We start from the raw sequence: 107,761 nt of genomic DNA, 5'->3' as shown, positions 1-107,761 counted from the left end.
CGACGCAGGAAGGCCTCTACCGCCACTTCAAGTCGATTGCCGAAGCCGTCGACCTGCCGGTCCTGCTCTACAACGTGCCCGGTCGCACCGTCGCCGACATGAGCAACGACACCATCCTGCGCCTCGCCGAGGTGCCCGGCATCGTCGGCGTCAAGGATGCGACCGGCAATCTGGATCGTGCCTGTGACCTGATCCAGCGTGCGCCGAAGGACTTCGCCCTGTACAGCGGCGACGACCTGAGCTGCGTGCTGTCGATCATGCTCGGCTTCCACGGCAACATCTCGGTCACCGCCAACGTCGCCCCGCGCCTGATGCATGAGATGTGCGTCGCCGCTGCCGCCGGCGATGTCGCGCGTGCCAAGGACATCCATTTCCGCCTGCTCGGCCTGCATCGCGACCTGTTCTGCGAAGCCAACCCGATTCCCATCAAGTGGGCGGTCAGCCGCATGGGCCTGATGCCCGAAGGCATTCGGCTGCCATTGACGCCGCTGGCGGAAGCCGGTCAGGCACGCGTCCTGGCGGCCATGCGCCAGGCCGGTATCGAGGTATGAAAGAAAGCATGAAGACAATGAATCATCGGATTTCCGGCCTCACCCTCTGTCTGGTCGCGGTTGCCGTGGCTGGCTGTAGCGGCAACATCATGCCGGAATCGCGCAAGATCGAATACAAGTCGGCGGCCAAGGTACCCACCCTCGAAGTGCCGCCGGATCTGACCCAGTTGAGTCGTGACGACCGCTACCTGGTGCCGGACGATGCCGGCAAGGGCTCGGCCACGTTCTCGGCCTACGCTGCCGAGCGCACGCCGGAAGCCCAGGCCGGGCAGTCGGTGGTGCTGCCCAAGGTGGATAAGGTGCGCGTCGAGCGTTCCGGCAGCCAGCGCTGGCTGGTCGTCAGCTCGGCACCGGATGCGCTGTGGGACCCGATCAAGGAGTTCTGGCAGGAAACCGGTTTCATCGTCAATATCGAACGTCCGGAAGCCGGCGTGATGGAAACCGACTGGGCGGAAAACCGCGCCAAGATTCCGTCCGACATCATCCGCAACACCCTGGGCCGTATCGTCGATTCCCTCTATTCCAGCGGCGAGCGCGACAAGTTCCGCACCCGCCTGGAACCGGGAGCGCAACCGGGCACGACCGAGATCTACATCAGCCACCGGGCGATGGAAGAGGTCTACACCTCGTCGGCCAAGGAAGACACCCGCTGGCAGCCGCGTGCCGCCGATCCGGAACTGGAAGCGGAAATGCTGCGCCGCCTGATGGTCCGTCTGGGCGCCGAGGAAAAACGTGCCGAAGCTGCGCTGACGACGGCCAAGACCGAGCCGCGGGCGCGTCTGACGCGGGCTGACGACGGCAGCGGCAAGCTTGAAGTCTTCGATCGTTTCGACCGCGCCTGGCGCCGTGTCGGCCTGGCGCTCGACCGTGTCGGGTTCACCGTCGAAGACCGCGATCGTTCGCGTGGCATCTATTTCGTCCGTTACGTCGATCCCGAGCGGGACAATGCCAGCAAGAAGAGCGACGGCCTGCTGTCGCGTCTGGCCTTCTGGAAGAGCGACGACAAGTCGGCGGTTTCGCGCGAACAGTTCCGTATCCATGTCGAGGATGGCGGCGGCAGTTCCACTGTCCAGATCCTGAGCAGCGAAGGCGGTACCGACAAGTCGGAGACGGCGAAGAAGATTCTGGGCTTGCTGCAACAGCAGCTGGAGTAGCCTGTACTTGTTGCGCGGCGGCATCGTCCGCTGCGCGCAGGACAATAAAAAACGGGGCCGAAGCCCCGTTTTTCGTTACCTGATCAGGAAGATTACTTCTTGACTTCTTCGGTAACGGCAGCCTTGGCGGCGTCAACAACGGCAGCAGCGGCCGGAGCGGCAGCAGCGTCAGCCGGGGCAGCGGCGGCCGGAGCGGCAGCAGCGTCAGCCGGGGCAGCAGCCGGAGCGGCAGCAGCCGGGGCAGCAGCTTGTTCTTGAGCCGGGGCCGGAGCGGCGGCAACCGGTTCTTCCTTTTTGCCGCAAGCGGTCAGGGCAAGGGCGAGCAGGGCGGCGGCGAGAATGGACTTATTCATGAGATTTCCTTATCGACAAGAAGCAATTAAATCCGAATAGATTTGTTCGGTCGGTTTACACCGAACCGCCGAAAATTATAGCGCAAAAAAAATGCTGCAGCGCGGCGCAATACGCAAATGTCACAGTCCGAGCGGTGTTTGCAGCAAGTTTTTCCGAGAGGCCTGCCAGATTTCTTCGAAACGTTCCAAATATGGCATTACGCCGAGGGTGTCGTCGATCAGCAGGACGCTGCGTGGCAGGTTTTTCTCCAGGCGGATAAGGGCGTGTCGCGCGTCGATGATGATCATCCCGTCGCGCAAGTGGGCCAGATCCGGTGGTGTCTGTCGCACTTCCACCCGGTGCATCCACGGGCTCAGCAGACGCAGCAGACGCGGGTTCTGGGTCTGGAAGTGCGCTCCTTCACGCAAGGCGATCCGCAGGGGCGGCTCCTTGGCGTTTACCAGGAGTTGGCTCAGGTGTTCCTGGCGGGCGCTGTTCTCCAGGCCCAGCCGCGTCAGGTCGTCGTCGTAGATGCAGAGCTGGCGCGTGACGAGCGGCAGCAGCCGGTCGACGGCGGTCAGGTAGTCGGTCCAGGATTCGATCAGTTCGCGAGCCATGGCGCCAAATATACCCGATTGATAGAATTCGCGCTTTTATGGAGGCGACCGTGCCGATCGGGAAAGTCGAATCGCTGGACCACGAAGCCCGCGGCATCGTTCGCGAGGACGGCAAGGCCATCTTCGTCGACGGGGCGTTGCCCGGGGAGACGGTCGAATACGCCAGTTTCCGGCGCAAGCCGAAGTACGAACTGGCGCACCTGGTGCAAGTGCTGAAACCGTCGGTCGCGCGGGTCGAGCCGGCCTGCCCGCATTTCGGCATCTGTGGTGGTTGCGCGATGCAGCACATGGAGCCGTCGGCGCAGATTGCCGCCAAGCAACGGGTGCTCGAAGACAGCCTGTGGCATATCGGCCGCGTCCGCGCCGAAACCATCCTGCCGCCGATCCACGGCGCCCCCTGGGGCTACCGGCACCGGGCGCGGCTGGGCGTGCGCAAGATCGAATCGCGCGGTGGCATGCTGATCGGCTTTCACGAATGGCGCAGCAGCTACATCGCCGACATCCACAGTTGCCTGGTGCTGCCGCCGCATGTTTCCGACCTGCTCATGCCGCTGCGTGAGCTGATCGGCGGGCTGAGCGTTGCCGACCGTCTGCCGCAGATCGAGGTCGCCGTCGGCGAACACTGCACGACGCTGGTTTTTCGCATTCTGGCGCCGCTGACGGCCGGTGACGAGCAAGCGGTGCGCGCCTTTGCCGACCGTCACGCCGTGGTGATCTACCTGCAGCCGAAGGGGCCGGACAGTGCGCAGCGCTTCCATCCGCTGCCCGGGCCGCGGCTTTCCTACACCTTGCCCGAATTCGGCCTCGAACTCGATTTCCGGCCGACCGACTTCACCCAGGTCAACCACGCGGTGAATCGCGTCATGGTCCGCCGCGCCCTGCGCCTGCTCGATCCGCAGTCGGGCGAGCGGATTGCCGACATGTTCTGCGGGCTGGGCAACTTCACGCTGCCGATCGCCCGCAGCGGCGCCGCGGTGGTCGGCATCGAAGGCAGTCCGGCACTGGTCGCCCGCGGCCGCGAGGCGGCAATCGCCAACGGCCTCGGCAAACAGGTCGAATTCGGCGTTGCCAACCTGTTCGAGTGCACCGAGCAATCGCTCGCCCGGCTCGGCCGTTTCGACAAGATGCTGATCGACCCGCCGCGCGAGGGCGCGCTCGAACTGTGCAAGGCGCTCGCTACCGATGCGCCACGCCGTCTGGTTTACGTCTCCTGCAACCCGGCGACGCTCGCCCGCGACGCCGGCGTGCTGGTCTCGCTCAAGGGCTACCGGCTGGCGGCGGCGGGTATCGTCAACATGTTCCCGCACACCGCCCACGTCGAGTCGATCGCCCTTTTCGAGCGGCCATGAAAAAGGGCGGCCGCAGCCGCCCTCGCCCCGCAGTGGGCCGAATTCAGTCGCGTTCGCCGGTCAGCGCCATGATCAACTGCAGCAGGCCGACGAAGACGTTGTAGACGTCGAGATAGACAGCCAGCGTGGCGGAGACGTAGTTGGTCTCGCCGCCCTGCACGATGCGGCTGATGTCGTACAGGATGTAGGCCGAGAAGATGCCGACGACGGCTGCAGAGATCGCCAGCGACAGCGCCGGAATCTGGAAGAAGATGTTGGCGACGATGGCCAGCAGGACCAGGATGACGCCGGCGAACAGGAACTTGCCCATGCCGGTGAAATCGCGCTTGCTGGTGGCGGCGACGGAGGACAGCACGAAGAAGATGGCGCCGGTACCGCCGGCCGCCAGCGCGATCATCGAACCGCCGTTGGAGAAGCCGAGCGCGAACTGCAGGATGCGCGACAGCATCAGGCCCATGAAGAAGGTGAAACCGAGCAGCAGGGCGACGCCGAGGCCGCGATCCTTGTTCTTCTCGATGCCCCACATGAAGCCGAAGGCGATGCCCATGAACAGCACGAAGGAAATCAGCGGGCTGCCGGCGAAGAACGAGAAGCCCATCTGGATGCCGGCGAGCGCGCCGAGCACGGTCGGCACCATCGATAGACCGAGCAGCATGTAGGTATTGCGCAGCACGCGGTTCTGCTGCGTTGCGTAAGTACCGGCACCCTGGCGGGCGACTTCGAAATTGGTGGTCATGGTCGGAAAAGCTCCGTTTCTGGTTGTGACGAGGGTTAAGACTAGCCGAGAGCGGGAGAAGTTTCAAATGCGATGATCATCGCCGCCCGCCAGCGGAGCGCTGTGCTATCATGCCGGCCGCTAACGGGTCTGTGGCAGAGCGGTTGAATGCACCGGTCTTGAAAACCGGCGTGGGGAAACCCATCGTGAGTTCGAATCTCACCGGACCCGCCACCCACCGACCGGAGCCGCCTTGCGCATCCTGCTCTATCTTCTCCTCGTCGGGGCCAGCGTTGCGCTCGCCTGGCACTATCCCTTCCTCTTCGAAATTCCCCTGCTCGCCGCGCTCGGCGGTGCCTGGCTGATCTTTTCGCCGCCCCGGGATTGATTCCTGCGGCTGGCCGGCGGTTGCCGCCCGGCCTATAATCGAAGCAAATAGTGACCGATTGGTCATTAATTATTCGGGGTGTCTCATGAAACCGAACCGCTTCATCAAGCCTCTGGCTTTTGTCCTCCTGGCAGCCTCCGCCGTTGCCGTCGCCCTTTATTTCACCCTGCAGCGTCCGACCGGCCTGCCCGCCGGCATTGTCGACGGCAACGGCCGGCTGGAGGCGACCGAAGTCGATGTCGCCAGCAAGCTGGCCGGGCGTCTGGGCGAGCTGCTGCCGCGCGAGGGCGATCGCGTCGAGGTTGGCGCGGTGGTCGGTCGGCTCGACGCCGACGAGCTGCAGGCCCAGTTGCGCGCCGCCCAGGCCCAGGTCGAGCAGGCGCGGCAGGCGCTGGCGCAGTCGCAGGCCGGCGTGCGCAAGTCGCGCTCGGACGTCAGTCTGGCCGGCAAGACGCTGCTGCGCTCGGAAGAACTGGTCGGCCGTGGCTTCATCAGCCGCAACAAGCTCGACAGCGACGCCACCGGCATGGAAGGCGCGCGCGCCGGCATGGCGCAGGCGCAGGGCAAGGTCGGCGAGGCCGAAGCGGCGGTGCTGGCGGCGCAGGCGCGGGTCGAGGCATTGCAGGCGACGCTCGCCGACAGCGAGCTGAAGGCGCCGGTCAGCGGCCGCGTCCTCTACCGCCTGGCCGAACCGGGCGAGGTGCTGGCGGCGGGCGGCAAGGCGCTGACCCTGGTCAATCTCGACGACATGTTCATGAGCATCTACCTGGCGACCGGAACCGCCGGCCAGGTGGCTTTGGGCGCCGAGGCGCGGATCGTTCTCGACGCCCTGCCCGGGCAGCCGATCCCGGCCAGCGTCGTGTTCGTCGCGCCGCAGGCGCAATTCACGCCGCGCGAGGTGGAAACGCGCAGCGAGCGGGAAAAGCTGATGTTCCGCGTCAAGCTGCGCGCCGATCCGGCCTGGCTGGCGGCGCACCGCGACCTGGCCAAGGGCGGCATGCCCGGCGTCGGCTACGTCCGGCTCGACCCTGGCGTCGCCTGGCCGGCTGCCCTGCAACCCGCCGCGGAGTAGGGCGCCATGGACGCCGCGCCGGTCGCCCGCCTGCAGGGCGTCAGCCTGCGCTACGCCGCCGTCGCCGCGCTCGACGCCGTCGACGTCAGCCTGCCGGCTGGCTGCATGGTCGGCCTGATCGGCCCCGACGGGGTCGGCAAGTCGTCGCTGCTGGCCCTGCTCGCCGGGGCGCGCAAGATCCAGTCGGGGCAGGTCGAGGTACTCGGCGGCAATATCGGCGACCGCCGCTTCCGTGCCGCCGCCCAGCCGCGCATCGCCTACATGCCGCAAGGCCTGGGCAAGAACCTGTACCCGACGCTGTCGGTGTTCGAGAACATCGATTTCTTCGGTCGCCTGTTCGGGCAGAGCAAAAACGAGCGTCTTCGGCGCATCGCCGAACTGCTTGCCGCCACCGGCCTGACGCCGTTTGCCGAGCGTCCGGCGGCCAAGCTCTCGGGCGGCATGAAGCAGAAGCTCGGCCTCTGTTGCGCGCTGATCCACGATCCCGACCTGCTCATCCTCGACGAACCGACGACCGGCGTCGATCCGCTGTCGCGCCGCCAGTTCTGGGAGCTGATCGACCGCATCCGCGCCCGTCGGCCGGGCATGAGCGTGCTCGTCGCCACCGCCTACATGGAGGAAGCCGAGCGTTTCGACTGGCTGGTGGCGATGGACGCCGGGCGCGTCATCGGCACCGGCGCGCCGGCCGAATTGCGCGCACGCACCGGCCAGGCGACGCTTGACGCCGCCTTCATCGCGCTGCTGCCCGAGGCGCGCCGCCAGGCGCACCGGGAACTGGTCATCCCGCCGCGCGTCGCCGATGGCGACGACTGGGCGATCGAAGCCGACGGCCTGGTCCAGCGTTTTGGCGAGTTCACCGCCGTCGACCGCGTCAGTTTCCGCATCGGCCGGGGCGAGATCTTCGGCTTCCTCGGCTCCAACGGCTGCGGCAAGACGACGACGATGAAGATGCTGACCGGCCTGCTGCCGCCCACGGAAGGGCAGGCCAAGCTGTTCGGCCGGCCGGTCGACGCGCGCGACCTGGAAACGCGCAAGCAGGTCGGCTACATGTCGCAGTCCTTCTCGCTCTACGGCGAGCTGACAGTGGCTGCGAACCTCGACCTGCACGCCCGCCTCTTCCACCTGCCCGACGCCCGCCGCATCGCCCGCATCGCCGAACTGAGCGAACGCTTCGGCCTTGCCGAGTACGCCGACCAGGCCGCCGCCGACCTGCCACTCGGCATCCGGCAGCGGCTGTCGCTGGCGGTGGCCGTGGTCCATGAACCGAAACTGCTGATCCTCGACGAGCCGACGTCCGGCGTCGACCCGGTCGCCCGCGACCAGTTCTGGGCGTTGCTGGTCGAACTGTCGCGCGGGCAGGGCGTCACCATCTTCATTTCGACCCACTTCATGAACGAGGCCGAACGTTGCGACCGCATCTCGCTGATGCACGCCGGCCGCGTCCTGGCCAGCGACACCCCGGCCGGCCTGGTCGCGCAGCGCGGCGCGGCGACACTGGAAGCCGCCTTCATCGACTACCTGGAAGAGGCCACCGGCGCCCGCGCGCCAGCCGCCGAAGAAGCGCCGTCCAAGGGCGACGCGGAAAGCGGGCCAAAAACCGTAGTCGATCGCAAGCCACGCAGTTTCTTCAGCGGGCGCCGGCTGTTCGGCTACGCCTACCGCGAAACCCTGGAACTGCGCCGCGACCCGATCCGCCTTGCCTTCGCCCTGCTCGGTTCGGCGCTGCTCATGCTGGTCCTTGGTTTCGGCATCTCGCTCGATGTCGAAGGCCTGCGCTTTGCCGCGCTCGACCGCGATCAGTCGCCGGAAAGCCGCGCCTACATCGAGAACATCGCCGGCTCGCGCTACTTCATCGAACGCCCGCCGATCCGCGACGACGCCGACCTCGACCGCCGCCTGCGCAACGGCGAACTGGCGCTGGCGGTGGATATCCCGCCCGGCTTCGGGCGCGACCTGCGGCGCGGCCACTGGCCGGAAGTCGGCCTCCAGGTCGACGGCGCCATGCCCTACCGCGGCGAAACCGTGCGCGGCTACGCCGAAGGCATGCACCTCCTCTACGTGCAGCGCCTGATCCTGGAAAACACCGGCGTCGCCAGCGCCTACCCGGTCAACATCGTCTCCCGCTTCCGTTACAACCAGGACGTCAAGAGCATCTACGCCATGGTGCCGGCGGTGATTCCCATCCTCCTCGTCTTCATTCCCGCCATCCTGATGGCACTCGGCGTGGTGCGCGAAAAGGAGCTCGGCTCGATCACCAACCTCTACGTGACGCCGGTAACGCGCCTCGAATTCCTGCTCGGCAAGCAACTGCCCTACATCGCCGTGTCGCTGATCAGCTTCCTGCTGCTCGTCGTCCAGTCGCAAGTCGTTTTCCAGGTGCCGATCAAGGGCAGCTTCGCCGCGCTCGCCGTCGGCGCCACGCTCTACGTCATCGCCACCACCGGCGTCGGCCTGCTCATCTCGACCTTCACCAAGACCCAGATCGCCGCGCTGTTCGGCACCGCGATCCTGACCATCCTGCCCACCGTCAGCTTTTCCGGGCTGACCACCCCGGTCGGCGCGCTCGAAGGCGCCAGTTACTGGATCGGCCAGTGCTTCCCGGCCAGCTACTTCCTGGTCATCAGCCGTGGCGTCTACACCAAGGCGCTCGGCTTCACCGACCTGCTGCCGCAGTTCCTCGCGCTGGCCGCCTTCATCCCGGTGCTCACCGCGCTCTCGGTGGCGCTGCTGAAGAAGCAGGAAAATTGACATGCGCCTGCCTAGCCTCGCCAACATCTACCGCCTCGGCCTCAAGGAACTGAAGAGCCTGTGGGCCGACAAGACCCTGCTCGTGCTCATCTGCTGGGCCTTCTCTGGCGCCATCTACACCGCCGCCACCGGCGTCTCGCAGGAACTGCACAACGCGCCGCTGGCCGTTGTCGACGAAGACCGTTCGCCGCTTTCGCAACGCCTCGTCGATGCCTTCTACCCGCCCTTCTTCCGGCCGCCGGAGCGCATCGAACTGGCCGCCATGGACCCCGGGCTGGACGCCGGTCGCTACAACTTCGCGCTGGTCATCCCCGCCAACTTCCAGCGCGACCTGCGCGCCGGCAAGGTGCCCGACCTGCAACTCAACATCGACGCGACGATCATGAGCCAGGCCTTCATCGGCGCCACCTATATCAAGCGCATCACGCTCGGCGAAATCAACGAATACCTCACCGGCACGCGCGACGAAAGCGCCGGCCCGGTGCGCCTCGTGACCCGCGTCCGCTTCAACCCCAACCTCAAGGGCTTCTGGTTCGGCGGCGTCATGGAGGCGATCAACAACGTCACCATGCTCACCATCATCCTGGTCGGCGCCGCCTTCATCCGCGAACGCGAGCACGGCACCATCGAGCACCTGCTGGTGATGCCGCTCACCCCGTTCGAGATCATGCTCGCCAAGATCTGGGCCAACGGGCTGGCCGTACTGCTCGGCGTCGCCTTCGCGCTAGCGGTGATGGTCGAGCGCGTGCTGCAGGTGCCGATCGCCGGCTCGCTGCCGCTCTTCCTCGCCGCCGCCGCCTGCTACCTGTTCGCCGCCGCGTCGATCGGCATCTTTCTTGGCACGCTCGCCCGTTCGATGCCGCAGTTCGGCCTCCTCGTCATCCTCTGCATCATCCCGCTGCTCATGCTCTCCGGCGGCATCTCGCCGCGTGAAAGCATGCCGCAGGCGGTGCAGGACCTGATGCTGGCTGCCCCAACCACCTACTTCGTCCGCCTCGCCCAGGGCATCCTCTACCGTGGCGCCGGCCTAGAGATCGTCTGGCGCGACCTTGCCGCGATGACCGCCATCGGCGCCGTCTTCTTCGTCATCGCGCTGGTCAGGTTCCGCGATGCGGTGACGCGGAATCAGGGGTGAGGCGCGTTTGCCGCCACGCGGCCGCCGCAGCCCGGAGCAACGGCCCGAGGAGCGCCATGAAAGCGGCATCAAGCTCCTGCTGACTGTTTCTCCAGCGGATGGCCAGGGCATTCTCCGAAGGTTTCGCCTTGCGGCCTGCCGAGTGATCCCCGAGCAGATGCGCAAGCACGCTCGGGTCGGTTTGCTTCTCCCGAACCCTCTCACCGTAATGCCTGGCGCGCATCAATCCACGGCCTTGTTTCATGCCATGCGATTGACTTCGGAAAAGCCCCCCTTACAATCCCCATAAGCATCGCCCGTCCGGCGGTCCACTCCAACGAGGTTTATCCGCCGATATGACTTTATGCCTTCTTCAAACTCGTCCGCGTCGGCGGATAGGCGCTATTCGTTAAGGGTCATGAACCTCTTTGCATCCCGCGCATCGTTCTTCGTGCTTGCCGTTGTTGCTGGCGTCGCGTGGTCGCTTGCTCTTCCTTTGTCTGGCGGCCTGGCTGGCGACGCGATAGCCTTGGTACTTGGCGCCGTATTCTTTGCCGCGTTCCAACTCACACATGGGGCTGTACGGTCGGTGTTCGTTTTGGTCGCCGTTGCCTCGGCCACGGGGGGGCTCGTTACGCTTGCCTGGTCTGCCGCATCTTGGCGCTTGGGATTTTGGTATCCGAGCCTTCCGCCATTCCTGCGCTGGCTGTTCAAGACCGACGGAGAGGCGTCCTACATCGCGGCCGACGGCGAGCTGTTCGTGCTGTTGTTTCTTGTCTTACTCGCGGCATTGCTGGTTTTTCCGACACTACGGTCGTCGTCAAAGGGGCGCGCGGCATGAAATGGCCCCTAATTCTGCGGTCCACGGACGCTGCGGCCTATGAGTGCCTTACCCATGCAGAAGCGGTGTCGGAGGTACGGTTTGTTCATGAGTGCGTTCAGTTCGTCCTTTGGCAGCTCACGCTATCCGTCTATTTACAACTCCGAGTCTCATCCCCAGCGGGCATCCTCTCGCCGTCTGATTCCGGCTTCTAAGACAGCATTTGCCAACTCATCGGACGAAAACTGGTGAAGGTCATTCGAATTGAAGGGGGGCAGTTGGAATTTGCTTTCTCCAATGGAACAACGCTTTTCGTGTCACTTCGACCGGAAGATGCTGTTGGTCCCGAGATTGCAATGCTGTCGAGCGCCAGCGACGCTGGTCTTATGGTGGAGCGCTATGGCGACTAGCCGCCCAAACCTGCAATCCACCGGACCTGCGCAAAAAAACAGCGCAGTCCGGTGATTTCCTGCGTTAGCTTTCATCCTTGGGGGGTCCGTGAGCAAAAACATTAGATGTCCTGTAAAAACCTGTAGCGGTTGGGTATGCGAGGTTGAAGATTCCCCAAATCAAACTTTTTTTGGCTGCGGCGAGTGTGGAACCGTTTGGTGGAAAAAAAGCGAGTTGGATCAAGCCATTTCGCAAGTCATTGAAAAATTCCCGTATAGGGCTCAAAGCTATCTGAATACAGATCAAGGTTGGACGGCACAGCCTTTCGAATTAGAAGACCCAGACTACGACCAAAAAGTAAGAAAGGAATGGGAAGGTGAGTGAGCCATCAGTCGTAATGAAATCTGGCGCTCAACCTCGCTCCTTTCAGTCGCTGGACGCTGCACGACAAAGCCGCGCAGCGCCGGTGACCTCGTTAGGCCAATACATGCACATGCGAAAAGCCACGTGCGCTCTACTGCTGATACTTGCATCCAGCTTCTCCTACGCCCTAAATGGAGAAGAACGAAAAGAGTTTCTTGACTCTATACGCCCTGCCGTAGAGCTGCAGGCAGGTCAATCCATTCGGTTCAAGGTGGACAAATTGAACATAGACTCCGAATGGGCCGTCCTGGTCGGCGGCCTTCTTGGGGAAGAGGGCAAGAGAATGGACTGGAGCAAGGCACAGAATTGCGACGAGAACCTGGACAAAATGCTATGGGTTGTCGCCCAAAAAATGGCCCAGGGCTGGCATGTTAAAGAGGTCTACATCTGCAGCCCTGAGCCTCCGTATTGGAACCTCAATCCAGAAGTGGCTTACAAACGACCATGCGGCATCTATGCAGGCTTGGACATTACCGGCTCCAGAACGGCCGAAGACGAATGCAAGGCATACCAGCGGAAGCACCGCGTTAAAAAGTAGAGCTAAGCTTTACCAAAAGTGATGCACAAGAGCAAATCCAAAAATTCCGCGCCTAACGGGTCGCTCAAGCGGACGCCGACACTGGCCATGGCTTCGCCATTTTCATGGCCGGTGTCGGTACCCTTCGCCCTATCGGGCTCCGGCGCCGCGTACCTTGGGCGCTGGGCGCATCGAATGATGCGTTACTGCGTTCTCTTGTTAATGTGGGCCCAGTGCGCAGGCGCGGTCGAGCCAGTTTTCTGGTCGGAGACGGAAACTGGGCTGGAGCAGACGATTTCGGCGCCACCTGGACTAATTCAGTTCGTCCTTCGCGAAGAGGATTCAAACGACAGACGAATCCTCCATGAGTGCATGCAAGAGGAGCACCTCAAGAAAGGACAAGAAGCGGCGCTATTCTCAGTTTCCCGTGTTTCACTGAATGGCGATAAGTCACCCGCTTACTTCGTTCGGCCTGCACTGAAGCCGTTCTGTATGGCGTTCTATGGAGCCCATCTCTTTCGCTATTGGTTTGTGAGCTCGTCGGTAGAAACGGGACGTCCTGTCTATCGAATGGTGTTCAAGGACGGTAGTGATGGTGTTGGCGTACTACCGACGAGCACCAATGGGTATAGCGACCTCCTCCATTACAGTTATAACGCGGTCTCGCAATATTGGGTCACGCTCGCGTTTAATGGGCATGAATACGAAGAGAAGGACTGCGTGAGAAAGGATTTTCAAGAGGACGGTACTCTCAAGAGCTTGCCTTGCCAGCCGGAATAGCGCGCCCAATCAGGCACTCTAGGCGACGTCCAAAAGGCTTGCGCCTTTTGTCTGCGCCTGAGCTTTGTCTACAAGGGCTTCCCCGTTTTCCGAAAGCGACGTTCTGAAGTTTTATCGTTTCATTCCTGATCCGAGGGACGCACACATGCACTTCGTCCTATTCGCCCGCCTTTTGCAGGGTACCGCTGAAACCCGGGAATTCGCGTCGCGCGTCTTCATGTCTCTTGGGCTTACACAAGTCGAAGAGCGAGAGAGTTCAAACTACCCTCCCGAGGCGTGCTATTTCATTGGCTACGCCGCCAACGCTTCCGTGAAGGTCTGTCGGTCGGATGATGAAGAGTTTCCGCAGTATCCCTTCTGGGTGGAGCTTGGCGACAGCCGCAGTCGAGTGCAGGCGGTGGAAACCCTTCCTCTGGAAGTCGCGCAATTCGTGGAGCCTCTGGTAAATGCCGGAATCCAACTGTTTCAACCGGCGGAAGCTTGGGGGACCGTGGGCTGGAAACCATCGGGAACGGTCTATGGCGGTGCCTAGCCGGCCGGTCGAGACGGACCGTCTGCCAGCGCTGCCGGCAGGTGCCCGCAGCGGCTTTGCCGCTCCGGAAGCCGCAAATCCGGCACCTTAGCCCTCAGGAGATATTCACTGTGTTTGGTCTCTTCAAGCAGAAGCAAGCGCCGCCGGAAGCGTCCGGACAGTTTCCTCCCGTGCCGGATTGGCAGCCGGAGATAGCGCAACCCCTTGAGCGCATCGTTGAACGCTTTCGTTTCTATAGCAACGGCTCGCGCGACTTTGCCGTCTTCGGCCATGGCACTGTGGTCATCCTCCCGGACGGTCTTGGCGATGCCGAGGCAGAGAAACACGCAAGGCAGGCGCTGCACAACGTCTTTCATGCGCACCCGGACATGCACCCGCGGCACATGAAGGACGGAAATATCCTCGTCCAGTACAAGCATGATGTCGCAAGTCTGGTGTTGTCCGACATTGCCGATGAGCACTGGGCCGAGATCAATCAACGGCACCTGGGGGCGCTCGCCACGTCGGAGGTCTTGATCACACCGCTCGGTCACAATAAGTTTGACGACTTTGGAAAGAAGGCACTGTTTGGGCGGTGCTACATGTTCATGGATGCTCAGTCACCCAATGTCGTTCGGGTTGAGCGCCATGCGCGCTGATCTGCCGCATGCTGCTGGCCGGGAGGGCGGCGAGCGCCTGGCGAGGGGCTTCGACGGCCTGCGCTGCGCCGTCAACTGAAGCGGCGTCAGCCGTTTTCCGGGCGCGGCGGTTCGGCCAGGCTGAGGCGGACCAGGTCGGCGACGCTGGCGACGCCCAGCTTGTCCATCATGCGCGCCTTGTGCACTTCGACGGTGCGCGGGCTGATCCCCAGTTCGGCGGCGATTTCCCGGTTGTGGCGGCCGGCGACGGTGTAGTCCATGACCTCGCGCTCGCGCGGGGTCAGCCTGGCCAGCAGCTTCTGCAGTTGCGACTGCCCCGTTTCGGCAATCGCCAGCGCCTGCTGGCGGGCGAATGCTTCGGCGATGCCGTTCAGCAGCTTGCGGTGGTCGAGCGGTTTTTCCAGGAAGTCGAGGGCCAGCGCGCGGAAGGCTTCGCGGGCCGAGGCGACGTCGCCGTGCCCGGTCATCATGATCACCGGCAGGATGCTGCCGATCCCGGCCAGCCGTTTCTGCAGCGCCAGTCCGTCCATGCCCGGCATGCGGATGTCGAGCAGGAGGCAGCCGCGCCAGTCCGGCTTGTAGGCGGCGAGAAAGCTTTCGGCGTCGGCGAAGACCGCGACCCGATAGTCGTTGACCGCCAGCAGCAGGCTCAACGCGTCGCGGACCGAGGCGTCGTCGTCGACGATGAATACGGTGAGGTTGTCGGTCATGGCTGGGTTTCGTGGGTCGGCAGAATGATCTTGAACACGCCGTGATCGGCGACTTCGCCCCAGAGTGTACCGCCGTGGGTTTCGACGATCGATTTGCTGATCACCAGACCGAGTCCGAGGCCGCTCGACTTGGTGGACTGGAAGGGTTCGAAGAGGCGGGCGGCGTCGCTGTCCGACAAACCGTTGCCGCTGTCCTCGACGACGATCTGCACCCGGCCGCCGGGCAGGGCGGTGGCGGCGAGGGTGACCGTCATCGGTCGCCGTTCGCCGGCTTGCGCGGCGTCGAAGGCGTTGGCCAGCAGGTTGCGCAGCACCACTTCGAGTTGCAGGCGGTCGGCCAGTAGATTGGCGGCGGGCAGCCCGGCAATGCGGAATTCGACGCCCAGTTTGCCTGCCTTTTCAAGGTAATAGGGCGTGGCCTGCTCGATCAGTGCCGCCAGCGGGATGTTTTCGAGCGTCGTCGCGCCGGTGCGGAAGAAGTCCCGCAGGCGGCGCACGACATTGCCGGCGCGTTCGGACTCGGTGAGCATGCCGGAGATCGCCAGATCGAGCCGCTCGCCGGTTTCGCCGCGCTCCCTCAGCATCCGGCATGCCGTCGCGTAGGCGTCGAGGGCGGTCAGCGGCTGGTTCAGTTCGTGCGCCAGGGCGCCGGCCATTTCGCCGGCGGCGGCCAGGCGCAGCGTCTGTTTCAGTTCTTCGCTGGTGCGTTTCTGCTCGTCCACCACGGCGCCGATGTAGAAGCCGATCAGCGCCATCGCCAGCGACAGGAGCTGCAGTTCGGCCAGCGGAACCCGGTCGTAGTCGAAGAGCTGGACGACGGCGAGTACCTCGACCTGCAGCAGCGAGGCGGAAATGATGGCGCCGGTCATGCCCTGGCGGGCCGATGCCCAGACGATGGGCAGGAAGAGCAGGTAAAAGAGCTTGAAGCCGCTGTGACCGCCGACGTCGAAGGCCAGCCAGAGCATCACGAAACTGAGCCCGACATAGCCCAGCGTCTCCCATTGGCTGAGCGCCGATTTGAGCAGGGCGACGCCGCGCTCGCTGCTCAGCCACCAGAACAGGGGCATGGCGACGGCGATGCCGACGCCGTCGCCGACCCAGAAACGGATTGCCGCATCCAGCCAGTCGCCCGCCGGCAGCAGGCCGAGCAGGCGCAGGCTGCTCAGATAGACGAGGCTGATCGAAAAGGTGCCGATGGCGATTGGCGCCAGCCAGTTGAGCAGCGAGGCGCGGTCGTCGAGCAGGTCGGACAGCGCCAGCCGGCGGCGCAGGAATTCGCCGAGCAGGACGTAGCCGCAGGCCAGGACCAGGGCGGAAAGGAGGCTCGTCCACCAGCTCAGGGGAACGCCGCGGACGATGAACTCGCTGAACACGACCGTGCCCAGCAGCGTCCACCGGCCCAGCTTGCCGCGTCGCAGCAGGAAAACCAGGCCGAGCGCCGGGGCCGGACTCCAGGGCGTGATGTTCAGTCCGTGCAGCGGGTGGATGAAGCTCGTCGCATCGAGCGCGACATAGGCAAGGACGAAGCCGATGTAGGTCAGGAGCGGGCTGCGGGCGAGCTGGGGCAGGCGGGGCAAGGTCATGCGTCAATTGTGCCGCATGCTTCCGTATACCGGTAATACGTGAAACCCGTAGCGGTTTCGACTAAGCGCCTCCCGAATTATGTCCGCACCGGCAGAGCGCTATAGTGCATGCAACCCGCCAAGTATCGTCACCATGCCAAGCTCAGTCATCTCCTCCACCGAAATCATCGCCGCCGTCATCTTCGCGGTGGCGGTCGTGCATACCTTTTCGACCAAGTTCTTCGCCCACCTGGCGCACATCCAGCCGCGCCATGCCGGGCTCTGGCATCTGCTGGGCGAAGTCGAGGTGGTGTTCGGCTTCTGGGCCTTCATCCTGGTCGCGACGCTGGTTTTCCTGTCCGGCAAGGACGCCGCCGTCGCCTACCTGGAAGGGCGCAACTTCACCGAGCCGATGTTCGTCTTCGTCATCATGGTGATCGCCGCCAGCCGCCCGATCCTGCATACGGTGATGGGCATCGTCCGCCTGCTGGCGGCGATGATTCCGATACCGCGCGCGGTTGCCGTGTTCTTCCTGTGCCTGTCGGCGGTGCCCTTGCTCGGCTCGTTCATCACCGAACCGGCCGCCATGACGCTGGCCGCGCTGATGCTGCGCGACAGCTATTTCAGCCAGGGCCTCAGCAACCGCCTCAAGTACGCGACGATCGGCATGCTCTTCGTCAATATCTCGATCGGCGGCACGCTGACCAATTTCGCCGCGCCGCCCGTCCTCATGGTGGCCGGCAAGTGGGGCTGGGACAGCCTGTTCATGTTCTCCCATTTCGGTTGGAAGGCGGCTTTCGCCGTCGTCTTGAACGCTGCCGCGCTGACCTGGTTCTTCCGCCGGGAACTGGCCGCCAAGGGCAAGCCCGATGGGACTGCCGGCAATGCCCGGATGCCCCGGACGGTGGCCGGCGTGCACCTGCTGTTCCTGGTCGGCGTCGTTCTCTTCGCCCATCATCCGGCGGTGTTCATGGGCATGTTCCTGTTCTTCCTCGGCTACACCGAGGCCTACAAGAGCTACCAGGACCGCCTGATCCTGCGCGAGGGCTTGCTGGTCGCCTTCTTCCTGGCCGGGCTGGTCGTCCTCGGTGGATTGCAGCAGTGGTGGTTGCAGGACACGCTCACCGGCGTCGAGCCGACCCTGCTGTATTTCCTGGCCACCGCGCTGACGGCGATCACCGACAACGCGGCGCTGACTTACCTGGCCTCGCTGGTCGAAGGCGTCTCGGCCGAGTTCAAGTACGCCATCGTTGCCGGCGCGGTGACCGGGGGCGGCCTGACCATCATCGCCAACGCCCCCAATCCGGCCGGCGTCGCCATCCTGAAGTCGAGTTTCGACGAGGAGTCGGTCAGCCCGCTCGGTTTGCTGCTCGCCGCGCTGCCGCCCACCTGCGTGGCGATTATCGCCTTCCAGGCGCTTTGAGCGATGCCTGCCGCCGGCCCGATCCTGCGTTCGCCCCACCTGCAGTGGCTGCTGGTGCAGGTGTTTCCCCGCCTGCGCACCTGGCCGGTACGGGAATGGCCGGCGCTGCTGGCGACGGTCCGGGGGGCGGAGTTCGATCGCATCGAACGCCTCGGCATCGTTGCCGCCGTTGTCCTGGTCAGCTACCTGCTGCGTCCCGCCGACGGCGCCGACGCGCCCCTGCCGGCCTTTCTTTCCCAATGGTTCTTCGCCTTGCCGCTGTTGCTGCTGACGGCGGGGCCGTTTTTCCTGCGTCGCATCCGTCGCGCTCTGGACGAGGCGGCCAGGGCAAGCCGCAGCTCGCCTGCGGTCGATCCGGAAAGGAAATGAGATGGGAAATCTGTCGGTCATGAAAGCACTGTCTCCCGCGCCCGCCAACGCGTTGCGCAAGCTCCTGATCCCGGTCAACGCGACCGCCGAGTGCCGCTGGCCGATCCAATACGCGATTCGCTGCGGCGCGGCGGGAACGACGCTGGAAGTCCATCTCCTGACCGTCATCGAGCTGCCCAGGCAGTGGGAGGTGCTGCGCTTCCATAGCGAGCAGGAAATCCGCCAGCGCTTCGAGGAGCGCGCCGCCATCTTCCTCGCCGAGGCTGCCGCCAGCCTCGCCGCGGCCGGTATTGCCGCTCACCGGCATTGCCGGGAAGATGAAACGGTGCGCGGCATCCTGAACTTCGCCGAAGAGCTGGGTTGCACGGAAATCGTCGTGCCGCGCCTGACCTTCCTCGGCCTGTTTGCCGACGGCCTAGCCCCGAAACTGACGGCCCGGAGGGCCCGCGTGCCGGTGGTACAGGTCACGGCGGACGGCGTGGCGCGGCCCTGAGCCGGCTGATTCCGTCCTTCCGGGCGGCGCGCCTGCCTCTTGGCGCATGATTCCCTCGACATCGTTCTGGCGGCTGATTATGCTTTTGGGCTTTCCGGCCGCGGGCGGAAGCGCCCGCTTGAGAGATCAAGCCTGAACTTCCGTTGCCCGGCCGGTACTGGAAATCAGCGGAGGAATTCGCCCATGCAGGCGAGAAACGAATGGCGGAAGCGACGGGCGGCGTGCGGGCTGCTTCTCGGGATTTTCGGGGCCAGCGCCCAGGCGGCGCCTTATCTGCAGATCGGCGAAGGTCATTTGGCCTATGTCTATCGCTGGCTGCTGCCCGACGGTACGGTCCTGAAGCAGGGGATGACCGACAAACGGGGGCGGGCCAGCCTGGTTGCCCGGCCGGGCGTCACCGACTATGTGCTGGAAACCCTGTGGGGCATCTATCGGGTCAAGGTGCCGGAACAATGCTGGAAGGCGAAAGCGGACCAGTTCGCGGCCTGTATCCAGGTATCCGAACGCGAGGATAGCGAGGCGCAGAAGCGCCAAGCGGCAGCCAGCGCCCGCGCGGCCGAGGCGCAACCGGCGTTGCGGCAGGCGCGTGCCGAATGGGTGGAGAAGGAGATTTCGCCGGCGCAGCAGGAGCAGGTGCTGCAGGAAGCCTTGCGCGAGCAGTATTCCTGGGTGAACACGCCGGCGGCGCGTTTTCCCGAATCGGACTTTGTCTGCCATCCGCTCGATCTGCCGCCGCCGTCGGCGGAAGCGGCGGAATGGTTCGATCTGGCGCTGGGCAAGCCGCGCGGGCAGGGGCAGGAGATGGCCTACGTCGAGGCGGCCACGCGGGGTCACTGGCGGGCCGCGGCGCGCCTGGCGAGTGCGGCGCTGGACGACGAAGACTGGGAGGCGGCGCAGCCGGTCATCGCCTGGTTGCTCAAGCACCAAATTCCCTCCGGCTACGCCAAGCTGGCCGAGCTGCTCGCCGCCACCTCGGCTTACGACGGCGCGCCGGTGGCGGAATCGACGCAGTCCATGGTCACTTCCCTGCGCTGGCGGGCGGCACAACTGGGCGACCCGGTGGCGCTGGCAGAGATGAGCCGCCATTTCGCGCGGCAAGGCAGGACGCAACTGGCGGACGACTTGCTGGCCTGCGCCCAGCGGCAGAATCCCGACATCCGCTGAGACGAACGGGAAGATGAACCCGGCCAAGGTCAACCGCGCCAGCGTGCGCAAATTCACCGACTTGCCCAATGTCGGGCCGGCGCTGGCGGCGGATTTGCGCTTGCTGGGTTACCCGTCGCCCGGCGAACTGGCCGGGCAGTGCCCGTTCGCGATGTACCGGCGCCTGTGCGACATCACCGGCCAGCGCCACGATCCCTGCGTGATCGACGTCTTCATGTCGGTCGTCGCGTTCGTCGATGGCGGGCCGCCGCGCCCCTGGTGGGAATTCACGGCGCGGCGCAAGGCCCGCCTGGCGACCTCGTCCTGAACCGACGCCCCTGTTCGTCCAGCCCAAACACCCGCGGCGCGTCGCATTGCGCATCAAGTCCGGCGGGAAAAGGGTGGGGAAAGGGGAAAAAGGGGCCTGGCTCGCTTTTTCGATTCCGTCCGCCTCGCCCAGGGCATCCTTTACCGTGGCGCCGGCCTCGACATCGTCTGGCAGGACCTTGCAGCGATGACCGCCATCGGTGCAATCTTCTTCGCCATTGCGCTGGCCAGGTTTCGCGATACGGTGACACGGAATCAAGACTGAGAAGGGCACGTCAAGCGGCCGCCGCCAGCCGCCAGCCGCGAGCAAGCACTTGACCAGCCGATGCCACCGATTACGACGAAGCGGCTGGAAGCGTGACAAGCCATGCATTCTCGAACGCTGCCTGAAGCAGTAAACGGGAGCCGTGGCCGGCTTCCAACTTTCCGAAACTCGTCAGCCCCATCCCCCTCGGATGGTGAGGCCCATGAAAGCCACGAATCGTCCCACCCACTCGACATAACGATCCGCCGTCCTTATGCTGTCGTGCATGTTCAAGCGGCCAGGGACAGTAGTGCAAAGAGGCTGCTGCAAGGAAGGTTTCGTGGTGTTTAAGCAACGCCCCCCTAAAAACTGCCAAGTCGTTGAAACAACATGAATCTGGTTTTTTATGCAGCCTATAAGACGGATTGTTTTCCGTTGGTTAGGTTCCACATTTAACGTTGGGCCTCTCAATCATCCCGTTCCGCTCATCTCCCACTATGAAATCAATCAGAGCTTTGCTTCTCGGCCTTGCCGCCGGCGTCTCGCCCTTTCTTCTTGCCGGGGTAGCAGTCCATTTCACGATGGGTATTGACCAAGCCATTGAGGCGATACGAGAGGGAAGGCTAAGCTACATTTCAGCCGCTGCATTTGTTCTCGTTGTCTGCATTCTGAGCGGAACGAAGGTGTATGCCGGCGTCACGGCCATCAAGACCGCTGTGCAATTCGATCAGAAGTAGGCTCCCCAATCTACTGGAGGAAACATGATTCCCAAGTTCGACCAATACCAAGAAGGCAGTGGCGCCGAATTGCTTTGCCCGTCATGCGGTTTCAACTACCTGCACCATGATCGAGTCGAAGTCTTCGAGTGTGGAGAGGACGCAACGCATGGCGTCCATGTGGTCGTCGCAGATGGAAGTGCAACCTTCGACACCTCGCTTGAGGGAAACCCCAGCGCAAGGAGGCACGGCCTCAAGATTCACTTTTGGTGCGAGGGCTGCAAGGCTAAGGCTGTGCTCTCCATTAGCCAGCACAAAGGGAACACCTACGTTGATTTCGAGTAGAGGCCCAACCCATCATTCCACCGGACCTGCGCAAAAAGCCGCGCAGGCCGGTGAATTCAGACGTTAGGTTTCTCAAGAAAGGATTTGCCATGTCTGTTTCAACAGATTTCCGTTCAGTCTATTTCCCGTATTGCATTCAAAAGCAAGCTGACGGTTCTTGGGTTGTCTTGAATCGCCAGTACAAACCTGTTGGGTTCAACACTGGCGAGTACATCAAGTACGAGGAGTTTCCGGTCTCAGCAAAGTTGCAGGGCATTGGCCCGGCTGTCGCAAACAAATTGGCCTACAGCGGCGAGGCATCAGGTGACCGGATTTATCTTTACAACGATGGTTGTGTACCAACAGACAGCAAAACAAATATGGCCGCCTATTTGAAGAAGCTAGAAATCCTTGCCAAACTAGGTCTCACAAGAGAAACCTAACACTGCGGTCAAGGCCGCTCCCTTCGGTCGCTGGACGCTGCGCGATAAACCGCCGCGCAGCGCCCCTTACCTATAACTACAAGGGCTTCCCCGTTTTCCGCAAGCGGCATTCTGAATTTTTATCGTTTCATTCCTGATCCTGTTTTCCTGCGATTCATCCATTCCTGCCGTGTCGGTGCGAGAAGGTGAAGGACTGCGGTACTACAACCGGTCATCTTGGGCTTTTGCCCGGACCCTGATGAAAGACGCGCGCGGGGGCCTCATTCGTTAGCCGAGAGTGACTTCCTCTCCTGGAGGTAATCAGGCTCTCCCCGCGCGGGTCCAACCCGCTTCACATCAACGCTGGCAGTGCTTCGCTGGTCTTGGGCTGCCAGCGATCAGCCGGTGATTCCTTTCCTGTTTTTCCCTACAGACGATTTTGTGGTTCAGGCAGTCTCTTCGATGCGTCGGAAATCGTCGCCGTAGTGCAATACCGCCCAGGCGAGCCGCAGGTTCTTGGCGGCAATGGCAACCGCCGCTTTCCAGTAACCCCGTCGTTCGGCCAGATTTCTGGCCCAGCGACTGAAGCGATCCTGCTTGTCGCCCAGTCCGGCGAGAACGGCGCGGGCGCCCATGACGAGCAGACTGCGCAAGTAGGCGTCGCCCGCCTTGGTGATCCTGCCCAAGCGGGCCTTGCCGCCACTGCTGCATTGGCCGGGAACGAGCCCGGCCCAGGCGGCGAGTTGCCGACCGTTCTTGAAGTCGTGACCGCCGCCCAGGCTGGCGACCAGGGCGCTGGCCGTGGTCGGGCCGATGCCGGGGAGTTGCATGAGTTGTCGGCTTCTGGCGTCCTGGCGGGCAGCCTGGGCAATGGCTTTGTCGTATTCCTCGATGCGTTCGTTGAGGCGGTCGGCGTGAGCCAGCAGGTCGCCGACACAGCGATTGGCCCAACCGGGAAGTGCTTCGAGATGGGCACCGATTTCCCGGCGCAGGCGTTCGACTTTCTGCGGCAGGACGATGCCGAATTCACTGATCAGGCCGCGCAAGCGGTTGTAGAGCGCGGTGCGCTCTTCGACAAAGCCTTGCCGGGTACGGTGCAGGCAGAGGATGGCTTGTTGATCGACATCCTTGACCGGCACGAAGCGCATGTTGGGCCGGGTGACGGCTTCGCAGATGGCGGCAGCGTCGGCCGCGTCGTTCTTGCCGCGTTTGCCGCTCATGCGGTACGGCGCCACGAACTTCGGGGCCATCAGTTTGACGGTGTGGCCGTAGCGCCTGAATTCCCTTGCCCAGTGGTGCGCGCCGGAACAGGCTTCCATGCCGATCAGGCAGGGCGGCAGGTAGGCAACCATTTCGAGCAGCTGGCTGCGCGCCACCTTGGGCTTGATGAAAACCGCTTTACCGCTCTGGTCAACGCCATGCAAAGCGAATACATTCTTGGCGAGATCGATGCCGACGGTGACAATATCCATGGACTTCCCCTTTCGAGCGAATGATTTGGTGTGGAAACTCAATCATGGCAGCTACCGCTGCCAGCGGCTTCCGCCGCTACCTCGGGACGGGGAAGTCCCTTTCATTCGTTAGGAGCCTGCATTGAATGACGCACCGCGCTTCGCCGAGGCTTTGACCTGCAAAGTCATATCGCATGTCTGGCGCGGGTATGGCTCGGCAATCTTCGTAGAGTTTGGCGCGCTTACTCAAGGCAGGAAGCGTAACGACAAGCCGGCACAACCGAACGGTGAACTCACGTTGATGATTGAATGGAGTTGGAGAATCGAGCGTCCGCGGTCGATTCTTGGCGGCTCTTGGAGCCCCGAACGTCGTTGGCCACTCATGTTTAAGCGCCTCCTCGGAAGTAGCGTTTCAAACGTCGAGTTCATCGGTCATCTTCCAGAGATTGTTGTGTCGCTGTCCAATGGCTTGCGAATCACGTCGTTCATGACTGCCGAAGGCCAGCCCAGTTGGGCAGTAATTTCGCGCACTCCTGCCATCGGAAGTCTTTGTGTCAAGCGAGGCAAGTTGCATGTTGAACCGCCTAGCTCCTAACATGGCGCTCGACCTCGCTCCCTTCGGTCGCTGGACGCTGCGCGATGAAGCCGCGCAGCGCCGGTCAGCTCTACGTTGGGCGTCATCAAGACCCACACGATCAGCCTCGGCTAATTGATGAAGAAGGTACTTCTTGTTCTCGGCGCAGTAGTTGCTCTTCTGGCGGCCTCGCTGGTTGTTTGCATCTGTCCCTGCACTCGCATTGAGACAAGTCGTCTTGTCAAACTCGACCCTTCGAGTCAGACCGTACAGTTCATTGTTCGCGGGTTCCGCGCCTGCCCTATTACATCCGAGGGTCCATTTCCAGGCTGGGTCGAGTCGGTGCAAATTCATCTCCCCGCGCCCGCATACGAACGGGCCACAACTTCTGGTGGCCGTTTCGAGTTCCCGAGAGATTTCAAGCCTGAGTTCGTTGAACAAGTCACCTCGGGTTACGTTGAGTTGGACCCCAAGCACAATGCTGCTCTTGTTGGTCTCGAGTACAGCCCAAATTTCGGCTGGCTTGCCCCTGTCAAAGGCACGTTTCCCTTAGCCACATCCAACGCTTCTAGTTCGGGCCGCTAAATGGTCTCATCTACTTCAGCCGTGACGCCCAATCGGGTAGCCAGAGGTTTCTCTCCCCCGGCCCCCACACCACCCACCGTGCGGGTCCGCAGTGGGCGGTTCAACGAGATGGCTCGCTCGACTAAGACGTGTAGCCCTGTGCCTTGCACCATAACCGCTTGATGCTCGGCACGCCCTGGCGCTGAAGCCAGTCATTGTTCAACGCTTGCTGCATTGCCGGCGTGCGTGCCATGTGCCAGTAGCTCTTGCTGCTGACGCCATGCTGGATCGCCGTCTTCAGGCTGACGCCCAAGGCCAGTAGGTGGCTGATCTTCGTGCGCGGCCAGCGCCATTGTTTCCAATAGCACATCCGGATGCGCCTTCTTAGCCACTCGTCCAGTTCCGGGATCGGCCGGTAGTACTCGCTGATGCCGAAGTAGCCCAGCCAGCCCCGCACGTACTGCCCCAGCTTGTGCAGCCGATATGCCATCGATACCCCATCGATACCCCCCAGCTTCTGCCGGTGAGTTCTTTCACCCGGTGCTTGAAGGCCACCAGCTTCTTGTCCAGCCAGCGGATCTTGCCACGGTTGATGGTGAAGCCCAGGAAGCCGCACTCGCTCATCTTCGCCACCTTGCTTTTGGCAGGGTTGAGCTTGAGCTTCAGTCGTCCTTCCAGGTAGCGCGTCAAACTTCGCATGACCCGTTCTCCGGCTTGCTGGCTTTTGACCAGGATGACCATGTCGTCGGCGTAACGGGCGAAGCGGTGGCCTCGTCGTTCGAGTTCATGATCGAGTTCGTTGAGCAGGATATTGGCCAGGAGCGGCGACAGCGGCCCGCCTTGCGGTGTGCCGATGGCGCTGGGCTCGATGTGCTCTCCGACCAGCACACCGGCGCGCAGGTAGCGGCCGATCAGGGCCAGCAGCGCCTTGTCGCGGATCGTTCGCCCGATGATGTTCATCAGCACGTCGTGATTGACGGTGTCGAAGAACTTGGCAAGATCGATGTCCACGGCAATGGCGTAGCCGTCCTTCACATACGCTTGTACCTGTTTGATCGCCTGGCGGGCATTGCGGCCCGGTCGACCAGCCCCGAAGGGGCGCAGGACAGCCGAAGGCTGGTCCCGCGTCAGCGGGATGCGCACAGCGCACAAAGCCGAAGCTCGACTCCGAGAAGTCTGGTTCGAAGATCGGCGTGAGCACTTGGGCGATGGCTTGCTGGATGACCCGGTCCATCACGGTCGGGATACCCAGCAGCCGTTTGCCGCCGTCGTCCTTGGGAATTTCTACCCGGCGGACGGCTTGCGGACGGTAACGCCCGGTTTCGAGTTGGCGGCGGGTGTCTTCCCAGTGCGCTCGCAGGTAGGCGGGAAAGTCTGCTATGGCGATGCCGTCGATGCCCGGCGCGCCTTGGTTGGCTTTCACGCGTTTCCATGCACTGCGCAGGTTGTCGCTGGAAAGGACTGCTGCCAGTAACTCGTTTGTTGCCACTCTTTTCGTCTCGTCTTGGTTCAAGGCTCGGTGCGACCCGCTCGCCGGCTTGCCTTCCCCGTCCGGGGAGATTGCGGCTGCGCCGAGATCAGGCCGTCTGCGCCTTGTGTTTCGTTGTTTGGTCCTTCGTCAGACTTCAACCTGCCCGGCTACTATGACCGCTGCTGACTTCTGCCGCGTCACCCCGGCCATTGGTGGCCGAGGCGCTGATTCGTTGTTGAGCGCCGCTGTCGCTTCGTTCGCCCTTGATGCGTGACTGCCCGCATCGGCGCCGGTCGTTTGGGACTGGCACGACCCGGCCACTTTCGCTCAACTTCCTTCTCCGCTCGCGCGGCAGACCTCCCCAGGTAAGAACGCGATGTGTCCGCGCACAAGCGCCGCATTTACCGTGCCGGTCGTACCGGTGGGCTTCGCTGTCATGTGCCAGCTCGCCTCGACCTGCTCGGCCTTCTATGCAGTTTCTGTCCGTCGCCTCGCACGTTTGCTCTCCGGCGTCCCGGCCATTCGCACAGCTCATGGCGTTCAGGCGGGTGAAAGCGAAGCCGTTCGCTTTCACAAACCCCGCCTTCACCCTCCAGACAACCCCTCGCAAGCTTGCCCTTGCCTTCAGCTAGTGGTTATTCTTATCGCATGCGACAAGATCGGTACTCCCACAGGGGACTTGCACCCCGTTACATCGCGCCCATGCTGGGCGCACACAATCCGGTCCAGCGGCAGTCGGCCAGCTGCGCTGTCCGACTGCCGCTGACCTCCGTCGTTAGCACTCAAAATATGAACCGACTACGCTTACTCCTCTCGCTCATTATCTTTGTTGTCTGTTGTCCGGCGATTGCAGCTTTATCAGATGGGTCTGCTGGTGCACACGATGACTACGAAGTAATACGTGCCGAATTCGGCGTCTTCAACCAAGGGAATTCCGGCAAGCCTGTGTTTGTGCCGGCCACAGTGGTGCCACTTACGCCAAATCAAGGTTATGGCTGGGTTATGTTTCTCCGCACTGCGAAAAAACGAATTAAGTGGCGAGAGGAATTCATTCTTCCAGCTAAGCCCAACACGTGGGGCGATCCTGAGCCGCTTGGAACGAGATCGGTGTCTACGGATGGGCGCATCTCAGTAACAGAGCGAGAGGTCTCACCCGATCAAGGGGTTATCTTCAATACTTGGGCAGTTGCCCCTGGCGACCCGAAAGGCCGTTATGTTATTCGTATATTCGTAGAAGGCTCTCTAGCAAAAGTCTTCGAGTTTGACGTGAAATGAGTGGTAACGATTAAGGTTAGATCGTGATCGCGAAGCGAGCCGCGATCTGAACCGGTTGTTGAACAAGCCCGGCTCCGTTTCTCTGGAAACAGCTTTTGTGGTCAGCCCGAAAACCGGACCGAAGCTCCGGCAGCGCTGCCGGGCAGCGCCGGATTCGGCGCCCCGGCCTGAAGGATCAGGCGATTTTCCCGCCTGACCGGGCGTTTTTCCCCGTTTTCCGGCCGAGCACGGCCGTGGCGTCGGCGGGCGCGTCGTTTTGCCGGGCGGCTGGGCTTACCCGGCCGTCTCCGTGGCTGCTTCAGTGTCTCGTCGCCGCTTTCCGGTGGGGCGATGCGTTGCCGGGAAAAGGGGCCAGGTTCGTCTTTATTCTTCCAGCCCGAAAACCCACGGCCCGTCGCGTTGCGCGGCGAGGCCGGCGAGCGCCTGCTGGCCGGCGGGGCTGAGCAGGTATTCGGCGAGGCGGTGGGCGCGGGCGCGGCGTTCCGGGTCGGCCGGGTGGCGCGGGCCGGGTTCGGCGGCGACGTAGACCCGGCGCATGCGTGGGTCGCCTCGGAGCAGCACGCGCAGGCCGGCGGCGGGCATCTTGCCGAAGGCGATCGGGATGTGGCCGACGACGACGTAGGCGTGCTGCGCGGCGGCGGCCTTGAGGATGCCTTGCGGCGATTCGTGGTCGTCGAAGCGCATCTGGTTGGCGCCCAGGCGTAGCCCGGCGGCGCGCAGCAGGCCGGCGACGATGGTGAAGCTGCCGGGATCGCGAAAGCCGATCATCGGCGCGTCGGCGGCGAGGATGCGGCGCAGCGCGTCGGTGCCGTCGCCGGCGTGGGCGATGTCGGCCGGGTCGCTGGCGGGGCCGACGAAGACGTGCTCGTTCTTCGCCCAGGCGCGCAGCGGCGCGGCGTAGCCGGCGGCCTGCAGGGCGTAGGTTTCGTCGCTGCCGTGCATCAGCAGCAGGTCGGCGTCGCCGTTGCGGAAGGCGGGGACGACGCCTTCCTTGGGCGCGGCGGCGACGGTTTCGATGGGCAGGCCGGTGGCCTGCGCGGCCTGTTCGGCGAGCGCCGGCCAGATGCCGCTGAGGACCAGCCCGCCGACTACGGCGACGCGCACCGGCGGTTCGGCGGCGACCGCCGGGGCCAGCGCGAGCAGGCCGAGCAGGGCGGCGAGCGCCGCCCGTCGCACCCGGGCCGGCATCATGCGGCGAGTGCCGCGCCGTAGCGGGCCTGCGCTTCGCTCCAACTGATGCGCACCGGCTGCGCCTTCATCGTCCGCCGGTTGATCATGCGCACCGACATCGCTTCCAGCCAGGTCCACCACTCTTCGCGCAGTTCGGCCGGGAAGCCGGTTTCGTGCATGGCGATGAACAGTTGTTCGATCCACACTTCGCGGCTGCGTTCGTCGACGGAGAACGGAAAGTGCCGGGTGCGGATGCAGCCGCCGCCGCGCGTCGCCGTGTAGTTGCGCGGTCCGCCGCAGGTCTCGACGACGAAGTCGGCGATCAGGCCGCACAGCTTCTCGAACTGCGCGTCGGGAACGTCGAACATGTGGCCGATCTCGCTGTGGCGCAGGCGGCCGTGGTGGTGGAAGACGAGTTCGCGCAGACCTGCCTCGCCGACGGTGGCGAGGACGCGGGCGCTGGGAAACTGCACCTCGGGCAGGTCGAGGTCGTGCGCCGCCGGCACCAGGCGGCCGACTTCGGGGCGGTGCGTGCCGCAGGCATGGACGGGTTGGGCGGCTTCCGGGGTCGGGCTGGCGGACGATTGGCACATGGTGTTCTCCTGGGAATGGAAGGATGGAATCAAGTGGAAAGGCAGGGGGCGACGACCAGTCGCCCGTCGGGCAGGCGCACCGGCGCGATGGCGACGCCGTACAGTTCGCTCAGGCGCGCGGCGGTGAGGACGTCGGCCGGCGCGCCGTCGGCGACGATGCGGCCGTGCTGGAGCAGGGCGACGCGGTCGGAACCGGCCAGCACATGGTCGGGGTGGTGGGTGGTCTTGAGGATGCCGTAGCCGTCTACGGCGAGCGAGTGCAGCAGGTCGAGCAGGGCGATCTGGTTGCCGTAATCGAGCCCGGTCGCCGGTTCGTCCATCACCAGCAGGCGGCTGCCCTGGGCCAGCGCCCGGGCGATCAGCGCCAGTTGCCGCTCGCCGCCGGAAATCTCGGTATAGGGCCGGGCGGCGAGATGTTCGATGCCGAGCCGGGCGATCGCCTGCTCGACGGCGTCGCGGTCGTCCCCGGAGAGCGCGGCGAACAGGCCGCTGGCCGGCAGCCGGCCGAGGCTGACGATCTGCCGCACGGTGTAGGGAAAGGGCGTGGCATGCACCTGCGGCACGTAGGCGAGCTTGCCCGCCAGTTCGCGGCGCGCGTAGGCGGCGAGCGGCCGGCCGTCGAGGCTGACGCGGCCGGCGGTCGGCGTCAGCAGGCCGAGCAGGATGCGCAGCAGCGTGCTCTTGCCGGCGCCGTTGGCGCCGAGCAGCGAGACCACTTCGCCGGGGCGCAGGGCGAGGCTGGCGCCGTCCAGCACGACGCGGCCCCGGTAGGCGTGCTCGATCGCCTGGCCGCAGAGCACGGGCGCGCCGTTCACAGCCACCCCCGGCGCACGCGGCCGAGAACCAGGACGAAGGCGACGACGCCGATCAGTTCGGTGACGATGCCGATCGGCACTTCGGTGGTCGCCACGGTGCGCGCCAGGCCGTCGGCGGCGAGCAGGAAGCAGGCGCCGAGCGCGGCGCTGGTCGGCAGCAGCACGGCGTTGCCGGGGCCGACCAGGAGGCGGGCGATGTGCGGCACGATCAGCCCGACCCAGCCGATGATGCCGGCCAGCGACACGGTCAGCGCCGAGATCAGCGTCGCCAGCGCGACGATGCCGAAGCGCAGGGCGCGCACCGGCACGCCGAGCGCGCGCGCCTCGTCGTCGCCCATGCTGAGCGCGTCGAGGCCGCGCCCGAGGGTGCCGAGGAGGAGCACGCCGACGCCGATCGGCACCGCCAGCACGCCGATCTGGCCGAGATCGGCGAGCGCCAGGCTGCCCATCAGCCAATGCACGATCGCCGGCAACTGGTTGTAGGGGTCGGCGGCGTACTTGACCATCGACAGCAGCGACGTGAACAGCGCGCCGGAAATCACGCCGCCGAGCACCATCATGATGATGCTGCCGTTGCCGAACAGCGTCGCGATGCCGACGCCGACGCCGACCGCGGCAACGCCCATGGCGAAGGCCAGCGCCTGGACCAGCGCCCAGGGCAGGTCGAGCAGGATGCCGAGGGCGGCGCCGAAGGCCGAACCGGCGAGCACGCCGAGCAGGCCGGGCGACACCAGCGGGTTGCGGAAGACGCCCTGGAAGGCGGCGCCGGCGCTGGCCAGCGCGCTGCCGACGAGGACGGCGGCGAGCACGCGCGGCAGGCGGATGCGGACGATCAGGTTGAACAGCGTGTCGTACTCGCGCGCCGGCAGTTCGACGAGGCCGAGCGCGGCGCCGAGGAAACGCAGGATGTCGGCGAGCGGCAGCGGGTAGCGGCCGATGCACAGGGCGAACAGCATCGCCGCGGCGACCGCTGTCAGCAGGCCGGGGCCGAGACGCGGCCAGGGCAGCGCGGCGGCGCGCATCAGCCGGCCTCCTGCAGGCTGAACTGGATCGGCACGACGACCCAGGCGGCGATCGCCTGCTCGCCCTGGCGGGCTGGCACGAAACGCCAGCGGCGCACGGCGTCGAGCGCCGCCGCGTCGAGCCGGTCGTGGCCGCAACTCTGCTGCAGCACGACTTCCTCGGGCTGGCCGGAAGGCAGCACGCGGACGCGCAGCAACACGCGCCCCGCCTCGCCGTAGCGGCGGCTGGTCGCCGGGTAGGCGGGCGCCGGGTTGCGCAGGTAGGCGGCGTTGAAGACGGGGGGCGAGGTGGGTTGCGGGCTGGGCTGTGATGCGGGCTGTGATGCGGCCGGGGCGGTGCTCGGGGAGGCGGCTTGTGACAAGGAGGGCGACGCGGTGGGCGATGTGGCCGCTTCCGGGCTGGCGGTGGCTGGAGCGTTGGCCGGGAGGCTTGGGGCAACGCTCCTGGCTGCGGCGCTGGTAGTGATTGCCGGTCGTTTTGCCGGCATTTTGTTGGCGCTCGGGGCGCGTTTTTCTCTGGGGCTGGGGGGCTGCGTGCGGGGCGTTGCGGGGGGGCTGCTGGTGACCCAGGTAAGCTGCAGTGGCCCCGGCGTCTTTGCCGCCAGCGGCCGGTCGGCGGTGATCGCCAGGCCGGTGCAGGCCAGCGTGTGGATCGCCGCCGAGACGGCGAACGCCGGCCAGCGCCGCGTCGGCTGTTCGCGGTAGGCTGGGCGCAGGCGGCAGAGCGCTGGGTTCATCGGCTTACTCGAACAGCCGGTCGATCTGCGCGTCGTCCGGGGCGACGGCGAAGAACAACTGGAGGAAGGCGCGCGTGTCGGCGTGCCGGGCGAAGCGGAAATCGCCCGGGTAGAAGACGCTCGCCAGCCATTGCGCACCGAGCGCGCGCATCAGCGACGGCGGCCGGTCCATCCAGTTGTGCGGCCATTTCGGCACCAGGTGCACGCGTCCGCTGCGGATCGCGCTGATCTGCTGCCAGCGCGGATCGCGGCGGACTTCGGCGAAGAAGTTGCGCTCGTGGGTGACGATCACCTCGGGGTCGAGGGCGATCACCTGTTCCAGGCTGATCCGCTCCATGCCCATGACGCTTTTCTGCGTGCAGCGATAAACGTTGTAGCCGCCGGCCAGCTCGATCGCCTCGGTGTGGAAGGAGCGGTTGCAGTCGGTGGCCAGGCCGTCCGGGCCTTCGGCGTAATAGACGCGCGGGCGTTTCGCTTCCGGCACGGCGTCGACGAAGCCGGCGAGCCGGGCGAGCGCCTGCTCGATGTAGCGGGCCTGCGCCTCGGCGGTCTGCTCGCGACCGAGCAGGCGGCCGGTGTAGCGCAGCGCCGCCGGCCAATCGGCGAGCCGGTCGAGTTTGACGAAGAGCACCGGGACGCCGGTCCTGGCGAAGGCGTCGGTGATCTTCTGGCGGTCGGCGAAGGCGTTCTGCCAGGCGAGCGCGATGTCGGGGCGCAGGCCGAGCACGGTTTCGGCGTTCATCTGGGCGCCGCTGCCGAAGCTGCCGCCGCCGACCGGCAGCGCGAGCAGACGGGGCGGGAAGAAGGCCTTGCCCGGCTCGGCGACGGCGAAGCTGAGGGCGACCATCTTGTCCGGCGCCAGCGCGTGCAGCAGCACGCTGAGCGGCGGCGCGGCGGCGAAGACGCGGTCGATGCGCTCCGGGACCTCGACCCGGCGACCGTTCATGTCGGTGACTTCGCGCGCCGCCGCCGGCAGGGCGGCGAGCAGCGCGAGGAGGGCGGCGGCGAGCTGGCGTTTCATCGCTGTTCCTCAGAAGCCCAGGTTGAGCGAGGCGAAGAGGGTGCGCGGCGCGCCGGGGAAGAAGATGCGGTTGCCGGCATTGACGTTGATTTCGCTGGTGCTGATCTGGCCGATGTACTTGCGGTCGAACAGGTTCATCACGCCGAGCGTCGCCGTCCACCGGCCCCAGCCGGTCTGCCGGCCGTAGCTGGCGGTGAGGTCGGCGAGCCAGTAGCCGGGCACGCGCTGGTCGTAGTTGCTGCTCGCCCAGCGCTTGCCGACGTACTGCGCCATCGGCGCCACGGTGAAGCCCTGGTAACGCCAGATGGCGCCCAGGTTGGCCATCCATTTCGGGACGTCGGGCAACTGTTTGCCTTCGACCGGCAACATGGCGCCGCCGACCGTCTGCATGTCCTCGACGAAACGCGAGCGGCTGTAGGAGAGCGCCGACACCAGTTGCAGCGTCGTCGTCGGCGACCAGCCGGCGGCCAACTGGAAGCCGAAGGCTTCGGTCTTGCCGACGTTCTGCGACCAGACGGTGTTGGTCGCCGGGTCGTAGGCGCTGACGCCCTTGTTCTTCGAGCGGCTGTAATAGACGGTCGGGTCGAGGTAGAAGCGGTCGTGGCGGATGCGCGCGCCGATGTCGATGGCGGTGGCGATTTCCGGCTTCAACTGGTCCCAGTACCACTGGCTGGTGAAGCCGGCCGGCGGCGTCTGGTTGAAGGCGTCGAAGGACGGGCCGCCGATGGTCTGGCCGGCATTGACGCGCAGTTCGACGAGCGGCGTCAATTGGTAGCTGGCGCCGAGCTGCGGCAGCCAGCGGCCGAAGCTGCGGCTGTCCACGCTGCGGGCGGCGAGAGGGGTGGCGCGGTCGGCGGCGGCGTCGGCCGAAACGTCCCAACTGGCGCCGTTGGTCGTGCTGGCGTCGTAGGCGGTGATGGCGGGCAGGGTTTCGCGAGCGTAGCGCAGGCTGCCGTTGAGTTTCAGGCGGTCGAACTGGCGCAGGGCGGTGAAATAGGTGCTGTGGAACTCGTGGCGGTCGGTCACTTCGGAGAGCAGCGCCCAGCGCTGGAAGACCAGCTTGCCGCCGACGATCTTGTAGAGCTTGCGGGTGGTCGGCGGGCCGGGCGGTTCGGTCGATGTCCAGCTATGGCCGAACTTGACCTCGGTGCCGGCCAGGCGGCTGGCGATCTCGGCGGTGGCGCCGTAGGTGCTGTGATCGAGCAGCCATTCCTGGACTTGCTGGGCGTTGGAACCCTCGTACAGGTACTTGCCCTTTTCCTTGGCGTAGAAAGGTTTGAAGCTGAGGCTGGTGTCGCCGCTGAAGGCGTAGCGGATGTTCGCCAGCAGGGCTTCGTTGCGGAATTTCTGGCGGTTGAAATCGTAGTAGTCGGAACGGTTGGGATCGACGCCGTAATCGGCGCGCCGGTAGGTCAACAGGTCGCGCGCCTCGGCGTAGGTGAGGCCGCGATAGTTGTGCTGTGCCTGGTCATTGCGCGCGTAGAGGACGTCGATGTCGAGCTTGCCGAGGTGCTGGCTGATGCCGAGTTCGATGTTTTCGCGGTCGCCCGGCGCTTCGCCGTGGCCGCGCCATTTGTCGGCCTGGGTGTGCGAGGCGGAGAAGAAGAAGGCGGTGCCGCTCGCCAGGCGGCCGCTGTCGGCGCGCAGGAAAGCGCGCTGGAAGCCGTCGCTGCCCAGACTCAGGCCGATCTCGCCGCCGGCCTTGGCCTGCGGCCAGCGCAGCTTGCTGTCGAGGGCGCCGGAGGTGTTGAAGAGGCCACCGCGGTCGGCGGCGATCGCGCCCTGCGCGAAATCGATCTGGCGCAGGTTTTCCTTGTCGAACAGGAAGAGGTAGCCGGGACCGGGGCCGGGGCCGCCGAGCGTGAGCCCCTCGACGGTGCCGGAGACGCCGTGGGTGCTGACTTCGCCGCGCACCCGCATGCCCTTCTGGCCGCCCTGCGAATTGTTCAGCCCCCAGGCGTCGACCGGCGTGACCTTGACGCCGGGCACTTCGGCGACGCTGGTGTAGGGATTGCTGCCGCCCGGCGTGTCGAACAGGCGCATCGCCTCGCGGTCGACCCGGTACTGTGTGGCTGGCGTCCCCGCTTCGGGCAGGACGACTTCGCTATCCGGGTTGCCGCGGGCGCTGACCTCCACCGTGTCGAGCACGGTGTCGGCATGGACGAAGGCGGACGCGAGCGCGCCCGTCAGCAAGATCGCCAAGCGGCGACGCTGGAACCCGGTGTTCCCTGAAGATTGCATGGCATTTCCCCTTGATTGATTTTCTGGTCCGGTCTTGTTATGTAGTCAAATACATAGCGACTGTTTTGGGGTAGCAATTGCCGTACCAGATAAAATCGCGGTTTAGCCGTGTAAATTCCCGTGTCTTTCGCTTCGCTGTGTAGTAACAAATACAACGATGTCGGGAGTTCGACAATCCATGTCGGGAAGCTGCGACGATTTGCCGGGGCGTTCGTCAGCGATATGCTGGCACGATCAAGGCGCCGGCTTCTGCCGTTGTGGTCGGAAAAATTGCCCTGCGAAAAGCGGGTCTTCCCAGTACCATTATTACTTTGGTGATAGTTGGTCGGGCTGCTTGTGGTAATGAAATCCGAATTCGCCGATGAGAAATCCGTCACCCGTACCCATCTGCTGGGGACGGTGGCGGTCATCGTCGTCTTGACCGTCGCGCTCGGCGCCTTCTTTTCCTGGAGCAGCCTGGCTCAGCACCGGCAGTCCCTGGATCGCCTGCAGCGGGCGGCGGCCGATACGCAGCGCCAGCACTTGGGCAGCGAGATGGCACGGGCGCTCGAACATATCGAGTTTGCCCGCTCGCGGACCGAGAGCGTCCTGCGCCAGAGCCTGCGCGGGCAGGTCGACAGCGCCTTGCAGGTGGTCGAGGCGATCCACGCCCGCGAGTCCGGGCGTCGGCCGCTTGCCGAGGTTCAACGCCTGATCGTCGAGGCGCTGCGGCCGGTGCGGTTCTTCGACGGGCGCGGCTATTACTTCATCGACGACATGCAGGGCAAGTTCATCCTGCTGCCGACCTCGCCCGGCCTGGAGGGGACGACCAAGCTCGACAACCAGGACGATCGGGGTCACTACATCATGCGCGGCCTGATCGCGGCGGCGCGCATGCCGAGCGGCGAGGGCTTTTCGCGCTATCGCTGGTATTCCCCGGAAAACCCGCGGCAGATGGCCGACAAGCTCGCCTACGTCCGCCATTTCGCGCCTTACGACTGGCTGATCGGGACCGGCGACTATACCCACAAGTGGGAGGAGTACCAGAAGCGGGAGGCGTTGGCGCGTCTGCGCGAACTGCATTTCGGCGAGAGCGGTCACGTCGCCGTGATCGACGGCGACGGGCGCATCCTGCTGGCGGAGGACCCCGCCAGCGAAGGCAAGCGTTACGGTGAGCTCTCGCCGCTGCAGGCGCAGGCCTGGACGGCCATTCTGGCGGCCCGGCAGGGCGGTCGGCAAACCGTCAATTACCTCTGGCAGGCCGGCGGCGAACCGGTGTCGCGCATGGCGCAGGTGAGGATGGACCAGCCCTGGGGCTGGACGGTGGTGGCGACGATCGACGAGGACGAGATGCAGCGGGCGCTGGCCGCCGAAGTGCAGCGCCATGTGCCGATCGACGGCGAAAAGCTCGGCGACCTGCTGCTCGCCCTCGGCCTGGCGCTGCTGCTCGGGCTGGCGGCTTCGTTCAGCTTTTCGCTGTGGTCGGGCAAGATATTCCGCCGCTATCACCGGCAGAACGCGGCTTATGCCCGCGAGCTGCAGGAAAGCGAGGCGTACAGCCGCATCCTGTTCGCCGGCTCGGTGGTGCCGATGGTCGTCATGGAACCGGACAGCGGGCGCTTCGTCGATTGCAACGACGCGGCGGTGCGCATTTACGGTTACGGCAGCCGCGACGAGGTGCTCGGCCTGACCCCGATTGCCGTTTCCGATACCACGCAGTACGACGGCACCGATTCGGCGGTCGCCGCCGCCCATCACATCGCCACCTGCCGGGCGCAGGGCAGCGTCGTCTTTCCCTGGCGGCACCGCCGCCTCGACGGTACGGTCTGGGATGCCGACGTCACCCTGTTCGAATTGCGGCACAACGAACGTCGCCTGATGCTGTTCCAGTTGCAGGACGTGACCGAGCGGCGCAACGCCGAAGCCGAACTGGCGCGCTATCGCGATCATCTCGAGCACGAGGTGGCCGCCCGCACCGAAGCGCTGACCGCGGCCAAGGACGCGGCCGAGGCCGCCAACGTGGCGAAGAGCGCTTTCCTGGCCAACATGTCGCACGAGATCCGCACGCCGCTCAACGCGATCACCGGCATGGCCCACCTGATCCGGCGCGACGGCGTCGGCGCCAAACAGGCCGACCGACTGGACAAGATCGACGCGGCGGGGCGTCATCTGCTGGACATCATCAATGCCGTGCTCGACCTGTCGAAGATCGAGGCCGGCAGGTTCGTTCTTGAAGAAACCGGGGTCGATGTCGCGGTCGTCCTCGACAACGTCGCGGCGATGGTGGTCGACCGCGCCCGCGAAAAGGGGCTGGCGTTGCGCATCGACGCCGCCAAGCTGCCGGCCGTGCAGGGCGACGCCGTGCGGCTGCAGCAGGCCTTGCTCAACTATGCCGCCAATGCCGTCAAGTTTACCGAGCACGGGCAGGTGACGATCCGCGCCCGCGTCGAGGACGAGACCGGCGACCGGGTACGGCTTCGTTTCGAGGTCGAGGACAGTGGCGTCGGCATCGCGCCGGAGGTCGTTCCCGAACTGTTCGCCATCTTCACCCAGGCCGACAACTCGGTGACCCGGCGCTACGGCGGGACCGGGCTGGGGCTGGCGATCACCCGCCGCATCGCCCGCCTGATGGGCGGCGACGCCGGCGTGGAGAGTATGCCGGGCGAGGGCAGTACCTTCTGGTTCACCGTCTGCCTGCCGAGGGCGCAGTCGCCCAGTCCGCCGGCCCCTACCCCGGGCGACAGCGCCGAGGCGCGGCTGGCGCGGGAATGTGCCGGCCGCCGCATCCTGCTGGTCGAGGATGAAATGGTCAATCGCGAGATCGCCCAGGAACTGCTCGAAGCGGTAAACCTGGTCGTCGATGTCGCCGAAGATGGTCTGGAAGCGCTGGAAAAAGCGGCATCGACACGCTACGACCTGATCCTGATGGACATGCAGATGCCGCACATGGACGGCCCGGAAGCGGCTCGCCGCATCCTGGCGCAGGCGGGCGGGCAGTTGCCGATCATCGCCATGACCGCCAACGTCTATGCCGAGGATCGCCTCCGCTGCAGCGAAGCCGGCATGGTCGATTTCATCGCCAAGCCGCTCAAGCCCGAGGTTTTCTTCACCGCGCTGCTGAACTGGCTGGGCCGCGGCAAGCCGGCCGCTTGAGCGTCAGGCCATGCTCGACAGCGCGGCCAGCAGGTCGCCGTTGTCGGACGGGCTGTCGCTGAGACCGGCGTCGATCAGGCCGCCCTGCGACTCGACATGGGTGACATAGCCGTGCGCGCGCAGGGTATGGGCCCAGTTGTCAGCGGTCTGGCGGGTGGGGTGCCACGGCCCCTGTTCGACGACGGGGCGGGCGGTGCCGTTGCGGTATTTGGTGACGACGCGGTACACGATTGCTGCCGGAGAAAACTGCGTTTGAATTAGCGCTCGGTCACGCTGGCGCGCTCTAGCCTCAGGCGGCGTTCTTGCCCTTCTGCCAGAGCACGTCGCCGCGGCCGCCGGCACGATTGAGGCTGCGCCCGAAGACGAACAGCAGGTCGGAGAGGCGGTTGATGTAGCGGCGGGCGGCATCGGACAGCGTTTCGGCGTGGTGCAGGGCGACCATCGCCCGCTCGGCGCGGCGGCAGACGGTGCGACTCAGGTGGGCGAGCGCCGCCGGCCGGGTGCCGCCGGGCAGGATGAATTCCTTGAGCATCGGCAGCTCGCTGTTGAAGGTTTCGGCCAGCACTTCGAGGCGCTCGACCTGGGCCTCCTTGATCACCGCCATGCCGGGCAGGCAGAGTTCGCCGCCGAGGTCGAAGAGGTCGTGCTGGATGTCGAGCAGGGCGCCGCGCACGGTGTCCGGCAGTTCTTCGCAGAGCAGCACGCCGAGGCTGGAATTGAGTTCGTCGACCTCGCCGATGGCGGCGATGCGCAGGCTGTCCTTGGTCGTCCGGCTGCCGTCGCCGAGTCCGGTGGTGCCGGCATCGCCGGTGCGGGTGACGATCTTCGACAGGCGATTGCCTTTGCGTTCATCGCCTTTGCGTTCGTTTTGTTCGTTGTTTTCCACGTCTGCCTTCTCCTTGGTGAACGGCGAATTATACTTTCCTGCCCCGCACAGACTGTCGCCGCCATGCCAAAGTTCGCAGCCAACCTCAGTTTCCTGTTCGCCGATGCATCTTTCCCCGAACGTTTCGCGCGTGCCGCGGCGGCCGGTTTCGCCGGCGTCGAGTACCTCTTTCCCTACGCCTGGCCGGCCGCCGGGATTGCCGGCTGGCTGCGCGACGCCGGGTTGCAGCAGGTGCTGTTCAATCTGCCGCCGGGCGACTGGGATGCCGGCGAGCGCGGCCTCGCCTGCCTGCCCGGCCGCGAGCGGGAATTCGCCGCCGGCGTCGACACGGCGCTCGCCTACGCCCAGGCGCTCGATTGCCGGCGCGTCCATTGCATGGCCGGCCTGCGCCCGGTCGGCGCCGACGACGCCGCGCTGACCGCTACCTACGTCGCCAACCTGCGCCATGCCGCCGACCGCTTCGCCGGCATCGGCGCGACGGTGCTGATCGAACCGATCAACAGCCGCATCGACATGCCCGGCTACTGGCTCGACGACGTCCGCCGGGCGCTCGCCCTGCTGGATTTGATCGACCGCCCCAACGTCCGCCTGCAGCTCGACCTCTACCACGCGCAGATCATCCAGGGCGACTTGGCGCGCTGCATCGAGGCCAACATCGAGCGTATCGGCCACGTCCAGATCGCCGACAACCCGGGGCGCCACGAGCCGGGTAGCGGCGAGATCAATTATCCCTTCCTGTTCGCGCTGCTCGACCGGCTCGGCTACGCCGGCTGGATCGGTTGCGAATACAAGCCGCTGACGACCACCGAGGCCGGCCTCGGCTGGCTGCCGCGATGAGCGGCTGGCGCGACGACCCGCGCGCCTTCCTGCGCCGCCTGTTCGACGTCGGGCTGGCGGCGGCCGATCCGGCGTGCTGCGTGCCGCCGGCGCTGGCCGCCATCGACCCGCCGGGACCGGGCGGCCGCTTGATTGTCGTCGGCGCCGGCAAGGCGTCGGCGGCGATGGCGAAGGCGGTCGAGGACCACTGGCCCGGCCCGCTCTCCGGGCTGGTCGTCACCCGCTACGGGCACGGCGTGCCCTGTTCGCGCATCGAAATCGTCGAGGCCGCGCACCCGGTGCCAGACGCGGCCGGCGAGGCGGCCGCGGCGCGCATTCTTGCTCTGCTCTCCGGGCTGAGCGCCAACGACCGCGTGCTGGCGCTGATTTCCGGCGGCGGCTCGGCGCTGCTGGCGGCACCGGCACCGGGTGTCACGCTGGCGCAGAAGCGGGCGCTCACTGACGCCCTGTTGCGCTCGGGGGCGCCGATCAACGAAATCAACTGCGTGCGCAAACAGCTCTCGGCGATCAAGGGCGGGCGCCTGGCGCTCGCCGCCTGGCCGGCACCGCTGCTGACGCTGGCGATTTCCGACGTACCCGGCGACGACCCGGCGGTGATCGCTTCCGGGCCGACGGTCGGCGACCCGACGACGGCGGCCGACGCCCTGCGCGTCCTCGACGCCTACGCGATTCCGCTCGCCGCGCCGCTGCGCGCCTGGCTGGCCAGCGGCGCCGCCGAGACGCCGAAGCCCGACGATCCGCGGCTGGCCGGCGCGACTTACCGCCTGCTCGCCTCGCCGCGTCAGATGCTCGAAGCAGCCGCCGCCGAAGCGCGGCGCTGCGGCCTCACGCCATTGATCCTCGGCGACGCGCTGGAAGGCGAGGCGCGCGAAGCCGGCCGGCTGCACGCCGGCATTGCGCTGGCCTGTGCTCGCCACGGTTTTCCGGCGGCGGCGCCCTGCGTCCTGCTGTCCGGCGGCGAGACGACGGTGACGGTGCGCGGCGCCGGCGGCCGCGGCGGACGCAACAGCGAATTCCTGCTCGGGCTGGCGCTGGCGCTCGGCGGCGCGCCCGGCATCCATGCGCTGGCCGCCGACAGCGACGGCATCGACGGTACCGAGGACAATGCCGGCGCCTTCGTCGCCCCCGATACGCCGGCCCGGGCCCGCGGGCTCGGCCTCGACGGCCAGGCCGCGCTGGCGGCCCACGACGCCTGGGGCTATTTTGCGGCGCTAGACGATTTGTTGCTGACCGGGCCGACGCGGACCAACGTCAATGACTTCCGCGCCATCCTGATCGCCTGAAGCGCTTTCAGACCACCCGGTTGCGGCCGCTGCGCTTGGCGGCGTAGAGCTTGCCGTCGCAGGCGGCGATCACTTCATGGACCAGTCGGCTATCGACGATCTCGTAGGAGCTCGGTGCCACTTCGCTGACGCCGAAGCTGGCGCTGAGCGGCAGTGGCGGGTCGTGCGGCACCGGGCAGGCGGCGATGCGCTGGCGCAGCTTTTCGGCCAGCAGGCGCGCCTGCGGCAGCTTGGTGGACGGGCAGACGAGCAGGAACTCCTCGCCGCCGTAGCGGAAGATCAGGTCGGACTGGCGCAGCGTGTCGCGGACGATGCCGGCCAGGTGTTCGAGCGCTAGGTCGCCGGTCTGGTGGCCGTAGCGATCGTTGAGATCCTTGAAGTGATCGATGTCGAACATGATCACCGAGAACGCCGACTCGGTCGCCTTGGCGATTTCCATCTGGTTGGCCAGCACGCGGTCGAGGAAGCGCCGGCTGAGGAAGCCGGTCAGCGTGTCCTTGCTGTAGACGCTCATGATGACGATGCTGTTGAGCAGCGAAATCTCGTTGCCGAGTTCGAGCGAATAGGTCTCCGCCTTCTTGAGGATGGCGTAAACCGGGCCGCTGGCCCCGGGCTGGACGATCAGTTCGTCGATTTCGGCGATGATGTGGTGCATCGCCTCATGCAGTTCGCGGATCTGGGCGATGTAGCTGCGATCGCGGATCAGGCGCGCGCCTTCGTCGTTGAGCCAGCAGCCGAACTGGCAGAGCGTCGGGTCGAGTTCCGGCATGCCTGACGGGTCGCGCATGCGGGTGGCTTCGATCAGCGTCGCCATCCATTCGAGATGGCTTTCGAAATAGCTGAGCAGGTTCTTGTCGTTGAGCGCGCGGATGTGGGAAAGCCGGAGGTGGTTGCGGGTGCCGAGCCGGTTGAGGAAGATTTCCAGGTACACCGAGGCGAAGTTTTCCTCCATTGCCTCGAACAGCGTCATGATCTGCTGGGCGTCGGCGATCGCGCCGTCTTCCAGTGCCAGCTTCAGCAACTGGTTGCGCAGCGTGCCGAACTGGTAGGAGAAAAGCATGAACGGCGTGTCGGTGGCGGCCAACTGGCGCATCATCGACTGGCAGCGGCCCTCGTCGTCGCAGCGCAGCGATTCGGCAAGGCAGGTCTTCAGGTTCGGCCAGTTGAGCGAGAAGCTCTCGGCAGCGACCATCTGGCTTTCCGGGATGCTGGGGCGCCGCTGCTCCAATGCTGCAAGCATCCGTTCGAGCAAAGCCCGGTTTGCCGGCGATCTCCATTCGGCCATGCGTGCTTTTCCAGTACTGAGTGGCGAAAGTGTTGTGCCTGAAATTATATCGGGCCGATCTATGCGGAAAGTAAAAATTTGCGCGTCCGGGCGCGGGTTTTCCCGATAGGTCTTTGCCTTTTTGCGCTTTAGAATTCGGGACATGATCCCCGACGATTTGCCCCGCTGCGATCCCGCCATCCTGCACCGTCGTCTGCGCAACGTGCTGCCGCCCCATTGCCTGCTGGTCGAGGCCGAGGATCTGCGCCCCTACGAATGCGACGGCCTCACCGCCTACCGCGAAATGCCGCTGGCGGTTTGCCTGCCGGAGAACGAGGGCCAAGTGGTCGACGTGCTGCGCACCTGCCACCAGCTCGGCGTGCCGGTGGTCGCCCGCGGCGCCGGCACCGGCCTGTCCGGCGGCGCGATGCCGCATGCCGACGGCGTCGTGCTGTCGCTGGCGCGCTTCAATCGCATCCTCAAGCTTGACCGCGACAGCCGGACCGCTGTCGTTCAGCCCGGCGTGCGCAACCTGGCCGTGTCGGAAGCGGCGGCGCCGTTCGGCCTCTACTACGCGCCCGACCCGTCGTCGCAGATTGCCTGCACGCTGGGCGGCAACGTCGCCGAGAACTCGGGCGGCGTGCATTGCCTGAAATACGGGCTGACCGTGCATAACGTGCTGCGCGTGCGTGTCGTCTCGATCGAGGGCGAAATCTTCGAGATCGGTTCCGGCGCGCCGGATGCGCCCGGCTACGACCTGCTCGCCCTGCTGATCGGTTCGGAAGGCCTGCTCGGCGTGGTCACCGAAGTGACGGTGAAGCTGGTGCCCAAGCCGGAACTGGCGCAGGTGGTGATGGCCTCGTTCGACGACGTCGCCCAGGCCGGCGACGCGGTCGCCGCGATCATCGCCGCCGGCATCATCCCGGCCGGGCTGGAGATGATGGACAAGCCGGCGACGGCCGCCGTCGAGCCCTTCGTCAAGGCCGGCTACGACCTCGACGCCGCCGCCATCCTGTTGTGCGAGTCAGACGGCACGCTCGAGGAGGTCGCCGAAGAAATCGCCCGCGTGCGCGCGGTGCTCACCGGTTGCGGTGCCCGCGATCTGCGCGTCTCGCAGTCGGAAGCCGAGCGCCTGCGTTTCTGGGCCGGGCGCAAGGCGGCCTTCCCGGCGGTCGGCCGGATCACGCCGGACTACTACTGCATGGACGGCACGATTCCGCGCAAACGCCTGGCCGAGATGCTGGCGGCGATCGCCGCCATGGAAACGAAATATGGCCTGCGCTGCGCCAACGTCTTCCACGCCGGCGACGGCAACCTGCATCCGCTGATCATGTACGACATGTCGCTGCCCGGCGACTGGGAGAAGGCCGAGGCTTTCGGCGCCGAAATCCTGGAACTGTCGGTGGCGCTCGGCGGTTCGATCACCGGCGAGCACGGTGTCGGTATCGAAAAGATCAACCAGATGTGCGTGCAGTACGCGACGCCCGAGCTGGAGACTTTTCACGCGGTCAAGGCGGCGTTCGACGAGAGGCGCCTGCTCAACCCGGAAAAGGCGATCCCCAGCCTGCGCCGCTGCGCCGAATACGGGCGCATGCACGTGCATCGCGGCGAACTGAAATTCCCCGACCTGGAGCGCTTCTGATGACGCTGGACGAAATCGTCGCCGCCATCCGCGCCGCCCACGCCGGGCACACCCCGCTGCGCCTGCGCGGCGCCGGCAGCAAGGATTTCTACGGCGGCCTGCTGGCCGGCCAGGTGCTCGACCTGAGCGGCCATCGCGGCATCGTCGATTACGAGCCGACCGAGCTTTACGTCACCGCGAAATGCGGCACGCCGCTTGCCGAGATCGAGGCCGCGCTCGCCGAACATGGCCAGATGCTGGCCTTCGAGCCGCCGCGTTTCGCCGGGGCGACGCTCGGCGGCTGCGTCGCCGCCGGCCTGTCCGGACCGCGCAGGATGCAGGCGGGGGCGGTGCGTGACTTCGTGCTCGGCGTCAAATTGGTCGACGGGCGAGGTCAGGTGCTGAATTTTGGCGGCCAGGTGATGAAGAACGTCGCCGGCTACGACGTTTCGCGGCTGATCGCCGGCAGCCTGGGCACGCTCGGCGCGATTGCCGAGGCAACGCTGAAGGTGCTGCCGAAACCGGTTGCCGAGACGACGCTGGAATTCGCCTGCGCCGCCGACGAGGCGGTGCGCCGGCTGAACGACTGGGGCGCGCAGCCACTGCCGGTGTCGGCCTCGTTCTGGTACGAGGGGCGGCTGTGGCTGCGCCTCTCCGGCGCGGCGGCGGCGGTCGACGCGGCGGCGCGCAAGCTGGGCGGCAAGGCCTTGGCGGACGCCGGGAGTATCTGGGAAGACATCCGCGAGCAGCGCCACGCCGCTTTCGTGGCGCCGCTACTGTGGCGCGTCGCCCTGCCATCCACCGCGCCGGCCCTGGCGGTCGACGGCCTGCGCGCAATCGAGTGGGGCGGCGCCCTGCGCTGGTACGCCGGCGAGGTGGATGCCGCGGCGATCCGCGCGGCGGCTGTCGCGGCCGGTGGCCACGCGACGCTGTACCGGGCGCCGGAATCGCTGCGCTGCCGCGTCGATCCGTTCACGCCGCTGGCTCCGGCGCTGCTCGCGCTGCACCGGCGGCTGAAGAAGGTCTTCGACCCGGCCGGCATCCTCAACCCCGGCCGGCTCTACGCGGAGTTCTGATGGACTGCCGGATCGCCGACGAATACCGCGACACGCACGCCGGCCGGGTGGCCGGCGAAATCCTGCGCAAGTGCGTGCATTGCGGTTTCTGCACCGCCACCTGCCCGACTTACCAACTCCTTGGCGACGAACTCGACGGGCCGCGCGGCCGCATCTACCTGATCAAGCAGGTGCTCGAAGGTCAGCCGGTCACCGCCAAGACCCGGCTTCACCTCGACCGCTGCCTGACCTGCCGTTCCTGCGAATCGACCTGCCCGTCCGGCGTCGAGTACGGCCACCTGCTCGATATCGGTCGCCAGCTCGTCGAGGACAAGCTGCAGCGACCGCTGCGCGAGGCCTTGCCGCGCGCGCTGCTGAAAACCGTGTTGCCCGAGCCGGCGCTGTTCGGGCCGGCGGTGGCGCTCGGTCGCGCGCTCAAGCCGCTGCTGCCGTCGGTGCTCGCCGACAAGCTGCCGCCGGCGTCTGCGGCGGCCCGGCCGTGGCCGGCGCCGGGTCGGCATCCGCGGCGCATGCTGGCGCTGGCCGGCTGCGTGCAGCCTTCGCTGGCGCCGAACATCAACGCGGCGACGGCGCGCGTGCTCGACCGCCTCGGCATCGAACTGTTCGAAGAAAAAAAGGCCGGCTGCTGCGGCGCCGTGCGCCATCACCTCAACGACCCGGCGGCGGCCCGGGCCGATATGCGGCGCAACATCGACGCCTGGTGGCCACATGTCGAAGCCGGGGTCGAGGCCATCGTCGTCACCGCCTCCGGTTGCGGCGTCCAGGTGCGCGATTATGGCCACCTGCTGGCCGACGATGCGGATTACGCCGAAAAAGCGGCACGGGTCAGCGCGCTGTGTCGCGACCCGTCGGAAGTGGTCGCCGCCGAAGGCGGTCGCTTGCGCGCCTTGCTGGCACCGGCCGAACGTGGCAAGCTCGCCTTTCAGGCACCGTGTACCCTGCAGCATGGGCTGAAAATCCGCGGTGTCGTCGAGAACCTGCTGGCGGCGGCCGGCTATCGGCTGACGCCGGTGGCGGATGCTCACCTGTGCTGCGGCTCGGCGGGCACGTATTCGATGCTGCAGCCGGCGCTGTCGCAACAGCTGCGCGCCAACAAGCTGGCGGCGCTGACCGCCGGCGGTCCGGCACTGATCGCCACCGCCAATATCGGTTGCCTGACACACTTGCAGGCCGGCGCGACGACGCCGGTCCGCCACTGGATAGAATTGATTGACGAGGCTTTGGGATGAGCAGCAAGGGGAATTCGGTGCCGGAAATCACGCGTTCGCTGGGGGCGGAAGACGCCGCCCGGGTGCGGCGCGTCCTTGAGGGCGGCATCAAGATTCCGCCCCAGCCGCGCGTTCTCGACGAGATGCGGCGGATGATGAACCGCCAGGAATACGATGTTCGCCGCCTGGCCAGGACCATCCAGCAGGACCCGGGGCTGAGCGCGATGCTGTTCAAGGTGGTCGGCAATGCGGCGTATCGCCAGCACCAGCCGTTCGATAGCATCGAGCAGATCCTGCACGCGGTCGGCGTCAAGCAGACCTTCAACCTGGTGCAGGCGATCGCCCTCATCGACGCCGGTACGCCGGCCGCCGACAAGCGCATCTACGAGGCCTTCTGGTCGCGTTCGCAGGCGGTCGGCCAACTGGCGATGCTGATTGCCGAGGAGCGCGTCGCCGTCTGCAACATCTTCGCCGACCAGGCCTATCTGGCCGGCATCTTCCACGCCTGCGGCGTGCCCTTGCTGCTGCAGCGCTTTCCCTCCTACGGCATGGAATTGCGGCTGGCGACGCCGGGGCACTGGGTGGACTGGCGGGAGGAGGATCGCAAGTTCAACACCGACCATGCCGTGGTCGGCTATCTGGTCGCCCGCCACTGGTGTCTGCCGGGGTTCATCTGCGACGCCATCCGCCACCAGCATGCCCTGGCCGACCTCGGCGACCACGAGGCGCGCAGCATGATCGCCATCCTGGCGCTGGCCATCGACATCCATGCCCGCGACCAGCGCATCCCCAATCCCGAATGGGATGAGGTGCGCAACGTGCTGCTGCCGGAACTCGGTCTCGACGATGACTCCCTGCCGGAGTTCATCGATGTCGTGCTGGAGCGCTTCAACAGCGCTGTCCACGTTTGATTCTGACCGCCGCGTTTCGTGCTAATCTTTCCGGCAAAAGGGAGGAATGATGGCGATAGCCATTGATGCCTGCGCGGCACAACATCAGGGCGACCGGCGCGAACAGCAGGATCGGGTGGCGATCCTGCCGCATCCGCGGAGCCGTGGCGTGGCCCTGGCCGTCGTCGCCGACGGCATGGGCGGCCACACCGGTGGCGCGCTGGCTGCCGAGCAGGTGATCCATACCTCGCGCAATAATCTCGATCATTTCGCGCCGAGCGAGGAAAGCGCCCGCTGGCTGCTGGAAAACAGCATGCGCGAGGCACATACGATGATCAAGGCGTCCCGTTTCATGAACGAGAAGGACCCGCACAGCACGGCGGTGATGTTGCTGCTGCAGCCGGGAAAGCTCAGCTGGGGCTATTGCGGCGACAGCCGTTTCTACGCCTACCGCGGTCGCCAGTTGCTGACGCGCACGGTCGATCATTCCTATGTCGAGCATCTGGTCGCGCAGGGCAAGATCACCCCGGCGCAGGCGCTGACCCATCCCAACCGCAATATCCTGGTGACCTCGCTCGGTGGCCAGGACGAACCCTTATTCACCTTCGGCGAAACCACCGACCTGCAGCCCGGCGACAGCTTCATGCTGTGCTCGGACGGGGTCTGGGGCTATTTCGATGAAGCGGAGCTGGGTGAGGCGCTGGCCGACAACACGGCGCGTCGGGCCTGCGAGACGATCATCGAACAAGCCCGGCAACGGGCGGCGGGAAGCGGCGACAACCTGTCGTTGGCGGTGATCCGCTTGCTCAAGCCGGCAGCGCCGGCCGGCTGAGACAACTCAGGATTTGCGACCGAGGCCGCCGAGGAGCGCGGCAACCACCCGCTTCGGCTTGTGCGGGTCGGTACTGACCGGTGCCTTCGGCGAATCCGGAATCTCGCCCTGCGGCTTGCTGGTCTCGTAAGGCTTGCTGAAATCGAAGCCGTCGGCGGCGATCATCGGGTTGCGCCGGGTGCGTTGCGGGCGTTCGCTACGTTCCGGACGCTCCGGACGGCTGGCGATCGGCGCCCGCGGCGGCGGGGCAGCGGGGCGCTTCTTCTTGTTGCCCGGGGGGTATTCGTATTCCGGTTCGGGTTCGAAGCCGGCCACTTCAATCTGTTCGATCGGCCGCTTGATCAGCTTCTCGATGTTGACCAGATAGACGACCTCGCGGGCGCTGACCAGCGAAATCGCGTTGCCGGTCTTGCCGGCGCGGCCGGTGCGGCCGATGCGGTGCACGTAGTCTTCCGGCGTGTGCGGCAGTTCGTAGTTGATCACGTAGGGCAGGTCGTCGACGTCGAGGCCGCGGGCGGCGACATCGGTGGCGATGAGGGCGTGCGTCTCGCCGGCCTTGAAGGCTTCCAGCGCCTTGATCCGGTCGAGCTGGCTCTTGTCGCCGTGGATGGCGTCGGCGTGGATACCGGCGCGCTGCAGTTCGCGGGTCAGCCGCGAGCAGCCCTGCTTGGTGCGCATGAAGACGATGCACTGGCGGATTTCGCCGGACTTCAGCAGCTTGGTCAGCAGGCCGCGCTTGCCGTATTCGGAAACCGGATGGACGCGGTGGGTGATGGTTTCGGACACCTGATTGCGGCGGGCGACTTCGACCAGCACCGGAGCCTTGAGCATGGTGTCGGCGAGCTTCTTGATCTCTTCCGAGAAGGTGGCCGAAAAGAGCAGGCTCTGCCGTTGCTGCGGCAGCATGTTGAGGATGCGGGTGACGTCGGGGATGAAGCCCATGTCGAGCATGCGGTCGGCTTCGTCGAGGACCAGCGCCTGCACCGAGTTGAAGCTGACGCTCTTCGATTCGACGTGGTCGAGCAGACGCCCCGGGGTGGCGACGAGGATTTCGACGCCCTTCTTCAGTTCGGCGATCTGCGGCTTGATGTTGACGCCGCCGAAGGCGCACATGGCGCGGATCGGCGTGTGCTTGCTGTAGTCCTTGACCGATTCGAACACCTGCATCGCCAGTTCGCGGGTCGGCGCCAGGATCAGCGCGCGCACCGGGTGCTTGGCCGGCGACGGGCTGCTGCTGGCGAAAGGCAGGATGCGCTGCAGGATGGGCAGGGTGAACGCGGCAGTCTTGCCGGTGCCGGTCTGCGCGCCGCCCATGATGTCCTGGCCGCCAATGACCAGCGGAATGGCCTTGGCCTGGATCGGGGTCGGCTTGCTGTAGCCCATGTCGGTCAGGGCGCGCAGCAGTTCGGGCGCCAGGCCGAGGTCGGCAAAAGTGATGTCGGCAGGTAATTCTGCGGCGGGTTGGGCGGATGCGGGATCGGCCAGAGTATTGATTTCGGACATGGGGCGGCATTATACGCGCGAAGGCGCCTGCCGATGCGATTGCGCTGCAATCGGCGGCTGGCGGGTCAGAGGTCGCTGACCAGCGCTTCGAGCCGGTCGCGGCTGATTGGCTTCACCAGGATGTCGTCGAAACCGGCGGCCAGGAAGGCTTCCCGCTCTTCGGGAAAGGCGTGGGCGGTGTAGGCGACGATGCGGACCGCTTGTTGCGCGTAACGCTGGCGCAAGGCCAGGCAGGTTTCCTCGCCGCTCAGTCCGGGCATGCTGATGTCGAGCAGGACCAGCTGGAAATCCCGTTTTTCCGCCAGCTCGAGCGCCGCCGCACCGGTTGCCGCTTCCTGTGTCTGCCAGCCGAGCTTGCGCAGCAGGGCGCTGGCGATGATGCGGTTGGTCGGGTGGTCGTCGACGATCAACGCGTTGCGCTCAGGCATTGCTGTCCCTTTCCGGCAGGTAGATGGTGAAGGTCGAACCGGCACCGGGCTGCGAGACCAGTTCGACCCGGCCGCCCATGTGTTCCGTCAGTTGTCTGACCAGCGCCAGCCCGAGGCCGGTGCCGCCGTGTTCGCGGGTGAGGAAGTTTTCCAGTTGCTTGAACTTTTCGAACACCACTTCCTGGTATTCGGGGGCGATGCCCGGCCCGGTGTCGCGTACCGAAATCGCCACCATGCCCTCGGCGCGTTGCGCGGTCAGCGTGACGCTGCCGGTTTCGGTGAATTTCACCGCGTTGCCGAGCAGGTTGTTGAGGATCTGGCGCAGCCGGTTGGGGTCGGCGTGCAGGAAGTTCGGCAGCCCGTCGGAGAGTTCCAGCGTCAGTGCCAGCCCCTTGGCTTCGGCGTTGGCCCGGTGCAGCACGATGACCGCTTCGAGGAAGCCGTGCAGCGGCAGTTCGCTGTACTGGAACTGCATTTCGCCGGCTTCGATCTTGGCCAGGTCGAGGATCTCGCTGACCAGCGCCAGCAGATGCTGGCCGCTCTGGTGAATGATGTTGGCGTATTCGGCCTGTTCGGTGTCGGCCAGCTCGCCGCGCAGCAGGTCGGCGAAACCGAGGATGCCGTTGAGCGGGGTGCGCAGTTCGTGCGAGACGGTGGCGAGGAAGGCGGTCTTCGCCTGGCTGGCTTCTTCGGCCTTCTGCCGGGCTTCGTCGAGGCGGCGGAAGGATTCCTCGACGGAATCGGCCATGGCGTTGAAGGAGCGCGCCATCTCGCCCATCTCGTCGGTGGCGCGGTCGTCCAGGCGGTGGCCGAGGTCGCCGTCGCGGAAGGCGCGGATGCCGGCGATCATCGACGTGATGCGGCCGGTGAGCAGGTTGGCGATCCAGATGGCGATGAAGATGACGACGGCGACCATCGCCAGCGTCGAGCCCCAGAGGCCGATCGCCGTCGTGCGCAGGCTGTCGGCGATGCCGTCGAGCAGGTCGCTGCGCTGCGCCTTGAACTGGCGGTCCTTCTCGGCGACCAGGGTGTTGATCTTGGCGGCGGTTTCGGTCGCCGCGGCGTGGAAGTCATCGACGTTGGCGCCGATCGTCACGAAACCGAAACCCTGCGGCGTTTTGCCGTACTGGCCGGTGTAGTAGGGGATGGCGGCGGCGGTGGTGAGTTTCCAGAGGTCGGAGAAGAAGATCACGAAGGAACCGGAACCGCCGTGTTCGGTGAGCGCGTTCCAGCCGTCGCATTGCGGCGAGAAGTTGAGGTAGCGGCAATCGAGGCCGAGCTGTCCGGCCTTGATCTGTTCCTTCGCCGGCTTGCGCTTGAGGCTCTGATCGTGGAAGGGGGCGATGCCGGCCAGGAATTCGTGCGCCGGCTTGCCGCTGGCCTGCCACTGGCCGTACAGCTCGCTGTCCAGCCAGGGCGGGACGGGGTCGCCGGTCTGCGGATCGTAGCCGGCGATCATGTAGTCGCGCGGGTGCGCGATGGCGCGGCTCTTGTGGTCCCAGATGAAGGCGTAGTTGCCCTTGATCGCGTCGATGATCGGCGTGTAGCGCTCGGCGGTGGGCATCAGCCGGTCGGTGAACTGGCGGATGTGGTCGTGGTCGAGGGCCAGCGTCACGTAACCGGTGATGCGGCCGTTGCGGACGACTGGCGTCGCCCAGCGGACGATGCCGCGGAAACGCTGGCCGACCGGGTTTTCGGTGCCGGCGTAGGCGGCCTTCTCCGGAGCGAACGGGGTGCCGATCTTCTCCAGCCGTTCCGGCAGGTAGGGGCCGATCAGGTCGGTGCGGACATAGGCGCCGATGACTTCGGAAACGTAGATTTCGCCGGGCTTGAGCTTCTCCAGTTCGGAGAAGTAGGTTTCCGCGCGGACGAAGGTGTTGCGCCGGTCGGCGACATTCTTCAACGCGCGCTCGGTGAGGTCGCCGACGGTGGCCTTGATCTTTTCGTTGCCGGCGAGATCGACGAAGCTCATCTCCACGAACAGCGGGCGCTGCTCGGGCTCGCCCAGGTATTCCGGCGCCCGGGCGTGGAAGTCGCGGGCGTTGTCGGGCAGGACCGGGCGCGTCACCTTGGCTTCGCGCGTCACCGCTTCGACCGGTTCCCAGGATTTGCCGTCCGGGGCCAGCTTCCACGCGCCGTGGCGGTACAGGGTGCGCTGGCGCTGGGTGAGGAAGCGGCGGAAGGCGGCCTCCGAGAGTTCGCTGTCGGCCGCCTGCAGGATGTCGTTGTCGCGGGCGTAGAGGAAGCGGGCGATGTTGCGGGCGGCGTCGGTGGTCAGCGTCTCGATCGCGTCGCGCGAGCGTTCGTCGAGGGCGCGGATCGAGTCATCGGTGACGGTCTTGCCGATTTCCTGGATGGTCTGCAGCGAAGTGTCGGCCATGCCGGCCGCCTTGACCGAAACCTCGGCGCCGAGCTGGCGTGCCGTGTACCAGGCGAACCAGGCGAGCAGCAGCAGGGGAATGACCTTGATCAGGACGAAGATCGCGATCAGCTTGCCGCGGATGCCGCGCAGGAATTTTGGCTGGCGATTCATCGCATCCCTCCCCCTCCGGCGGGTGGCGGCCGATCACGATTTGCCGTGTTCGGCCGTCGTTTCCTTGTTGTCCTTGGCGGTGGCCGGGGCGGCAGTGTCGCCTTCCTTGGCCGGCGCCGCTTCCGCTTCGGCGGGCGCGGCACGTTTCTTCTTGCTGCCCGGCGGTTCCGGCGGCGGCAATTGCGGGGCGATGGTCTCCAGCTTGTTCTCCCGCATGTACTCGTCCATCTCGCGCCAGCCCTCGTAGATGCTGGCTTTCGGCAACCAGCTGTAGATCGAGTAGCAGTCCTCGATCGCCCTTCCGGAATGGCGGCAGGCGCTGCCCACCGCCTTGCCTTCGGCTTCGTTCTTGGCGGTCTTGACGGCCGGGTCCTCGAGGCCGAGCTTGCCGGCAACCTGGTCGCAGCCGGGCAGCGCAATGACGGACAGGGCGAGGAACAAGGTGCGCAGATTCATGGCCGGATTTTCGCACAACTGTCACCAACTGTGAAAAATCGGCGGCCCGTCGGGGGGCTATAATTCGCGTCGTCTATTTGCTGGATGGGTCTGATGTCGCAAGTTCTTCGTTTACTGCTGGTCGCCGCTTGTGCGGTATCCCCCTTTTCGGTCGCTGCCGCCAAGCCGGCGCCGACCCCCGCTACCGTGCCGACCCTGGCGCACAATCTGGATGCCGCCAACGAGGCCCGGCTGACCGCCGTGATCGAACGCTTCCGCAAGGAGACCGGTGGCGAGATCAAACTGGTTCGCTTGCAGAAGGGCGAGAAGCCGGCAACCCTGAACCTGCTCAGCCGCTACCAGACCGAAGATGTCTTCAGTCAGCCGAAGGCCTTCGTGCCGCTTTACTCGATGATGAGCAAGGCAGGCGTCGCCCTGTCGGTGCAACTGTCGGAAATCCTCAAGCCGAGCGTCACTGACGGCAAGGGGCGCCTGGTCGCGCTGCCGGTCCTCTATTCGACGCCGCTGATGTTCTACAACAAGCTGGCTTTCCGCAAGGCCGGGCTCGACCCCGAGCAGCCGCCGAAGACCTGGTTCGAGATGCAGGGCTACCTCGACAAGCTGCAGTCGGCGGGTTACGACTGTCCTTACGCCTCGTCCTGGCCGACCTGGGTGCATATCGACAACGTCAGTGCGGTTTCCGGCGTGCCGGCGGTCGATGCCAAGAGCGGCCTGAAGTTCAACGGGCTACCGCAGGTCAAGCATGTGGCGATGATGGCGACCTGGAGCAAGGCGCGTTACTTCCGCCAGTACGGCAATGCCGACGAGGCGAGCGCGCGGTTCAAGGAAGGCGAATGCGCGATCATCACCACCGATTCGCGCGAATATGCCGACTTCCAGGATGCCCGTGGCGTCGAGCTGGGGGTGGCGCCGATGCCCTACCACGATGACGTCTATGGCGGCCGGCGGCCGACGCTGGTCGATGGTTCGTCGCTGTGGGTCGGTGCCGGCAAGCCGGCGGCCGAGTACAAGCAGGCGGCGAAGTTCGTCAATTACCTGCTGTCGCCGGAAATCCAGGTTGAACTGGTGCGCAATCACGGCGGCCTGCCGCTTACCGAAGCCGCCCGTCTGGCTTCGCTCAGCCGTTTGCTGCAGGATGGACGGCAGGCACTCGAGGCCGCCTACGTCTCGCTGCGCGGCCCGGGGGCGGGCGCGGTGGCGCAGGTCAGTCGTTCCGACAACACGCGCCTGATCGCCGACGAGGAACTCGCCGCCGTCTGGGCCGACCGCAAACCGGCCAAGGCGGCACTCGATACCGCCGTGATGCGCGGCAACTCGGTGCTCAAGGCGCAGCCGGTGCTGAAAAAGCAGCAGCCCTTCTGATGCATTTCCCGCCGCCGCGATACTTTGCGCATCGCGGCGGCGGCACGCTGGCCCCCGAGAACACGCTGGCCGGTATCCGGCTGGCGGCCCGACTCGGCTACCGGGCGGTCGAGTTCGACGTCATGCTTTCAGGGTCCGGCACGCCGCTGCTGATCCACGACGAAACCCTGGAGCGTACGACCAACGGCAGCGGTGTCGTCGCGATGACCGACGACGCGACGCTGTTTGCCCTCGACGCCGGCGGCGAACCCTTGCCCCGTCTCGTCAACGCCGCCCGCTTGTGCGGCGAACTCGGCTTGCTTGCCAACGTCGAGGTCAAACCGGCGGCCGGGTTCGAGCGGGAGACCGCGCAACGCGTGGCGGCCGAGGTCAAGGCCGCCTGGCCCGGTCTGCCGCCGCTGTTTTCGTCGTTTTCGCGCACGGCATTGCAGGTTCTGCAAGCGGAGCTGCCCGCTCTGCCGCGTGCCTGGCTGCTCGATGTGTTGCCCGACGACTGGCGGTCGGCGGCGCGGCAGTTGGGTGTCGTCGCGCTGCATCTCGACCTGGCGCTGGTGACGCCGGCACTGGTCCGCGAGTGCGCCGGGCTCGGGCTTGCCGTCCGAGCCTACACGCTGCAGACGCCGGCGCTGGCCGATTACCTGTTCGACATCGGCGTTGCCGGGGTGTTCGTCGATCCGCTCGACCGCTTCCGGCCGCCGCGGGATTGAGGGCCGGCTGTTTCCGGTTTGTATCCGCGCTGTTTTTGCTTACAAAGGCTTGCAAACGGCATGCTGCTTTCGTCGCCGAAAACGGGTTCAATGAGGGCCGTCGAACTTGAACAATTCACGGAGGAAAAAATGAAGACCGTCAAATCCCTGCTCCTGCTTACGCTGTCGCTTTCCCTGTCCGGCGTCGCTCTGGCCCAAAGCGAAACGTCGCGCGTCGATCAGCGGCAGGCCCGTCAGGAACAGCGCATCGACCAGGGGGTGGCGTCCGGTGCCCTGACCGATCGCGAGGCGGCGCGCCTCGAACGCGGCCAGGCGCGGGTCGAGCGGATCGAAACGCGGACCCAGGCCGACGGCGTGCAGACCCGGCGCGAACGTGTCCGCCTGGAGCGTGCCCAGGACGTGCAGAGCCGCCACATCGCGCGCCAGAAACACGACCGGCAGCACGACTACAACCACAACGGCATTCGCGACCGCCGCCGCTGAGCCGCTCCCGGTGCCTGCGACAAACCCGCCGTCCGGCGGGTTTTTCTTTTAAAATCGCGGATTCCGTATTTAGCGAGCCCATCGGGCAGAACCTTCATGAAAAGCGCCGAAATCCGCCAGAAATTCCTCGACTTCTTCGCCGCCAAGGGGCACCAGATCGTCGCCTCGTCGTCGCTCGTCCCGCACGACGACCCGACGCTGCTGTTCACCAACGCCGGCATGAACCAGTTCAAGGACGTCTTCCTCGGTTTCGACAAGCGCCCCTACAGCCGCGCGACTACCTCGCAGAAATGCGTGCGCGCCGGCGGCAAGCACAACGACCTCGAAAACGTCGGCTACACCGCGCGCCACCACACCTTCTTCGAGATGCTCGGCAATTTCAGCTTCGGCGACTACTTCAAGCGCGACGCGATCAAGTACGCCTGGGAACTGCTCACCGAGGTCTACGGCCTGCCCAAGGACAAGCTGATGGTCACGGTCTATGCCGAGGACGACGAGGCCTACGATATCTGGCACAAGGAAGTCGGCGTGCCGGCCGACAAGATCGTGCGCATCGGCGACAACAAGGGCGCCCGCTATGCTTCCGACAACTTCTGGATGATGGGCGATACCGGTCCCTGCGGGCCGTGCACGGAAATCTTCTACGATCACGGTGAACAGCACTGGGGCGGCCCCCCGGGATCGCCGGAAGAAGACGGCGACCGTTTCATCGAAATCTGGAACAACGTCTTCATGCAGTTCAACCGCGACGAGCAGGGCGTGATGCATCCGCTGCCCAAGCCGTCGGTGGACACCGGCATGGGTCTGGAGCGCATCTCCGCCGTGCTGCAGGGCGTGCATGCCAACTACGAGATCGACCTGTTCCAGGCGCTGATCGCCGCCGCCGCCCGCGAAACCAGCGACGCCGACATGGACTCGCCGTCGCTCAAGGTGCTCGCCGACCACATCCGCGCCTGCTCCTTCCTGATCGCCGACGGCGTCATTCCGGGCAACGAAGGCCGCGGCTACGTGCTGCGCCGCATCATCCGCCGCGCCATCCGCCACGGCTACAAGCTCGGCGCCCGCGCTGCCTTCTTCCACAAGATGGTGCCCGACCTGGTCGGCGAGATGGGCGTAGCCTATCCGGAACTCAAGGAAAACCAGGCCAAGGTCGTCGCCACGCTGAAGCAGGAAGAAGACCGCTTCTTCGCGACGATCGAGAACGGCATGGAAATCCTCGAAGGCGAACTTGCCGCGATGGCCGACAAGGGCGTTACGGTGTTCAACGGCGAAACCGCCTTCAAGCTGCACGACACCTACGGCTTCCCGCTCGACCTGACCGCCGACATCTGCCGCGAACGCAACGTGACCGTCGACGGCGCCGCCTTCGACGCCGCCATGGCCCGCCAGAAGGAACAGGCGCGTGCCGCCGGCAAGTTCAAGATGGCGGTCAACCTGGAATACGCGGGTACCGAAACGACCTTCCACGGCTACGAATCGCTCGAAGCCAAGGGCAAGGTGCTGGCGCTGTACAAGGACGGTGCGGCAGTCGCTGAGCTGCACGAAGGCGACCTCGGCGTCGTCGTTCTCGATCACACCCCGTTCTACGCCGAATCCGGCGGCCAGTGCGGCGACCGCGGCGAACTCAAGGGCGTCGGCGGCATCTTCGCGGTCGAAGACACGCTGAAGATCCAGGCCGCGGTGTTCGGCCACCACGGCATCCTGAAGACCGGCAAGCTGGCGCTCGGCCAGGAAGTCGGCGCCCGCGTCGATGCCGTCGCCCGCGCCGCCACCGCCCGCAACCACTCGGTCACCCACCTGATGCACAAGGCACTGCGCGAAGTGCTCGGCGCCCACGTCCAGCAGAAGGGCTCGCAGGTCGACCCGGACAAGACCCGTTTCGACTTCGCCCACAATTCGCCGCTGAGCGCCGAGGAAATCCGCGAGGTCGAGGAAATCGTCAACGCCGAGATCCTCGCCAACGCCGCCACCGACAGCCGCGTGATGGGTATCGAAGACGCCCAGAAGTCGGGCGCGATGATGCTCTTCGGCGAAAAGTACGGTGATGAAGTGCGCGTCGTCGCCATCGGTTCTTCCAAGGAACTGTGCGGCGGTACCCACGTCGCCCGCAGCGGCGACATCGGCCTGTTCAAGATCGTCTCGGAAGCCGGCGTCGCCGCCGGCGTGCGCCGCGTCGAAGCGATCACCGGCAGCAATGCGCTGGCCTACGTGCAGACCCAGGAAAGCCGCGTCGCCGGCATCTCGGCGCTGTTGAAGACGCAACCGGACGACATCGGCGAGCGCGTCGCCGGCATCCTCGACCATGTCCGCTCGCTGGAAAAGGAAGTCGCCCGTCTGAAATCCAAGCTGGCCGCTTCGCAGGGCGACGACCTGCTGGCGCAGGCGGTCGAGGTCAAGGGCGCCAAGCTGCTGGCGACCACGCTTGACGGCGCCGACGTCGCGACGCTGCGCGAGACGATGGACAAGCTGAAGGACAAGCTGAAGTCGGCGGCCATCGTGCTGGCTTCGGTGGCTGATGGCAAGGTGACGCTGATTGCCGGCGTCACCGCCGACCTGACCGGCAAGGTCAAGGCCGGCGAGCTGGTCAATCTGGTCGCCCAGCAGGTCGGCGGCAAGGGCGGCGGTCGGCCGGACATGGCGCAGGCCGGCGGCACCCAGCCGGAAAACCTGCCGGCGGCGCTGGCCTCGGTCCAGGCCTGGGTCGAAGGCAAGCTGTGACGCGGGCGTTGCTGCTGATCGCCGCGCTGGCTTGCGGGTCGGCGCTGGCGGGCGAACTCGACCGGACGCCGCTCGACGCGGTGACCGCCGACGGCCAGCCGGTCCGGCTGTTTCCGAACGGTCGCTGGGAGTATGTGGACCAGGCGAAGGCCGCAGCGGCGCAGAAAGTTGCCGCTGACTACCCGGAAAACCAGACCCGTCCGGTCGAATCGCAGGGCATCGTGTTCGGCGGCATCGGCCGCTACGTGATGCCGGGCGACAAGGATTACAACCGCGGTTCGTTGAATCCCAAGCTGCGCTGAGCGCTCAGCGCAGCAGTTCGCGGGACGGGGTTTCGCGGACGCATTCCCCGTCGATGACGTCACCGTCGGCGGCGCGGCTCCTCGCTGCCTCTGGCGCCGGCGCCGCTTCGCGCAGCGCCTTGCGCAGGGCGCGCGTCTTCCACCAGAACCAGCCGGCGAACAGCAGGCCGATCACTGCCGCCACCGCCAGTGCCACCAGCGAGAACATGACGCCCAGCACCAGCAGGCCGATGCTGAGTAGCGCAGTCAGCAGTTTGCCGGCGATGCCTTGCGGGGCACGCGCAAACCGGATGTCGGATGAAAAGGGGTTTGACGCTCTGGGCATGGGTGGGGATCGGCTTCGTTCGGAGTCGTCTATTGTCCCCCAAGTGGCCGGCTGCGTTGTGCTTCCAACGCGTCATTTTGTAATGGTGCGTGACATGACTTCGGAATATGCGGAAATGCTGACGCTTTTTCTATCAGAAAAAACCGCATAAATTGTTTATCGCATTTTGATTTGGGTCAATATCCGGAATACGCAGAGGGCTAGCATCGTCGTTTTCTACAACGACAAAGGGAGTGTTCATGTTCAAGCCAGTTCTTTCCTCCGCCCTGCTTGCCGCCGCACTGGCGGCTTCGATGCCGGCCCAGGCCGCCGATCAGGGGAGCTTCATGGTGCGGGCCCGCGCGGTTCATATCAACTTCGAAAACGACCAGAGCAACGCGGTCAAGACCCTGGATATCGCGGCGCAGAACCGCTGGATTCCGGAAGTCGACCTCAGCTACTTCTTCACGCCGAACATCGCTGCCGAACTGGTCCTGACCTATCCGCAGAAGGTCAAGGTTGACGCCGGATCGACCAAGATCGGCACGATCAAGGCGCTGCCGCCGTCGCTGATGCTGCAATACCACTTCACCAATTTCGGTGCCTTCAAGCCCTATGTCGGCCTTGGCTTGAACTACACGGTGTTCTATAACCGCGGCAATTTCGTCATTCCGGGGGCGGATGTCGAGCGGTCCAGCTTCGGTGTGGCAGCCCAGGTCGGCTTCGATTACGCGCTGGACAAGAACTGGTCGGTGAACATGGACGTCAAGTACATCCAGATGGATACCGACGTCAAGGTTGGCAATACCAAGCTCGGCAATCTCGATCTCAACCCGATCACCGCCGGTATCGGTGTCGGCTACCGCTTCTAAGCGTCAGCAGCCGGTTGGCAAAAGGGGCTTCGGCCCCTTTTTCATTTTTCCGACGCCAATGTGCCGGCCCATGCCAGCGCAGCGGTTTGCGCGCGGTTCAGGGCCTTGGCGCCGAGTTCGGGCTGTTGCGCGAGTTGTTCGGCCAGTCCCGTCAGGTCGCCGCTTTCGCTGCATTCGGTGATGCCCAGGAGTTTGGACAGGATGCCGTGGCCATCGCAGAGCGCGGCCTTGACGCTGTCGGCGATCGGCAGCGGGGTGACGATCTCGCGGATCGGCAGGCCGACCAGGGCGGGCATCAACGACATGATGCCGACCATGAAGGCCTGGTCGGCGAAGCCGCCATCGCCCGGCCGGATCTCTTCGGCGAGCAATTCCATCAGGCGGCCGCGGGTTGCCGCCATCAGCAGCAGGGCGTTGTTGTCGGTGTTGGGTTTGCCCGAGGCGAAGAGCAGCAGTTGCAGCCAGCGCTGCAACTGGCGCCGGCCGAGCAGGGTGATCGCCTGGTTGAGCGAGCTGACGTGCCCGGTCATGCCGCCGGCGACCGAGTTGCTCATGCGCAGCAGGTTGACGGTGAGGCCGGGTTCGGATTTGAGCGCCGCCTCGATCTTGCCGGTGTCGGCATCGGCAAGCAGCAGTCCCATCAGCTTCATCAGCGACAGTTGCGAGTGGTCGAGGCGACGACCGGCGATGATTGTCGGTCGGGCGAAGAAATAGCCCTGGAACAGGGAGAAACCCAGTTTCAGGCATTGTTCCATCTGTTCCCGCGAATCGACCTTCTCGGCGAGCAAGGTCTTGCCCTTGGGCCTCAATTGCAACGTCAGCTGCATCAACTGCACACGGTTGAGCGCCTGGATGTCGATCTTGATGATGTCGACCAGGGTCAGCAGCTCGTCGTACTCTGGCGTGAATTCGACGACATCGTCCAGGGCCAGCGCGAAACCGCCGGCTTTCAGCGCCCGGCAGCGGTCGATGACGGCCGGCGTGGGTTTGACCGTTTCGAGGATTTCCAGCACCACCGTGTGTCGGGGCAGGAGTTCGAGCATGTCGCTGAACAGGAATTCCTGGTCGACATTGATGAAGCCCCGGCAATTGCCGAGCGCCGCCTCGACGCCGAGTTCGGCGAAGGCATTGGCGATCACCGTTGCCGTTGCGGCGACGCCGTCGGTGACGGTGGCCGTGTTGTCCTGGCTGCCGCTGCGAAAGAGCAGTTCGTAAGCGTAGAGCCGCTGTTCGCGGTCGAGGATGGGCTGTCGCCCGAGAAACAGTTGTTCGGCGTCTACGCTCACGACGGGGCTCAGAAAGGAAGCGCGATACCCGGCCAGACGGCGCTCAGCGCCTGGCGGAAAGCTGCCTGGATGCGCGCCAGCGCGGCGGTGTCGTCGGCTTCGAAGCGCAGCACGACGACCGGTGTCGTGTTCGACGGGCGGGCCAGGCCGAAGCCATCCGGGTACTCGACGCGTACGCCGTCGATGGTGATCACTTCGCTGGCGCCATCGAACCGGCCTGCCGCTTTCAGCTTGTCGATCAGCGCGAAGGGTTCGCCTTCGGCCATCTTGATGTTGAGTTCCGGGGTCGACGGCGAATTCGGCAGGGTTTTCAGCGGCGCGTTGGCATCGGCCGCGCGGCTCAATATTTCGAGCAGGCGGGCGCCGGTGTACAAGCCGTCGTCGAAGCCGTACCAGCGTTCCTTGAAGAAGGTGTGGCCGGACATCTCACCGGCCAGCGGGGCGCCGGTTTCCTTGAGCTTGGCCTTGACCAGGGCGTGGCCGGTGTTCCACATCAGCGGCACGCCGCCGTGCTCCTTGATCCACGGGGCGAGCAGGCGCGTGCATTTGACGTCGTAGATCACCGTGCCGCCCGGCACGCGCGACAGCACGTCGGCGGCGAACAACATCAACTGGCGGTCCGGATAGATGATCTCGCCGTCCTTGGTGACGACGCCGAGGCGGTCGCCGTCGCCGTCGAAGGCGATGCCGATTTCAGCGTCGGTGTCCTTGAGCGCCTGGATGACGTCTTTCAGGTTTTCCGGCTTCGACGGGTCCGGGTGGTGATTGGGGAAGTTGCCGTCAACTTCGCAGTACAGCGGCACGATGTCGCAACCGAGGCGCTTGAACAGTTCCGGGGCAATCGCGCCGGCCACGCCGTTGCCGCAATCCATGACGATCTTCAGCGGCCGGGCCAGCTTGACGTCGCCGACGATCTTTTCGACATAGGCGCCGAGTACGTCGGCGCTGCGCTTCTGGCCGCTGCCGGTTTTCAGATTGCCGGCTTCGATGCGCTTCTTCAGATCCTGAATCGCGTCGAGCGCCAGCGTCGTGCCGGCGATGACCATCTTCAGCCCGTTGTAGTCCGGCGGGTTGTGGCTGCCGGTGACCGAGACGCAGGAGTGGCAGCCGAGTTCGTAGGCGGCGAAGTAGGTGACCGGGGTCGGCACGCAGCCGACGTCGATCGCGTCGCAGCCGGTGGAGACGATGCCGTCCATCAGCGCGCCGGCCAGTTCCGGGCCGGACAGGCGACCGTCGCGGCCGACGGCAATCGCCGTCTGGCCCTGTTCCAGCGCCAGCGAACCGAGCGCCTGGCCGACTTTCCGGACGACGTCGGCGGTCAGCGACTTGTTGACGATGCCCCGGATGTCGTAGGCCTTGAAGATTTCTGCGGGGAGCGGCTGGCTCATGGTTTTTGTCTATGACGTCTCGAAAAGGAAGAAGTGTAGAAGTCTTTGTGCCAGCCAGTCTAGGCGGCCCGGGAAACTGCCGCCGACGAAGCCGACATGGCCGCCGCCGGCCGGTTGTTCGAGGTGGACGCTGGGGGCTGCGTCAGCCTGGCTCGGCAGGTAGGACACCGGCAGAAAGGGATCGTTGCGCGGATTGACGGCGAGCGCCGGAACCGCGATCGATTTCAGATAGGCCTTGGCCGAGCTGCGTCGCCAGTAGTCGTCGGCGCCGGCAAAGCCATGGATCGGTCCGGTCACCGCGTCGTCGAATTCCCACAGCGTGTGTGCCCGGCGCATGCGCGCCTCGTCGAAGAGGCCGGGGAAGCGACGCAGGCGCTCGGCCGAAACCCGCTTCAGGGTGGACAGGAAGTGCGCGGTATAAACGCGGTTGAAGCCCTGCGCCAAGTGGTGGCCGCAGGCGGCGAGGTCGAGTGGCGCGCAGAAGGCGGCGACGCCGGTGACCACGTCGGCGGCCGCCGTGCCCTGTTCGCCGGCCCACTTGAGCAGCGCGTTGCCGCCCAGCGAGACGCCGGCGGCGTGCACCCGTCCGCCGTACTGCCCTTGGACGCGGCGCAGGATCCAGTCGATCTCGGCAGAGTCGCCGGAATGGTAAGCGCGCGGCTGGCGGTTGAGTTCGCCCGAACAGCCGCGGAAATGCGGCAGCACGCAGCGCCAGCCGGCGGCGCGGCAGGCGCGTGCGGTGGAGATCGCGTAATGGCTGCGCGAACTGCCCTCCAGACCATGGAACAGCACCAGCGTCGGTGCTGCACTTGCGGCGTCGACGAAATCGACGTCGATGAAGTCGTCGTCCGGTGTTTCCCAGCGTTCGCGGCGCAGCGGCAGCGGGCGCGGTTTGCGCAGCAGCGGCCACAGCGTCTGGGCGTGGCCGCCGGGCAGCCAGACTGGGGCGCGGTAGGGGCTCAATGCAAGGTGTGCGGGATGGCGTCGGCCATCGCCTGGTGGCCGTCGTCGGCCGCCGAGGCGTGGCGGCAGGCCAGCCGCCAGCCATGCGCGCCGCGGACATAGACGTGGGTGACGTGCAATGGCCCGTGCGGCGCCGGATCGTCGCCGACGAACAGGGTTTCGCTCAGGTGGTGTACCGCCATCACCGAGCCCTGCCAGCGGGCGACCGGTTCGCAATGGATACGCAGCCGGGTGCTGGCGAATATGGCGCGCCAGCTTTCGCGGATCAGCGGCACGCCGATCAGCCGGGCGCCGGTCGGATGGACGCAGACGCTTTCATCCTCTTCGCTCCAGCAGGTCATCAGCAGGTCGGCATCGCCACTGGCCAGCGCCTCGTAGAAGGCGTGCTCGACGTCGTCCGGCGAGGCCAGGGTGGTGGAAGGCGGGGTAGGCTGGCTCATGCTTGCATCCATTTCTGACAGGCAGCGAAAACCTGCGCCGGTAGCAGCCGGTTCAGGCAGTCGAGGTGGCCGAGCGGGCAGTCGCGCTTGAAGCACGGGCTGCAATCGAGTTGCAGGCTGAGGATGGCGGCGCGCTCCGAAAGCGGCGGCGTGAAGCCGGGCGACGACGAGCCGTAGAGGGCGACGATCGGCCGGTCGACAGCAGCGGCGACGTGCATCAGCCCGGAATCGTTGCAGACGACGAAATCGGCCAGTGCCAGCAGGTCCACTGCCTGGTCGAGGCGGGTGCTGCCGCACAGGTTGCGGCAGCAGCCGGGGGCGAGTGCGGCAATTTCCTCGGCAACTGCATGGTCCTTCGGCGAGCCGAACAGCCAGACGACGTAGCCGGCGTCGGCCAAAGCGCGCGCCAGAGCGGCGAAGTGCGCCGCCGGCCAGCGCTTGGCCGGGCCGTACTCGGCGCCCGGGCAGAAGGCGACCAGCTTGCCGGGACGGCTGATGGCGAGTTCGGAGAGCGTCCGCTGCTGGTCGTCGTCGGTCGAGCGCAGGCGCGGATGGGGGATCGGGCGGGGCAGGGCGGTGCCTGGTGCTGCGGCGAGTTGCGCGAAGCGCTCGACCATCAGCGGCAATGCTGCCTCATCGAGGTGGTGGCGGACGTTGATCAGGCCGTAGCGCGCTTCGCCGGTGAAGCCGACGCGTCGGGGAATGCCGGCGAAGAGCGGCAGCAGCGCCGATTTCAGCGAGTTGGGCAGGACCCAGGCAGCGTCGTAGCCGCGCCCGGCGAGTTCGCGCCCGAGGCGCCAGCGCGCCTTGAGCGAGAGTTCGCCGTGGGCGAAGGGGTTGTCGACGATGTCGTCGATCTCCGGCATGCGCCGCAGCACCGGCGCCACCCAGCGCGGGGCCAGGGCGTCGAGGCGCAGGCCGGGATGGTGTTCGCGCAGGCGCGCGAACAGCGGCTGCGCCATGATGGTGTCGCCGATCCAGGAAGGGGCGACGATCAGGGCCTTGTTCATGGAAAAACGGCGGGTTTCACACCCGCCGCCTCTGGCTCAGTGATGGCCCTTGGGCGCTTCGCCCGCGAAGGTGTAACGGGTGCCGCAATAGGGACAGACCGCTTCGCCGGTCTTCAGTACATCGAGGAAGACGCGCGGGTGCTGGCTCCACAGCGCGGAACCGGGCTGCGGACAATGCAGCGGCAGGTCGGCGGCGCTGACTTCGACGGTCTTGTTGTCGGACATCGTTTTCTCCCTGAGCTTGGATCAGACGTGGGCCAGCCAGTCGGCGTGCGCCGCCGAACGGCCATAAACCACGTCGAAATACTTTTCCTGCAGCGCCTTGGTGATCGGGCCGCGATGGCCGGGGCCGATCTGCCGGTTGTCGAGTTCGCGGATCGGCGTCACTTCGGCGGCGGTGCCGGTGAAGAAGGCTTCGTCGGCGCAATAGACTTCGTCGCGGGTGATGCGCTTCTCGATCACTTCGATGCCCAGTTCGCCGGCCAGCTGCATGACGGTGGCGCGCGTGATGCCTTCCAGGCAGGCGGTCAGGTCGGGCGTGTACAACTTGCCGTTCCTGACGATGAAGATGTTCTCGCCGGCGCCTTCGCAGACGTAACCTTCCGGGTCGAGCAGCAAAGCTTCGTCGTAGCCGTCGCCGGTGGCCTCGTTGTTGGCGAGGATCGAGTTCATGTAGTTGCCGGACGCCTTGGCGCGCACCATCGTGATGTTCACGTGGTGGCGGGTGTAGGACGAAGTCTTGATGCGGATGCCGCGCTGCATGCCTTCCTCGCCGAGGTAGGCGCCCCACGGCCAGGCGGCGATGATCACGTGCACCTTGGCACCCTTGGGCGAGACGCCCATCTTTTCCGAGCCGTAGAAGGCGAGCGGGCGCAGGTAGCCGGATTCGAGCTTGTTGGCGCGGATCACTTCCTTTTGTGCTTCGTTCAGTTCTTCGGCGGAAAAGGGCATCTGCATCTGGAAGATGTGCGCCGAGCGGAACAGGCGCTCGGTGTGTTCCTTGAGCCGGAAGATCGCGGTGCCGGATTCGGTCTTGTAGGCGCGCACGCCCTCGAAGACGCCCATGCCATAGTGCAGGGAATGGGTGAGGACGTGGGTGGTCGCTTCGCGCCAGGGCACGAGCTTGCCATCCTGCCAAATGAAACCGTCGCGATCCGACATGGACATGGTGGAATTCTCCGTGATGCACTCTTGAAAGCGTGGAATTTTAGCCGAAATCAGCGGCTAAAATAATGCTTTTGACGCAGGAAGCCTTGCATGATCTGGAAGCCGAACGTGACCGTTGCCGCCGTCGTTTATCGCGATGGCAGGTTTTTGCTGGTCGAGGAAGAAACCGAGAGCGGGCTCGCCTTCAATCAGCCGGCCGGTCATCTCGAGCCGGGCGAGGCGCTGATTGATGCGGTGGTGCGCGAGGCGCTCGAGGAAACCGCTTACGATTTCAAGCCGACGCATCTGCTCGGCGTCTACAACTGGCCGCACCCGACCAAGGATTTGACCTACCTGCGCTTTGCCTTCGCCGGCGAATTGCGCGGTCACGATCCCCGGCGCAAGCTCGACGACGGCATCGTCGGCGCCCGCTGGCTGACGCTCGACGAGGTCCGGGCAACGCAGGAGCGCCATCGCAGCCCGCTGATCCTGCGCTGCTGCGAGGACTACCTGGCCGGGCGGCGTTACCCGCTCGACCTGCTGGTGCATTACGGTTGATGTGGCGGCCTGCTCTCGCCGTGGCCTTTTTTCTGCTCTCCGGGGCGGCCATGGCGGACGAGACGGTGGTGGTCTGTTACGGTTACGATTGCACTGCGCAGGCCGAGATTCGTTATTCCCCCGGGCAGTTGGGGGATATCCGGCGTCTGCTGGCTTACGCTGGCGATCCGGCCAGCGAGCGCATCATTCTCGGTAAAGTCATTGGTCGCCTCTATCGCTGGGCCGGCGAACAGTCGGCGGTGCATGACGACCGTGGCGGCAACTACGCCGACGGCAACGAGCCGGGGAAGATGGATTGTATCGACCATTCGACGTCGACGACGCGCCTGCTTGGAATGCTGCAACGCCTCGGTTACCTGCGCTGGCATCGGGTGCTGGCGGCGGAGCCGCGTTACCTGCTGGGTCTGATCGCCAACCACTGGTCGGCGGTGATCGAGGAAAAGGGCGGCAGCCGCTATGTCGTCGATAGCTGGTTTGTGAACAACGGAGAACCGGCGGTGATCCTGCCGCTGGAAGAATGGAAGAAAGGGGCTGGGCCCGATGTCTAAAGGTACGGTAGTGGTCGGTTTGTCCGGCGGCGTCGATTCGTCGGTTGCCGCGCTGTTGTTGAAGCGCCAGGGCTGGAAGGTGATCGGCCTGTTCATGAAGAACTGGGAAGACGACGACAACGACGAGTACTGCTCGTCGCGCCAGGACCTGGTCGATGTGATGAGCGTCGCCGACGTCATCGGCATCGACGTCGAGGTGGTCAATTTCGCCGCCGAGTACCGCGAGCGCGTGTTTGCCGAGTTTCTGCGCGAATACCAGGCCGGGCGGACGCCGAACCCGGACATCCTGTGCAACTCGGAGATCAAGTTCAAGGCCTTCCTCGACCACGCCCTGCAGCTCGGCGCCGAGAAGATCGCCACCGGCCACTACGCCGGCGTGCGCGAATTCAACGGCGAATACCAGTTGCTGAAAGCCGAGGACGGCACCAAGGATCAGAGCTACTTCCTCTACCGCCTGAACCAGGCGCAGCTCTCGAAAACGCTGTTTCCGCTCGCCGACATCTACAAGCGCGAGGTGCGCAGGATTGCCGAGGCCGAAGGCCTGCACGTCGCCACCAAGAAGGATTCGACCGGCATCTGCTTCATCGGCGAGCGGCCGTTCAAGGAATTCCTCAGTCGCTACCTGCCGCCGAAGCAGGGTGAAATCCGCCGTCTCGACGACGGCAAGGTGCTGGGTAGCCACGACGGCCTGATGTATCACACCATCGGCCAGCGCAAGGGCCTGCACATCGGCGGCCTGAAGGAAAAAGGCCAGCCGGGCGGCGGCGATCACGACGCCTGGTTCGTTGCCGGCAAGGACATGGAAAAGAACGTGCTCTACGTCGTCCAGGGCCACGATCACCCGGCGTTGCTGCGCGACGATCTGGTCGCCGAGCAGTTGAGCTGGGTTTCAGGACGGGCGCCACACACAAACTGGGTTTATACCGCCAAACCGCGCTATCGCACGGCAGATCAACCTTGTCATGTCGAGGCGGTCGATGGCGAAACGTGCACTATTCGCTTCGCCGAACCGCAATGGGCGCTCACCCCCGGCCAGTCGGTGGTTCTCTACGAAAGCCGGGTCTGCCTGGGCGGCGGCGTCATCCGCTGAAGCGGCTCAGCCGGCGCGTCGGGGCGAATGCTCGATGACGTGGCAGAAAGCGTGCAACAGGTCGGGATCGAACTTCTCGGCGTCCGGGCCGGCCAGGATGTCGATGATTTCCCGGTGCGGCCGCCCCGGGTGATAGGGGCGGCTGGTCGCCAGCGCGTCGTAGTTGTCGGCCAGCGCCAGCACCCGCGCCGTCAGCGGGATGTCGGTATGGCGCAGGCCGTCCGGGTAGCCTGAGCCGTCGAAATTCTCGTGATGGTGGCGGACCAGCGCCGCCAGTTCCGGCGCCCGTTCGTCGTCGACGGCGCTGACGATGCGTTCGCCGATCAGCGTGTGCTGGCGCATCGTCTCCCTTTCCGCCGGCTCGAAGCGTCCCGGCTTGAGCAGGACGCGGTCGGGAATGCCGATCTTGCCGATGTCGTGCAGGCAGGCGCCGAGCGCCAGCAGGTCGAGCTCGTCGTCGCGCAGCGCGATATGGCGCCCCAGTTCAAGCGCCAGACAGGATACCCGGTCGGAGTGGCTACGCGTCTCCGGGTCGCGCTCGGCGAGGGCGATGCACAGGGAATTGAGTTTGCGGTTCATGGGGCTACCTGTCTCCGGAATGCCAGGTTGACCTCACCGCGGGACGCGAGTTCGAAAAAAAGGCGCCTGCCGGCGCCTTTGTTCCACTGTGCTTTCGGGATCAGACGACGGGAACGGTGTCGATGAACGACTGGCGCTGCATCAGTTTCTCGTAGAGGCGGGCCAGGTTCGGGTGGTCGGTCGTCCAGTCGAAGTCGGGGAAGCGCAGGCAGAGGTAGCCCAGGGCGGCGCCGACGGCGATGTCGGCGAGCGAGAAATGGGTACCCATGCAGTAGCTTTTCTCGCCGAGGTGAGTTTCCATGAAGCGCAGGGTGCGGGCGATCGCGTCGCGCTGGCGGGCGATCCAGTCCGGGCTCTGTTCGTTTGCCGGGCGCTGGCCTTCCATGACGGCGCTGACGGCGGCGTCGCACAGTCCGTCGGCCAGCGCCTCCCAGCGCTTGACCTCGGTGCGTTCGCGGTTGGGCGCCGGCAACAGCTTGTTGTTCGGCGTGATGTTGTCGATGTGCTCGACGATCACGCGGGAATCGAACAGTGCCGTGTCGTCGTCGAGCAGCAAAGTCGGAATGCGTCCCAGCGGATTGAGGTCGGGCACTGCGCTATCCGGACTCCTGGGGTGGTCGACGATGAACTCGTATTCCTTCTTCTTTTCCGCCAGTACGATCCGCACCTTGCGGGTGTAGGGGCTGGTGTGAGAACCGATCAGCTTCATTACAGGCTCTGGGATTGGGGTGAGGAATTATAGCGTATGGCGCAGGGTGAGGTCGGGCGGGTAAAATCGTTAACTTAACGATAAGGATGCTCCCATGGAATTCAACCCCCTGACCGCGCTTTCCCCGCTTGATGGCCGCTACGCCGGCAAGGTCGACGCGCTGCGCGAACACTTCTCCGAGTTCGGCCTGATCCGGGCCCGCCTCAAGGTCGAGATCGAATGGCTGAAGGCGCTCGCCGCCGAGCCGCATTTCACGGAAATCGCCGCCTTCTCGCCGGCCACCATCGGCGAACTCGACGCCCTGGTCGCCGGCTTCGGTCCGCAACAGGCGGCCGAGGTGAAGGCCATCGAGGCGACCACCAACCACGACGTGAAGGCGCTCGAATACTGGATCAAGGGCCAGACCAAAGGCAATGCCGAAGTGGTCAAGGTCAGCGAATTCATCCATTTCGCCTGCACCTCGGAAGACATCAACAACCTGTCGCACGCGCTGATGTGCCAGGGCGCCCGCGAACAGGCCATGCTGCCGACGCTGGACAAGCTGATCGAGCGCCTGCGCGAACTGGCCCACGCCTACGCCGACATCCCGATGATGAGCCGCACGCACGGCCAGCCGGCCACCCCGTCCACCATGGGCAAGGAAATGGCCAACACGGCTTACCGCCTGCAACGCGCCCGCGCCCGCATCGCCGGCGTCGAGCTGCTCGGCAAGATCAACGGTGCCGTCGGCAACTACAACGCCCATCTGGCGGCTTATCCGGGCTACGACTGGGAAGGTTTCGCCAAGAAGTTCGTCGAGTCGCTCGGCCTGACTTTCAACCCCTACACCATCCAGATCGAGCCGCACGACGCGCTGGCCGAGCTGTTCGACGCCTTCGCCCGGGCGAACAGCATCCTGGTCGATCTCGACCGCGACGTCTGGGGCTACATCTCGCTTGGTTTCTTCAAGCAGAAGGTCAAGGCCGGCGAAATCGGCTCGTCAACCATGCCGCACAAGGTCAATCCGATCGACTTCGAGAACTCGGAAGGCAACCTCGGCCTGGCCAACGCCGTCCTCAAGCACCTCGCCGAGAAGCTGCCGATCTCGCGCTGGCAGCGCGACCTGACCGATTCGACGGTGCTGCGTAACATGGGCGTCGGCCTCGGCTACACGCTGCTCGGCTACGACTCGCTGCTGAAGGGTCTGGGCAAGCTGGAAATCAACGCCGACCTGATGAAGGCTGACCTCGACGCCAACTGGGAACTGCTCGCCGAGCCGATTCAGACCGTCATGCGCCGCTACGCCGTGGCCAACGCCTACGAAAAGTTGAAGGAGCTGACCCGCGGCACCCGCGTCTCGCGCGACGGCATGCAGGCTTTCGTATCCACGCTGGACATCCCGGAAGCCGCCAAGGCTGAGCTGCTCAAGCTGACGCCGTGGGATTACACCGGCAAGGCAGCCGAACTGGCCAGGCGCATCTGATGGCCTGTCCCGACTGCGGCGGCGAACTCCCGGCCGGTGCCGCCGCCTGCCCGAATTGCGACACCCTGCGCCGCCTCGCCCGTCTGCGCGTGAGTAGCGGCGCACTCAAAGGCGGCGTCGGCGGCCTGGCGCTGGGGCTGCTGCTGGTCACCGTGCTGCTGGCCCAAGGCGAGCACGCGGTTTCCGTCAAGGCGCTGCTGCTCGCGCTGCCCCTCGTCCTCGCCGCGCTGGGCGCGGTGATCGGCTGGCGGCGCGCTTCTTCCTCTTCCTGATCCCGATTTCCATGTCTTTCGCCGAAAACCTCAAGAAACTCCCCGGTATCACCCACCTTGCTGCGCTCAACCTGCTCGACGCCGACGGCAATGTCGTCGCCAGCATCGAAAACAAGGCCGGCAGCCAGGGCTCGCTCGCCGTCTACAACCACCTCGCCCAGACTTACGGTTCGATCAACGCCGAAGCTGCGAAGAAGGGCATCGAAATTTTCGCCGAACATGGCGAGGACGAGCGCGCCAACCCCGGCAAGCACCCGAACATCGCCCGTCTGCTGCAGATCGAAGCCGGCGCGCCGGCCTTGCGGGTGAAGCACGTTTTCGCGGTGTGATCGTCGTGGCGCCGGCTTCGGCCGGGGCTCGACGTTCGCGGTGCGCGCCTGATCCCGGGATTTATTTCATAATGCCGTTTCGATAAATTTTATTCGGGAGTGGCAGCGTGGAATTTTGTGATCTACGGGGCAAGGTTTTTCTGGCAGCGTTTTCGGTGTTTTTTTCCTGCATGACGATTGGCTGTTCGTCGAAAACGGCGGAAGAAAAAGGCAAGGAAATGGCGTCAGAGAAAATCGACCTCGTCAAAGGGGTTGGTGCTGCGCTGGAAGAAAAAGGTGGTGCAGCGGCCGAATCCGTGACCAGCGGCCTTGGCAGTATCGTCAATGGGGTCAAGAAAGGCGTTGCGAAATCCGACAAGCGTATCGTCAGCGATGCATCGCTGGCGGCGGCCGGCTTTCAAGTGACGGCGGTCCAGGAAACGCCGCCGGGTACGGAACTCGAGAGTCGCGGCATCGACGCTTATCTCGTCGCCGAACGGAAAGTGGCGGGGCTTCTCAAGGTCACGGTGTACGACGTGCTGGACAAGGAAATCGGCAGGGCGAAGATCCCGTTTGCGCTGGATGCGGAGCAAGGGAAATATTTTCGTATTCCGCTGGAGCAGCAGATCGAATTCGGGAAGATTGAAAAGGTTTCCTTTGTGTTTCAGGCTTCCTGATTTTTCTTGCTGAGGCGCTGAACCCGGCCGTCAAAAAACCAAAGCCGACCGCCGGTCAACGGCGGAACCCGGCGCTTAATCAACCAAACACGCCCGCCCGTCAGGCGGGGAACCCGAGCCTGGAAACCGCTCAGTCCTCCGCCTCGCCAAAAACCCACTCCCGCTCGTCAGCCCGCAGGCGGAGGCGGTCGCCAGCAGTGTCGACCTGCAGTCCGGGATAGTCGAGGCTGAGCGCCGCGGTGAAATTGTTGCCGTTGCGGTAGCCGAGTTGCAGGCTGCCGGTTTGCGCCAGGACTTCCAGGCGGCCCTGGCAGGCCGGGCAGCGGGCGGCGAGGATGCCGTGTTCGCCGTCGAGCAGTTCGTCGCAGGCATCGAGCCAGGCCGACGGTGGTAGTTTGGCGCCGCAGAGCGGGCAGTTGGCGTCGCGTTTCATGCATGCTCCGGAAAGATGTCGTTGCCGTCAGCTTAGCGCGGAAGTTCGTTCGCCGGTGCCGCCGTCGCGCTGTCCGCCGATTGCCATTGGCCTATCGTTCGAATTCATTCAACGTTATCGTGAATATCGGTCAGCGAGCGCTCCATGCCGAGGCCGGCGGGCCGCGTATAATCGCCGGGGAACTTCGGGGGAGTAGTGGTTCGCTCAATCAATCATTTTCCTTCAACACAACGGAGATAACACGATGAAACGCAAGTTGCTGCTTGCCCTGGTCGCTACCGCGACTGTCGCCACCGCACACGCTCAGGTCAAGGTCGAAGACGCCATCAAGTGGCGCCAGTCGGCTTACGCCACGATGGGCTGGAGCATGGGCCGGATCAAGGCCAACCTCGAAGGCACTTACAACAAGGATGAGGTGGTCAAGGCCGCCAATGTCATCCAGGCGATCGCCAATTCCGGGATGGGCGCTCTCTATGTGCCGGGTAGCGACAAGGGCAAGGGCTGGGCCGAGACCCGCGTCAAGCCCGAGTTGTTTACCGATGGGCCCAAGGTCGGCAAGCTGGCCGGCGATTTCAACCAGGCCGCCAACGAGCTGGCCAAGGTGGCTGCCAGCGGCGACGCGGCGGCAGTCAAGACCGCTTTCGGCAAGGTCGGTAGCGCCTGCAAGGGCTGTCACGAAGATTTCCGCAAGGACAACAAGTAAGGGTTCCGGCGTTCTGAACGCAGGGATCGGGGCGCCGCGAGGCGCCCTTGTCGTTTGGTGCGATGGAAGATGAAAAGAGGTATGCAATGAACAGCAAGAAAATCCGGGTCTGGGATCTGCCGACCCGTTTGTTCCACTGGTTGCTGGTAGTGGCGGTGGTCGGCCTGGTGGTCACCGGCAAGGTCGGCGGCAACCTGATCGACTGGCATGGCCGGATCGGCGTCGGGTTGGCCGGCTTGATCGCCTTTCGCCTGGTCTGGGGCGTGCTTGGTTCGACCTACGCCCGCTTCGGCCAGTTCTTTCCGACCCCGGCGCGGATTACCGCCTACCTGCGGGGGGGGCATCGTGGGGTCGGCCACAATCCGCTGGGCGCCTTGTCGGTTTTTGCGTTGCTCGGCGTGCTGGCCGTCCAGTTGCTGACCGGTCTGGTGGCCAACGACGACATCGCCTTTGTCGGCCCGTTGTTCGACCTGGTCGGCCGCGACCTGAGCAATGTTGCCACCGGCTGGCACAAGGCCGTCGTCAACCTGCTGATCCTGCTGGTGGTGCTGCACCTGGCGGCGATTGTTTTCTATGCACGGGCGAAAAAGGACAACCTGGTCAAACCGATGCTGACCGGCTGGAAGGAAGTGAGCGAGGGTGAGGCGGCGCAAGGCGGCGGCTGGCTGGCGCTCGTCGTCGCCCTGGTCATTGCCGGGCTCGCCGTGTTCCTGGCCAGTGGCGTTTGGTTGCCGGAACCGCCGCCACCGCCGCCGGCCGTCGAAACGCCGGCTTGGTGAGGTCTTTCAGCAAAAAACTTCAACTGCGACCGGATCGCTGGTGCCTATAATGGTCCGAGTTCAACTCCAGCCGTCCGGAAGCCATGTCCTATCGCGTCATCGTCGCGTTGGCCAGCCTGTTGCTGATGTCGGTGTTTGCCGGTGTCGCCTGGTTCGGTTCGCGCCTGGCCGATGGACGGCTGGCGGATAGCCTGGAAAGCGAGGCCCGGCGCCTGAAGACGGCTTACGAGTTGTCGCAGGGCGAACTCGAACAGCAGATGATGGCGCTGGCCGGGATGATCGCCGCCGATCCGGAGACGATCCGCCTGATGCGCGCCGCCGCCGAGGCGGTGGCGGCCGAGGGCGGCGGTGCCGGCGGCGAGCAGGCGGCCGCCGTGCGTGCCGCACTGGCGGCGCACCGGCAGCAGCAGTGGCTTTACCTGCAGCGGGAGATCGGCGTCCGCCAGATGCAGTACCTGTTGCCCGATCTCCGCTCCTTTCTGCGTTTTCACGCGCCGGCGCAGTTCGGCGACAGCCTGGGCGAACTGCGTTATCTGTTGCGCAACGTCGAGGAGTTGCGGCAGGCGGCCAGTGGTTTCGAGACCGGCCGGGCGTTTGCCGGCATCCGCGGCGCGGCGCCGGTGATCGAGCGCTTGCCGGACGGGCAGGAAAATCTGGTCGGCGTGCTGGAAATCGGCATTGCTTTCGACGGTTACATCCAGCGTCTGAGCGAACGCACCGCGGTCGGCTTCGGCGTGCTGCTCGACCCGCAGGCGGTCACCGACGCGATGTGGGAGAACTACCGGCCGCTGGCGCCGGCGCAGCGGCCAGGGGACTGCTGCTACCTGCTGGCTGCCTCGCGCGGCGAGTTGGCGGAGTGGATGGCCGCCCGCGCCTTGCCCGAGTACGCCGGCAGCTTCCGCAGCGATCTGGTGCGCCACGATGGCCACGATTTCCAACTGATCCGTTTTCCGTTGCGCGATTACCCGGGGCGTCTCGACCCGGCGCGGCCGGCGATCGGTTCGGTGCTGATCTGGCAGGACGTCGGCAACATCATCGACGGTGCCCGCGAGTTCAAGCGCCGGGCGATCCAGAACCTGCTGCTCGCCTACGTCGTCACGCAATTGCTGCTGCTGTTCCTGGTCCGCGCTTCGCGGCGCGAATGGCAGAGTCAACTGGCCGGGCAGACGGCGCAGATCGGCGACCTGCTGCACCAGAACGAAGTGCTGCTGATGACCGCGGGCGAGGGCATCTTTGGTGTCGACAGCGAGCAGGTGGTGACCTTCATCAATCCGGCGGCGCAGAAAATGCTCGGCTATTCCCAGGAAGCGGTGGTCGGACAGCGGCTGCACGCGCTGATCCACCTGCGCGGCCCGGACGGTCAGCCTTGCGAGGAGGCGGCCTGCCCCGTGGCGCTGACGCTGGTTGACGGGCGGACGCGGACCCAGGAGGAGTGGTTGCGGCGCAGCGATGGCGGCATCTTCCCGGTGCGCATGACGGTGTCGCCGATCCGCGAGGGCCTGGGTTACGGCGGGGCGGTCGTCGTTTTTCACGACATCGGCGAGCTCAAGGAAAAGGAAGCGGCGCTGACCCGGCTGGCGCGTACCGACACCCTGACCGGGCTCAACAACCGCGGCTATTTCCTCGAGCTGCTCGGCATCGAGATCAGCCGCTGGCAGCGCAATGGACATGACGTGGCCTTGCTGATGATCGACCTCGACTGTTTCAAGCGGGTCAACGACACCTGGGGGCACGCCGTCGGCGACGAGGTGTTACGGCACTTTTCCGATGTTCTGCGCCGTTCGCTGCGCCGCGTCGATGTGGCCGGCCGCCTCGGCGGCGAGGAGTTTGCCGTCCTGCTGCCCGGCGACAATGCGGTCGCCGCGCTGGCTGCCGCCGATCGCCTGCGCCAGAACATTGCCAACGAGGCGGCGTTGACCAGTGCCGGCGAGATCGCGATCACGGTCAGTATCGGCGTCACCCTGTTCCGCGTCGGCGACTGCAGTCCCGAGCCGCCGTTGCGGCGCGCCGACCAGGCGCTCTACCGGGCCAAGCAGGCCGGTCGCAACCGGGTCGAAGCCGACTTCGCGGCCGCCCTCAGCCCTGGCGACGCTGCGCCAGCAGACCGCTGATCCAGCGTTTCTGCGCTTCCCGGCGGCGTTTGTCGGTGAGCCGTTCGATGATCCGCTCGCGCACCTCGGCAAAAGGCAGCAGGCCGCTGGGCAGGATTTCGTCGCAACGCAGGATGTGCAGGCCGACTTCCGATTCGAGGACGGCGCTGATGCCGTCTTCGGCCAGGGCGAAGGCCGCCGCTTCGAGTTCCGGGAACAGCTGGTTGCGGCGGACGACGCCAAGCAGCCCGCCTTCGAGCGCGGTCGGGCATTGCGAGTGGCGTAGCGCGGCGGCGGCGAACTTCTCGCGCTCGCTCGCCGTCGTCCGTAGCTTGTCGAGCGTCTTGCGGGCCTCGGCAGCCTGTTGCGGGGAGTTGTAAGTGATCAGGATGTGGCGCAGGCGGCGGGCTTCCGGCCGGTCGAAGGCGTCCGGGTGCAGGCGGTAGTAGATTTCCGCGTCGACCTCGCTGACCGGCGCCTCGGCGGCGGCCACCCGGTCGAGCACGGCTTCGACGCGCAGGTCTCGGGCGACGGCCTTTTCCAGCTCGGCCTCGTTGAGTCCGATGCGTTCGAGATCCTGGGCGAAGGCGTCGGCATCCGGATAGCGGCCGCGGATTTCGCCGATGCGGGTGCGCAGCGTCGGCTCCGGGACGACGACGTGAGTCGCCAGCGGACTGGCCAGAATGCGCTGCTCGATGCCGTCCTGACGCGTCGCCACCTCGCTGAGGCGGTTGCGTTCCGGGTCGCTGAGCGTTTCCGGCGCTTTTTGAAACAGTTCCCAGGCGAGTTTCAGTTCGAGATAGGCATGCAGCATGGTCTTATTCCCCGGAGGCTAGGGGTTCCAGTGTGGCTTCCGGGATCTGCAGCAGGCGTCCCGGCAGGCTGTCGAAATGGATGTGATAGGCGACGCCGCCCGGCGCATCGCGGACCACCTTGATGACTTCGCCGATCGCTCCGAGCTCGACCAGGACCTGGCCGTCGACCGCCAGTTGGCGGGCGCTGCGTACCTTTTCCCGGAATTCGAAGCGCGACGGCATCCACGCTTCCTCGCTGCCGATCAGCTCTTCCTCGCGGCAGCCGACGATCTTTCCCTGTTCGAGAAAGTTCACCGAGTAGATGATCTGGTCCTGCAGGAAGGTGCCGACGTCGACGACGACGCCGGTGCTGCCGCGGCGCACCAGCGGCTCGCCGGGGTCGAGCCCCGGGTAGGTGCCGTCGTTGCGCACGTTGCGGATCAGGCGCACGGTGTCGCCGTATTCCCAGCGCGGTCTCATTGCCGGAAGACCTTGTCCAGCGAGACGAAGGAGCTCATGCCGCCGTCCGGCTTGGCGACGTGCTGGAAGACGGCGAAGACCTTCTCGGTCAGCGCGTCGGAGACCGTGAAGTCCTGGTAGGCGCGTTCCAGCCAGAGGCGGTAGATGGCGCGCTGCTGTTCCTCTTCCGGCGGCAGGTTGGGCGCCTGGCGGGCGAGGTAGTCGTGGAAGCGCTGCAGGATGTGCAGGCGGTTCACATGGACCACCGAGGCGTCGTAGGGAATGCCGAAATAATCCAGGAAGTCTTCGGCGGAGACCAGGTCTTCCATGGCTTCGGCTAGGGTCAGGGTGTCTTCCATGATGCCTCCTCAGGCTGCAACAAGTTTCAAATCGGGAATGTTCTCTTCTTCATCCGCGTTGCCGCGGAAGGCGTCGACCACTTCGAGCAGCTTGCCGGCGCCGAGCTGGTCGCGGCTGTCGAGCGCGGCCAGCTTGCACAGGCGCTGGCGCGAATCGGCGATGCGGCCGAGGCGGAGCAGGACGACGCTCGCCGCCTTCAGCGCCAGCAGGTAGAAACGCAGCATGCCGAAGGAATTGGTGGCGGCCGCCGCCAGACGCGTTTCGTCGATGCGTTCCCAGGCCGGCAGGCCGAGCCGGCGGCCGGAAAGCTGCATGGCGAGTTCGGCGACCTGCAGGGCGTCTTCCAGGCGGTGCTGGTAGAAATAGTAGCGGTAGATGCCGACCAGCACGGTCAGGCTGTCGGGCGCCAGCAGGTGGGCACGCAGCAGCGCCAGTTCGGCGGTCGGCTCACCGTATTCGTTGGCCGCCTGGACGAGCAGCGCGGCGGCCTCGGCGGCCAGCGGCTCCTCGAAGTACAGCGTGTCGTCGGCGAAATCGAGCAGGTCCATGTCAGCGCATCGCCTCGCTCTCGCAGCACAGGTCGCCGGCGCTGCAGGTCTGGCAGTCGCCGGCGGCCGCCGGTGCCGGCTCGTGGCGCAGCGTCGCCAGTTCCTTTTCCAGCGTTTCGATGCGCTCGATCAGGCAGGCGATCGAGCGCGCCACCGGGTCGGGCAGCACGTTGTGTTCGAGATCAATGCCGCTACCGCTGCGCGCCGCGCGGGTATCGACGATGCGACCGGGAATGCCGACCACGGTGCGGTCGGCCGGGACGTTCTTGACCACCACCGAGTTGGCGCCGACGCGGACCCGTTCGCCGATCGTGATCGGCCCGAGGATCTTGGCTCCGGCGCCGACGACGACGCCGTTTTCCAGCGTCGGGTGGCGCTTGCCTTTGCGCCACGAGGTGCCGCCCAGCGTGACCCCGTGGTAGAGCGTGACGTCGTCGCCGACCTCGGCGGTTTCGCCGATCACCACGCAGGCGCCGTGATCGATGAAGAAGCGGCGGCCGATCGTCGCCCCCGGGTGGATGTTGACGTTGGTCAGCATGCGGGCGAAGAAGGAGAGGAAACGCGCCGCGTAGCGCCAGCCGCCGTGCCACAGGCGGTGGGCGATGCGATGGGCGAGAATGGCATGCAGGCCGGGATAGGTGGTCAGCACCTCGAGCGTCGAGCGGGCCGCCGGGTCGCGTTCGAAAACGCAGGCGAGGTCTTCACGGAGCGTGGCGCGCAGGCCCGGTGCGGGAACGGAGGGGGCGGTCATGGTCAGGGTGTCAGACATGGAGCGGGCTCCTGAGGGAGGCGAGCAGGCCGATCAGGTCGGTCGTCTCGGGCGGATGCTTGTGGCTGGCGACGAAGGCACGCACCTGCGGCAGCAGCGCCTGCGCCTGCGCTTCGTCGAGGTCGACGCCGAGGCCGGCATAGACCACCTGCACGGCGCGCGAGCCGGAATGCTTGCCGAGCACGATGCGGTGCGCCTGGCCGACTTCGCCGGGGTCGAAGCCCTGGTAGTTGTCCGGGTGCTTGAGCAGGCCATCGACGTGGATGCCGGCTTCGTGGGTGAAGGCGCCGGCGCCGACGACGCTCTTCTGCCAGGGTACGGCGCGCCCGGAAGCGCTGGCGACGAGGGCCGAGAGTTCGGGAAAGCCGCGCAGCTCGACACCGGTGGCCATGCCGTACAGTTTCTTCAGACCGAGCACGACCTCTTCCAGCGGCGCGTTGCCGGCGCGTTCGCCGAGCCCGTTGACCGTGGTATTGACGTGCGTGGCGCCGGCCTTGCAGGCGGCCAGCGTGTTGGCGGTGGCCAGCCCCATGTCGTCGTGCGCGTGCATCTCGATTTCGAGGCCGGTATTGGCGCGCAGCCGGGCGATCCGGTCGAAGGTGGCGAACGGTTCGAGGATGCCCAGGGTGTCGGCGAAGCGCAGGCGACGGGCGCCGCTGCGTTCGGCGACTTCGGCCAGCGCACAGAGGAAATCGGGGTCGGCGCGCGAGGCGTCCTCGCAGCCGACACCGACTTCGAGACCGAGGTCGCGGGCGGCGCCGATGTACTTCGGCAGTTCGCGCAGCAACCACTGGCGGTCGCGCTTCAGCTTGTAGGCGAGGTGCTGTTCGGAAGACGGCACCGAGATGTTGACCAGGTGGGCGCCAAGGCCACGGCAGGCGGCGATGTCGTCCGGATGCATGCGGCTCCACACCATCAGCTTCGCCTGCAGGCCGAGACCGGCAACGGCCCGGATCGACGCCCGCTCTTCCTCGCCCATCGCCGGGATGCCGACTTCCAGCTCGGGAACGCCGATGGCGTCGAGGCGGCGGGCGATGCTCAACTTCTCGTCGAGCGAGAAGGCAACCCCGGCGGATTGCTCGCCGTCGCGCAGCGTGGTGTCGTTGATGGTGATGAAGGGCTGGGTCATGGATGGCTCCTTGCTGCTTTATTAGCAAGCCCGGTGCCAGCTTTTATGTGTTTGATTTTTAGTGGTTATTTATTTCTTCCGCGCGACATTGTCAATGTCATGTCGTGATTCCTACACGGCGCCGGCGGCCAATGTGACGACGCCCCGGCCGGATACCCGGTCGGGGCGTCGGTGGGCGGCGCGCCTACAGCGAGTAGGGCGCGTGCAGCCAGTGACGGACCACTTCCAGGTCGCGCGGCGGCAGGTAGGCGAAGCCGTCCAGCGCATCCTCGGTGACCGCCTGCGCCACCCAGTGCGGGACCGCCTTGCTGGTCAGCATGTGGAAATACCAGGCCATCGGGAAGCCGACGCCGCGGTCGAACTGGGTCAGGGCCTGGTGCAGCTTGAGCTGGCGGGTCGCCGGATCGGCCTCGAAGGCCGGTGGCTCGCCGGCCAGGGTGGCGATCGGCTGGGCGCGGATGATCGGTTGCTGGTAGCGGTCGAGGTGCTCGCGGGTGGCGATCACCCAGTGGTTGCTGTAAGCGCTGGTCTGCCCGGCGCTGCTCTTGTTCCAGTCGTCGAACATGCGGTGGATCGGCGCCGGCTCCGGTTTCTGGACCAGCATGCGCTGCAGCAGGGCACCGATGTGCTGCAGGCGGCGGAAGGTGTAGAAGGGCAGGTCGAGCGGCTGCAGCTTGTGGTTGCCGCTGCGCGGATCGGTCAGTTCCTCGAGCGAGCCCGCCTCGCCGACAAACAGGCGGTGGGCGCGCATCTCCTGCAGGCTTTCGATTTCGAGCAGGAGGAAGTCTTCGTGGGCGTCGCCGACGCTGGCGGTCAGGTAATGGGTCTGACCGACCAGGCGGGTGGCGTAGTACTCGTGTCCGGCGTAGTCGTCGACCAGTTGATCGATGTCGCCGTCGCGGGCGTCGAGTTCCTGTTCGAGCCAGGTTTCGAGATTGTCGGAAACGCGTTCGCCATTGCCATCGACGACGCCGCCCAGGCGGTACCAGCCGCCGCGGGCGAAGGCGTGGCGGAATTTCCAGTCTTCCAGCGCCGTGTCGAGCGCCTTGACCAGCGCCGTCGGGCCGGCGCTGACCGTGGTCCTGGCGCAGGCGCCGGCAATCGCCGGCGACAGCGACTTGCAGTATTCGGTCCAGGCGGTGCTTTCCTTGCTCATGTTGTTTCCTCGGGGCTGACGGTGTTGGGGGGGGCGAGACGGGCGAGGGCGGCGGCCCGGACCTCGGGTTCCGGGTCTTCGCTCAGTGCGACCAGTTGTTCGAGCGGGACATTGTCGATGGCGGCCAGCCGCACCCACCATTCGGGGTCGCGCAGCAGGTCGACGGCGAGGCCGGGCAGGGCGCGTTCGGCAACCAGCGCGCGGACTTCCGGCTCCGGGTCGTCGGCCAGCAGGTGCAGGGCGAACGGTGGCAGGCGGCTGGCGACGACCTTGCGCACTTCGCGTTCCGGGTCCTTGGCCAGGCGCGAGAGCTGGCCGTGCGGCAGGCGGCGGGCGACGGTGGCGCGCACCAGGTAGTCGGCGTCGTCGATCAGCCGCGGCAGTTGCTCTTCCGGCAGGCGGGTGGCGACCGACAGGCGGACTTCGCGGTCGGGGTCGTCGGCCATGGCCGCCAACTGGTCTACCGGCAGGCGGCTGGCGACGACGCGGCGGACCACTTCATCGCTGTCGGCCTTGAGCCGGAAGATGCGGTCGACCGGGGCATGGCGGGCGGCGATGGCGCGCCGTTCCCAGAAGATGTCGTCGAGGTAGTGTTCGGCCTCGTCCGGGTTGCGGCGCAGGAAACGATCGATCTGCCGGCCGCTGTGGGCACGGATGCAGGCCTCGCCCGGCTGGCAGCGACCGGCCTCGAGAAAGGACGGATACAGCGGGCAATGGGCGCACAGACCGTTGGCAACGGCCTTCTGGGTTGGCGGCTCGGCCATGCTTGCGGCCTTATCCTGGCAGGAAGGGAGGCTTGCCGGGCGACCGGCAAGCCCCGGCCTCGCTCAGGCGGCGAGCGGTGCGTAGCTGAAGCAGCTCTTCGGGCAGACGCGGCCGCAGGCGCTGCAACCGATACAGTCGCCGAGATCCTTCAGCGTCATCTTGGCGGCGGCGCTTTCGTCCTCGTCGTCATCCTCGTCGGAGTCGATGAGGTTGAGCACGTCGCGCGGGCAGACCTTGTAGCAACGACCGCAGCCGATGCATTTTTCCTCGTCGAGGGCGGTCACGAATTGCGGAATCCAGGGGGTGCCGGCCCGGGTCAGCGCGGTGTAGTCAGCCATGCTACTTCCTTTCTAAGCAGTGTTCCGGCCGGTGGCTGCCGGCCGCGAGTGGTTGAATGATGTCATCTGCCAGACGGGCCGCCGGTTTTTCCGGCGGCGCCCGTTTGGCTCACGCAATCATGATGAGCAAATTTGGTGCCACTCATGAAAGCGTGTTTTTTCAAGGGTTTGTCGGGGTCTTGTGAGGAATACGACAGGTGGCTTGGCGGCTTCGCACGAATTCGGGGCGCAGATGCGACAACGCCGGCCTGACGCCCTGGCGGGCAACAGGCCGGCGTTGGCACGGCGTTTATTCGTCGCTGTCGCGGCTGGCGACGATCACGCCGTTGGCGACGGCGAGATCGCTGGTCGCTTCCAGGCAATGGCCGCTGATGCCGGTGATCAGGTAGATCAGGGCGGCCGGCGTGGTGGCGACCGGTTGCAGGCGCGGCGAGATGTCGTCTTCGCTGCACTCGGTGAAGATCAGTTCGCTGAAGGTGGCACGCAACACGCTGGCGCTGTCGCCACGGTCGACGGCAGCCACCACTTCGGCCAGGCGTTCGGGGGTCATGTCAGGCCTCCTCGGCGTCGAGCGCTTCGGCGTAGCGGGCGAGCGAGCCGGGGGCGATGCCCATGATCCGCGCCAGCCAGGGCGGCGGGTTGCTCAGGGCGCCCTGCAGTTCGCCGAGCACTGCGCGAGCCGGCCCACCCTTCGGTTTCTTCAGCGGATGGACGCCGGCGCGCACGACCTTGGCCGCCGCCGGGCCGCCGATCGATTGCAGGTACACGATCTGGCAGTCCTTGATCACCGCCGCGCGCGCCGCGTTGCGGTCTTCCGCGGCGTCGGCGTCGAGGCCGGAGCGGACGTCGATGAGGCGGATCGCGGTCGGCGAGAGCTGGTAGATCAGGAAGTTCTCGCAGGAGCCGAAGTGGCCGTCGAGGTTCTCGCCGCGGTTGGCGGCGATGGCGACCCGGATCGAACCGGGCAGATCGCCGTCCTGGTAGGGTTCCGGCGTCGGTTTGTCGCTGCCGCTGACGTCCTGGCCCCAGAGGATGCGGACGGTTTCCTTGAGCGCTTCCGGGCTGACGCCGACCGTGCAGTTCTCGTCGGCATGGTCGCCGGCGAGGATTTCGCGCAGGTCTTCGACAGTCAGGCTGGAGAGCTTGCTTTCGGTGATCGGCAGTTCGAGTTTATCGGCCAGCGCATTGACCAGGGCGCGCACCTCGAGACCTTCCAGGGTCCGGGCGGCCAGTGCGATACGGTAGGCGGCTTCGCGGGAAGCGACGGGTTGGCTCATGACTATCTCCTGGCGTGAAAGCGGGTAATGGAACGTCCGGCGGACCGGACGCTCGGTTGCCGGCTCTCAGGCGGGCGAAATGCAGCCGGAGGGGCAGACGTTCACGCACATCGGCGTGTCGTTTTCGCCCTCGCACTCGGTACAGGTGGCGGCGTCGATGGTGTAGAACACCTTGCCCTTCTTGATCGCCTTGGTCGGGCAGATCGGACGGCAATCGTCGCAGGCGGTGCACATGTCGGGATCGATATACATTGCCATGATGCTTCTCCTAATCTCAGTCTTCCGCCGCGCCCAGGCGCCTGGCCCGAACCGAAATGGGCAGGCGGGCGGGTTTGGCAATCGGGTCAACGTAGTAGCTGCCACCGTTTTCCAGCATGAGGACGCCACCCCACTTTTCTGCGGTGTCGAACTCGATGGATTCGATGGCAGCTTCCAGGTCGCGCTTGGGTAGGTAGAAAACCAGCCCGCCTGCGGCATTCTGGCGAATCATGATGTTGGCCATGAGGCACTCCGGTGGCGAGCCGGGCGACGCTAGCGCCGCCCGGCTCCTGGTGGCGGGTTAGCGCACCAGATCGTGGTTGTAGTCGGTGACACCCATTTCGCGGGTCTGGTCGTCGAGGCGTTCGAGAACCGCGTTGGTCAGGGTGGTCAGGACATACATGGCGCCTTCGTAACCCAGGGTCGTCATGCGATGCAGGTGGTGACGGTCGAAGATCGGGAAGCCGATGCGGATCAGCGGAACTTCGAACTCCTTGCCCTTATGCACCGTGTCGCGCTGGATGTACTTGCCGTAGCTGTTGCCGATCAGGAAGTCCGGCTTGTCGGTGAAGCACAGGCTGCGCAGGTGCCAGAGGTCGGCGCCCGGGTAGGCCTTGCCATTGACGCCGTAGGGCGAGCTGGCGAGCAGCTTTTCCATGGCCTTCGCCCACTTCTTGCTGCCGTTGTGGCAGACGACGTGGGTCGGCTCGATGCCGAACTCGAGGAGCAGCTTGACCATGCCCATCAGGAAGTCCGGATCGCCGTAGAGGGCCATCTTCTTGCCGTGCAGCCAGGCGTGCGAGTCGGTCATCATGTTGACCAGGCGACCGCGTTCGAGCTTGATCGAGGCCGGGATTTCCTTGCCGGTGGCTTCCGCAACCTTCATCAGGAACTCGTCGGTCCACTCGACACCCATCGGGATGTTGAGCTTCGGCACTTCGTGGTTCCAGGTCGTTTCGACGTACTTGCGGGTCTTGTCGCAACCGAGCGGCTGAACCAGGAAGGTGGTGATGGCGTTCGGCGCATCCTTGACTTCGTCGATCGTCGTGCCGCCGGCGTACATGCGGAACTCACCGTCGGCCGGGGTGTCGAGCACTTCTTCCGGATCGCAGAGCATCGTGTAATCGACGCCCATTTCCTTCAGGTAGCGCTTGATCACGCGGTAGTTGCCGAGGTAGGTCTCGAAGCCCGGGACGATGTTGATCTTGCCGTTGGAGCCGACGACCTTGCCTTCCATGCTGTTCAGCGTGAAGTACTTGAGGATGCCTTCTTCCATGTTGTCCCAGCCGGTGACGTGCGAGCCGACGAAAGACGGGGTGTGCGCGAAGGGAACCGGGAAGTCCTTGTCCAGGTGGCCTTCCTTCTTCGCGTTGTTGATGAAGGCGTTCAAGTCGTCACCGATGACTTCGGCGATGCAGGTGGTCGACATGGCGATCATCTCGGCACCGTAGAGCTTGGTGGCGTTGGCCAGACCTTCATGGACGTTCTTCTGGCCGCCGAAAACCGCGGCGTCTTCCGTCATCGAGTCGGCGATGAAGGCGATCGGTTCCTTGAAGTGACGGTTGAAGTAGGTACGGAAGTAGGCAACGCAACCTTGCGAGCCGTGGATGTACACCAGCGACTTCTTGAAGCCCAGGCCGCACAGGGCGGAACCGAGCGGCTGGCAGGCCTTGGCCGGATTGACGGTGAGCGCTTCGCGCTTGAAGTTCAGTTCCTGGTATTCCTGGGTGGTCGTCCAGTTGAAGATTTCCCAGACCTTTTCCTTGGAATGACCTTCCTCGAACTGAGCCTTCTTGTTGGTCAGGGTTGCCTTGTAATCGTCGTCACGGAACAAGGGGTAGCACGGCTTGATCTTATCTACGGTTTGCATCTTGATCTCCTTCGCCCGCACCACCTATCTGTGGATACGGGCGTAAGTTGTACGATTACTGCGGAATCAGGCGGCCTTCTTTTCGGCTTCCGAAGCATCCTTCTGCCACGGGGCCTTCATCAGGTTCCAGCACGGATTGTTCAGGGTCAGATCCATGTCCTTGGCGAAGATGGCGAAGCCGTCGCAGCCGTGGTACGGGCCCGAGTAATCCCAGGAGTGCAGCTGGCGGAACGGAATGCCCATCTTGTGGAAGACGTACTTTTCCTTGATCCCGGAGCCGATCAGGTCGGGCTTGCAGGCCTTGACGAACTCTTCGAACTCGTAGCCGGTGACGTCGTCGTAGATCAGGGTGGCGTCGCCCATGTCCTTGATCGTGCGGTCGTAGTCATCGTTGTGGGCGAATTCGTAGCCGGTGCCGACCACTTCCATGCCGAGGTCTTCGTAGGCGCCGACCACGTGACGCGGACGCAGACCGCCGACGTACAGCATGACCTTCTTGCCTTCCAGGCGCGGCTTGTACTTGGCGATCACCTCGTCCATCATCGGCGTGTACTTTTCGATGACGGCTTCGGCGCCAGCCTTGATCTTGTCGTCGAAGAAGGAAGCAATCTTGCGCAGCGATTCCTTGATCTTGGTCGGGCCGAAGAAGTTGTACTCGAGCCAAGGAATCCCGTACTTCTCTTCCATGTGGCGGGAGATGTAGTTCATCGAACGGTAGCAGTGCAGCAGGTTCAGCTTGACCTTCGGCGTGTTTTCCATTTCCGCCAGGGTGCCGTCGCCGGACCACTGGGCAACCACGCGCAGACCCATCTCTTCGAGCAGGATGCGCGAAGCCCAGGCGTCGCCGCCGATGTTGTAGTCGCCGAGGATGGCGACGTCGTACGGGGTGGTTTCGAAAGCCTGACCGTCACGGTTGGAGAGGATCCAGTCGCGCACCGAGTCGTTGGCGATGTGGTGACCCAGGGACTGAGAAACACCGCGGAAGCCTTCGCAGCGCACCGGCACGACCGGCTTGCCGATCTGGGCGGCGGCCTTCTTGGAGACGGCTTCGATGTCGTCACCGATGAGGCCGATCGGGCATTCCGACTGAACCGAGATGCCCTTGTTCAGCGGGAACAGGATTTCGATTTCGTCGATCAGCTTGGCCAGCTTCTTGTCGCCGCCGAAGACGATGTCGCGTTCCTGGAAGTCCGAGGTGATGTTCAGTTCGCAGAAGGCATCGACGCCGGTGGTGCCGACGTAGTAGTTGCGGCGACCGGCGCGGGCATACTGGCCGCAGCCGACGGGGCCGTGCGAGATCGAGATGATGTCCTTGATCGGACCCCAGACCACGCCCTTGGAACCGGCGTAGGCACAACCACGCATGGTCATGACGCCGGGCAGGGACTTGCGGTTGGAAGTGATGCACTTCTTCGACGACTCGAGTTCCTTGTCGTTGATCATCAAGTGCTTGGCCCGATCCTTCTTGGCCTTCTCGGGATAAACCTCCAGCACCTCGGCAATGAGGGCGGCCGATTCTTCGCGGGTGAGCGCTGCCATGGTGAAACTCCTTTCGTTGCGTCGGCATCTATCTGTGCACGACGCCACAGTGGGTATTGATGACTATTCGGTCTGCCGCCGTGGCGGCAGGACCGGGGCAACTGATCAGGCGGCCAGTTCGGCAGCGGTCTTGCCGACGATCGATTCGTCTTCCGCTTCCATGATGCCGAATTCCATCAGCAGGTCTTCCAGCTCTTCCATTTCGACCGGGGTCGGGATGACGAAGTTGGTGTTGTTGACGATCTTGTTGGCCAGGGCGCGGTACTCGTCGGACTGCTTGTGGCTCGGATCGTATTCAACGCAGGTCATGCGGCGGATTTCGGCGTGCTGCACGACGTTGTGACGCGGCACGAAGTGGATCATGGTGGTGCCGAGACGGGCGGCCAGGGCCATGATCAGTTCGTCTTCGCGGTCGGTGTTGCGGCTGTTGCAGATCAGGCCGGCCAGACGCACGCCACCGGAGTTGGCGTACTTGACGATGCCCTTGGCGATGTTGTTGGCGGCGTACATGGCCATCATTTCGCCGGAGCAGACGATGTAGATTTCTTGCGCCTTGTTTTCGCGGATCGGCATCGCGAAGCCACCGCAGACGACGTCGCCGAGCACGTCGTAGAACACGAAGTCGAGGTCTTCGTCGTAGGCGCCTTCTTCTTCCAGGAAGTTGATGGCGGTGATGACGCCGCGGCCGGCACAGCCGACGCCGGGTTCCGGACCGCCGGATTCAACGCACTTGACGCCGCCGAAACCGATCGACAGGACATCTTCCAGTTCCAGGTCTTCGACCGAGCCGGCTTCAGCGGCCAGGTGCATGACCGTGGTCTGGGCCTTGCTGTGCAGGATCAGGCGGGTCGAGTCAGCCTTCGGGTCGCAGCCGACGATCATGACCTTCTTGCCGGACTCGGCGAGAGCGGCAACCAGGTTCTGGGTGGTGGTGGACTTGCCGATGCCACCCTTGCCGTAGATGGCGCATTGACGCAGTTTTGCCATGGTGTAATCTCCTTGAACTGTCAGTCGATTTGAAAATGATTGGTGAGTGTCGCGACTGACCTTCTGCACGGAGCGTGCCAGGTTGACTGACAGAACCCAAATAGCTGATTATTAAATGGAAAATTTTTCCGGGCAGTTGCCCGAAGGGGCGCAGGTTTGCGACAAAGAGCGCGGCTTGTGTCGGGGTGACGACAAAGCGAGCCTGCCGCGCGAGGCACGACTGCCGATCAATCGCTGCAACCTGCCGGCGGTGGTGCTGGGCAGCCTGACCTACCAGCGTCATCCCTCGCCGCTACTGATCGACGGCGTCGCCGAACTGCACCACGACCTGTTTCGTCGCCTGGCGCTGGCCGGCGACGATGCCGAACGGCGCGGCGAAGTGTTCCGCGACTACCTGACCGTCCGTTTCCAGCTCGAATGGCCCGAGGAGATGGGCTATACCGGGCGGCGCAAGGGGCGCGCCAAGGCCAATTACGCGCGCATGATCCGCGGCTGGAGTTTCGATTCGGACAGCCGCGAAGGGGCGGTGCTGAAGGGCTGGGTCGAATCGCGCTTCGGCCTGCTGCCGCGCTGGCACGGGCTGCCGCTGCGCGACGCCGGCGGCGACAGCTGGCTGCGCTACATGGAAATGCGGGCCAGCGGCCTGTACGGGACGAACGCGCTGGAAGCCCAGTTCGACCTGGTCTACACCTACTGCCAGTACGAACTGGCGCGGCGCCACAACGGCGCCCGCCATGTCACCCTGTATCGCGGCGTCAATCGCGTCGCCGACTACGAAATCCTGCAGCGCGGCGCGGGCGGCCGCCACACCCTGCTGCTCAACAATCTCAGTTCCTTCACCTGCAGCCGCGAACGGGCCTGCGAGTTCGGTGACTACATCCTCGCCGTCGAGGTGCCGCTGACCAAGATCTTCTTCTACTGCGGCCTGCTGCCCGGCGTGCTGCAGGGCGAGGACGAATTCCTGGCGATCGGCGGCGTTGTCGACGTCACGCTGTCGACGCGCTGAAGCGCCGGCATTCAGTCGGCCGGGTGGGGGTCGGCGAGGCGGCCGGCAATCTCGGCAAAGGCGTCGATCTGCTTGAGGAAGCTGTCGACGACGCGTGGGTCGAAATGCGTGCCACGGCCCTCGCGGATGATGTCGACCACCCGCTCGAGCGGGAAGGGCGGCTTGTAGTGGCGGCGCGAGACCAGCGCGTCGAAGACGTCGGCGAGCGCCATCAAGCGTGCCGCCAGCGGGATTTCCTCGCCCTGCAGCTGGCGCGGGTAGCCCTTGCCGTTCCATTTCTCATGGTGGCAGCCGGCGATCTCGCGGGCGACCTCGAGGAAAGTCAGCGCGTAGTGGATTTCCGCCGGCGGCTGCGGCTGGCTGGCGTGCTCGGCCAGTACCCGATCGATCGCCTCGCCCAGCGCATCGGCGCCGATCTGTGCATGTTTCATCATGATCGCGAATTCCGGCGGCGGCAGCGGGCCGGGCTTGCACAGGATATCGTCGGGAATGCCGACCTTGCCGATGTCGTGCAGCGGCGCCGCCTTGGCGATCACTTTGCGGCGCAGCGGCGTCAGCATCGGCGCGAATTCGGGCTGGGCGGCGAGATCTTCCATCAGCAGTTCGATGTAGCAGCGCGTGCGCAGCAGGTGGTTGCCGGTCTCGTTGTCGCGCTTTTCGGCGAGCGTCGCCAGTGCGTGCAGGGCGACGTCGCGCAGCAGTTCGATCTCGCGGGTGCGCTGGGCGACGCCTTCTTCCAGTCGTTCGTTCTCGCGGGCCAGACGGTCGCGTGCCGCCTTCAATTCGAGCTGGGTGCGAATCCGTGCCTGCAGGATCGCCGGGCGGATCGGCTTGGCGATGTAGTTGACGGCGCCCTGCGCCAGGCCGACCGCCTCGTCGGCGTCGCTGTCCATCGCCGTGACGAAGATCACCGGGATATTCGCCGTCGCCGGGTTGGCGCGCAGTTGTTCGAGCGTCTGGTAGCCGTCCATGCCGGGCATCATGATGTCGAGCAGGATCAGGTCGGGAGCCGGGCTGCCGGCGGCGATGCGCAGCCCCCGTTCGCCCGAGGCGGCGACACGGACGCGGTAATCGTGTTCGAGCATGCCGGCGACCACCGCCAGATTGTCCGGGGTGTCGTCGACGACGAGAATCGTCGGGCGTTCTGCGACAGACATGGGTTTGCCCTCTCTGTTGGCGGCACCGGACGGGTGACCGCTTCTACGTCTTCTATTGCAGCGATGGTGCGCCTGCGATTTGGGCTTGTCCAGCTTGTCGCAAACCCGACAGGCCGCTGCCGGCGGCCGGCGCCGAAACCCGCGATGCGCCGCGGCTGCTGTCTGGGCGTGGATTTTGCATTGACCGTGCTACCCCCAATCACAGAGCAAAAACCATGACTCCCGAATTGCGTGAAAAACTGCTGGCCGGTCTGCGGGACGGCAGCATCGTTCCTTATCTGGGCCCCGGCGTCCTGGCCGATGTGCGCGATACGGCGACCGGCGCGGCGATGCCGGCCGACAGCGATTCGCTGATCATCGCCATGAACGGCGGCAAGCCGATGGCGCCCAAGCTGATGTACGAATTCCCGCGGGCGGCGATGAATGTCGAGCTCAAGCGCGGCCGCAGCACCGTCACCAAGTTCCTCAACCGGACTTACGGCGAAACGCAATGGACGCGCGCGGCTGTCCACGACTGGCTGAAGGAAATTGCGCCGAACTACGTGATCGACATCAACCGCGACACGCAACTGCAGGATTCCTATGCCGCCGTGCCGCACACGCTGATCGTCGGCATCGCCCGCATCGGCGGCACCGATTACCGCTACAAGCTCTACGCCTGGGATGGCAGCAGCTATGCGCCGACGACGACGATCGACCTGAGCCGGCCGGTGCTGTTCAAGCCGATGGGCACGCCGCGCCCGGAAGGCGTCTATATCGCTTCCGACGCCGATTACGTCGATTTCATCACCGAGCTGATGGGCGGCTTCTCGATTCCGCCGGCGGTCAAGGAGATGCGCAAGGGCAAGCAGTACCTGCTGCTCGGCATGCGTCTGAACCGCGACACCGAGCGCATGGTGATGGCCGACATCATCTGGTCGGCCGCCGAGCCGGCCGGCTGGGTGTTCATCAGCGAGCCGACGACCAAGGAGCGGCGCTATTGCAAGAAGATCGGCCTGGAAATCATCGAGGAAGACATCGTCGATTTCATCGGCGCTGCCGTCGCCGGTTGATTCAGGCGCTCGGCCCCGCCAGGCGGCGGTCGATCTCGGCGACGACTTCCGGGAAGTCGCCGGCGGTGACCGGCCGCGACAGGTAGTAGCCCTGCGCGTACTGGCAGCCGATGGCACTCAGGATCTGCAACTGGCCGAGGGTTTCGACGCCTTCGGCGACCACCTGCAGGCTGACGCTGCGCGCCATGGCGACGATGGCGATGACCAGCGAGTGGGCGTTGTTGCCGGTGGCCATGTCCTGGACGAAGGAGCGGTCGATCTTCAGCGTGTCGAGCGGGAAGCGGTTCAGGTAGGAAAGCGACGAGTAGCCGGTCCCGAAATCGTCGAGGTAGACGCGCACGCCGAGCGCCTGCACCGCCTGCAGCCAGGCCTGGGCTTCGCCGATGTTGGCGAGCAGGATGCCCTCGGTGATTTCCAGCGCCAGCCGGCTGGCCGGGATGCCGTGGCGGGCCAGCGCCTCGGCGACGGCGGCCGGCGGCAGGCCGTGCGGAATCTGGCGGCCGGAAACGTTGATCGACAGGTAATGGGGACGGCCGGCGCGCTGCCATTCGGCCAGTTGCCGGCAGGCGTCGTCGAGCACCCAGAGGCCGAGGCTGTCGATCAGCCCGGATTGCTCGACCACCGGGATGAAGCGGTCCGGCGGCACCAGGCCGCGCTCCGGGTGGCGCCAGCGGATCAGCGCCTCGGCGCCGGCGACGCGGCCGGCGGCAATATCGACGATGGGCTGGAAGAAGAGTTCGAACTGTTGCTCGCGCAGCGCCTGGCGCAGGTCGTTTTCCATGTGCCGGCGCTGTTCGGCGGCTTCGGCGAGAGCCGGGTCGAAGAACTCGCTGCGGTTGCCGCCGCTGGCCTTGGCCTTGTCGCAGGCCAGTTCGGCGTTACGCAGCAGGCTCGGGGCGTCGCTGCCATCGTCCGGGAAACGGGTGACGCCGAGGCTGGCGTGGATCTGGACCGGCGAGCCATCGACCAGGTAGGGCTGGCCGAGCGCCGCCATGATGCGTTCGGTGACCCGGCCGATGGTTTCGTCGTCGTGCAGCGCCAGCAGGATCACCGCGAAGATGTCGGCGGAGAGGCGGGCGAGCATGTCGTTGTGCTTGACCGTCGTCCCCAGGCGGCCGGCGACCGCGCGCAGGACTTCGTCGCCGGCGCTGACGCCGATGCCTTCGATGACCTGCCGGAAGCGGTCGAGGTCGATGTAGATCAGCGTGAAACCGGCGCTGGGCTGGCGATGTTGCTGGCGGATAGTGTTGGCGAGGTGTTGTTCGAGGCCGGCGCGGTTGGCCAGTCCGGTCAGCGGGTCGATCAGCGCCTGGCGGCGGGCGGTGGCTTCGGCGGCCTTGAGCTCGGAAATATCGTGGGCAATGCCTTGCAGCAGGTCCTCGCCGACCGGGCTGAGGACGATGTCGAGCCAGCAACGGCTGCCATCCGGGCGCTCCAGGCAGGCTTCGCGGGTACTGGGCTGGCGTGCGGCAAAGGCGTGGCCGAACAGTTCGGCGATGACCTCCGGCTTTTCCCAGTGCAGCGCGCCCAGGTGCATCGTGCCGGTGAACTGGTTGCTGTCGGCGATCCCGAACAGGCGGGCGAGCGCCGCGTTCCATGAGGCCAGTCGGCCGTCGCGGTTGACGATGAAAATGCCGCTTTCGGCGTTGTCGAAGATGGCGTGGTATTTCCGTTCGTCGATCTCGCGCTGCAGGCGCAGCGCGTGTTCCTCGTCCAGCGCATGTACCAGGCGGCCGGCCAGCGCATTGACGTCGCGGACCAGGCGGCCGATTTCGGTATTGCCGTGACCGGCCGGAATCTGCAGGCGGTCGCCGGCGGTCGGGTCCATCCGGTGCAGTTCGCTCGAGATGGCGCTGATCGGGTGGATGACGAAGAACAGCAGGGTGACCACCATGGCGCCGGCGATCAGCGTCAGTTGCCAGGTCAGCTGGACCGAGCGTTCGATGATTTCGGCGCGTACCTGGCCGGCGATCGCTTCCGGGTCGGGAACCAGGCGCACGCGGCCGATCACGTCGCCTTCGATGAACGGCGAATGGATGCTCCGCTCAAGGGCGTTGGCGGCGCCGGGGCGCGGCGTCTGGCGGCGCTGCAGGTCGATCAGCTGGTTGTCGCCCTCGTGGATGGTGACGCGCAGGACTTCGGTGTTGCTCAGCAGGCCGCTGGCAACCTCGCGGGCGAGCTCCTGGTCCTTGACGAAGCAGGCGACGCGCAGCGTGCTCTGCACGGTATCGAGCAACTGTTCGAGGCGGACCCGCGATTGCTCTTCCGCCGCGCTGCGCGCCGCCTGCACGGTATAGGCGAGGGTCGCGAAACCGACCAGCGCGAAGGCGAGGAGGGTGACGAGGATGGAGCGGAACAGGATGCCGTCACGGGTCAGCGCGGCTTTCATGGGTCGCCCTCGGCATGAATTCGAAAACGATGCGCATGCGTTCGTCGACCTGCTTGCGTTCGACGTAGGCAATGGCGCCCGGGATGCTGAGCAACTGCCGGATGACTTCGCTTTCCTCCCTGGTCTGCATTGGCGGCGCCGCCTTGCCCGAGAAATGCAGGCGGCTCCAGTAGGCGTTGATGCTCGCCGCGTCCTTGTTCACCAGTTGCTGGTAGAAGGCGTTGCGCAGCGGGCTGGTCGGCGGCTGGTCGATCGGCTGGGCGGGCAGGCCCGCCGCCAGCGCGCGGTAGCGGCCGAGGAAGATGTTGGTTACCTCTTCCCGGCTCAGTCTTTCCGTGGCCTGCCGGGCGGCCACGACGACCACCGGCTCGGCGTGCGCCGCCGGGCAGTTGGCGAGGAGCAGCAGGAGGAGTAGGAGGCGGGTCGGCATGCCGGTTCAGAAAACGAAATCGAGCGCGAGACTGAAGACGTTCAGGCTGCCGCCCCAGTCGTTTAGCGTGTAGCGTTGCGGAAAACGCGAATCGCGGTCGCCGCGGATCAGGTCCACCTGCGCCTTGAGTGCCAGGTTGCGCTGGAAGTCCCAGCGCGCGCCCAGGGTGTAGGTTTCCTGGTCGCTGTGGGTCTGCGCCATGAACTGGCGGATCGCCGATTGCAGCGCCGGGACGGTCGGCGTGGTCAGGCTGGCGGCGTGCGAGCGGCTGCGCGAGTAGCCGAGGTAGGGCGTCACCGGGCCGACCCGGTAGGCCAGCATCAGGTAACCGGCGCGGGTGTCCTCGTAGGCGGAGGTGTCGTAGCGGATGCTGCTGACCTGGCCCTGCACCTGCAGCCGCCCTTCGTCGTAGATCAGGCCGAGACTGTCGTAAGTCGCGTGGCGGCCCTCGATGTTGAGTTCAGGCGCCAGTGTCAGGATCGGGAAGCCAGCCACGGCGTCGAGCGGTTGCTGATGCTGGAAGCGGATCTTCGAGCGGCTGACGCGGAACTGCCAGGGGCCGTTGAGGTAGTCGAGGTAGGCGCCGGCCATGCGCGAACCGCGCAGATCCCAGGTGTGCGGCTTGACCACCGGCGTCTTCTCCGCCGCCCAGCCGGCGAACAGCTTGCCGCGCAGCAGGCCGTGACCGGTGTCGCCGGTCAGGCTGGCGTCGATGCCGTCGAAATAGGAAATGACGATCGGCCCGAAATAGTCGGCCGGCGGCCGCAGCATGGTGTTGGCGTAGCCGACCTGGCGGGCGTCCGCCTGCAGGTAGAACTCGGTGCCCATGCGGCCGGCTCGCAGCGTGAAATCCGGCGCCAGGTCGTGGCGCAGGAAGGCCAGGTTGAGCTCGGGGCGCCAGCTGCCATCGTAGCGATAGCGCACCAGGCCCTGCATGACGGCGCCGGTGCGCGGGCCGAGCGTCAGATTCGCCTGCAGGCCGAGCATGGTGTCGGTCTTGCCGCTCCAGTGCTTGCCCAACCCGTCGGGCTGCGAGAGATCGCGGACGAACTGGCTGTCGTTGCTGTCGCTGCGGGCGACGCCGAGCGTCCCGAAACCCTTGAACTCGAGCGCCGACCACGGCGAGACAGCCAGCGTTTCGTCGGCGAACGTCGGCCTGGCGACAGCCATGATGACGGCAAACAGGCAGGTGATCCGGAAGCGGTTGGGCATGGTCGGCCAATTCGCAGGTGCGAGGCAAGTCGTTCGTCAGGATTATGCACTTTGTCTGGCGGGTTTGGGTTTGCCGCGCGGGGATAAGCCGACAAGCGGTATGTCGGGAAGCCGACAGGCGGTCCGGTGCAACGTCCGGATTGCCTTGTCTGGCAAGGGATTGGGGTTCGGCAAGGAAATTGCTAGCAGTCTTGTACCGAGATGATTTAACTTCAGGGAAGGAAGAAAAAATGCCGATGGATCGTTACCAGTCCTTGTTTTTCAATGCCAATTTCTGCGAACCGGCGAGCCGGGCCGGCTGGGCCGCCTATCGCGGCGAACTGGTGCTGCAGGAAGGCGAAATCGCCGATGCCCAGGGTCGCCGCAAGCCGCCGCAACAAGTCATGAAGCAGGCCGTGCTGATGACGGTCGGCGATGAATTGAAGCTGCTGATCGGTTCGCTCGACGAACTGCAGTTCATGCCATCGCTGCTCGAAAAATACGGCGCCGACATCACGGCCGGCAGCAAGGTCGTGCTGTACACGGTCAATATCGACCAGCCCTTCGTGTTGACGATCAACGGCGCGCAGTTCGTCTTCATCCCGATGGTGCAGGGCATGGTGTGGACCGAGCTGTGCGAGACGCTGGGTCTGGAAAAGAGCGACTTCAAGGGCATGGGCGCCGCTGACAAGGTGGTCCGCGTCTACGAGGAACTGCTGGTCACCCCGTTCAAGTATCCGGAAATGGCGCTCGACGAGGCAATGGGCAAGACCAACGCCAACAAGCGCGAGAACCACGGCGCCATCTGATGCCCTGGCAGGCGGAAATGGTTCTCGGGGTGGCGGAAATGGACGCCACCCACCGCGCCTTCGTCGATCTGGCGGACGCCTTGCTGGCGGCCTCCGACGCCGAATTTCCGGCGCTCTTCGCGCAGTTGCGTGACGATACCCGGCAGCACTTCGAGAACGAGGACCGGCTGATGCAGGCCTGCCGTTTCCCGGCCACCGGCGAGCATCGTGCCGAGCATCTGCGGGTGCTCGGCGAACTCGCCTTCTTCGGGCGCGGGGTCGCCGCCGGCCGGCTGCGAGCCGCGCGCGAGTACGCGCGCAATCTGCCGGGCTGGTTCATGACTCACCTGCAGACCATGGACGCGGCGCTCGCCGCCCGGCTCAAGGCGCAAGGCGACTGAGCACGCCAGAATACGCATCCGGAAAAGGCGAAAGCCCCGTACCGGGGGAAGTACGAGGCTTTCAGGACGGTCTGGGGAGTTGGGGGAGAGGGAGGTGACCGTCAGGGCTGATGTCTGTTCAGCACATGAGTTCAGAATAAAGAGCCGTCCCAGCGGCGGCAAGTAACGGTTTGCAACAGCGCGTATCGGTCCGTGGTCGCCGCCGTTCTGCTCAGTTCTGCGGGCAGGTGCAGGCGATGACGGGAGCCCCGGCGTCGCGCCGCTGCACCGCCTTGAGCAGGAAGAGCAGGGCGCTGCCGACCAGCATCACCGCCGCCGCCAGATAGAGGCCGACCGCGTAGTCGCCGGCGCGGCCCGCCGCCAGCCAGCCGGTGAGCGCCGGGCCGAGAATCTGCGCCAGGCCGTAGGAAAGCGTCATCTTGCCCATCATCTTCGCCGGTCGCGTCGGGTAGTAGCGGCCGGCCATGGTCAGGACCAGGCTGACCATGCCGATGAAGGTACCGCCGAACAGCATTGCCCCGGCCAGTGCCGGCAGCAGGCCGCCGGCCAATGGCAGCAGGATGCCGACGATCTGCAGCAGCGCGGCGAGGATCAGCGCGTTAAGTTCGCCGGTGCGGCGGGCGATGAGATCCCAGACGATGCAGGCCGGCGCCGCCGCCAGGCCGAGCGCCAGAAAGACCAGCGTGCCGCTGCCGGAAAGGCCGGGCAGGCGATCGACGATGGCGACGATGAAAGTGGCGCTGACCACGTAGCCGACGCCGGCGCAGAAATAGGCGGCCATGAACAGACGCAGGAAGAGCGGCGACGGCGGGGTGTCTTCGAGTTTTTCGCCGCTGCGTGTGACGCCGCTGGTATCGGGCGGCGGCAGCCAGCGCAGCGCCGGCACGGCGAGCAGGGCGCCGAGCGCGGTCAGCGCGAACCACTGCTGGCGCCAGTCCAGCCACTGCTGCATCAGCGCCACGGCGGCGGCGCAGCCGGCGATGCCGAGCCCGATGCCGGCGAAGTGGATGCCCAGTTCGCTGCGGTGGTTATGGCGGATCAGCCAGTTGAGGATGAGGCCGGTGCCGAACAGCATCGCCGCCGCGCTGCTCAGGCCGGCGACGAAGCGCGACACCGCCCACAGCCAGGGTTCGCTGGTCAGCCCCATCAGTGCCGTACTGGCCACCGCCAGCAGCATGCCGAGGCGGAACAGGCGGTCCTTCAGCACCAGATCGCTGATCAGCGAAGCGAGCAGGGCGCCGCTCAGGTAGCCGCCGTAGTTGATCGCCGCCAGCCAGCCGGCGTCGGCGACGCCGAGTCCGGCCTGCTGCTGCATCAGCGGCAGCAGCGGCGTGTAGGCGAAACGGGCCACGCCAAGCGCCAGCAGCAGGCTGAAGATGCCGGCGCCCAGGACTTTCAGTCGTTGTCGTTGGTCGGTCATTATGGTTGTCTCCTCGGTTGGTGAAACAACGATAAACGGGCTAAGCTATCGCTACAATTGATTTGTTGAGATACAACCATTCGTTTTTGGAGATTTATTCATGGAGCTGCTCGCCCTCAGGACTTTCCAGGCGGTGGTCGAGGAAGGTGGGATCCTCGCCGCGGCGCGCAAGCTGAACACCGTGCAGTCCAACGTCACCGCGCGCATCCGTCGGCTGGAAGAGGAGCTCGGCGCCGAATTGTTCTTCCGCAAGGGGCGCGGGTTGGAACTGGCGCCGCCCGGCCGCGTCCTGCTCGACTACAGCCGCCGCCTGCTGATGCTGGAGCGGCAGACGGCGGCGGCGGTGCGCCAGGTCGGCGAGGCGACCGGCGAACTGCGCATCGGCGCCATGGAAACCTTCGCCGCGCTGCATCTGCCGCAGGCCTTGAAGGCGGTGCGCGCCGCCCACCCCGGCATCGAGCTGCGGGTATTCACCGATACCAGCGCCCGCCTGGCCGACCGGGTGATCCAGCACAAGCTCGATTGCGCCTTGATCGCCGGGCCGGTGATTCACCCGGAACTGGAGTTCAGCGAACTGCTGGTCGAGGAACTGGTGCAGGTCCATGCCGCCGGCCACGATCCGCTGCAGCAGCCGCTGATCCTGTTCCGTGAAGGTTGCGCCTACCGCACCCGGGCGCTTGCCTGGCAGCGCAGCCAGGGCCATGCGCTGGCCGACGCGATGGAGTTCGGCACCCTCGAAGGCATCCTCGGTTGCGTCGCGGTCGGCCTTGGCTGGACGCTGATGCCACGGCGCGTTGTCGAACAGTCGCCGCACGCGGCGGAGCTGGTGGTCGAAACCTTGCCGCCGGCAATCGCCGCTGTCCCAACCGGCATGATCCGCCTGCGCGAAGCGCCGCCGCTGGCAGCACTGGCGACGCTGGCCGGGGCGCTGACGGTGCCCTGAAAAGGCGAAAGCCCCGTACCGGGGGGAGTACGAGGCTTTCTGGACGGTCTGTTGGGGTCGGGGGGAGGGAGGTGACCGTCTGGGCTGATGTCTGCTCAGCACATGGGTTCAGAATACGGAGCCGGCCCGCCGGCGGCAAGTAACGGTTTGCAACAGCGCGTATCGGCCTGTGTTGCGGGTGCCGGCGATACCTCGCAACTGATGGACGAGGCAGCTCAGGCGGGCGCGCCGGCGAGGCGGATGAGGGCTTCGGCCTGCTTTTCGCAGCGTACCCGGGTCAGCTCGTCGAGGTTGCGCAGCCAGCGCCGGGGAATCGCCTCCAGCCCGTAGCGGGCGCCGGCCAGCATGCCGGCGATGGCGCCGGTGGTGTCGGCATCGCCGCCGCGATTGACGATGTCGATCAGGCAGTCCTCGAAGCACTCGGTGGCGAACAGCGACTGGAATACCGCCTGCACGGTATCGACGACGTAGCCGGAAGGGTTGTCGGCGTGCTTGCGGTCCCAGGCGTAGCAGGGAAAGTCGGCGACCAGGCGGGCGGCGCGTTCGCGTTCGACGGTCAGCGCGTCGCGCCCGGCGAGAAAATCCTGGACCATGAAGACCAGCGTCTCGCAGGCCGCGTCGGACACCGCATTGTGATGGGTGACGTGGGCCTGGGCGCGGCTGGCGGCGATCACCTGTTGCGGTGAGTGCCCGTAGCAGGCGAGCGCCACCGGCAGCACGCGCATGGCGGCGCCGTTGCCGGCGTCGTGTTCGGACGGCGGCGCCTCCGGGTTGCGGCTCTTGCGGAAGGTCACCAGGTTGCGGCGCACGGTGTTGCCGATGTCTACCGGCTTGCCGCGCATCCAGGCGTCGAAGGCGTCGGCGGCGGTCAGCGCGTCGACCGCGCCGGCGGCGAGGATGGCCTCGCCGAGCGCCAGCGACATCGTCGTGTCGTCGGTGACCTGGCCGGGTTTCAGGCGCAGCCAGCCGCCGCCCCGGATTTCGTCATGGACGCCGTATTGCTGGCGGATTTCCGCCGGGGTCATGAATTCGACGGTGGCGCCCAGGGCGTCGCCGATCGCCAGGCCGAGATAGGCGGCGATCGCCCGCTCGTGCAGCGGCGGGCGTTCCTGGGTGACGCGCCGACGGACCGGCGCGTTGCGGGCAATCAGTTCTCCGGACCAAAACATTTTGCGTGATCGGCGCAGACGCCGCAGGAAGGGGCAGGGCAGACATAAATGCCCTCGCGCGCGCAGAACTGGCGATAGAGGAATTTCTTCCACTTCATGTCGCCCGTGTTGGCGGCGGCGAGAGCCGGGAAATTGATGAGCATCAGCCGGCTCAGCTCGGCACGGTCGTTGAGGCCGAGATCCTGCCACAGGTGGTCGCGGCCGACGCAGGCGGCGGTCAGGATGTCCACCATCCAGGCGGCGCTGGCCAGGTCGGGGGCGAGGTGATCGCGTAGCAGGCGCTGCAGTTCCTCGGCTTCCGGCAGGTCGAGCCGGGAATCGGCCGCTGGCGGCAGCGGGCAGCCGGGGAAATAATCGCGCAGTAGCGCCGCGTGACGTTCGGCGCCAAGGCCGAGGTCGGCGGGCAGGCAACCTTCGCCGGCCGCCTGCCCGGCGAGCAGGCTGGCCAGCAAGGGCCGGTTCGGATCGTCACGCGCCACGGCGCCGGCCGGCGCGGCCAGCAGGCCGGCTTGCAGCAGCGAACGCCAGGGCAGACGATCCGGACCGTTCATCACCGACTCACTTGCTCGGGTACTCGATCAGCAGGTCCTCGTCGCGCAGCACCATCTGGCAGGCGAGACGCCACTGGGTCGGACACAGGTCGTCGACCAGCATCTTGTCGACTTCGGCCTGGGTGATCTTGCCCAGTTCGCGCAGCACGCGCACCTCGTGGTCGGTGAGCGGGGCGCCCATCGGGCTGCGCTTGGCATCGACCGACGAGACCTTGACCAGGCAGGTGCCGCAGTCGCCGTTCTCGCAGCCGAAATCGATCGGGATGTGGTGTTCCTTGGCCAGGGAAAGCACGGTCTGGGTACGGCTGCCGGCCACCGCATAAACGGTTTTGTCCTTGTGCAGCGGACTGCTGAAAGTGATGAGCGCCATTGTTGTTTCCTTCGGGTTGAGCGGGTTATCGGGGTTTCTCTGTTGTAGTCGGGGTGAAGCTTTGCTTTTAATCTTGTGCGGTGACTCAGGCGGGCTTGACGACGATTTCGCCGCCCAGGATCTGCGCCTGGCAGGCCAGTCGATGGCCGCGCGGGGCCAGGTTGTCCTTCAGCACCTGGTCCTCGAGAACGCTCGGCGGGGCGAGGTTTTCGCCGCCGGAAATCACCTTGGTCAGGCAGGTGCAGCATTCGCCTTCGCGGCAGCCGTAGGTGATGCCGGCGCCGACCTTCTCCGAGACTTCGATGAGCCGGGTGCCGGCCGGGACGGTGACGGCGACGCCGATGTCTTCGAAGGTGACTTTCGCTTTGGGCATTTTCTTCTCTCCAGATTCAGGCCAGTTCGGCCATGTCGATGACGCGGGTTTCGAGACGGCCGGTCAGGTGGCGCGCCAGTAGTTCGCCGAGGTCGCGGCAGGCCGCCAGCTCGCCGTTGTCGGGGACCAGCTTGATGCGCAGCCCTTCCACCGGCACGCGCAGCTTGAGGCCGCGCAGGCGGTCCTCGATCAGCCGTACCGCCTCGCCGCTCCAGCCGTAGGAACCGAAAGCGGCACCCAGCTTGCCCTTGACGTTGACCGTGGTCAGCGACGACAGCACGTCCCATACCGGCTTCACAGCGTCGCCGTTGATCGTCGGGCTGCCGAAGGCGAGCGCGTCGGCTTCCTCGATCAGGTCGGTGAATACGCCGGCCTCGCCGCCTTCGAGGTCATAGAGCGAGACGCGCACGCCGCCCAGGGCCTCGGCGCCGGCGGCGAGCGCCTCGGCCATGCGCCGCGTGTTGCCGTAGGCCGAGATATAGAAGACGAGCAGGGTCTTTTCCACCCGCGCCTCGTTGAACAGGCGCGGCGTCGCCAGCTCGCGGTAGCGGTGCACGTAGTCGCGCGGCTGCTGGCGCAGGATCGGCCCGTGCGCCGGGGCGATCGCCGTCAGTTCGAGCGGCTCGATCAGCGCCACCGCGTCGAGCACGTGCTCGCGGAAGGGGCGCATGATGTGGGCGTAGTAATACTCGAATGAAAAGCGGAAATCGCCGACCGCGTCGCTGAACAGGCGCGGATCGCAGAAGTGGCAGCCGAAGATGTCGCCGGAGAACAGGATGCCGTCCTCGACCAGGTAGGTGCACTGCGTGTCCGGCCAGTGCAGGTAAGGCGTGTGCAGGAAGCGTAGCGTGCGGCCGCCGAGATCGACGGTGTCGTCGGTGGTCACCGGGATGTACTCGGGCGGCTTGCCGCCGGCCGGCTTCAGCAGCGCCTTCAGCATCATCTGGGCGCGGCTAGACAGATAGACCCGTGCCTGCGGCGCGCGGCGCAGCAGTTCGGGCAGGGCGCCGCTGTGGTCCGGCTCCAGGTGGTTGAGGACGATGGTGGTGATTTCGTCGTAATCGGCGACCGACTCCAGACGGCGGAAGAAATCGTCGGAGAAACTCTCCTTGACCGTGTCGATCACCGCCACGCCGGTTTCCCCGCGCACCACGTAGGCGTTGTAGGTGGTCCCGTTGGCCGTCTTCAGGATGATGTCGAAACTGCGCAGGTGCGGGTCGAGGGCGCCCACCCAGTGGACGCCCGGCGCCAGCTCGACGGCGGAATCAGTGACTGCCGCAAGCGGCATGTTCCGCCTCGTCGTCGTGATCGTGGCTGCCGCAGCTGCCGTGTCCGTCGGGACCATGCACGCAGGCCTCGATGTTGCCTGCCGGCAGCTCGACGCCGTTCAGCCCGACCCAGGCGTTGACCGCCGCGGTGTCGAAGCCGACCATGCGCTCGTCGCCGATTTCCATCAGCGGGCGGCGGATCATCAGGGGATTTTCCAGCAGCAGTTGCAGCGCGTGCTCGAAGCTGATGTTCTCCGGCACCAACTGGCCACTCTTGATCGCCGGCGCGCTCGGGTTGAACCAGCGGGCCACCGGCAGCTTGGCGAGGAATTGCAGCAGGCGCTCGGCGGTCCACGGCTCGGTCTTCAGGTTCTTCGCCTGGACGGTATGGCCGGCAGCGGCGAGCAGGGTTTTCTGGCGCAGGTTGCCCTTGCAACCGGGCTTTTCGTAGAAGGTGATGGTGGCCATGCGGGTGGGTTCCTGGTTATGGAGTCAAAGGGGCCGTTGGGATTGGGATGAGTTGGTTTTTGTTTTTGGTAGTGCTTGATCAGTGCTTGTTCTGGTGGCTTGGGTTGCTGAAGCGCCGGCTTCCGCGCCTGACGGGCGAGCGTGTTTGGTTGCTGAACCGCTGGGTTCCGCCGCTGACCGGCGGGCGTACTTTTTCTTGCGTGGCCAAGAAAAAGTAGCCAAAAAGAAGGCCACCCCTAGGTCGGCGCCCGCTGCGCGGGTGCCCTGCGCTACTCGTCGTTGGCGGGGGCTGCGCAACTCGGGGCTTTGCCCCTCAGACAGTGCTCGCCCTTTATCCGCCAACGCCTGCGTTGCTCGGCGCCTCCCAATGGGCCCGGCAAACCGAGCGGAACGGAAATAAAAAAGGTTTAAACCTCGGCCAATCAGCAGAGACGCTTTTGGGGGCCCCCCTGAGAGGCGCTGAGCAACGCAGGCGTGCCGGGGGAAGTCGGCGAGGACTGTCTGAGGCCCGCAGGGCCGAGTTCCGCAGCCGCCCGGCGCGTCGAGTAGCGCAAGGGACCGGGCGTAGCCCGGCGCCGACCTGGGGGTGGCTTTTTCTTTGGCTACTTTCTTTTTTCCACAAAAAAGAAAGTACGCCCGCCGGTCAGCGGCGGAAAACGGCGCATCAAAAACCAAAGCCACCCGCCGGTCGCCAGCGAAAAACAGCGGTTCAGCAAACAACAACCGCGCTTGAGAAACCAAAGCCAATAGCCATTCCGAAACCGCAGAAACAGCCAAAGCCGACCAGGCCCAAACCCGGTCGGCCGCCAGCGGCGAAGAAGCTCTTACGCCGCGTCCCGCCACAATCCGAGCTCCTTCAGCTTCTCGATCGGGATGCCGGTCAGCGAACCGGGCGGGTTCAGGAACTCGCCCAGTTCATTGACGATGGCCATCTCGATCGGGCAGATCGCGGCGCATTGCGGGTCGGCGTGGTCGCCCAGACATTCGGTGCATTTGTCGGGCTCGATCAGGAAGTGCGGCTTGTCTTCGTAGATCGCGTCGTTCGGACAGACATCGACGCAAGCCCAGCAATTGACGCAGGATTCGGTTATCTGCAGTGCCATTTACGCCACCTTCAGAGTATCGGCTTGCGGCAGCAATTTGCCGGTCGCCGCGATTTCCTTGTACACCGCCATCACCGCTTCCTCGATCGGCTCCATCGCGTGTTCGCCGTTCGGCGCGATGCCGGCGGCTTCCAGCTTGGCCCAGGGCTCGTAACCGACCTTGGAGCAGAGCACGACCTCGCAGCCGGCGAGAATCCGGATGTTGCGGTCGAGCAGCGATTCCGTCCCGCCCGCTTCGACCAGGTCGCCGTCGCCGCAGGCGTCCATGCCGCCGCAGTACAGCTCGGTCTTGCGGTGGCTGATGAAGCGCACGCCTTCCGGCGAAGCCTCGTAGATCAGGAACTCGCGGGCATGACCAAAGTGCTCGGCGACCAGGCCGTTCTTGCCGGCCACCGCCATCAGCACCGGCCGCGAACCTTCCGGGATGTCGGTCGGCTTTGGCTTGGCGACGCCGCGTTCGGCTTCCAGCTTGTCGATGATCTCGTCGTGCACCTGCTTGCGGCGGACCATGGCGGCTTCGTAGTCGATGTCCATGACGTCGATCTTGTCCATCGTGAACTCGTCGCCGCGATCCTCGCCCAGCAGGCCGACCGCGTCGGCGCGGCACTGGCGGCAGTGGCGCATCATCGCCATGTCGCCGGCACAGGCGTCCTGCAGTTCCTGCAGCATTTCCTGGCTCGGTTCCGGCTGGCCCATGATGCCGTAGTAGGTGCCGTGCTCGGCCTCGGCGATCAGCGGCATGACGTTGTGCAGGAAGGCGCCCTTTTCCTTGACGATCTTCGAGACTTCCTTGAGGTGCTGGTCATTGACGCCGGGGATCAGCACCGAATTGACCTTCACCAGGATGCCGCGCTCGGTCAGCATCTGCAGACCCTTCTGCTGCTGCTCGATGAGGATCTTCGCGCCTTCGATGCCGAAGATGCGCTTGTTCTGCCAGTAGATCCACGGATAGATCTTGGCGCCGACTTCCGGATCGACACAGTTGATGGTGATCGTCACGTGGTCGATGTTGTGCTTGGCGATCTCGTTGACGTGTTCGGGCAGCGACAGCCCGTTGGTCGACACGCACAGCTTGATGTCCGGGGCCTTCTCGGAGAGCTGGCGGAAAGTGTCGAAAGTGCGGCCCGGGTTGGCCAAGGGGTCTCCCGGTCCGGCGATGCCGAGTACCGTCATCTGCGGAATCTCGGCGGCTACCGCGAGCACCTTCTTGATCGCCTGATCCGGCGTCAGCAGCTCGGAGACGACGCCCGGACGCGATTCGTTCGAGCAGTCGTACTTGCGGTTGCAGTAATTGCACTGGATGTTGCAGGCCGGCGCCACGGCGACGTGCATGCGGGCGAAGTAGTGGTGCGCCTGCTCGGAATAGCAGGGATGGTCCTGCACCTTGGCCCGGATGTGCTCCGGCAGGTGGGCCAGCCCGTCCGGCGCCGTGCCGCAACCGCTGGATGAGCAACCGCCGCCTTCGGCGGCCGGTGCGTTGTTGCTGATGACTGGAAGTTCCACGGTCTGCCTCCTGGAAATCGGTTCGCAGTCATTTCAGCAATCGCTGTGCCAGAGTCCTTTGTTCAGTTAAATCAATGCCTTGGGTATTTTGCTGGCGGTGCTTGTCGGGGCGGCTGTCGCAAAGTCGACAGCCGCCGGTACGTTTTAGCGAGTCGCTGCCGCGTAACGCAGGTTGACTTCGTTCCAGTTCACCACGTGCCACCAGTTGGTCGCGTAGTCGGCGCGCTTGTTCTGGTACTTCAGGTAGTAGGCGTGTTCCCAGACGTCGAGGGCGAGGATGGGCGTGCCGCGCTCGATGCCGGGCAGGTCCATCAGCGGGTTGTCCTGGTTGGGCGTCGAGGTCACCGCCAGCTTCTTGTCCGGAGTCACGATCAGCCACGCCCAGCCGGAGCCGAAGCGGGTCACGGCGGCCTGGTCGAAGCGCTTCTTCATCTCGTCGAGCGAGCCGAAGGCGGCGTTGATCGCCATTTCCAGGGCTGGCGACGGCTTGCCGCGCTGGCCTTCGGGCGCCATCAACTGCCAGAACAGTTCATGGTTGTAGTGGCCGCCGCCGTTGTTGCGCACCGCCGGGCCGAAGCGCGAAATCTGGCCCTGCAGCGCCGTCAGCGACAGGCCGGCAAGTTCGGGAACGGCCTTGACCTGGGCGTTCAGGTTGTTGACGTAGGCGGCGTGGTGGCGATCGTGGTGGATTTCCATCGTCGTCTTGTCGATGTAGGGCTCGAGCGCGTCGGCCGGGTAGGGCAGTGGGGCGAGGCTGAACTGGGCGGCGGCGATGCCCGGCAGGCAGGCCAGCGCGATGGCGGCGAAACGGGTCAGTGACATGATCTGGGTCTCCTTGGCGTGGGTTGTCCCCGGCATGCCGGGAACCATTCGGCATGCCGCCGGCCAGGAAGTTCCGCTGCGTCAGGGCGTCGCCGGCCACAAGGGCGCGCCGCCGGCGGCCAGGTGGCAGAGATAGACCCGGGTGTCGAATTCCAGCTGGTGGTAATCCGCTTCGATGTGGCAACACAGCGCGTAGAACGCCTTGTCGTGCTCGCCTTCCTTGAGGTGCGCCAGTTCGTGGGCGACGATCATGCGCAGGAATTCCGGCGGCGCCTCGCGAAACACCGCGGCGATGCGGATTTCGTGCTTGGTCTTGAGCTTGCCGCCCTGGACGCGGGCGATCCGCGTGTGCGTGCCGAGCGCCCGGCCGACCGCCTGCAGCTTGCCGTCGAACAGGATCTTGCTCGGCTGCGGCGCATTGCGCAGGTGTTCGGCGCGCAATGCCTGGACGTAGTCGTGCAGCGCCCGGTCGGTGCGGATCGCGTGCGCCGCCGGGTATTTACGGCGCAACGCTGCGCCCAGCCGTCCCTCGGCGAGCGGGCGGACGACCGGTTCGGTCAGGGCGGGCGGATAGCCGGCGAGGTAGACGGGGAGCGGAGTGGGCACGGGGAAGCTTCCGGAACAGGGCGGAATTGTCCTGGGAATCGAGGGAAATGGGTAGCGCGGTATTCGTCGTCCGGGCCCGGCATCGTATCTCGGCGCATTTTTCGGCGCGTCGGCAGGCGGCCCCGCTCGCGGTTAAACTGGCGGACACGTCGCCCGCGGCATTCTCCGGAGCCCCGCCATGGAATGGCAGCAAGTCCTCGATACCTTCTCGCGCATGCCCTCCGGGCAAAGGCAGGTCTGGTGGCTGGCGGCGGCTGGCCTGCTCGCCCTGATGCTTGCTCTGCTCTGGCTGGAAAGCCGCTGCTTCAAGCGTTCCGGGCGCGTCGCCGGCTGGCTCTTCGTGCGCCTGGTGTCGGCGCTGGCGGCCCCGCTGGTGCTTGCCGTGCTGATCGTCCCGGCGCGCAGCGTCGGCGGCCCGGAAGCGCTGGCGGTGTTCTACGTGGTCCTGCTCTTCGTCGCCCCGCCGCTCTGGTTCGGCAGCCACCTGCTGGCCGGCCGCTGGGCGAGGCCGGCGCTGACGGGTGGCGAGAGCCTGGCGCTGGCGGTCAGCGGACTG

General features: G+C 65.5%; 117 protein-coding genes and 1 tRNA gene (2 of these 118 cut by a window edge). 54 read left to right on the top strand and 64 right to left on the bottom strand.

The genetic code is table 11. The features are described 5' to 3' along the window. Both dapA and bamC read left to right on the top strand, forming a co-directional pair. Window positions 1-551, top strand: the 3' portion of a protein-coding gene (dapA, locus tag AC0KWY_RS09460) for a 4-hydroxy-tetrahydrodipicolinate synthase (protein WP_474029396.1). 328 nt of this gene lie to the left of the window's left edge; the window shows 551 of its 879 coding nt (coding positions 329-879); the start codon falls outside the window, past its left edge; the stop codon is at window positions 549-551. Window positions 552-568: 17 nt separating this feature from the next. Beyond that, a complete protein-coding gene (gene bamC / locus AC0KWY_RS09455) occupies window positions 569-1,705 on the top strand; it encodes an outer membrane protein assembly factor BamC (RefSeq protein WP_474029713.1) in 1,137 nt (378 codons plus the stop codon). Window positions 1,706-1,797: 92 nt separating this feature from the next. Here bamC and AC0KWY_RS09450 read toward each other — a convergent pair whose 3' ends face one another. Beyond that, entirely contained in the window at window positions 1,798-2,058 is a 261-nt protein-coding gene (locus AC0KWY_RS09450) for a hypothetical protein (RefSeq protein WP_474029395.1), read from the bottom strand. A 120-nt stretch (window positions 2,059-2,178) separates the two neighbouring features. Then, a complete protein-coding gene (locus AC0KWY_RS09445) occupies window positions 2,179-2,655 on the bottom strand; it encodes a DUF7931 domain-containing protein (protein ID WP_474029394.1) in 477 nt (158 codons plus the stop codon). A gap of 50 nt (window positions 2,656-2,705) precedes the next feature. Here AC0KWY_RS09445 and rlmD point away from each other — a divergent pair, with 50 nt between their 5' ends. Then, a complete protein-coding gene (gene rlmD, locus AC0KWY_RS09440; RefSeq protein ID WP_474029393.1) occupies window positions 2,706-4,004 on the top strand; it encodes a 23S rRNA (uracil(1939)-C(5))-methyltransferase RlmD in 1,299 nt (432 codons plus the stop codon). A 43-nt stretch (window positions 4,005-4,047) separates the two neighbouring features. Here rlmD and AC0KWY_RS09435 read toward each other — a convergent pair whose 3' ends face one another. Further along, window positions 4,048-4,740, bottom strand: coding sequence for a Bax inhibitor-1/YccA family protein (locus AC0KWY_RS09435; protein WP_474029392.1), 693 nt, complete (start codon window positions 4,738-4,740; stop codon window positions 4,048-4,050). Between the two features lie 125 nt (window positions 4,741-4,865). Between AC0KWY_RS09435 and AC0KWY_RS09430 the strand changes: the two genes are divergently transcribed. From AC0KWY_RS09430 to AC0KWY_RS09375, 12 genes are all read left to right on the top strand, one after another. Further along, a tRNA-Ser gene (locus AC0KWY_RS09430) sits at window positions 4,866-4,953 on the top strand. Window positions 4,954-4,972: 19 nt separating this feature from the next. Next, the gene (locus AC0KWY_RS09425) at window positions 4,973-5,107 is read left to right on the top strand and encodes a hypothetical protein (protein ID WP_474029391.1); all 135 of its coding nucleotides are present in this window, start codon (window positions 4,973-4,975) and stop codon (window positions 5,105-5,107) included. A gap of 85 nt (window positions 5,108-5,192) precedes the next feature. Further along, window positions 5,193-6,179, top strand: coding sequence for an HlyD family secretion protein (locus AC0KWY_RS09420; protein WP_474029390.1), 987 nt, complete (start codon window positions 5,193-5,195; stop codon window positions 6,177-6,179). Window positions 6,180-6,185: 6 nt separating this feature from the next. After that, window positions 6,186-8,927 (top strand): ribosome-associated ATPase/putative transporter RbbA, encoded by a 2,742-nt coding sequence (gene rbbA / locus AC0KWY_RS09415; protein ID WP_474029389.1) that lies wholly within the window; start codon window positions 6,186-6,188, stop codon window positions 8,925-8,927. Between the two features lies 1 nt (window position 8,928). After that, window positions 8,929-10,062, top strand: a complete 1,134-nt coding sequence (locus AC0KWY_RS09410; RefSeq protein ID WP_474029388.1) for an ABC transporter permease — start codon at window positions 8,929-8,931, stop codon at window positions 10,060-10,062. A gap of 397 nt (window positions 10,063-10,459) precedes the next feature. Next, the gene (locus AC0KWY_RS09405; RefSeq protein ID WP_474029387.1) at window positions 10,460-10,882 is read left to right on the top strand and encodes a hypothetical protein; all 423 of its coding nucleotides are present in this window, start codon (window positions 10,460-10,462) and stop codon (window positions 10,880-10,882) included. 227 nt (window positions 10,883-11,109) lie between these two features. Beyond that, window positions 11,110-11,271, top strand: a complete 162-nt coding sequence (locus AC0KWY_RS09400; RefSeq protein WP_474029386.1) for a hypothetical protein — start codon at window positions 11,110-11,112, stop codon at window positions 11,269-11,271. Window positions 11,272-11,359: 88 nt separating this feature from the next. Next, on the top strand, window positions 11,360-11,635 hold the full coding sequence (locus tag AC0KWY_RS09395; RefSeq protein ID WP_474029385.1) for a hypothetical protein: 276 nt from the start codon (window positions 11,360-11,362) through the stop codon (window positions 11,633-11,635). Then, on the top strand, window positions 11,628-12,212 hold the full coding sequence (locus AC0KWY_RS09390) for a hypothetical protein (protein WP_474029384.1): 585 nt from the start codon (window positions 11,628-11,630) through the stop codon (window positions 12,210-12,212). The genes AC0KWY_RS09395 and AC0KWY_RS09390 overlap by 8 nt, the downstream gene beginning before the upstream one ends. Before the next feature lie 21 nt (window positions 12,213-12,233). Further along, complete coding sequence (locus tag AC0KWY_RS09385) at window positions 12,234-12,971, top strand: hypothetical protein (protein WP_474029382.1); 738 nt, start codon at window positions 12,234-12,236, stop codon at window positions 12,969-12,971. A gap of 145 nt (window positions 12,972-13,116) precedes the next feature. Beyond that, entirely contained in the window at window positions 13,117-13,503 is a 387-nt protein-coding gene (locus AC0KWY_RS09380; RefSeq protein WP_474029381.1) for a hypothetical protein, read from the top strand. 110 nt (window positions 13,504-13,613) lie between these two features. Next, window positions 13,614-14,141: a hypothetical protein gene (locus AC0KWY_RS09375; protein WP_474029380.1), complete on the top strand. Its 528-nt coding sequence runs from the start codon at window positions 13,614-13,616 to the stop codon at window positions 14,139-14,141. 86 nt (window positions 14,142-14,227) lie between these two features. Here the strand turns inward: AC0KWY_RS09375 and AC0KWY_RS09370 are convergent, their stop codons facing one another. Together AC0KWY_RS09370 and AC0KWY_RS09365 are read right to left on the bottom strand one after the other, a co-directional pair. Then, entirely contained in the window at window positions 14,228-14,851 is a 624-nt protein-coding gene (locus AC0KWY_RS09370) for a response regulator transcription factor (protein WP_474029379.1), read from the bottom strand. Then, complete coding sequence (locus tag AC0KWY_RS09365; RefSeq protein WP_474029378.1) at window positions 14,848-16,434, bottom strand: ATP-binding protein; 1,587 nt, start codon at window positions 16,432-16,434, stop codon at window positions 14,848-14,850. Before AC0KWY_RS09365 ends, AC0KWY_RS09370 begins: the two co-directional genes overlap by 4 nt. Before the next feature lie 133 nt (window positions 16,435-16,567). Between AC0KWY_RS09365 and AC0KWY_RS09360 the strand changes: the two genes are divergently transcribed. The 7 genes from AC0KWY_RS09360 to AC0KWY_RS09330 all read left to right on the top strand — a co-directional run bounded on the left by AC0KWY_RS09360 (window position 16,568) and on the right by AC0KWY_RS09330 (window position 21,895). Next, window positions 16,568-17,836 carry a putative Na+/H+ antiporter gene (locus AC0KWY_RS09360; RefSeq protein ID WP_474029377.1) on the top strand — a complete coding sequence of 423 codons (1,269 nt, stop codon included), beginning with the start codon at window positions 16,568-16,570 and terminating at the stop codon, window positions 17,834-17,836. 3 nt (window positions 17,837-17,839) lie between these two features. Continuing rightward, window positions 17,840-18,205: a hypothetical protein gene (locus tag AC0KWY_RS09355; RefSeq protein WP_474029376.1), complete on the top strand. Its 366-nt coding sequence runs from the start codon at window positions 17,840-17,842 to the stop codon at window positions 18,203-18,205. Window positions 18,206-18,224: 19 nt separating this feature from the next. Next, window positions 18,225-18,698, top strand: a complete 474-nt coding sequence (locus AC0KWY_RS09350) for a universal stress protein (RefSeq protein ID WP_474029375.1) — start codon at window positions 18,225-18,227, stop codon at window positions 18,696-18,698. Between the two features lie 183 nt (window positions 18,699-18,881). Beyond that, window positions 18,882-19,862, top strand: coding sequence for a hypothetical protein (locus AC0KWY_RS09345; protein ID WP_474029374.1), 981 nt, complete (start codon window positions 18,882-18,884; stop codon window positions 19,860-19,862). Between the two features lie 13 nt (window positions 19,863-19,875). Beyond that, on the top strand, window positions 19,876-20,169 hold the full coding sequence (locus AC0KWY_RS09340) for a helix-hairpin-helix domain-containing protein (protein WP_474029373.1): 294 nt from the start codon (window positions 19,876-19,878) through the stop codon (window positions 20,167-20,169). A 1,004-nt stretch (window positions 20,170-21,173) separates the two neighbouring features. Next, entirely contained in the window at window positions 21,174-21,473 is a 300-nt protein-coding gene (locus tag AC0KWY_RS09335) for a hypothetical protein (RefSeq protein WP_474029372.1), read from the top strand. Window positions 21,474-21,562: 89 nt separating this feature from the next. After that, the gene (locus AC0KWY_RS09330) at window positions 21,563-21,895 is read left to right on the top strand and encodes a hypothetical protein (protein WP_474029371.1); all 333 of its coding nucleotides are present in this window, start codon (window positions 21,563-21,565) and stop codon (window positions 21,893-21,895) included. 425 nt (window positions 21,896-22,320) lie between these two features. Here the strand turns inward: AC0KWY_RS09330 and AC0KWY_RS09325 are convergent, their stop codons facing one another. Then, window positions 22,321-23,346: an IS110 family RNA-guided transposase gene (locus tag AC0KWY_RS09325; RefSeq protein ID WP_474029370.1), complete on the bottom strand. Its 1,026-nt coding sequence runs from the start codon at window positions 23,344-23,346 to the stop codon at window positions 22,321-22,323. 121 nt (window positions 23,347-23,467) lie between these two features. On the opposite strand from AC0KWY_RS09325, the gene AC0KWY_RS09320 reads away from it, so the two are divergent. Next, the gene (locus AC0KWY_RS09320; RefSeq protein WP_474029369.1) at window positions 23,468-23,920 is read left to right on the top strand and encodes a hypothetical protein; all 453 of its coding nucleotides are present in this window, start codon (window positions 23,468-23,470) and stop codon (window positions 23,918-23,920) included. A gap of 685 nt (window positions 23,921-24,605) precedes the next feature. Here the strand turns inward: AC0KWY_RS09320 and AC0KWY_RS09315 are convergent. Together AC0KWY_RS09315 and AC0KWY_RS09310 are read right to left on the bottom strand one after the other, a co-directional pair. Continuing rightward, window positions 24,606-24,953: a group II intron maturase-specific domain-containing protein gene (locus tag AC0KWY_RS09315; protein WP_474029368.1), complete on the bottom strand. Its 348-nt coding sequence runs from the start codon at window positions 24,951-24,953 to the stop codon at window positions 24,606-24,608. Beyond that, window positions 24,848-25,606: a reverse transcriptase domain-containing protein gene (locus tag AC0KWY_RS09310; RefSeq protein WP_474029367.1), complete on the bottom strand. Its 759-nt coding sequence runs from the start codon at window positions 25,604-25,606 to the stop codon at window positions 24,848-24,850. Before AC0KWY_RS09310 ends, AC0KWY_RS09315 begins: the two co-directional genes overlap by 106 nt. A gap of 1,117 nt (window positions 25,607-26,723) precedes the next feature. Between AC0KWY_RS09310 and AC0KWY_RS09305 the strand changes: the two genes are divergently transcribed. After that, window positions 26,724-27,209, top strand: a complete 486-nt coding sequence (locus tag AC0KWY_RS09305) for a hypothetical protein (protein ID WP_474029366.1) — start codon at window positions 26,724-26,726, stop codon at window positions 27,207-27,209. A 363-nt stretch (window positions 27,210-27,572) separates the two neighbouring features. Here the strand turns inward: AC0KWY_RS09305 and AC0KWY_RS09300 are convergent, their stop codons facing one another. From AC0KWY_RS09300 to AC0KWY_RS09270, 7 genes are read right to left on the bottom strand one after another with little or no spacing between them, the layout of a single operon-like run. After that, a complete protein-coding gene (locus tag AC0KWY_RS09300) occupies window positions 27,573-28,400 on the bottom strand; it encodes a substrate-binding domain-containing protein (RefSeq protein WP_474029365.1) in 828 nt (275 codons plus the stop codon). Continuing rightward, window positions 28,397-28,972 (bottom strand): globin domain-containing protein, encoded by a 576-nt coding sequence (locus AC0KWY_RS09295; protein ID WP_474029364.1) that lies wholly within the window; start codon window positions 28,970-28,972, stop codon window positions 28,397-28,399. Before AC0KWY_RS09295 ends, AC0KWY_RS09300 begins: the two co-directional genes overlap by 4 nt. 29 nt (window positions 28,973-29,001) lie before the next feature. Continuing rightward, window positions 29,002-29,787 carry an ABC transporter ATP-binding protein gene (locus AC0KWY_RS09290; RefSeq protein WP_474029363.1) on the bottom strand — a complete coding sequence of 262 codons (786 nt, stop codon included), beginning with the start codon at window positions 29,785-29,787 and terminating at the stop codon, window positions 29,002-29,004. Next, complete coding sequence (locus AC0KWY_RS09285) at window positions 29,784-30,809, bottom strand: FecCD family ABC transporter permease (protein ID WP_474029362.1); 1,026 nt, start codon at window positions 30,807-30,809, stop codon at window positions 29,784-29,786. Before AC0KWY_RS09285 ends, AC0KWY_RS09290 begins: the two co-directional genes overlap by 4 nt. Beyond that, entirely contained in the window at window positions 30,809-31,546 is a 738-nt protein-coding gene (locus tag AC0KWY_RS09280) for an energy transducer TonB (RefSeq protein ID WP_474029361.1), read from the bottom strand. The genes AC0KWY_RS09285 and AC0KWY_RS09280 overlap by 1 nt, the downstream gene beginning before the upstream one ends. Window positions 31,547-31,550: 4 nt before the next feature. Continuing rightward, window positions 31,551-32,567 carry an ABC transporter substrate-binding protein gene (locus tag AC0KWY_RS09275; protein ID WP_474029360.1) on the bottom strand — a complete coding sequence of 339 codons (1,017 nt, stop codon included), beginning with the start codon at window positions 32,565-32,567 and terminating at the stop codon, window positions 31,551-31,553. 9 nt (window positions 32,568-32,576) lie between these two features. Next, a complete protein-coding gene (locus tag AC0KWY_RS09270) occupies window positions 32,577-34,808 on the bottom strand; it encodes a TonB-dependent receptor (protein ID WP_474029358.1) in 2,232 nt (743 codons plus the stop codon). Between the two features lie 342 nt (window positions 34,809-35,150). Here AC0KWY_RS09270 and AC0KWY_RS09265 point away from each other — a divergent pair, with 342 nt between their 5' ends. Then, window positions 35,151-37,940: a cache domain-containing protein gene (locus AC0KWY_RS09265; protein ID WP_474029357.1), complete on the top strand. Its 2,790-nt coding sequence runs from the start codon at window positions 35,151-35,153 to the stop codon at window positions 37,938-37,940. Between the two features lie 3 nt (window positions 37,941-37,943). Here the strand turns inward: AC0KWY_RS09265 and AC0KWY_RS09260 are convergent, their stop codons facing one another. Beyond that, complete coding sequence (locus AC0KWY_RS09260) at window positions 37,944-38,168, bottom strand: hypothetical protein (RefSeq protein ID WP_474029356.1); 225 nt, start codon at window positions 38,166-38,168, stop codon at window positions 37,944-37,946. 61 nt (window positions 38,169-38,229) lie between these two features. Then, window positions 38,230-38,826: a cob(I)yrinic acid a,c-diamide adenosyltransferase gene (locus AC0KWY_RS09255; protein ID WP_474029355.1), complete on the bottom strand. Its 597-nt coding sequence runs from the start codon at window positions 38,824-38,826 to the stop codon at window positions 38,230-38,232. Between the two features lie 63 nt (window positions 38,827-38,889). Here AC0KWY_RS09255 and otnI point away from each other — a divergent pair, with 63 nt between their 5' ends. Together otnI and AC0KWY_RS09245 are read left to right on the top strand one after the other, a co-directional pair. Beyond that, window positions 38,890-39,663: a 2-oxo-tetronate isomerase gene (otnI, locus tag AC0KWY_RS09250; RefSeq protein ID WP_474029354.1), complete on the top strand. Its 774-nt coding sequence runs from the start codon at window positions 38,890-38,892 to the stop codon at window positions 39,661-39,663. Then, a complete protein-coding gene (locus AC0KWY_RS09245) occupies window positions 39,660-40,946 on the top strand; it encodes a glycerate kinase type-2 family protein (protein WP_474029353.1) in 1,287 nt (428 codons plus the stop codon). Before otnI ends, AC0KWY_RS09245 begins: the two co-directional genes overlap by 4 nt. A 7-nt stretch (window positions 40,947-40,953) precedes the next feature. Here AC0KWY_RS09245 and AC0KWY_RS09240 read toward each other — a convergent pair whose 3' ends face one another. Then, window positions 40,954-42,231 carry a sensor domain-containing diguanylate cyclase gene (locus tag AC0KWY_RS09240; protein ID WP_474029352.1) on the bottom strand — a complete coding sequence of 426 codons (1,278 nt, stop codon included), beginning with the start codon at window positions 42,229-42,231 and terminating at the stop codon, window positions 40,954-40,956. A 142-nt stretch (window positions 42,232-42,373) separates the two neighbouring features. Here AC0KWY_RS09240 and AC0KWY_RS09235 point away from each other — a divergent pair, with 142 nt between their 5' ends. Genes AC0KWY_RS09235 through AC0KWY_RS09215 form a run of 5 tightly spaced genes read left to right on the top strand, consistent with a single transcriptional unit; the run spans window position 42,374 to window position 47,837 of the window. Further along, window positions 42,374-43,852, top strand: a complete 1,479-nt coding sequence (locus tag AC0KWY_RS09235; protein WP_474029351.1) for an FAD-linked oxidase C-terminal domain-containing protein — start codon at window positions 42,374-42,376, stop codon at window positions 43,850-43,852. Then, window positions 43,852-44,907 carry a glycolate oxidase subunit GlcE gene (gene glcE, locus AC0KWY_RS09230; RefSeq protein ID WP_474029350.1) on the top strand — a complete coding sequence of 352 codons (1,056 nt, stop codon included), beginning with the start codon at window positions 43,852-43,854 and terminating at the stop codon, window positions 44,905-44,907. Before AC0KWY_RS09235 ends, glcE begins: the two co-directional genes overlap by 1 nt. Next, a complete protein-coding gene (glcF, locus tag AC0KWY_RS09225; RefSeq protein ID WP_474029349.1) occupies window positions 44,907-46,136 on the top strand; it encodes a glycolate oxidase subunit GlcF in 1,230 nt (409 codons plus the stop codon). Before glcE ends, glcF begins: the two co-directional genes overlap by 1 nt. After that, window positions 46,133-47,026 (top strand): HDOD domain-containing protein, encoded by an 894-nt coding sequence (locus AC0KWY_RS09220; RefSeq protein WP_474029348.1) that lies wholly within the window; start codon window positions 46,133-46,135, stop codon window positions 47,024-47,026. Before glcF ends, AC0KWY_RS09220 begins: the two co-directional genes overlap by 4 nt. Before the next feature lie 49 nt (window positions 47,027-47,075). Then, window positions 47,076-47,837: a PP2C family protein-serine/threonine phosphatase gene (locus AC0KWY_RS09215; RefSeq protein WP_474029347.1), complete on the top strand. Its 762-nt coding sequence runs from the start codon at window positions 47,076-47,078 to the stop codon at window positions 47,835-47,837. 6 nt (window positions 47,838-47,843) lie between these two features. Here AC0KWY_RS09215 and AC0KWY_RS09210 read toward each other — a convergent pair whose 3' ends face one another. The 4 genes from AC0KWY_RS09210 to AC0KWY_RS09195 all read right to left on the bottom strand — a co-directional run bounded on the left by AC0KWY_RS09210 (window position 47,844) and on the right by AC0KWY_RS09195 (window position 52,757). After that, window positions 47,844-49,274 (bottom strand): DEAD/DEAH box helicase, encoded by a 1,431-nt coding sequence (locus AC0KWY_RS09210; protein WP_474029712.1) that lies wholly within the window; start codon window positions 49,272-49,274, stop codon window positions 47,844-47,846. 131 nt (window positions 49,275-49,405) lie between these two features. Continuing rightward, window positions 49,406-49,768 carry a response regulator gene (locus tag AC0KWY_RS09205; RefSeq protein WP_474029346.1) on the bottom strand — a complete coding sequence of 121 codons (363 nt, stop codon included), beginning with the start codon at window positions 49,766-49,768 and terminating at the stop codon, window positions 49,406-49,408. Next, the gene (locus AC0KWY_RS09200; protein WP_474029345.1) at window positions 49,761-52,301 is read right to left on the bottom strand and encodes a sensor histidine kinase; all 2,541 of its coding nucleotides are present in this window, start codon (window positions 52,299-52,301) and stop codon (window positions 49,761-49,763) included. Before AC0KWY_RS09200 ends, AC0KWY_RS09205 begins: the two co-directional genes overlap by 8 nt. Before the next feature lie 33 nt (window positions 52,302-52,334). Further along, window positions 52,335-52,757 (bottom strand): hypothetical protein, encoded by a 423-nt coding sequence (locus AC0KWY_RS09195; RefSeq protein WP_474029343.1) that lies wholly within the window; start codon window positions 52,755-52,757, stop codon window positions 52,335-52,337. A gap of 93 nt (window positions 52,758-52,850) precedes the next feature. On the opposite strand from AC0KWY_RS09195, the gene AC0KWY_RS09190 reads away from it, so the two are divergent. The 5 genes from AC0KWY_RS09190 (at window position 52,851) to AC0KWY_RS09170 (ending at window position 58,329) form a co-directional block, all read left to right on the top strand. Continuing rightward, window positions 52,851-54,119, top strand: coding sequence for an extracellular solute-binding protein (locus AC0KWY_RS09190; RefSeq protein ID WP_474029341.1), 1,269 nt, complete (start codon window positions 52,851-52,853; stop codon window positions 54,117-54,119). After that, window positions 54,119-54,826 carry a glycerophosphodiester phosphodiesterase family protein gene (locus AC0KWY_RS09185; RefSeq protein ID WP_474029340.1) on the top strand — a complete coding sequence of 236 codons (708 nt, stop codon included), beginning with the start codon at window positions 54,119-54,121 and terminating at the stop codon, window positions 54,824-54,826. Before AC0KWY_RS09190 ends, AC0KWY_RS09185 begins: the two co-directional genes overlap by 1 nt. 129 nt (window positions 54,827-54,955) lie before the next feature. After that, window positions 54,956-55,309 carry a hypothetical protein gene (locus tag AC0KWY_RS09180; RefSeq protein ID WP_474029339.1) on the top strand — a complete coding sequence of 118 codons (354 nt, stop codon included), beginning with the start codon at window positions 54,956-54,958 and terminating at the stop codon, window positions 55,307-55,309. 96 nt (window positions 55,310-55,405) lie between these two features. After that, on the top strand, window positions 55,406-58,027 hold the full coding sequence (alaS, locus tag AC0KWY_RS09175) for an alanine--tRNA ligase (protein WP_474029338.1): 2,622 nt from the start codon (window positions 55,406-55,408) through the stop codon (window positions 58,025-58,027). Beyond that, a complete protein-coding gene (locus AC0KWY_RS09170; protein WP_474029337.1) occupies window positions 58,024-58,329 on the top strand; it encodes a hypothetical protein in 306 nt (101 codons plus the stop codon). Before alaS ends, AC0KWY_RS09170 begins: the two co-directional genes overlap by 4 nt. Before the next feature lie 4 nt (window positions 58,330-58,333). On the opposite strand, the gene AC0KWY_RS09165 is transcribed toward AC0KWY_RS09170, so the two are convergent. Further along, complete coding sequence (locus tag AC0KWY_RS09165) at window positions 58,334-58,654, bottom strand: hypothetical protein (protein ID WP_474029336.1); 321 nt, start codon at window positions 58,652-58,654, stop codon at window positions 58,334-58,336. A 239-nt stretch (window positions 58,655-58,893) separates the two neighbouring features. Between AC0KWY_RS09165 and AC0KWY_RS09160 the strand changes: the two genes are divergently transcribed. Next, a complete protein-coding gene (locus AC0KWY_RS09160; RefSeq protein WP_474029335.1) occupies window positions 58,894-59,505 on the top strand; it encodes an OmpW/AlkL family protein in 612 nt (203 codons plus the stop codon). A gap of 41 nt (window positions 59,506-59,546) precedes the next feature. Here AC0KWY_RS09160 and AC0KWY_RS09155 read toward each other — a convergent pair whose 3' ends face one another. Genes AC0KWY_RS09155 through AC0KWY_RS09125 form a run of 7 tightly spaced genes read right to left on the bottom strand, consistent with a single transcriptional unit; the run spans window position 59,547 to window position 65,759 of the window. Further along, complete coding sequence (locus AC0KWY_RS09155) at window positions 59,547-60,791, bottom strand: EAL and HDOD domain-containing protein (protein WP_474029334.1); 1,245 nt, start codon at window positions 60,789-60,791, stop codon at window positions 59,547-59,549. Between the two features lie 8 nt (window positions 60,792-60,799). Next, on the bottom strand, window positions 60,800-62,179 hold the full coding sequence (locus tag AC0KWY_RS09150) for a phosphomannomutase/phosphoglucomutase (protein ID WP_474029333.1): 1,380 nt from the start codon (window positions 62,177-62,179) through the stop codon (window positions 60,800-60,802). A 9-nt stretch (window positions 62,180-62,188) separates the two neighbouring features. Continuing rightward, entirely contained in the window at window positions 62,189-63,142 is a 954-nt protein-coding gene (locus AC0KWY_RS09145; protein ID WP_474029332.1) for a YheT family hydrolase, read from the bottom strand. Beyond that, a complete protein-coding gene (locus AC0KWY_RS09140) occupies window positions 63,139-63,582 on the bottom strand; it encodes a YybH family protein (protein WP_474029331.1) in 444 nt (147 codons plus the stop codon). Before AC0KWY_RS09140 ends, AC0KWY_RS09145 begins: the two co-directional genes overlap by 4 nt. Then, window positions 63,579-64,592, bottom strand: coding sequence for a lipopolysaccharide heptosyltransferase II (waaF, locus tag AC0KWY_RS09135; RefSeq protein ID WP_474029330.1), 1,014 nt, complete (start codon window positions 64,590-64,592; stop codon window positions 63,579-63,581). Before waaF ends, AC0KWY_RS09140 begins: the two co-directional genes overlap by 4 nt. A gap of 36 nt (window positions 64,593-64,628) precedes the next feature. Beyond that, window positions 64,629-64,817: a zinc-finger domain-containing protein gene (locus AC0KWY_RS09130; protein ID WP_474029329.1), complete on the bottom strand. Its 189-nt coding sequence runs from the start codon at window positions 64,815-64,817 to the stop codon at window positions 64,629-64,631. A gap of 21 nt (window positions 64,818-64,838) precedes the next feature. Beyond that, window positions 64,839-65,759: a branched-chain amino acid transaminase gene (locus AC0KWY_RS09125; RefSeq protein WP_474029328.1), complete on the bottom strand. Its 921-nt coding sequence runs from the start codon at window positions 65,757-65,759 to the stop codon at window positions 64,839-64,841. 90 nt (window positions 65,760-65,849) lie between these two features. Here AC0KWY_RS09125 and AC0KWY_RS09120 point away from each other — a divergent pair, with 90 nt between their 5' ends. From AC0KWY_RS09120 to mnmA, 3 genes are read left to right on the top strand one after another with little or no spacing between them, the layout of a single operon-like run. After that, entirely contained in the window at window positions 65,850-66,296 is a 447-nt protein-coding gene (locus AC0KWY_RS09120; RefSeq protein ID WP_474029327.1) for an NUDIX hydrolase, read from the top strand. Further along, window positions 66,296-66,844: a hypothetical protein gene (locus AC0KWY_RS09115; protein WP_474029325.1), complete on the top strand. Its 549-nt coding sequence runs from the start codon at window positions 66,296-66,298 to the stop codon at window positions 66,842-66,844. Before AC0KWY_RS09120 ends, AC0KWY_RS09115 begins: the two co-directional genes overlap by 1 nt. Next, window positions 66,837-67,934: a tRNA 2-thiouridine(34) synthase MnmA gene (mnmA, locus tag AC0KWY_RS09110; protein WP_474029324.1), complete on the top strand. Its 1,098-nt coding sequence runs from the start codon at window positions 66,837-66,839 to the stop codon at window positions 67,932-67,934. Before AC0KWY_RS09115 ends, mnmA begins: the two co-directional genes overlap by 8 nt. 6 nt (window positions 67,935-67,940) lie before the next feature. Here the strand turns inward: mnmA and AC0KWY_RS09105 are convergent, their stop codons facing one another. Both AC0KWY_RS09105 and AC0KWY_RS09100 read right to left on the bottom strand, forming a co-directional pair. After that, the gene (locus AC0KWY_RS09105) at window positions 67,941-68,513 is read right to left on the bottom strand and encodes an HD-GYP domain-containing protein (protein ID WP_474029323.1); all 573 of its coding nucleotides are present in this window, start codon (window positions 68,511-68,513) and stop codon (window positions 67,941-67,943) included. Window positions 68,514-68,613: 100 nt separating this feature from the next. Next, window positions 68,614-69,222, bottom strand: coding sequence for a glutathione S-transferase (locus tag AC0KWY_RS09100; protein ID WP_474029322.1), 609 nt, complete (start codon window positions 69,220-69,222; stop codon window positions 68,614-68,616). A 94-nt stretch (window positions 69,223-69,316) separates the two neighbouring features. Between AC0KWY_RS09100 and purB the strand changes: the two genes are divergently transcribed. From purB to AC0KWY_RS09080, 4 genes are all read left to right on the top strand, one after another. Next, entirely contained in the window at window positions 69,317-70,684 is a 1,368-nt protein-coding gene (purB, locus tag AC0KWY_RS09095; protein ID WP_474029321.1) for an adenylosuccinate lyase, read from the top strand. Beyond that, window positions 70,684-70,956 (top strand): hypothetical protein, encoded by a 273-nt coding sequence (locus AC0KWY_RS09090; RefSeq protein WP_474029320.1) that lies wholly within the window; start codon window positions 70,684-70,686, stop codon window positions 70,954-70,956. Before purB ends, AC0KWY_RS09090 begins: the two co-directional genes overlap by 1 nt. 11 nt (window positions 70,957-70,967) lie before the next feature. Beyond that, window positions 70,968-71,285: a DUF2322 family protein gene (locus AC0KWY_RS09085; protein WP_416693872.1), complete on the top strand. Its 318-nt coding sequence runs from the start codon at window positions 70,968-70,970 to the stop codon at window positions 71,283-71,285. Window positions 71,286-71,392: 107 nt separating this feature from the next. Continuing rightward, the gene (locus tag AC0KWY_RS09080) at window positions 71,393-71,941 is read left to right on the top strand and encodes a hypothetical protein (protein ID WP_474029319.1); all 549 of its coding nucleotides are present in this window, start codon (window positions 71,393-71,395) and stop codon (window positions 71,939-71,941) included. A gap of 130 nt (window positions 71,942-72,071) precedes the next feature. Here AC0KWY_RS09080 and AC0KWY_RS09075 read toward each other — a convergent pair whose 3' ends face one another. Then, entirely contained in the window at window positions 72,072-72,374 is a 303-nt protein-coding gene (locus AC0KWY_RS09075) for a hypothetical protein (protein WP_474029318.1), read from the bottom strand. Window positions 72,375-72,618: 244 nt separating this feature from the next. Here AC0KWY_RS09075 and AC0KWY_RS09070 point away from each other — a divergent pair, with 244 nt between their 5' ends. The 3 genes from AC0KWY_RS09070 to AC0KWY_RS09060 all read left to right on the top strand — a co-directional run bounded on the left by AC0KWY_RS09070 (window position 72,619) and on the right by AC0KWY_RS09060 (window position 75,967). Next, a complete protein-coding gene (locus AC0KWY_RS09070) occupies window positions 72,619-73,077 on the top strand; it encodes a c-type cytochrome (RefSeq protein WP_474029317.1) in 459 nt (152 codons plus the stop codon). An 86-nt stretch (window positions 73,078-73,163) separates the two neighbouring features. Next, entirely contained in the window at window positions 73,164-73,856 is a 693-nt protein-coding gene (locus tag AC0KWY_RS09065; protein WP_474029316.1) for a cytochrome b/b6 domain-containing protein, read from the top strand. An 83-nt stretch (window positions 73,857-73,939) separates the two neighbouring features. After that, complete coding sequence (locus tag AC0KWY_RS09060) at window positions 73,940-75,967, top strand: sensor domain-containing diguanylate cyclase (RefSeq protein ID WP_474029315.1); 2,028 nt, start codon at window positions 73,940-73,942, stop codon at window positions 75,965-75,967. On the opposite strand, the gene nifM is transcribed toward AC0KWY_RS09060, so the two are convergent. The 16 genes from nifM to nifH all read right to left on the bottom strand — a co-directional run bounded on the left by nifM (window position 75,933) and on the right by nifH (window position 88,195). Further along, window positions 75,933-76,760 carry a nitrogen fixation protein NifM gene (nifM, locus tag AC0KWY_RS09055; protein ID WP_474029314.1) on the bottom strand — a complete coding sequence of 276 codons (828 nt, stop codon included), beginning with the start codon at window positions 76,758-76,760 and terminating at the stop codon, window positions 75,933-75,935. The genes AC0KWY_RS09060 and nifM overlap by 35 nt on opposite strands. Window positions 76,761-76,764: 4 nt before the next feature. Further along, a complete protein-coding gene (locus tag AC0KWY_RS09050) occupies window positions 76,765-77,220 on the bottom strand; it encodes a nitrogen fixation protein NifZ (RefSeq protein ID WP_474029313.1) in 456 nt (151 codons plus the stop codon). After that, window positions 77,217-77,558, bottom strand: coding sequence for a nitrogenase-stabilizing/protective protein NifW (nifW, locus tag AC0KWY_RS09045; protein ID WP_474029312.1), 342 nt, complete (start codon window positions 77,556-77,558; stop codon window positions 77,217-77,219). Before nifW ends, AC0KWY_RS09050 begins: the two co-directional genes overlap by 4 nt. A gap of 9 nt (window positions 77,559-77,567) precedes the next feature. Continuing rightward, the gene (locus tag AC0KWY_RS09040; RefSeq protein ID WP_474029311.1) at window positions 77,568-78,107 is read right to left on the bottom strand and encodes a hypothetical protein; all 540 of its coding nucleotides are present in this window, start codon (window positions 78,105-78,107) and stop codon (window positions 77,568-77,570) included. A gap of 1 nt (window position 78,108) precedes the next feature. After that, window positions 78,109-78,876 (bottom strand): serine O-acetyltransferase, encoded by a 768-nt coding sequence (cysE, locus tag AC0KWY_RS09035; RefSeq protein ID WP_474029310.1) that lies wholly within the window; start codon window positions 78,874-78,876, stop codon window positions 78,109-78,111. Then, the gene (gene nifV, locus AC0KWY_RS09030) at window positions 78,869-80,005 is read right to left on the bottom strand and encodes a homocitrate synthase (protein ID WP_474029309.1); all 1,137 of its coding nucleotides are present in this window, start codon (window positions 80,003-80,005) and stop codon (window positions 78,869-78,871) included. Before nifV ends, cysE begins: the two co-directional genes overlap by 8 nt. A 184-nt stretch (window positions 80,006-80,189) precedes the next feature. Next, window positions 80,190-81,161 (bottom strand): hypothetical protein, encoded by a 972-nt coding sequence (locus tag AC0KWY_RS09025; protein ID WP_474029308.1) that lies wholly within the window; start codon window positions 81,159-81,161, stop codon window positions 80,190-80,192. Then, window positions 81,158-81,925, bottom strand: coding sequence for a 4Fe4S-binding leucine-rich repeat protein (locus AC0KWY_RS09020; protein WP_474029307.1), 768 nt, complete (start codon window positions 81,923-81,925; stop codon window positions 81,158-81,160). The genes AC0KWY_RS09025 and AC0KWY_RS09020 overlap by 4 nt, the downstream gene beginning before the upstream one ends. Before the next feature lie 63 nt (window positions 81,926-81,988). Then, window positions 81,989-82,264 (bottom strand): ferredoxin III, nif-specific, encoded by a 276-nt coding sequence (gene fdxB, locus AC0KWY_RS09015; RefSeq protein ID WP_474029306.1) that lies wholly within the window; start codon window positions 82,262-82,264, stop codon window positions 81,989-81,991. A 289-nt stretch (window positions 82,265-82,553) separates the two neighbouring features. Further along, on the bottom strand, window positions 82,554-82,814 hold the full coding sequence (locus tag AC0KWY_RS09010; RefSeq protein WP_474029305.1) for a DUF6129 family protein: 261 nt from the start codon (window positions 82,812-82,814) through the stop codon (window positions 82,554-82,556). Window position 82,815: 1 nt separating this feature from the next. Further along, complete coding sequence (locus AC0KWY_RS09005) at window positions 82,816-83,541, bottom strand: dinitrogenase iron-molybdenum cofactor biosynthesis protein (RefSeq protein ID WP_474029304.1); 726 nt, start codon at window positions 83,539-83,541, stop codon at window positions 82,816-82,818. 66 nt (window positions 83,542-83,607) lie between these two features. After that, complete coding sequence (locus AC0KWY_RS09000; protein WP_298396509.1) at window positions 83,608-83,799, bottom strand: 4Fe-4S binding protein; 192 nt, start codon at window positions 83,797-83,799, stop codon at window positions 83,608-83,610. Between the two features lie 16 nt (window positions 83,800-83,815). Beyond that, window positions 83,816-84,043, bottom strand: a complete 228-nt coding sequence (gene nifT, locus AC0KWY_RS08995) for a putative nitrogen fixation protein NifT (RefSeq protein ID WP_416693889.1) — start codon at window positions 84,041-84,043, stop codon at window positions 83,816-83,818. A 57-nt stretch (window positions 84,044-84,100) separates the two neighbouring features. Continuing rightward, the gene (gene nifK / locus AC0KWY_RS08990; protein WP_474029303.1) at window positions 84,101-85,669 is read right to left on the bottom strand and encodes a nitrogenase molybdenum-iron protein subunit beta; all 1,569 of its coding nucleotides are present in this window, start codon (window positions 85,667-85,669) and stop codon (window positions 84,101-84,103) included. A gap of 66 nt (window positions 85,670-85,735) precedes the next feature. Further along, complete coding sequence (gene nifD / locus AC0KWY_RS08985; protein WP_474029302.1) at window positions 85,736-87,208, bottom strand: nitrogenase molybdenum-iron protein alpha chain; 1,473 nt, start codon at window positions 87,206-87,208, stop codon at window positions 85,736-85,738. A 105-nt stretch (window positions 87,209-87,313) separates the two neighbouring features. Further along, window positions 87,314-88,195 carry a nitrogenase iron protein gene (gene nifH / locus AC0KWY_RS08980; protein ID WP_474029301.1) on the bottom strand — a complete coding sequence of 294 codons (882 nt, stop codon included), beginning with the start codon at window positions 88,193-88,195 and terminating at the stop codon, window positions 87,314-87,316. 115 nt (window positions 88,196-88,310) lie between these two features. Between nifH and AC0KWY_RS08975 the strand changes: the two genes are divergently transcribed. Then, window positions 88,311-89,201, top strand: a complete 891-nt coding sequence (locus AC0KWY_RS08975) for an NAD(+)--dinitrogen-reductase ADP-D-ribosyltransferase (protein WP_474029300.1) — start codon at window positions 88,311-88,313, stop codon at window positions 89,199-89,201. Between the two features lie 11 nt (window positions 89,202-89,212). Here AC0KWY_RS08975 and AC0KWY_RS08970 read toward each other — a convergent pair whose 3' ends face one another. After that, window positions 89,213-90,358: a response regulator gene (locus AC0KWY_RS08970; protein ID WP_474029299.1), complete on the bottom strand. Its 1,146-nt coding sequence runs from the start codon at window positions 90,356-90,358 to the stop codon at window positions 89,213-89,215. Window positions 90,359-90,573: 215 nt separating this feature from the next. Between AC0KWY_RS08970 and AC0KWY_RS08965 the strand changes: the two genes are divergently transcribed. After that, a complete protein-coding gene (locus AC0KWY_RS08965) occupies window positions 90,574-91,410 on the top strand; it encodes an SIR2 family protein (RefSeq protein ID WP_474029298.1) in 837 nt (278 codons plus the stop codon). Window position 91,411: 1 nt separating this feature from the next. On the opposite strand, the gene AC0KWY_RS08960 is transcribed toward AC0KWY_RS08965, so the two are convergent. Genes AC0KWY_RS08960 through AC0KWY_RS08950 form a run of 3 tightly spaced genes read right to left on the bottom strand, consistent with a single transcriptional unit; the run spans window position 91,412 to window position 95,441 of the window. Then, the gene (locus tag AC0KWY_RS08960) at window positions 91,412-93,799 is read right to left on the bottom strand and encodes a putative bifunctional diguanylate cyclase/phosphodiesterase (RefSeq protein ID WP_474029297.1); all 2,388 of its coding nucleotides are present in this window, start codon (window positions 93,797-93,799) and stop codon (window positions 91,412-91,414) included. Beyond that, window positions 93,777-94,229, bottom strand: coding sequence for a hypothetical protein (locus tag AC0KWY_RS08955; RefSeq protein WP_474029295.1), 453 nt, complete (start codon window positions 94,227-94,229; stop codon window positions 93,777-93,779). Before AC0KWY_RS08955 ends, AC0KWY_RS08960 begins: the two co-directional genes overlap by 23 nt. A 6-nt stretch (window positions 94,230-94,235) precedes the next feature. After that, window positions 94,236-95,441, bottom strand: a complete 1,206-nt coding sequence (locus AC0KWY_RS08950; protein WP_474029294.1) for a hypothetical protein — start codon at window positions 95,439-95,441, stop codon at window positions 94,236-94,238. 230 nt (window positions 95,442-95,671) lie between these two features. On the opposite strand from AC0KWY_RS08950, the gene AC0KWY_RS08945 reads away from it, so the two are divergent. After that, window positions 95,672-96,229, top strand: coding sequence for a hypothetical protein (locus tag AC0KWY_RS08945; RefSeq protein ID WP_474029292.1), 558 nt, complete (start codon window positions 95,672-95,674; stop codon window positions 96,227-96,229). After that, the gene (locus AC0KWY_RS08940; RefSeq protein ID WP_474029291.1) at window positions 96,229-96,609 is read left to right on the top strand and encodes a bacteriohemerythrin; all 381 of its coding nucleotides are present in this window, start codon (window positions 96,229-96,231) and stop codon (window positions 96,607-96,609) included. Before AC0KWY_RS08945 ends, AC0KWY_RS08940 begins: the two co-directional genes overlap by 1 nt. Before the next feature lie 211 nt (window positions 96,610-96,820). Here AC0KWY_RS08940 and AC0KWY_RS08935 read toward each other — a convergent pair whose 3' ends face one another. Then, window positions 96,821-98,029 (bottom strand): YbfB/YjiJ family MFS transporter, encoded by a 1,209-nt coding sequence (locus AC0KWY_RS08935; protein ID WP_474029290.1) that lies wholly within the window; start codon window positions 98,027-98,029, stop codon window positions 96,821-96,823. Window positions 98,030-98,129: 100 nt separating this feature from the next. Between AC0KWY_RS08935 and AC0KWY_RS08930 the strand changes: the two genes are divergently transcribed. Then, window positions 98,130-98,972 (top strand): LysR family transcriptional regulator, encoded by an 843-nt coding sequence (locus AC0KWY_RS08930; RefSeq protein WP_474029289.1) that lies wholly within the window; start codon window positions 98,130-98,132, stop codon window positions 98,970-98,972. 215 nt (window positions 98,973-99,187) lie between these two features. Here the strand turns inward: AC0KWY_RS08930 and draG are convergent, their stop codons facing one another. From draG to AC0KWY_RS08880, 10 genes are all read right to left on the bottom strand, one after another. After that, window positions 99,188-100,141 carry an ADP-ribosyl-[dinitrogen reductase] hydrolase gene (gene draG / locus AC0KWY_RS08925; RefSeq protein ID WP_474029288.1) on the bottom strand — a complete coding sequence of 318 codons (954 nt, stop codon included), beginning with the start codon at window positions 100,139-100,141 and terminating at the stop codon, window positions 99,188-99,190. Continuing rightward, window positions 100,120-100,692 carry a nitrogen fixation protein NifQ gene (locus AC0KWY_RS08920; RefSeq protein ID WP_474029287.1) on the bottom strand — a complete coding sequence of 191 codons (573 nt, stop codon included), beginning with the start codon at window positions 100,690-100,692 and terminating at the stop codon, window positions 100,120-100,122. Before AC0KWY_RS08920 ends, draG begins: the two co-directional genes overlap by 22 nt. A 7-nt stretch (window positions 100,693-100,699) precedes the next feature. Further along, window positions 100,700-101,062, bottom strand: a complete 363-nt coding sequence (locus tag AC0KWY_RS08915; RefSeq protein WP_474029286.1) for a 2Fe-2S iron-sulfur cluster-binding protein — start codon at window positions 101,060-101,062, stop codon at window positions 100,700-100,702. Window positions 101,063-101,147: 85 nt separating this feature from the next. Beyond that, window positions 101,148-101,435 (bottom strand): 2Fe-2S iron-sulfur cluster-binding protein, encoded by a 288-nt coding sequence (locus tag AC0KWY_RS08910; RefSeq protein WP_474029285.1) that lies wholly within the window; start codon window positions 101,433-101,435, stop codon window positions 101,148-101,150. A gap of 16 nt (window positions 101,436-101,451) precedes the next feature. Further along, the gene (locus AC0KWY_RS08905) at window positions 101,452-102,723 is read right to left on the bottom strand and encodes an FprA family A-type flavoprotein (RefSeq protein ID WP_474029284.1); all 1,272 of its coding nucleotides are present in this window, start codon (window positions 102,721-102,723) and stop codon (window positions 101,452-101,454) included. Continuing rightward, entirely contained in the window at window positions 102,701-103,171 is a 471-nt protein-coding gene (locus AC0KWY_RS08900; protein WP_474029283.1) for an ArsC/Spx/MgsR family protein, read from the bottom strand. The genes AC0KWY_RS08905 and AC0KWY_RS08900 overlap by 23 nt, the downstream gene beginning before the upstream one ends. 824 nt (window positions 103,172-103,995) lie before the next feature. Further along, window positions 103,996-104,274: a 4Fe-4S binding protein gene (locus AC0KWY_RS08895; protein WP_374327253.1), complete on the bottom strand. Its 279-nt coding sequence runs from the start codon at window positions 104,272-104,274 to the stop codon at window positions 103,996-103,998. After that, window positions 104,275-105,777 carry a nitrogenase cofactor biosynthesis protein NifB gene (nifB, locus tag AC0KWY_RS08890; RefSeq protein WP_474029282.1) on the bottom strand — a complete coding sequence of 501 codons (1,503 nt, stop codon included), beginning with the start codon at window positions 105,775-105,777 and terminating at the stop codon, window positions 104,275-104,277. It lies immediately after the preceding gene. Between the two features lie 144 nt (window positions 105,778-105,921). Then, window positions 105,922-106,599, bottom strand: coding sequence for a superoxide dismutase (locus AC0KWY_RS08885; protein WP_474029281.1), 678 nt, complete (start codon window positions 106,597-106,599; stop codon window positions 105,922-105,924). A gap of 81 nt (window positions 106,600-106,680) precedes the next feature. After that, complete coding sequence (locus AC0KWY_RS08880) at window positions 106,681-107,205, bottom strand: YgjP-like metallopeptidase domain-containing protein (protein ID WP_474029280.1); 525 nt, start codon at window positions 107,203-107,205, stop codon at window positions 106,681-106,683. 178 nt (window positions 107,206-107,383) lie between these two features. Here AC0KWY_RS08880 and AC0KWY_RS08875 point away from each other — a divergent pair, with 178 nt between their 5' ends. Then, window positions 107,384-107,761, top strand: partial view of a hypothetical protein gene (locus tag AC0KWY_RS08875; protein WP_474029279.1) — the start only. Its footprint extends 699 nt past the window's final position; the window shows 378 of its 1,077 coding nt (coding positions 1-378); it begins with the start codon at window positions 107,384-107,386; its stop codon lies off the right edge, out of view.

This window comes from Azonexus sp. MM2026_4 (assembly GCF_055901855.1).
This window is presented reverse-complemented; position numbering and strand designations above follow the sequence as displayed.

Bases quoted from the DNA above. Each gene is read 5' to 3' on its own strand.
- AC0KWY_RS09335 (WP_474029372.1), top strand. From the start codon at position 21,174: ATGATTCCCAAGTTCGACCAATACCAAGAAGGCAGTGGCGCCGAATTG.
- AC0KWY_RS08950 (WP_474029294.1), bottom strand. From the start codon at position 95,441: ATGCCCAACCGCTTCCGGATCACCTGCCTGTTTGCCGTCATCATGGCT.
- AC0KWY_RS09105 (WP_474029323.1), bottom strand. From the start codon at position 68,513: ATGAACCGCAAACTCAATTCCCTGTGCATCGCCCTCGCCGAGCGCGAC.
- glcE (WP_474029350.1), top strand. From the start codon at position 43,852: ATGACGCTGGACGAAATCGTCGCCGCCATCCGCGCCGCCCACGCCGGG.
- purB (WP_474029321.1), top strand. From the start codon at position 69,317: ATGGAATTCAACCCCCTGACCGCGCTTTCCCCGCTTGATGGCCGCTAC.
- waaF (WP_474029330.1), bottom strand. From the start codon at position 64,592: ATGAACAAGGCCCTGATCGTCGCCCCTTCCTGGATCGGCGACACCATC.
- AC0KWY_RS09085 (WP_416693872.1), top strand. From the start codon at position 70,968: ATGTCTTTCGCCGAAAACCTCAAGAAACTCCCCGGTATCACCCACCTT.
- AC0KWY_RS09345 (WP_474029374.1), top strand. From the start codon at position 18,882: ATGCAGGCGAGAAACGAATGGCGGAAGCGACGGGCGGCGTGCGGGCTG.
- AC0KWY_RS08970 (WP_474029299.1), bottom strand. From the start codon at position 90,358: ATGTCTGTCGCAGAACGCCCGACGATTCTCGTCGTCGACGACACCCCG.
- cysE (WP_474029310.1), bottom strand. From the start codon at position 78,876: ATGTCTGACACCCTGACCATGACCGCCCCCTCCGTTCCCGCACCGGGC.
- nifW (WP_474029312.1), bottom strand. From the start codon at position 77,558: ATGGAAGACACCCTGACCCTAGCCGAAGCCATGGAAGACCTGGTCTCC.
- AC0KWY_RS08955 (WP_474029295.1), bottom strand. From the start codon at position 94,229: ATGCCGACCCGCCTCCTACTCCTCCTGCTGCTCCTCGCCAACTGCCCG.
- mnmA (WP_474029324.1), top strand. From the start codon at position 66,837: ATGTCTAAAGGTACGGTAGTGGTCGGTTTGTCCGGCGGCGTCGATTCG.
- AC0KWY_RS08920 (WP_474029287.1), bottom strand. From the start codon at position 100,692: ATGAACGGTCCGGATCGTCTGCCCTGGCGTTCGCTGCTGCAAGCCGGC.
- AC0KWY_RS09165 (WP_474029336.1), bottom strand. From the start codon at position 58,654: ATGCCCAGAGCGTCAAACCCCTTTTCATCCGACATCCGGTTTGCGCGT.
- AC0KWY_RS09360 (WP_474029377.1), top strand. From the start codon at position 16,568: ATGCCAAGCTCAGTCATCTCCTCCACCGAAATCATCGCCGCCGTCATC.
- AC0KWY_RS09325 (WP_474029370.1), bottom strand. From the start codon at position 23,346: ATGGATATTGTCACCGTCGGCATCGATCTCGCCAAGAATGTATTCGCT.
- AC0KWY_RS08940 (WP_474029291.1), top strand. From the start codon at position 96,229: ATGCCCTGGCAGGCGGAAATGGTTCTCGGGGTGGCGGAAATGGACGCC.
- AC0KWY_RS08915 (WP_474029286.1), bottom strand. From the start codon at position 101,062: ATGGCGCTCATCACTTTCAGCAGTCCGCTGCACAAGGACAAAACCGTT.
- alaS (WP_474029338.1), top strand. From the start codon at position 55,406: ATGAAAAGCGCCGAAATCCGCCAGAAATTCCTCGACTTCTTCGCCGCC.
- AC0KWY_RS09065 (WP_474029316.1), top strand. From the start codon at position 73,164: ATGAACAGCAAGAAAATCCGGGTCTGGGATCTGCCGACCCGTTTGTTC.
- AC0KWY_RS09195 (WP_474029343.1), bottom strand. From the start codon at position 52,757: ATGAATCTGCGCACCTTGTTCCTCGCCCTGTCCGTCATTGCGCTGCCC.
- AC0KWY_RS09180 (WP_474029339.1), top strand. From the start codon at position 54,956: ATGAAGACCGTCAAATCCCTGCTCCTGCTTACGCTGTCGCTTTCCCTG.
- AC0KWY_RS08930 (WP_474029289.1), top strand. From the start codon at position 98,130: ATGGAGCTGCTCGCCCTCAGGACTTTCCAGGCGGTGGTCGAGGAAGGT.
- AC0KWY_RS09060 (WP_474029315.1), top strand. From the start codon at position 73,940: ATGTCCTATCGCGTCATCGTCGCGTTGGCCAGCCTGTTGCTGATGTCG.
- AC0KWY_RS09025 (WP_474029308.1), bottom strand. From the start codon at position 81,161: ATGAGCAAGGAAAGCACCGCCTGGACCGAATACTGCAAGTCGCTGTCG.
- AC0KWY_RS08910 (WP_474029285.1), bottom strand. From the start codon at position 101,435: ATGCCCAAAGCGAAAGTCACCTTCGAAGACATCGGCGTCGCCGTCACC.
- AC0KWY_RS09005 (WP_474029304.1), bottom strand. From the start codon at position 83,541: ATGAGCCAACCCGTCGCTTCCCGCGAAGCCGCCTACCGTATCGCACTG.
- AC0KWY_RS09405 (WP_474029387.1), top strand. From the start codon at position 10,460: ATGAACCTCTTTGCATCCCGCGCATCGTTCTTCGTGCTTGCCGTTGTT.
- AC0KWY_RS09445 (WP_474029394.1), bottom strand. From the start codon at position 2,655: ATGGCTCGCGAACTGATCGAATCCTGGACCGACTACCTGACCGCCGTC.
- AC0KWY_RS09340 (WP_474029373.1), top strand. From the start codon at position 19,876: ATGAACCCGGCCAAGGTCAACCGCGCCAGCGTGCGCAAATTCACCGAC.
- AC0KWY_RS09280 (WP_474029361.1), bottom strand. From the start codon at position 31,546: ATGAACCCAGCGCTCTGCCGCCTGCGCCCAGCCTACCGCGAACAGCCG.
- AC0KWY_RS09215 (WP_474029347.1), top strand. From the start codon at position 47,076: ATGGCGATAGCCATTGATGCCTGCGCGGCACAACATCAGGGCGACCGG.
- AC0KWY_RS09300 (WP_474029365.1), bottom strand. From the start codon at position 28,400: ATGATGCCGGCCCGGGTGCGACGGGCGGCGCTCGCCGCCCTGCTCGGC.
- AC0KWY_RS09185 (WP_474029340.1), top strand. From the start codon at position 54,119: ATGCATTTCCCGCCGCCGCGATACTTTGCGCATCGCGGCGGCGGCACG.
- AC0KWY_RS09330 (WP_474029371.1), top strand. From the start codon at position 21,563: ATGTCTGTTTCAACAGATTTCCGTTCAGTCTATTTCCCGTATTGCATT.
- AC0KWY_RS09450 (WP_474029395.1), bottom strand. From the start codon at position 2,058: ATGAATAAGTCCATTCTCGCCGCCGCCCTGCTCGCCCTTGCCCTGACC.
- AC0KWY_RS08960 (WP_474029297.1), bottom strand. From the start codon at position 93,799: ATGAAAGCCGCGCTGACCCGTGACGGCATCCTGTTCCGCTCCATCCTC.
- AC0KWY_RS09365 (WP_474029378.1), bottom strand. From the start codon at position 16,434: ATGACCTTGCCCCGCCTGCCCCAGCTCGCCCGCAGCCCGCTCCTGACC.
- AC0KWY_RS09350 (WP_474029375.1), top strand. From the start codon at position 18,225: ATGAAAGCACTGTCTCCCGCGCCCGCCAACGCGTTGCGCAAGCTCCTG.
- AC0KWY_RS09160 (WP_474029335.1), top strand. From the start codon at position 58,894: ATGTTCAAGCCAGTTCTTTCCTCCGCCCTGCTTGCCGCCGCACTGGCG.
- AC0KWY_RS09150 (WP_474029333.1), bottom strand. From the start codon at position 62,179: ATGAGCCAGCCGCTCCCCGCAGAAATCTTCAAGGCCTACGACATCCGG.
- AC0KWY_RS09305 (WP_474029366.1), top strand. From the start codon at position 26,724: ATGAACCGACTACGCTTACTCCTCTCGCTCATTATCTTTGTTGTCTGT.
- AC0KWY_RS09380 (WP_474029381.1), top strand. From the start codon at position 13,117: ATGCACTTCGTCCTATTCGCCCGCCTTTTGCAGGGTACCGCTGAAACC.
- AC0KWY_RS09115 (WP_474029325.1), top strand. From the start codon at position 66,296: ATGTGGCGGCCTGCTCTCGCCGTGGCCTTTTTTCTGCTCTCCGGGGCG.
- AC0KWY_RS09010 (WP_474029305.1), bottom strand. From the start codon at position 82,814: ATGACCCCCGAACGCCTGGCCGAAGTGGTGGCTGCCGTCGACCGTGGC.
- fdxB (WP_474029306.1), bottom strand. From the start codon at position 82,264: ATGGCTGACTACACCGCGCTGACCCGGGCCGGCACCCCCTGGATTCCG.
- AC0KWY_RS09200 (WP_474029345.1), bottom strand. From the start codon at position 52,301: ATGAATCGCCAGCCAAAATTCCTGCGCGGCATCCGCGGCAAGCTGATC.
- AC0KWY_RS09355 (WP_474029376.1), top strand. From the start codon at position 17,840: ATGCCTGCCGCCGGCCCGATCCTGCGTTCGCCCCACCTGCAGTGGCTG.
- AC0KWY_RS09295 (WP_474029364.1), bottom strand. From the start codon at position 28,972: ATGTGCCAATCGTCCGCCAGCCCGACCCCGGAAGCCGCCCAACCCGTC.
- AC0KWY_RS09435 (WP_474029392.1), bottom strand. From the start codon at position 4,740: ATGACCACCAATTTCGAAGTCGCCCGCCAGGGTGCCGGTACTTACGCA.
- AC0KWY_RS08975 (WP_474029300.1), top strand. From the start codon at position 88,311: ATGGAAAATTTTTCCGGGCAGTTGCCCGAAGGGGCGCAGGTTTGCGAC.
- rbbA (WP_474029389.1), top strand. From the start codon at position 6,186: ATGGACGCCGCGCCGGTCGCCCGCCTGCAGGGCGTCAGCCTGCGCTAC.
- AC0KWY_RS08965 (WP_474029298.1), top strand. From the start codon at position 90,574: ATGACTCCCGAATTGCGTGAAAAACTGCTGGCCGGTCTGCGGGACGGC.
- AC0KWY_RS09050 (WP_474029313.1), bottom strand. From the start codon at position 77,220: ATGAGACCGCGCTGGGAATACGGCGACACCGTGCGCCTGATCCGCAAC.
- AC0KWY_RS08945 (WP_474029292.1), top strand. From the start codon at position 95,672: ATGCCGATGGATCGTTACCAGTCCTTGTTTTTCAATGCCAATTTCTGC.
- bamC (WP_474029713.1), top strand. From the start codon at position 569: ATGAATCATCGGATTTCCGGCCTCACCCTCTGTCTGGTCGCGGTTGCC.
- AC0KWY_RS08885 (WP_474029281.1), bottom strand. From the start codon at position 106,599: ATGTCACTGACCCGTTTCGCCGCCATCGCGCTGGCCTGCCTGCCGGGC.
- AC0KWY_RS09220 (WP_474029348.1), top strand. From the start codon at position 46,133: ATGAGCAGCAAGGGGAATTCGGTGCCGGAAATCACGCGTTCGCTGGGG.
- AC0KWY_RS09040 (WP_474029311.1), bottom strand. From the start codon at position 78,107: ATGGACCTGCTCGATTTCGCCGACGACACGCTGTACTTCGAGGAGCCG.
- AC0KWY_RS09235 (WP_474029351.1), top strand. From the start codon at position 42,374: ATGATCCCCGACGATTTGCCCCGCTGCGATCCCGCCATCCTGCACCGT.
- nifV (WP_474029309.1), bottom strand. From the start codon at position 80,005: ATGACCCAGCCCTTCATCACCATCAACGACACCACGCTGCGCGACGGC.
- AC0KWY_RS09205 (WP_474029346.1), bottom strand. From the start codon at position 49,768: ATGCCTGAGCGCAACGCGTTGATCGTCGACGACCACCCGACCAACCGC.
- AC0KWY_RS09130 (WP_474029329.1), bottom strand. From the start codon at position 64,817: ATGTCCGACAACAAGACCGTCGAAGTCAGCGCCGCCGACCTGCCGCTG.
- AC0KWY_RS09020 (WP_474029307.1), bottom strand. From the start codon at position 81,925: ATGGCCGAGCCGCCAACCCAGAAGGCCGTTGCCAACGGTCTGTGCGCC.
- AC0KWY_RS09240 (WP_474029352.1), bottom strand. From the start codon at position 42,231: ATGGCCGAATGGAGATCGCCGGCAAACCGGGCTTTGCTCGAACGGATG.
- AC0KWY_RS09420 (WP_474029390.1), top strand. From the start codon at position 5,193: ATGAAACCGAACCGCTTCATCAAGCCTCTGGCTTTTGTCCTCCTGGCA.
- nifD (WP_474029302.1), bottom strand. From the start codon at position 87,208: ATGGCAGCGCTCACCCGCGAAGAATCGGCCGCCCTCATTGCCGAGGTG.
- otnI (WP_474029354.1), top strand. From the start codon at position 38,890: ATGCCAAAGTTCGCAGCCAACCTCAGTTTCCTGTTCGCCGATGCATCT.
- AC0KWY_RS09100 (WP_474029322.1), bottom strand. From the start codon at position 69,222: ATGAAGCTGATCGGTTCTCACACCAGCCCCTACACCCGCAAGGTGCGG.
- AC0KWY_RS09315 (WP_474029368.1), bottom strand. From the start codon at position 24,953: ATGGCATATCGGCTGCACAAGCTGGGGCAGTACGTGCGGGGCTGGCTG.
- AC0KWY_RS09140 (WP_474029331.1), bottom strand. From the start codon at position 63,582: ATGAGCCAGCCTACCCCGCCTTCCACCACCCTGGCCTCGCCGGACGAC.
- AC0KWY_RS09075 (WP_474029318.1), bottom strand. From the start codon at position 72,374: ATGAAACGCGACGCCAACTGCCCGCTCTGCGGCGCCAAACTACCACCG.
- AC0KWY_RS09385 (WP_474029382.1), top strand. From the start codon at position 12,234: ATGCACAAGAGCAAATCCAAAAATTCCGCGCCTAACGGGTCGCTCAAG.
- nifK (WP_474029303.1), bottom strand. From the start codon at position 85,669: ATGCAAACCGTAGATAAGATCAAGCCGTGCTACCCCTTGTTCCGTGAC.
- AC0KWY_RS09190 (WP_474029341.1), top strand. From the start codon at position 52,851: ATGTCGCAAGTTCTTCGTTTACTGCTGGTCGCCGCTTGTGCGGTATCC.
- AC0KWY_RS09125 (WP_474029328.1), bottom strand. From the start codon at position 65,759: ATGTCCATGTCGGATCGCGACGGTTTCATTTGGCAGGATGGCAAGCTC.
- AC0KWY_RS08900 (WP_474029283.1), bottom strand. From the start codon at position 103,171: ATGGCCACCATCACCTTCTACGAAAAGCCCGGTTGCAAGGGCAACCTG.
- AC0KWY_RS08895 (WP_374327253.1), bottom strand. From the start codon at position 104,274: ATGGCACTGCAGATAACCGAATCCTGCGTCAATTGCTGGGCTTGCGTC.
- AC0KWY_RS09070 (WP_474029317.1), top strand. From the start codon at position 72,619: ATGAAACGCAAGTTGCTGCTTGCCCTGGTCGCTACCGCGACTGTCGCC.
- AC0KWY_RS08935 (WP_474029290.1), bottom strand. From the start codon at position 98,029: ATGACCGACCAACGACAACGACTGAAAGTCCTGGGCGCCGGCATCTTC.
- nifM (WP_474029314.1), bottom strand. From the start codon at position 76,760: ATGCTGCATGCCTATCTCGAACTGAAACTCGCCTGGGAACTGTTTCAA.
- AC0KWY_RS09120 (WP_474029327.1), top strand. From the start codon at position 65,850: ATGATCTGGAAGCCGAACGTGACCGTTGCCGCCGTCGTTTATCGCGAT.
- AC0KWY_RS09410 (WP_474029388.1), top strand. From the start codon at position 8,929: ATGCGCCTGCCTAGCCTCGCCAACATCTACCGCCTCGGCCTCAAGGAA.
- AC0KWY_RS09285 (WP_474029362.1), bottom strand. From the start codon at position 30,809: ATGCGCGCCGCCGCGCTGCCCTGGCCGCGTCTCGGCCCCGGCCTGCTG.
- glcF (WP_474029349.1), top strand. From the start codon at position 44,907: ATGGACTGCCGGATCGCCGACGAATACCGCGACACGCACGCCGGCCGG.
- draG (WP_474029288.1), bottom strand. From the start codon at position 100,141: ATGTTTTGGTCCGGAGAACTGATTGCCCGCAACGCGCCGGTCCGTCGG.
- AC0KWY_RS09270 (WP_474029358.1), bottom strand. From the start codon at position 34,808: ATGCAATCTTCAGGGAACACCGGGTTCCAGCGTCGCCGCTTGGCGATC.
- AC0KWY_RS09265 (WP_474029357.1), top strand. From the start codon at position 35,151: ATGAAATCCGAATTCGCCGATGAGAAATCCGTCACCCGTACCCATCTG.
- AC0KWY_RS09000 (WP_298396509.1), bottom strand. From the start codon at position 83,799: ATGGCAATGTATATCGATCCCGACATGTGCACCGCCTGCGACGATTGC.
- AC0KWY_RS09245 (WP_474029353.1), top strand. From the start codon at position 39,660: ATGAGCGGCTGGCGCGACGACCCGCGCGCCTTCCTGCGCCGCCTGTTC.
- AC0KWY_RS09090 (WP_474029320.1), top strand. From the start codon at position 70,684: ATGGCCTGTCCCGACTGCGGCGGCGAACTCCCGGCCGGTGCCGCCGCC.
- AC0KWY_RS08905 (WP_474029284.1), bottom strand. From the start codon at position 102,723: ATGCCGCTTGCGGCAGTCACTGATTCCGCCGTCGAGCTGGCGCCGGGC.
- AC0KWY_RS09370 (WP_474029379.1), bottom strand. From the start codon at position 14,851: ATGACCGACAACCTCACCGTATTCATCGTCGACGACGACGCCTCGGTC.
- AC0KWY_RS09275 (WP_474029360.1), bottom strand. From the start codon at position 32,567: ATGAAACGCCAGCTCGCCGCCGCCCTCCTCGCGCTGCTCGCCGCCCTG.
- nifH (WP_474029301.1), bottom strand. From the start codon at position 88,195: ATGGCAAAACTGCGTCAATGCGCCATCTACGGCAAGGGTGGCATCGGC.
- nifT (WP_416693889.1), bottom strand. From the start codon at position 84,043: ATGGCCAACATCATGATTCGCCAGAATGCCGCAGGCGGGCTGGTTTTC.